At 34.6% G+C, this 104,088-nt stretch carries 97 protein-coding genes and 1 tRNA gene; 51 read left to right on the top strand and 47 right to left on the bottom strand.

Features of this window, described 5'->3' with window-relative positions; translation table 11 throughout:
* From ATE49_RS18375 to ATE49_RS18360, 4 genes are all read right to left on the bottom strand, one after another.
* On the bottom strand, nucleotides 1-200 hold a 200-nt coding region (locus tag ATE49_RS18375), incomplete at its 3' end, for a hypothetical protein (protein WP_155759318.1).
* On the bottom strand, nucleotides 197-418 hold the full coding sequence (locus ATE49_RS18370) for a hypothetical protein (RefSeq protein ID WP_169817123.1): 222 nt from the start codon (nucleotides 416-418) through the stop codon (nucleotides 197-199). The genes ATE49_RS18375 and ATE49_RS18370, both read right to left, overlap by 4 nt.
* A 101-nt stretch (nucleotides 419-519) precedes the next feature.
* Nucleotides 520-1,440, bottom strand: a complete 921-nt coding sequence (locus ATE49_RS18365) for an ATP-binding protein (protein WP_065083280.1) — start codon at nucleotides 1,438-1,440, stop codon at nucleotides 520-522.
* A gap of 13 nt (nucleotides 1,441-1,453) precedes the next feature.
* Complete coding sequence (locus ATE49_RS18360; RefSeq protein WP_143349697.1) at nucleotides 1,454-3,619, bottom strand: transposase family protein; 2,166 nt, start codon at nucleotides 3,617-3,619, stop codon at nucleotides 1,454-1,456.
* A gap of 111 nt (nucleotides 3,620-3,730) precedes the next feature.
* On the opposite strand from ATE49_RS18360, the gene ATE49_RS18355 reads away from it, so the two are divergent.
* Nucleotides 3,731-3,943, top strand: coding sequence for a hypothetical protein (locus ATE49_RS18355; protein WP_065083278.1), 213 nt, complete (start codon nucleotides 3,731-3,733; stop codon nucleotides 3,941-3,943).
* Between the two features lie 106 nt (nucleotides 3,944-4,049).
* On the opposite strand, the gene ATE49_RS20285 is transcribed toward ATE49_RS18355, so the two are convergent.
* From ATE49_RS20285 to ATE49_RS18340, 4 genes are all read right to left on the bottom strand, one after another.
* Nucleotides 4,050-4,119: transfer RNA gene (locus tag ATE49_RS20285), tRNA-OTHER, on the bottom strand.
* A gap of 167 nt (nucleotides 4,120-4,286) precedes the next feature.
* On the bottom strand, nucleotides 4,287-4,595 hold the full coding sequence (locus ATE49_RS18350) for a hypothetical protein (protein ID WP_065083277.1): 309 nt from the start codon (nucleotides 4,593-4,595) through the stop codon (nucleotides 4,287-4,289).
* Between the two features lie 8 nt (nucleotides 4,596-4,603).
* A complete protein-coding gene (locus ATE49_RS18345) occupies nucleotides 4,604-4,795 on the bottom strand; it encodes a hypothetical protein (RefSeq protein WP_065083276.1) in 192 nt (63 codons plus the stop codon).
* Between the two features lie 3 nt (nucleotides 4,796-4,798).
* Nucleotides 4,799-4,978: a hypothetical protein gene (locus tag ATE49_RS18340; protein WP_065083275.1), complete on the bottom strand. Its 180-nt coding sequence runs from the start codon at nucleotides 4,976-4,978 to the stop codon at nucleotides 4,799-4,801.
* 89 nt (nucleotides 4,979-5,067) lie between these two features.
* Here ATE49_RS18340 and ATE49_RS18335 point away from each other — a divergent pair, with 89 nt between their 5' ends.
* From ATE49_RS18335 to ATE49_RS18255, 17 genes are all read left to right on the top strand, one after another.
* Nucleotides 5,068-5,790, top strand: coding sequence for a S24 family peptidase (locus ATE49_RS18335; protein ID WP_065083274.1), 723 nt, complete (start codon nucleotides 5,068-5,070; stop codon nucleotides 5,788-5,790).
* Nucleotides 5,791-5,960: 170 nt separating this feature from the next.
* Nucleotides 5,961-6,782 carry a head GIN domain-containing protein gene (locus ATE49_RS18330; protein ID WP_065083286.1) on the top strand — a complete coding sequence of 274 codons (822 nt, stop codon included), beginning with the start codon at nucleotides 5,961-5,963 and terminating at the stop codon, nucleotides 6,780-6,782.
* Nucleotides 6,783-6,843: 61 nt separating this feature from the next.
* Entirely contained in the window at nucleotides 6,844-7,578 is a 735-nt protein-coding gene (locus ATE49_RS18325) for an ABC transporter ATP-binding protein (RefSeq protein ID WP_009089235.1), read from the top strand.
* 102 nt (nucleotides 7,579-7,680) lie between these two features.
* A complete protein-coding gene (locus tag ATE49_RS18320; RefSeq protein WP_065083273.1) occupies nucleotides 7,681-10,098 on the top strand; it encodes an ABC transporter permease in 2,418 nt (805 codons plus the stop codon).
* A gap of 102 nt (nucleotides 10,099-10,200) precedes the next feature.
* Nucleotides 10,201-12,615, top strand: coding sequence for an ABC transporter permease (locus ATE49_RS18315; RefSeq protein WP_065083272.1), 2,415 nt, complete (start codon nucleotides 10,201-10,203; stop codon nucleotides 12,613-12,615).
* 74 nt (nucleotides 12,616-12,689) lie between these two features.
* A complete protein-coding gene (locus tag ATE49_RS18310) occupies nucleotides 12,690-15,119 on the top strand; it encodes an ABC transporter permease (RefSeq protein WP_065083271.1) in 2,430 nt (809 codons plus the stop codon).
* Nucleotides 15,120-15,191: 72 nt separating this feature from the next.
* On the top strand, nucleotides 15,192-17,624 hold the full coding sequence (locus tag ATE49_RS18305; protein ID WP_065083270.1) for an ABC transporter permease: 2,433 nt from the start codon (nucleotides 15,192-15,194) through the stop codon (nucleotides 17,622-17,624).
* 72 nt (nucleotides 17,625-17,696) lie between these two features.
* On the top strand, nucleotides 17,697-20,129 hold the full coding sequence (locus ATE49_RS18300; RefSeq protein WP_065083269.1) for an ABC transporter permease: 2,433 nt from the start codon (nucleotides 17,697-17,699) through the stop codon (nucleotides 20,127-20,129).
* 67 nt (nucleotides 20,130-20,196) lie between these two features.
* The gene (locus ATE49_RS18295) at nucleotides 20,197-21,495 is read left to right on the top strand and encodes a TolC family protein (RefSeq protein WP_065083268.1); all 1,299 of its coding nucleotides are present in this window, start codon (nucleotides 20,197-20,199) and stop codon (nucleotides 21,493-21,495) included.
* A 75-nt stretch (nucleotides 21,496-21,570) separates the two neighbouring features.
* The gene (locus ATE49_RS18290) at nucleotides 21,571-22,866 is read left to right on the top strand and encodes a hypothetical protein (RefSeq protein ID WP_065083267.1); all 1,296 of its coding nucleotides are present in this window, start codon (nucleotides 21,571-21,573) and stop codon (nucleotides 22,864-22,866) included.
* Between the two features lie 229 nt (nucleotides 22,867-23,095).
* Nucleotides 23,096-24,298, top strand: coding sequence for an enoyl-ACP reductase FabV (fabV, locus tag ATE49_RS18285; RefSeq protein WP_065083266.1), 1,203 nt, complete (start codon nucleotides 23,096-23,098; stop codon nucleotides 24,296-24,298).
* A 179-nt stretch (nucleotides 24,299-24,477) separates the two neighbouring features.
* Nucleotides 24,478-25,356: a heme/hemin ABC transporter substrate-binding protein gene (locus tag ATE49_RS18280; RefSeq protein WP_065083265.1), complete on the top strand. Its 879-nt coding sequence runs from the start codon at nucleotides 24,478-24,480 to the stop codon at nucleotides 25,354-25,356.
* Nucleotides 25,340-26,380 (top strand): FecCD family ABC transporter permease, encoded by a 1,041-nt coding sequence (locus tag ATE49_RS18275; protein WP_065083264.1) that lies wholly within the window; start codon nucleotides 25,340-25,342, stop codon nucleotides 26,378-26,380. The genes ATE49_RS18280 and ATE49_RS18275 overlap by 17 nt, the downstream gene beginning before the upstream one ends.
* On the top strand, nucleotides 26,380-27,156 hold the full coding sequence (locus tag ATE49_RS18270) for a heme ABC transporter ATP-binding protein (protein WP_065083263.1): 777 nt from the start codon (nucleotides 26,380-26,382) through the stop codon (nucleotides 27,154-27,156). The genes ATE49_RS18275 and ATE49_RS18270 overlap by 1 nt, the downstream gene beginning before the upstream one ends.
* A 2-nt stretch (nucleotides 27,157-27,158) precedes the next feature.
* Entirely contained in the window at nucleotides 27,159-27,809 is a 651-nt protein-coding gene (locus ATE49_RS18265; RefSeq protein WP_059154875.1) for a class I SAM-dependent methyltransferase, read from the top strand.
* A gap of 4 nt (nucleotides 27,810-27,813) precedes the next feature.
* Entirely contained in the window at nucleotides 27,814-28,842 is a 1,029-nt protein-coding gene (locus ATE49_RS18260; RefSeq protein WP_065083262.1) for a hemin-degrading factor, read from the top strand.
* A gap of 105 nt (nucleotides 28,843-28,947) precedes the next feature.
* Complete coding sequence (locus ATE49_RS18255) at nucleotides 28,948-29,820, top strand: ChaN family lipoprotein (RefSeq protein ID WP_065083261.1); 873 nt, start codon at nucleotides 28,948-28,950, stop codon at nucleotides 29,818-29,820.
* Between the two features lie 94 nt (nucleotides 29,821-29,914).
* Here the strand turns inward: ATE49_RS18255 and ATE49_RS18250 are convergent, their stop codons facing one another.
* From ATE49_RS18250 to ATE49_RS18230, 5 genes are all read right to left on the bottom strand, one after another.
* A complete protein-coding gene (locus ATE49_RS18250) occupies nucleotides 29,915-32,620 on the bottom strand; it encodes a M16 family metallopeptidase (protein ID WP_065083260.1) in 2,706 nt (901 codons plus the stop codon).
* Complete coding sequence (locus ATE49_RS18245; RefSeq protein ID WP_169817122.1) at nucleotides 32,617-33,852, bottom strand: DUF4929 family protein; 1,236 nt, start codon at nucleotides 33,850-33,852, stop codon at nucleotides 32,617-32,619. Before ATE49_RS18245 ends, ATE49_RS18250 begins: the two co-directional genes overlap by 4 nt.
* An 11-nt stretch (nucleotides 33,853-33,863) precedes the next feature.
* A complete protein-coding gene (locus ATE49_RS18240; protein ID WP_065083258.1) occupies nucleotides 33,864-35,231 on the bottom strand; it encodes a RagB/SusD family nutrient uptake outer membrane protein in 1,368 nt (455 codons plus the stop codon).
* Between the two features lie 6 nt (nucleotides 35,232-35,237).
* Nucleotides 35,238-38,234, bottom strand: a complete 2,997-nt coding sequence (locus ATE49_RS18235) for a SusC/RagA family TonB-linked outer membrane protein (RefSeq protein WP_065083257.1) — start codon at nucleotides 38,232-38,234, stop codon at nucleotides 35,238-35,240.
* Between the two features lie 350 nt (nucleotides 38,235-38,584).
* On the bottom strand, nucleotides 38,585-39,877 hold the full coding sequence (locus tag ATE49_RS18230; protein WP_065083256.1) for a nucleotide sugar dehydrogenase: 1,293 nt from the start codon (nucleotides 39,875-39,877) through the stop codon (nucleotides 38,585-38,587).
* A gap of 719 nt (nucleotides 39,878-40,596) precedes the next feature.
* On the opposite strand from ATE49_RS18230, the gene ATE49_RS18225 reads away from it, so the two are divergent.
* Nucleotides 40,597-42,030, top strand: a complete 1,434-nt coding sequence (locus tag ATE49_RS18225) for a glycosyltransferase family 2 protein (RefSeq protein WP_065083255.1) — start codon at nucleotides 40,597-40,599, stop codon at nucleotides 42,028-42,030.
* 152 nt (nucleotides 42,031-42,182) lie between these two features.
* Entirely contained in the window at nucleotides 42,183-43,547 is a 1,365-nt protein-coding gene (locus ATE49_RS18220) for a sulfatase-like hydrolase/transferase (RefSeq protein ID WP_065083254.1), read from the top strand.
* 49 nt (nucleotides 43,548-43,596) lie between these two features.
* Here the strand turns inward: ATE49_RS18220 and ATE49_RS18215 are convergent, their stop codons facing one another.
* The 17 genes from ATE49_RS18215 to ATE49_RS18135 form a co-directional block, all read right to left on the bottom strand.
* Nucleotides 43,597-44,175, bottom strand: coding sequence for a hypothetical protein (locus ATE49_RS18215; RefSeq protein WP_065083253.1), 579 nt, complete (start codon nucleotides 44,173-44,175; stop codon nucleotides 43,597-43,599).
* An 82-nt stretch (nucleotides 44,176-44,257) separates the two neighbouring features.
* A complete protein-coding gene (locus tag ATE49_RS18210; protein WP_065083252.1) occupies nucleotides 44,258-45,238 on the bottom strand; it encodes a quinone oxidoreductase family protein in 981 nt (326 codons plus the stop codon).
* Nucleotides 45,239-45,309: 71 nt separating this feature from the next.
* Nucleotides 45,310-45,888, bottom strand: coding sequence for a Crp/Fnr family transcriptional regulator (locus ATE49_RS18205; RefSeq protein ID WP_065083251.1), 579 nt, complete (start codon nucleotides 45,886-45,888; stop codon nucleotides 45,310-45,312).
* On the bottom strand, nucleotides 45,866-46,159 hold the full coding sequence (locus ATE49_RS18200) for a hypothetical protein (protein ID WP_065083250.1): 294 nt from the start codon (nucleotides 46,157-46,159) through the stop codon (nucleotides 45,866-45,868). Before ATE49_RS18200 ends, ATE49_RS18205 begins: the two co-directional genes overlap by 23 nt.
* On the bottom strand, nucleotides 46,156-46,638 hold the full coding sequence (locus ATE49_RS18195; protein ID WP_143349683.1) for a hypothetical protein: 483 nt from the start codon (nucleotides 46,636-46,638) through the stop codon (nucleotides 46,156-46,158). Before ATE49_RS18195 ends, ATE49_RS18200 begins: the two co-directional genes overlap by 4 nt.
* Nucleotides 46,639-46,669: 31 nt before the next feature.
* Nucleotides 46,670-47,338, bottom strand: coding sequence for a hypothetical protein (locus tag ATE49_RS18190; protein ID WP_065083248.1), 669 nt, complete (start codon nucleotides 47,336-47,338; stop codon nucleotides 46,670-46,672).
* 70 nt (nucleotides 47,339-47,408) lie between these two features.
* Nucleotides 47,409-47,747, bottom strand: coding sequence for a hypothetical protein (locus ATE49_RS18185; protein ID WP_223200285.1), 339 nt, complete (start codon nucleotides 47,745-47,747; stop codon nucleotides 47,409-47,411).
* Nucleotides 47,748-47,786: 39 nt separating this feature from the next.
* On the bottom strand, nucleotides 47,787-48,641 hold the full coding sequence (locus tag ATE49_RS18180; protein ID WP_065083247.1) for a hypothetical protein: 855 nt from the start codon (nucleotides 48,639-48,641) through the stop codon (nucleotides 47,787-47,789).
* Nucleotides 48,642-48,790: 149 nt separating this feature from the next.
* Nucleotides 48,791-49,672, bottom strand: coding sequence for an XAC2610-related protein (locus ATE49_RS18175; RefSeq protein WP_065083246.1), 882 nt, complete (start codon nucleotides 49,670-49,672; stop codon nucleotides 48,791-48,793).
* Between the two features lies 1 nt (nucleotide 49,673).
* The gene (locus tag ATE49_RS18170) at nucleotides 49,674-50,096 is read right to left on the bottom strand and encodes a hypothetical protein (protein WP_065083245.1); all 423 of its coding nucleotides are present in this window, start codon (nucleotides 50,094-50,096) and stop codon (nucleotides 49,674-49,676) included.
* Nucleotides 50,097-50,139: 43 nt separating this feature from the next.
* Nucleotides 50,140-50,715 carry a hypothetical protein gene (locus ATE49_RS18165; RefSeq protein ID WP_143349684.1) on the bottom strand — a complete coding sequence of 192 codons (576 nt, stop codon included), beginning with the start codon at nucleotides 50,713-50,715 and terminating at the stop codon, nucleotides 50,140-50,142.
* A 35-nt stretch (nucleotides 50,716-50,750) separates the two neighbouring features.
* Complete coding sequence (locus ATE49_RS18160) at nucleotides 50,751-51,386, bottom strand: XAC2610-related protein (protein WP_065083243.1); 636 nt, start codon at nucleotides 51,384-51,386, stop codon at nucleotides 50,751-50,753.
* Between the two features lie 7 nt (nucleotides 51,387-51,393).
* Nucleotides 51,394-51,999 carry a hypothetical protein gene (locus tag ATE49_RS18155; RefSeq protein WP_065083242.1) on the bottom strand — a complete coding sequence of 202 codons (606 nt, stop codon included), beginning with the start codon at nucleotides 51,997-51,999 and terminating at the stop codon, nucleotides 51,394-51,396.
* Nucleotides 51,999-52,856 carry a hypothetical protein gene (locus ATE49_RS18150; protein WP_065083241.1) on the bottom strand — a complete coding sequence of 286 codons (858 nt, stop codon included), beginning with the start codon at nucleotides 52,854-52,856 and terminating at the stop codon, nucleotides 51,999-52,001. The genes ATE49_RS18155 and ATE49_RS18150 overlap by 1 nt, the downstream gene beginning before the upstream one ends.
* 12 nt (nucleotides 52,857-52,868) lie before the next feature.
* Nucleotides 52,869-54,161, bottom strand: coding sequence for a tetratricopeptide repeat protein (locus ATE49_RS18145; RefSeq protein WP_065083240.1), 1,293 nt, complete (start codon nucleotides 54,159-54,161; stop codon nucleotides 52,869-52,871).
* A 3-nt stretch (nucleotides 54,162-54,164) separates the two neighbouring features.
* The gene (locus ATE49_RS18140; RefSeq protein ID WP_260256199.1) at nucleotides 54,165-54,947 is read right to left on the bottom strand and encodes a hypothetical protein; all 783 of its coding nucleotides are present in this window, start codon (nucleotides 54,945-54,947) and stop codon (nucleotides 54,165-54,167) included.
* Nucleotides 54,948-55,155: 208 nt separating this feature from the next.
* Nucleotides 55,156-55,992, bottom strand: a complete 837-nt coding sequence (locus tag ATE49_RS18135) for a hypothetical protein (protein ID WP_065083238.1) — start codon at nucleotides 55,990-55,992, stop codon at nucleotides 55,156-55,158.
* A gap of 842 nt (nucleotides 55,993-56,834) precedes the next feature.
* On the opposite strand from ATE49_RS18135, the gene ATE49_RS20640 reads away from it, so the two are divergent.
* The 4 genes from ATE49_RS20640 to ATE49_RS18115 all read left to right on the top strand — a co-directional run bounded on the left by ATE49_RS20640 (nucleotide 56,835) and on the right by ATE49_RS18115 (nucleotide 60,981).
* Complete coding sequence (locus ATE49_RS20640; RefSeq protein ID WP_260256198.1) at nucleotides 56,835-57,305, top strand: hypothetical protein; 471 nt, start codon at nucleotides 56,835-56,837, stop codon at nucleotides 57,303-57,305.
* 145 nt (nucleotides 57,306-57,450) lie between these two features.
* Nucleotides 57,451-58,413, top strand: coding sequence for a helix-turn-helix transcriptional regulator (locus ATE49_RS18125; RefSeq protein ID WP_065083236.1), 963 nt, complete (start codon nucleotides 57,451-57,453; stop codon nucleotides 58,411-58,413).
* A 284-nt stretch (nucleotides 58,414-58,697) separates the two neighbouring features.
* A complete protein-coding gene (locus tag ATE49_RS18120; protein ID WP_065083235.1) occupies nucleotides 58,698-58,895 on the top strand; it encodes a hypothetical protein in 198 nt (65 codons plus the stop codon).
* 22 nt (nucleotides 58,896-58,917) lie between these two features.
* Nucleotides 58,918-60,981: a fimbrillin family protein gene (locus ATE49_RS18115; protein WP_065083285.1), complete on the top strand. Its 2,064-nt coding sequence runs from the start codon at nucleotides 58,918-58,920 to the stop codon at nucleotides 60,979-60,981.
* A 172-nt stretch (nucleotides 60,982-61,153) separates the two neighbouring features.
* On the opposite strand, the gene ATE49_RS18110 is transcribed toward ATE49_RS18115, so the two are convergent.
* On the bottom strand, nucleotides 61,154-61,999 hold the full coding sequence (locus ATE49_RS18110; RefSeq protein WP_065083234.1) for a helix-turn-helix transcriptional regulator: 846 nt from the start codon (nucleotides 61,997-61,999) through the stop codon (nucleotides 61,154-61,156).
* A gap of 73 nt (nucleotides 62,000-62,072) precedes the next feature.
* On the opposite strand from ATE49_RS18110, the gene ATE49_RS18105 reads away from it, so the two are divergent.
* The gene (locus ATE49_RS18105; protein ID WP_065083233.1) at nucleotides 62,073-63,461 is read left to right on the top strand and encodes an MFS transporter; all 1,389 of its coding nucleotides are present in this window, start codon (nucleotides 62,073-62,075) and stop codon (nucleotides 63,459-63,461) included.
* A gap of 13 nt (nucleotides 63,462-63,474) precedes the next feature.
* Complete coding sequence (locus ATE49_RS18100; RefSeq protein WP_065083232.1) at nucleotides 63,475-63,876, top strand: hypothetical protein; 402 nt, start codon at nucleotides 63,475-63,477, stop codon at nucleotides 63,874-63,876.
* Between the two features lie 60 nt (nucleotides 63,877-63,936).
* Here the strand turns inward: ATE49_RS18100 and ATE49_RS18095 are convergent, their stop codons facing one another.
* On the bottom strand, nucleotides 63,937-64,965 hold the full coding sequence (locus ATE49_RS18095) for a bestrophin family protein (RefSeq protein ID WP_059154361.1): 1,029 nt from the start codon (nucleotides 64,963-64,965) through the stop codon (nucleotides 63,937-63,939).
* A gap of 357 nt (nucleotides 64,966-65,322) precedes the next feature.
* Here ATE49_RS18095 and ATE49_RS18090 point away from each other — a divergent pair, with 357 nt between their 5' ends.
* Nucleotides 65,323-65,994 (top strand): YceI family protein, encoded by a 672-nt coding sequence (locus ATE49_RS18090; RefSeq protein ID WP_034871526.1) that lies wholly within the window; start codon nucleotides 65,323-65,325, stop codon nucleotides 65,992-65,994.
* 259 nt (nucleotides 65,995-66,253) lie between these two features.
* Here the strand turns inward: ATE49_RS18090 and ATE49_RS20635 are convergent, their stop codons facing one another.
* Together ATE49_RS20635 and ATE49_RS18080 are read right to left on the bottom strand one after the other, a co-directional pair.
* The gene (locus ATE49_RS20635) at nucleotides 66,254-66,385 is read right to left on the bottom strand and encodes a hypothetical protein (protein WP_260256197.1); all 132 of its coding nucleotides are present in this window, start codon (nucleotides 66,383-66,385) and stop codon (nucleotides 66,254-66,256) included.
* A gap of 255 nt (nucleotides 66,386-66,640) precedes the next feature.
* A complete protein-coding gene (locus ATE49_RS18080) occupies nucleotides 66,641-69,082 on the bottom strand; it encodes a TonB-dependent receptor domain-containing protein (protein ID WP_065083230.1) in 2,442 nt (813 codons plus the stop codon).
* Between the two features lie 155 nt (nucleotides 69,083-69,237).
* On the opposite strand from ATE49_RS18080, the gene ATE49_RS18075 reads away from it, so the two are divergent.
* The 4 genes from ATE49_RS18075 (at nucleotide 69,238) to ATE49_RS18065 (ending at nucleotide 73,312) form a co-directional block, all read left to right on the top strand.
* The gene (locus ATE49_RS18075) at nucleotides 69,238-70,281 is read left to right on the top strand and encodes a sensor histidine kinase (RefSeq protein ID WP_065083229.1); all 1,044 of its coding nucleotides are present in this window, start codon (nucleotides 69,238-69,240) and stop codon (nucleotides 70,279-70,281) included.
* Entirely contained in the window at nucleotides 70,274-70,993 is a 720-nt protein-coding gene (locus ATE49_RS18070; protein WP_065083228.1) for a LytR/AlgR family response regulator transcription factor, read from the top strand. Before ATE49_RS18075 ends, ATE49_RS18070 begins: the two co-directional genes overlap by 8 nt.
* A gap of 519 nt (nucleotides 70,994-71,512) precedes the next feature.
* Complete coding sequence (locus ATE49_RS20410; RefSeq protein ID WP_169817121.1) at nucleotides 71,513-71,686, top strand: hypothetical protein; 174 nt, start codon at nucleotides 71,513-71,515, stop codon at nucleotides 71,684-71,686.
* Nucleotides 71,687-71,731: 45 nt separating this feature from the next.
* On the top strand, nucleotides 71,732-73,312 hold the full coding sequence (locus ATE49_RS18065; protein ID WP_065083227.1) for a hypothetical protein: 1,581 nt from the start codon (nucleotides 71,732-71,734) through the stop codon (nucleotides 73,310-73,312).
* 90 nt (nucleotides 73,313-73,402) lie between these two features.
* Here the strand turns inward: ATE49_RS18065 and ATE49_RS18060 are convergent, their stop codons facing one another.
* The 3 genes from ATE49_RS18060 to ATE49_RS18050 all read right to left on the bottom strand — a co-directional run bounded on the left by ATE49_RS18060 (nucleotide 73,403) and on the right by ATE49_RS18050 (nucleotide 76,205).
* Complete coding sequence (locus ATE49_RS18060) at nucleotides 73,403-74,041, bottom strand: HAD family hydrolase (protein WP_065083226.1); 639 nt, start codon at nucleotides 74,039-74,041, stop codon at nucleotides 73,403-73,405.
* Between the two features lie 325 nt (nucleotides 74,042-74,366).
* Complete coding sequence (locus ATE49_RS18055; protein WP_065083225.1) at nucleotides 74,367-75,959, bottom strand: fibrobacter succinogenes major paralogous domain-containing protein; 1,593 nt, start codon at nucleotides 75,957-75,959, stop codon at nucleotides 74,367-74,369.
* A gap of 27 nt (nucleotides 75,960-75,986) precedes the next feature.
* A complete protein-coding gene (locus ATE49_RS18050; protein ID WP_065083224.1) occupies nucleotides 75,987-76,205 on the bottom strand; it encodes a hypothetical protein in 219 nt (72 codons plus the stop codon).
* Nucleotides 76,206-76,885: 680 nt separating this feature from the next.
* Here ATE49_RS18050 and ATE49_RS18040 point away from each other — a divergent pair.
* The 5 genes from ATE49_RS18040 to ATE49_RS18020 all read left to right on the top strand — a co-directional run bounded on the left by ATE49_RS18040 (nucleotide 76,886) and on the right by ATE49_RS18020 (nucleotide 82,326).
* Nucleotides 76,886-78,427 carry an AraC family transcriptional regulator gene (locus tag ATE49_RS18040; protein WP_065083222.1) on the top strand — a complete coding sequence of 514 codons (1,542 nt, stop codon included), beginning with the start codon at nucleotides 76,886-76,888 and terminating at the stop codon, nucleotides 78,425-78,427.
* A gap of 542 nt (nucleotides 78,428-78,969) precedes the next feature.
* Nucleotides 78,970-80,361, top strand: coding sequence for a peroxiredoxin family protein (locus ATE49_RS18035; protein ID WP_065083221.1), 1,392 nt, complete (start codon nucleotides 78,970-78,972; stop codon nucleotides 80,359-80,361).
* A 190-nt stretch (nucleotides 80,362-80,551) separates the two neighbouring features.
* Nucleotides 80,552-81,340, top strand: coding sequence for a helix-turn-helix domain-containing protein (locus ATE49_RS18030; protein ID WP_065083220.1), 789 nt, complete (start codon nucleotides 80,552-80,554; stop codon nucleotides 81,338-81,340).
* A gap of 193 nt (nucleotides 81,341-81,533) precedes the next feature.
* On the top strand, nucleotides 81,534-81,953 hold the full coding sequence (locus ATE49_RS18025) for a DoxX family protein (protein ID WP_065083219.1): 420 nt from the start codon (nucleotides 81,534-81,536) through the stop codon (nucleotides 81,951-81,953).
* Nucleotides 81,954-81,972: 19 nt separating this feature from the next.
* Nucleotides 81,973-82,326 (top strand): cupin domain-containing protein, encoded by a 354-nt coding sequence (locus ATE49_RS18020; RefSeq protein WP_065083218.1) that lies wholly within the window; start codon nucleotides 81,973-81,975, stop codon nucleotides 82,324-82,326.
* Nucleotides 82,327-82,398: 72 nt separating this feature from the next.
* On the opposite strand, the gene ATE49_RS18015 is transcribed toward ATE49_RS18020, so the two are convergent.
* Complete coding sequence (locus ATE49_RS18015) at nucleotides 82,399-83,718, bottom strand: aspartate kinase (RefSeq protein ID WP_065083217.1); 1,320 nt, start codon at nucleotides 83,716-83,718, stop codon at nucleotides 82,399-82,401.
* Between the two features lie 707 nt (nucleotides 83,719-84,425).
* Here ATE49_RS18015 and ATE49_RS18010 point away from each other — a divergent pair.
* Both ATE49_RS18010 and ATE49_RS18005 read left to right on the top strand, forming a co-directional pair.
* Nucleotides 84,426-85,166, top strand: a complete 741-nt coding sequence (locus ATE49_RS18010; RefSeq protein WP_065083216.1) for a LytTR family DNA-binding domain-containing protein — start codon at nucleotides 84,426-84,428, stop codon at nucleotides 85,164-85,166.
* 102 nt (nucleotides 85,167-85,268) lie between these two features.
* Nucleotides 85,269-86,795, top strand: a complete 1,527-nt coding sequence (locus ATE49_RS18005; RefSeq protein ID WP_065083215.1) for an amidohydrolase family protein — start codon at nucleotides 85,269-85,271, stop codon at nucleotides 86,793-86,795.
* 284 nt (nucleotides 86,796-87,079) lie between these two features.
* Here the strand turns inward: ATE49_RS18005 and ATE49_RS20670 are convergent, their stop codons facing one another.
* The gene (locus tag ATE49_RS20670; protein WP_157877514.1) at nucleotides 87,080-87,229 is read right to left on the bottom strand and encodes a bacteriocin-like protein; all 150 of its coding nucleotides are present in this window, start codon (nucleotides 87,227-87,229) and stop codon (nucleotides 87,080-87,082) included.
* A gap of 172 nt (nucleotides 87,230-87,401) precedes the next feature.
* On the opposite strand from ATE49_RS20670, the gene ATE49_RS18000 reads away from it, so the two are divergent.
* Nucleotides 87,402-87,596, top strand: coding sequence for a hypothetical protein (locus tag ATE49_RS18000; protein ID WP_034871313.1), 195 nt, complete (start codon nucleotides 87,402-87,404; stop codon nucleotides 87,594-87,596).
* Nucleotides 87,597-87,836: 240 nt separating this feature from the next.
* On the opposite strand, the gene ATE49_RS17995 is transcribed toward ATE49_RS18000, so the two are convergent.
* The 3 genes from ATE49_RS17995 to ATE49_RS17985 all read right to left on the bottom strand — a co-directional run bounded on the left by ATE49_RS17995 (nucleotide 87,837) and on the right by ATE49_RS17985 (nucleotide 90,435).
* Nucleotides 87,837-88,601, bottom strand: a complete 765-nt coding sequence (locus ATE49_RS17995) for a hypothetical protein (protein WP_143349685.1) — start codon at nucleotides 88,599-88,601, stop codon at nucleotides 87,837-87,839.
* A gap of 523 nt (nucleotides 88,602-89,124) precedes the next feature.
* Nucleotides 89,125-89,607 (bottom strand): energy transducer TonB, encoded by a 483-nt coding sequence (locus tag ATE49_RS17990; RefSeq protein ID WP_143349686.1) that lies wholly within the window; start codon nucleotides 89,605-89,607, stop codon nucleotides 89,125-89,127.
* A gap of 270 nt (nucleotides 89,608-89,877) precedes the next feature.
* A complete protein-coding gene (locus ATE49_RS17985) occupies nucleotides 89,878-90,435 on the bottom strand; it encodes a hypothetical protein (protein ID WP_065083212.1) in 558 nt (185 codons plus the stop codon).
* A gap of 744 nt (nucleotides 90,436-91,179) precedes the next feature.
* On the opposite strand from ATE49_RS17985, the gene ATE49_RS17980 reads away from it, so the two are divergent.
* On the top strand, nucleotides 91,180-91,908 hold the full coding sequence (locus tag ATE49_RS17980) for a hypothetical protein (protein WP_065083211.1): 729 nt from the start codon (nucleotides 91,180-91,182) through the stop codon (nucleotides 91,906-91,908).
* A 130-nt stretch (nucleotides 91,909-92,038) separates the two neighbouring features.
* Here ATE49_RS17980 and ATE49_RS17975 read toward each other — a convergent pair whose 3' ends face one another.
* From ATE49_RS17975 to ATE49_RS20405, 3 genes are read right to left on the bottom strand one after another with little or no spacing between them, the layout of a single operon-like run.
* The gene (locus ATE49_RS17975) at nucleotides 92,039-94,312 is read right to left on the bottom strand and encodes a glycosyltransferase (protein WP_169817120.1); all 2,274 of its coding nucleotides are present in this window, start codon (nucleotides 94,310-94,312) and stop codon (nucleotides 92,039-92,041) included.
* Between the two features lie 46 nt (nucleotides 94,313-94,358).
* Nucleotides 94,359-95,402: a glycoside hydrolase family 130 protein gene (locus tag ATE49_RS17970; RefSeq protein ID WP_065083210.1), complete on the bottom strand. Its 1,044-nt coding sequence runs from the start codon at nucleotides 95,400-95,402 to the stop codon at nucleotides 94,359-94,361.
* A complete protein-coding gene (locus ATE49_RS20405) occupies nucleotides 95,403-95,543 on the bottom strand; it encodes a hypothetical protein (RefSeq protein ID WP_168189525.1) in 141 nt (46 codons plus the stop codon).
* A gap of 177 nt (nucleotides 95,544-95,720) precedes the next feature.
* On the opposite strand from ATE49_RS20405, the gene ATE49_RS17965 reads away from it, so the two are divergent.
* The 4 genes from ATE49_RS17965 to ATE49_RS17950 all read left to right on the top strand — a co-directional run bounded on the left by ATE49_RS17965 (nucleotide 95,721) and on the right by ATE49_RS17950 (nucleotide 98,253).
* Nucleotides 95,721-96,281: a helix-turn-helix domain-containing protein gene (locus ATE49_RS17965; RefSeq protein WP_260256200.1), complete on the top strand. Its 561-nt coding sequence runs from the start codon at nucleotides 95,721-95,723 to the stop codon at nucleotides 96,279-96,281.
* Between the two features lie 105 nt (nucleotides 96,282-96,386).
* Nucleotides 96,387-96,605, top strand: a complete 219-nt coding sequence (locus ATE49_RS17960; protein ID WP_059154412.1) for a hypothetical protein — start codon at nucleotides 96,387-96,389, stop codon at nucleotides 96,603-96,605.
* A 214-nt stretch (nucleotides 96,606-96,819) separates the two neighbouring features.
* Nucleotides 96,820-97,089 carry a hypothetical protein gene (locus tag ATE49_RS17955; protein ID WP_065083209.1) on the top strand — a complete coding sequence of 90 codons (270 nt, stop codon included), beginning with the start codon at nucleotides 96,820-96,822 and terminating at the stop codon, nucleotides 97,087-97,089.
* A gap of 63 nt (nucleotides 97,090-97,152) precedes the next feature.
* Nucleotides 97,153-98,253 carry a calcium:cation antiporter gene (locus ATE49_RS17950; protein WP_065083208.1) on the top strand — a complete coding sequence of 367 codons (1,101 nt, stop codon included), beginning with the start codon at nucleotides 97,153-97,155 and terminating at the stop codon, nucleotides 98,251-98,253.
* A gap of 21 nt (nucleotides 98,254-98,274) precedes the next feature.
* On the opposite strand, the gene ATE49_RS17945 is transcribed toward ATE49_RS17950, so the two are convergent.
* On the bottom strand, nucleotides 98,275-99,213 hold the full coding sequence (locus tag ATE49_RS17945; protein ID WP_065083207.1) for a beta-1,6-N-acetylglucosaminyltransferase: 939 nt from the start codon (nucleotides 99,211-99,213) through the stop codon (nucleotides 98,275-98,277).
* Nucleotides 99,214-99,610: 397 nt separating this feature from the next.
* Here ATE49_RS17945 and ATE49_RS17940 point away from each other — a divergent pair, with 397 nt between their 5' ends.
* The 3 genes from ATE49_RS17940 to ATE49_RS17930 all read left to right on the top strand — a co-directional run bounded on the left by ATE49_RS17940 (nucleotide 99,611) and on the right by ATE49_RS17930 (nucleotide 101,609).
* Complete coding sequence (locus tag ATE49_RS17940) at nucleotides 99,611-100,735, top strand: DEAD/DEAH box helicase (protein WP_065083282.1); 1,125 nt, start codon at nucleotides 99,611-99,613, stop codon at nucleotides 100,733-100,735.
* 83 nt (nucleotides 100,736-100,818) lie between these two features.
* Entirely contained in the window at nucleotides 100,819-101,013 is a 195-nt protein-coding gene (locus ATE49_RS17935) for a cold-shock protein (RefSeq protein WP_059154387.1), read from the top strand.
* A gap of 137 nt (nucleotides 101,014-101,150) precedes the next feature.
* On the top strand, nucleotides 101,151-101,609 hold the full coding sequence (locus ATE49_RS17930; RefSeq protein WP_065083206.1) for a MaoC family dehydratase: 459 nt from the start codon (nucleotides 101,151-101,153) through the stop codon (nucleotides 101,607-101,609).
* A 323-nt stretch (nucleotides 101,610-101,932) separates the two neighbouring features.
* Here ATE49_RS17930 and ATE49_RS17925 read toward each other — a convergent pair whose 3' ends face one another.
* Nucleotides 101,933-102,760 (bottom strand): LexA family transcriptional regulator, encoded by an 828-nt coding sequence (locus ATE49_RS17925; RefSeq protein WP_065083205.1) that lies wholly within the window; start codon nucleotides 102,758-102,760, stop codon nucleotides 101,933-101,935.
* 165 nt (nucleotides 102,761-102,925) lie between these two features.
* On the opposite strand from ATE49_RS17925, the gene ATE49_RS17920 reads away from it, so the two are divergent.
* Genes ATE49_RS17920 through ATE49_RS17910 form a run of 4 tightly spaced genes read left to right on the top strand, consistent with a single transcriptional unit; the run spans nucleotide 102,926 to nucleotide 104,086 of the window.
* A complete protein-coding gene (locus tag ATE49_RS17920; protein WP_065083204.1) occupies nucleotides 102,926-103,264 on the top strand; it encodes a hypothetical protein in 339 nt (112 codons plus the stop codon).
* 14 nt (nucleotides 103,265-103,278) lie between these two features.
* Nucleotides 103,279-103,440: a hypothetical protein gene (locus ATE49_RS20280; RefSeq protein ID WP_155759317.1), complete on the top strand. Its 162-nt coding sequence runs from the start codon at nucleotides 103,279-103,281 to the stop codon at nucleotides 103,438-103,440.
* 44 nt (nucleotides 103,441-103,484) lie between these two features.
* Nucleotides 103,485-103,655, top strand: a complete 171-nt coding sequence (locus ATE49_RS17915; RefSeq protein ID WP_155759316.1) for a hypothetical protein — start codon at nucleotides 103,485-103,487, stop codon at nucleotides 103,653-103,655.
* Between the two features lie 11 nt (nucleotides 103,656-103,666).
* Nucleotides 103,667-104,086, top strand: coding sequence for a hypothetical protein (locus tag ATE49_RS17910; protein ID WP_065083202.1), 420 nt, complete (start codon nucleotides 103,667-103,669; stop codon nucleotides 104,084-104,086).
* The last annotated feature ends 2 nt before the right edge of the window (nucleotides 104,087-104,088 follow it).

The raw sequence follows: 104,088 nt of genomic DNA, 5'->3' as shown, positions 1-104,088 counted from the left end.
AACATTACCGGTAATTCTATGACTCTTAGGCGAACATGAAGCCTTACTTCTTCCAGTTCCAGGCTTCTTACTTTCCTATGTAGTTTATATCGTCTGTTATTCTGTGTTTTATTGTACCTGGTACATTTCCGGCGGATCTTTTTCTCTTTTGGAGGCGGATCTACCGGAACTACCTCCGGAAATAAATTTGAAAGTGTCATGATATTCTGGATATAAAGTGATCAAAGTATTTTCTATAACTATTCGCATATCGTTCTTCTGAAACTTCTACTCCTTCTATATTTGCAGTGAAGTAAACCCTCTCGTATTCATCATATTTTACACGGTTAAAACAAGGAACTTCCCACTCCATATGATTAAGTACATCCGTCATTTTCTGAAATCTTGCAACTACACTAGGAGAATGCTCCTTGTACATGTCTAATTCTGGATTGGATTGATGTAACTGGATTCGTTCTAAAAGATTAAGAAAACCATAGCAGCTATCCAATCTTAAAATGTTTACTATTTTGTCTATTGTCATTGATATAAAGAGTTTAAAAGTTGTACTGTAATAGGTTCTGTGCTTTTTTCACTTTCTGTAATGGCAGCAGTAATAATTGTTTTCAGGTCTTCATAGTTTCTAATTCTTGCAGACAACCACTTGGCACTTGGGGTATTTAAGCCTAACTCTGTAGCTATTTTTACCACATCATCTGAAATATCCTGTTCACACTTAATTCTTTTACTGAATCTGCGGGCAGTTTGTCGAAAGTTTTGTTTATGTTTATCTGAAGCCCGTTGCAGAATTTCGTTGATATCCATTCCGCAAAGGATAAAAGGCACTTTGTTTTCCAGTCTATCTGCAATAGATTTTATTATATTGATATAACCAGACTTGTTCTTAATATGCTCAGCTTCATCAATAATAAGAAGGGCATTATCTAATTTTAATAATTTATTGCAAACTCTCTTTGTAATAGATCCGGCTGTTCCGTATGTTTCTTCTCCAACAGCTTCAGCTATGTTTATGGCAAATTCTTTTGAATTTTCATCTGCATAGCACTTAACAATGAATGTGTTTTGCGGAAATCTCTTCTGATACAGCTCACAAGTGTAAGATTTACCTGCACCGGTATCTGCATCAATAGTTCCTCTTCCTTTTTCGGCTCTTATTGATTTGATCTGGTTAATGATCTCAATGAAATTTTGAGTGTTGAAATGTCTCCATGTTTCACGGGAAAGCTTAAGACCAATGAACCCAGCCAAAGAGAGATAATATTTATCCTTAATAGGAGTTTCTCCAATTTTTGTTTCTCTATTGATAATTTTGGAAACAAAAGCTTCTCCAACTTTGGAAGCTCTGGCAACTTGTGCCTGACTTGTTTGCTTTTCTTGAATGTAATTAATTAAAGCATCTGGAATAAGCGTTCTTTTTTGGATTTCGTTTAATTGCATCATATTATTTTTTTAGTTATTCAAAGTCTTTCCACTCATTCTCATCAAAATCACGATTGTTACGTTCCTTTTTGAGAATTTTTGCAGAATGTATTTCATTCATGCTACCATTAAAGCTTTCTTTGTTTCCACCAGCTTGTATTGCATGGCGATACGGTAAAGAATCCTGTATTTCAGACAGCATTTGCTCAAATTCATCAGCAGTTTTTTCCTGCTTTGTCTTCCTCTCCATATGATGTGATAGTGCAGCTTTGTTTTCATCATCACTTTCTATATAAGAATTACTAGCAAGTGCTGCAGGAAGACAGGTCATTATAAATTTGCCGTCAACCGTATAAAGATCTGCTGCATCCAGGTCCCAGATTACTTTAATTTTTCCAGTCTTTTTATATCCTATAGATTTGGAGATCATTTCAGCTCCAGTATCGAAGTAATCAGGTATTTCAAAGAGATAACTTTCTCTTATTTCGTAGCCTTCTGTTTTAGAAACTTTTACAAATCCTCGCATATAAGCAGTGTCTACTTCAGTATGATTTCCATAGATTCTTCGTAGGATTCTCTCATCCATTGGTTCTGCATTCGGATTTCTGTATGTAAATCGCTGATCTGGCGTTATACCATCTCGTAATGGTCTATTATTCCAATTTTCTACAAGCTGAGAGAACTGTATTACAGCATCTTCATATGTAGGAAGGCTTTCAACACTGAAATAATCAGGATTTGATTGACCTTCAATTCCAGAATCCCAGCTAGAGGATGTGAAATTTAATTGACTTCTGAGTGTTTTTTTAAATAATCTAAATTCTGTTTCAGCCGGGTTTGCCTGAGAGTTCCCCACTTCAATGGTTCTAACCTTGTTAAAAACCATATTTAAGAAATCTTTGCTCTCACCGGATGTAAACGCACTGTGATTATCACTTATAAACTCAAACATTGTCATTCGGTTACTGTTATCAATGGCCATTTTAATAGCTGCTTCTAACATGTCAAATGATTCCTTGTGCTGTCCTTTAGGTGCAGGAGCCCAGCCTACTATTTTACGACTGGCTATATCCGATATAAGGATAACATAAAGCTTCATTGTGCTCTGCACACCTTTTGCATTCTTATACTTGTAGTTAATTGTTCCGGATCCGTCACCTGCAAATAAGGAGTGAGAAAACTGTAACCTCTTAGAAGGGACGTAGGTTAGGAAATGCTTTTTGTAATAATCTTTCCCATGTCTGGCTTTTGCTGTTTTCAATTGATTGTGAAACATTGATAAATGATGGCAAAATGTTCTATATGCTATCGGTTCAAAACCGAATTCCTGAATACCTGAGGTGTAATATTCTGTATAAAGCTGTCGAATGGCTTCTTTTGTTGTTCCACCCGGGTTCATATACGCATTATACATAAGAGCTTCGTGTGCGTCAAACGTGAATATTTCGCCTGTTTCTTCATCAAAAAGAGGGTATTTACCTACTTTTCTGGCATTATCATTCTCAAATTTATCTGAAACAAGCGCTTCGCGCTGCTCTTGTAAGGTTTCGGGAAATTCTAATACTTTACGTCTTAAGTATGCAGGATTAGAAACTTTTAACCCTGTCAGCTGTAGCTCTGAAAGTATTTCAGTACAGAAACTGATAAAATCACCTTTTTTCTGTATTCCAAACTCTTTAAATAACCCTGAATTATAATAATCCTGAATAAATGAACACCATGCACGTGCCTGAGATAATTCTTTTGCTTGTTTTGGATTGAAAACCACAGTAGAATCATACATAAAGTGCTGTGCATCGGAATTATCTATCTTCGATTTTACTTTTGCTATGATCGAAGCTTTGATATTTTCCTTTAAATTGACTTTATAAGAGCCTAAAATTTGGTTTAAACGTGCTTTTAAATCTGCTTCAGTTCCTAATTTAGACCTGAAATTTTGAGGATTCCTGTCAGGAATATTATCGTAACAGTAGTAAAAACCATTCTGAACTTTCGCCCAGCGCCATGATCTGCCACTATCGGGCATAAATTCTTTAGCCTTTGCTAAATCACACTCACGGACTGTTTTTTTATAACGATGTCTTGCAATCCAAAAATATTCTTCTTCAACCATGCAAGCCTCCATAACCAAACGTTGAGAAAGCCAGAGACTTTCTTTCCCGTTTTTTCTAATGATTATGTCTGTAGGTTGTAGATTCATTTTTTATTATTGCTTTTTAAGCTTTGTTCCCGCTTACGACTCGAACGTAAGTGCCTGCCTGCCGGGATAAAATCACTATATTTGAAGCTCTAACCAATAAAATATAGTAACATGAATGAATTTGATTTCGCTTTTACAGCGCTAAATTTTAAAATCGATGCTATTAGAAATGTTCTAACAGATGAACAAAAGAAGTCTGTTGATGAATTATTAAAATCATGTAAAGAACTTCTTCTTACTTCCCCACTTACTGAGGAGCAGCGGCGGAAGCTTGATGGGTATATTTATGTTCCGAAAGAATCTTCCGAAACTTTGTCTGAATAGCCAGAACATTTTCCGTGGTTTGACGTTCTCTTTCGTCTAATACTTCTCGTATCACCGGTGCGAGAAGTTTTTTTAATAACTTTTTCATTTTTAAAAAATTTAGTTGTAGATCAGGTAGGATTTGAACCTACACCTTTAGGGAGTACCCTTTGCGTCTTCCATTCCGCCACTGATCTGGTTGCTACACTCTCGCAGTAGCCTCGCCCGTGCTTAGTTTAAACCTTAATAAATCACATCCATACCAACAAACAAAAGGTTTACGCAACTAAGCTATGTCTGCCCCAAGCTTCGGGTTGAGCTCAAGGGGATGAACTTGTTTGTGGTTTGTATTTTTATGAAGAAATTAATCTTCAATTTTGAAGTTTTGAAGATGTTTAGCTTCAACAACATCATTAAAGCTATTTATTATAAACTCGAGGTTTTCCTCGAAAATTATAGTGGAAGGAATCTTTATAAAGCGCTCCCATTTACCCTTGATCATTGCAAAACGATTGCAGTCTAAGTACATAAAATCAGTCTGACGTTGGTGGAATTGTTCCATTGCTTTATAAGTATTGAAAACCTTAGTCTTTAAATCAGAACCACCTTCGTAATACTCCAGTTTGAAAGAAGTAGCGCTTTCAATATTTAGTCTTCTCTTGAGCTTCTTCATGATAAGTACTATCTTAAGATCCCTAAATATTCTGACAGCTCATCCACAGGCTCCGATTCATGAACAGTCACAATATTGGTGAAAATCTGAAATCTTAAAATGTGCATGGTCCAGTATTCTTTTTTTATACCGTTGTCCATGAATGAAATTACATGTACCTGGATAATTCTTTTTAAAATTCTTCTAACAAGCTTTTTCATATCTTAATTATTTTGAGTTAATTGTTTAAGTTCATTAAGAATCATTAGTCCTTTCCCTCTTATTGGAGTACGCTCTCCTCGAGCTATTTGACCAACATATAATACGGTTGTATTGTATTGATCCGCTATACGCTGGTAAGGAGTTTTGCTATTCTGTTTTATTTTTTCAGATAATCTTTCCATATCTTTGCGTTATTAATACATAGCAAATATATAAGAAATAATCTACACTACAAACTTTTAGTAAGATTTTTTCTACAAAATGAAATATTATGAGTTCCACCGTTAATAGGATTAAACAATTTATCGATTTAAAAGGCATTTCTGTTAGAAAATTCGAAGAGAGTGTTGGGTTTTCGAATGGCTCATTCGCTAGTCAATATAAGAATAATAAGACAATTGGCGTAGATAAAGTAGAAAATATCTTACATTTTTATCCTGAGCTAAACCCGGAATGGCTATTAACCGGAAGAGGGGAAATGATAAAAACAAAAAGTAGTGAAAACCTTATCAAAAGAATTGATAATATAAATGATAAGGAAAATGATAAGAAACAAAAAGTTAAAAAAAACTTATCATTACTAGTAGAGTCAAGACAGGGCATACCATTGATCCCTATAGATGCAATGGCAGGCTTCGGAACTGGTGAAACTCAAATAATGGAGTATGATGCTGGCAGATATATAGTTCCTGAATTCACAGAACTTAATGTAGATTTCATGATACAAGTAAAAGGCAGTAGTATGTATCCTAAATACAGTAGTGGAGACTTAGTAGCCTGTAAAAAGCTTTATTTAAGTGATATTTTTTTTCAATGGAATAAGGTCTACGTTCTTGATACGGACCAAGGGGCCTTAATAAAGAGAATAAGGAAAGGAAATGATATGGAGCACATATTATTAGTGAGTGAGAATCAATCTTATGATCCATTTGAACTTCATATGTCAAAAATATACGCGGTAGCCCTAGTTGTTGGAGTTATTCGCTTAGAATAGACGGTTTATTTATAAGTTTTGTCGTTTTTTCTGCTCGACACGACAAAACAATGAAAATATATGACAAAAATAGACACTCTCAAAATTGCATTTTTTTTGTAAACTACTGTTTTTTAAATACGTATGCACTTGTGTCCTTTTTTACTTTTGGTTATGCCCCTCATAATAATATGAAAAAGATTCTTTTACCCTTAGTGATTGCAGGCAGCATTGTAACGTCCTGCATTATCGTAAAAGCGAGCGACGATGGTTATACCGGCAGAAACTCTTCATATATAGAACAGGCTGTTGAAAGTACTGTATCAGAAACTAAGACGTTTAATGTACAAAACTTCAGTGGTGTAAAAACATCACAGGCTATAAAAGTTGAGATCGTAAAATCAGATATTGAAAAACAGGTGGTAACCAGTAATTACATGGAATATGTACGGGTAGAAAATAAAGGCGGGGTACTTACTGTTTACTATGATATTCCGAGAGGGAGTAACGGTCTTAGAAATGCCAATACAACAGTAGTTGTATATGCAAAAAGTCTTAATGACCTAAGAGCTAGCAGTGCCGGTAAAATTGTAGTAAAAGATCAGTTCAGCACTTCTACTTTAAATGTAGATGTTTCCAGTGCCGGGAAAATACAATACGAGAATATTAAAACAAACCGCCTGAACCTGAATCTTAGCAGTGCTGCTACTTTTACCGGAAGTGCAGATGCCCAGTCTGTAAACGCAGATATTTCGAGTGCCGCTACAATCAATATCAGTGGAAAAGCTGGTGAGGTAAGAGTTGATGCGTCAAGTTCTGCAGATTTTAACGGATCAGACCTTAGAAGTGGCACTGTAAAAGCACAGGCCTCTTCCGCAGGTAAAATAAAAATTGGGGTAATCGACGAGCTTACAGCTGCGGCATCTTCCGGAGCAAAAATTTATTACAAAAGTCCATCTGGTATCAGACTTAACGTACGTAAAAGTTCCGGAGGGAAAGTAGATGCACTATAGATATAAAATCAGATTTTAAATTAGAAACACATAACTAATAATCTTAAATATTAATCTTATTATGATAACAATAGAAAAACTATCCAAAGTATACCGGACAGAAGATGTACAGACTACAGCGCTTAATCAGGTAGACCTTACAATTAAAAAAGGAGAATTTCTGGCTATTATGGGACCTTCAGGATGTGGTAAATCTACTTTACTTAATATTTTAGGTTTACTGGATTTTTCTACATCAGGATCTTATAAGTTCAATGATTTGGAGACAACAAGTTTATCTGAAAGAAAGAAATCGGATGTAAGAAAACAAAATATAGGATTCATTTTCCAGAATTTCAATCTGATAGATGAATTAACGGTTTATGAAAATATTGAATTGCCATTGATCTATAACGGGGTTTCTTCTTCCGAAAGAAAAAAAAGAGTAGAGGAAATTATGGAGAAAATCAACATCAGACACCGTGCAAAACATTATCCACAGCAGCTTTCCGGAGGACAGCAGCAGAGAGTAGCTGTTGCCAGAGCTTTGGTAACCAAACCTAAACTTATCCTTGCCGATGAGCCTACAGGAAACCTGGACAGTACGAACGGAAATGAAGTGATGAATCTTTTGGCTGAACTTCACCGTGAGGGATCGACCATTGTAATGGTAACCCACTCTTCTTACGATGCAAGCTTCTCTTCCCGTATTGTGAATATGAAAGATGGTGAAATCTTTAATGAGGAGCATGCTGTAAAGAGAACAGATGTTTTTGATAAGGCTAAGCCGGAAGATTATGCTGTAAGCGGAGAATAGTATTAGGTTGGAAATTAGAAGCTGGAAGTTAGAAACTAGAAGCTAGAAGTCAGAAATTAGAAAATTCACCATTAACAATTAATCATTAACCATTAGCTAATTATGTTGCGCAACTGGCTGAAAATAGCTTTTACCAATTACAAAAAGAACTGGCTTTCTACAGTAATCAATCTTTTTGGATTAGCCATTGGGCTTAGCAGCTTTATGCTTATACTGATACATTGGCAGGATGAAGAATCTTTTGAAAACTGGAATCCTAAAAAAGATAATATTTATTTTTTTCAGGGATATTATAAAAAAGATAATGTCTATGGTAATAACACTTCATATCTGGTAGCTAAGCGTGCAAAAGACATCATACCAGAAATTGAAGATTATGTATTGATCAACGGTTCGGGTTATGCCGGAGTAGCAGTGTCGGATAAAAAATCGGCTTATATAGAAGGCGGAATGTCTGTTTCACCATCTTTTTTTAAGCTGTTTCCTTTTAAGATTTTGTCCGGGAATGGTGAAAATGCCTTACTGGAAACTAATTCTATAGCGATATCGAATACCGTTAGTCAGAAGCTTTTTGGAACAACAGAAGCTGTGGGAAAGACTTTGACCTATGAAAAAAAACCGTTGGTTGTAACTGCGGTATACGAACTCCCGAAAGATAATACGGAAATCAATCCTGACTTTCTCTTTCTTTCAAAGCAGTATGCCAATTCTGTAAAGAACCCTGGAGACGGATGGGGAAATAATAGCTACGGATGCTTCTTTTTATTCAAAAAAGGCTCTTCAATTGAAGCTGTGCGCCAGAAAGTGGTAAAAGATATTTTTGAGTACCGGGCGAAAATGTTTGGGGATAAAGGTATGAGCGCAGAAAAATATCTGGAACTCTACGGACCAAATGATGTAGAATTTACCCGATTGGATAAAATGAAATTACATGCCAAAGCTTCGTGGTTTGGTGGTGGAGACTATAAGCTTATTCTTATTTTATTCAGCTTATCTGTTTTGTTACTGATCATGTCAGCTATTAATTTTATTAACCTGAAAACCGCTCAGGCATCACAAAGGGCTAAAGAAGTAGGAGTAAGGAAAGCATTGGGGAGTGGTAAATTCCAACTGACTATTCAGTTTTTGCTGGAAACCTTTATTATCACTTTTACGGCTTATTTACTTTCATTAGCACTTACGGAAGCTATATTGCCCTTTTTTGGTAAGTTTCTGAATAAAGAAATTCATTTCCAAAATGACTTTTATTTATACTCGGCAATTATTGTTATTGCTATTTCTTTAATATCAGGGATTATTCCGGCTTTATACCTGTCTAACTTCAAAGCGATAGATACATTAAAAGGCAATTTTGCACGCAGTAAAAATGGTATCTGGCTTAGAAATTCAATTTTAGGACTACAGTTGGTTATTTCATCATTCTTTATTATTGGCAGCTTTATTATCAACAATCAGGTTACCTATATGATGAATAAGGATTTAGGGTTTGATGGCTCTCAGTTATATACGGTCAACTTTAATCAGGATTCTAAAAAGCCATGGATGAAATATGAACTTCTAAAATCTGAACTGAAAAAAATAAAAGGGGTTAAAAGTGTGACCTTTGGTGAGGCTTTGCCTGGGTTTAACGGACGTAATACTTCCAACGTAGACTGGCATAATGAATCGGTTGAGGCACAGCATGGTTCTTTGGATTTTGGATTTTTAGAAGCAATGAAAATAAAATTGCTTGCAGGAAGGTTTTTTTCTCCAAAGCTGTCATCGGATACTATTAACTCTGCTATTGTTAACGAAGCTTTTGTACGGAAATTCGGATGGAAAAACAATGAAGCTTTTAACAATCAGATTTCTCCGGGATTCGATACTATAAGATATAATATCGTAGGAATAGTTAAAGACTTTAATGTATTTAATCCGAGGGCTGAAATTGAGCCTATGATATTTTTTCATTATAAAGAAACCGATTGGAAACGTTATGACCTTAACAGAGTTATTTTAGAATTCGATCCGAATAATATGTTAGCCACTCAGGAAAGAGTAAAAGCATATTGGGAAAAGCATATAGAACCGGGTTACCCATTTAATGGAGAATTTATTAATAAAAAGTTTGCGAAAACCTTTGTAAAATACCAGAAGCAACAAACACTTTTTACGATACTAAATACATTGGTTTTAATAGTAGCACTACTGGGGCTTTTCGCTCTGTCATCTTTAATGATCGAACAAAAACTGAAGGATGTTGCGATTAAAAAAACATTGGGCGCTTCAAGCAGTGTACTTATAAAAGATCTGACCAGAAAATTCCTTTGGATCACATTCATAGCAGTTTTAGTCAGTATTCCGGTAAGTTATTACTTTATGAATGAATGGCTGAAAGACTTTGCTTATCGCATAGAAATGCCGTGGTGGCCATATCTTCTGAGCTTAGTAATTCTCCTGGTACTGACCTTCTCTGTCGTAAGCATAAAAGCATACCGTGCTACCAAACTGGAGCTTGTAAAGTATCTGAAATATGAATGATACTAAGTATAAAATTAGAAGTTAGAAGTACGAAGTTAGAAAATTAACCATTTACAATTAATCATTAACAATTAACCATTAACAATTAACCATTAGCTAATTATGTTACGCAACTGGATTAAAATAGCATTTAGCAATTACAAAAGAAACCTGCTTTCTACAGTAATCAATCTCTTTGGATTGACTATAGGTCTTACCGGGTTTATGCTTATTCTGATGCACTGGCAGGATGAGAGATCCTACGAAGCCTGGAACCCCCGGAAAGAAAATGTTTATTTTCTTGAAAACGGGATGGGGAAAAACTTTGGAATATGGAGTTCTTCTACTCAGGGACAGATGCGCTATGGGAAAGAAAAAGTAAATGGAATTGAAGATTACCTCTTGATAAATCCTTTCCAAAATGCTGAGCGCGTTAGTTTTGGTTCTAAAATTTCCAATCCTGTAAAGTATACAACATCAGATAATTTTTTCAGGTTCTTTCCTTTTAAAAAGTTAGCTGGATCCTATAAAGATATTTTTAAAAACACAAATGTAGCAGCCATCTCCACTGAAACAGCTCAACAACTTTTTGGTAATAATTATCAGGATGCTATTGGCAAAACCATAGTATCTGACCAAAATAAATACGTGATTTCTGCGGTATATGAACTGCCAAAAGAAAATTCAGTTTTTAAGCCTGGGCTACTTGTAAGAGATGGTTTCCTTAACGGAAATGAAGACAACTGGGGCGATTATAATTACGTTGGCTTTTTTATGACAAAGCCCAATATGGACATTACGAAAGTAAATGAAGATCTTAATAAAATAGTTTGTCAGTACAAAGTTACCAGAGATATGAAGATCATGAAGAAGACACTTCAGGAGTATGAAGCTGCCATTGGTGGTAAAGCTGAGCTTTTTATCACAAGGCTGGACAAAATGAAACTGGAGGCTAAAGGCGGAGGTCTGGAAAAAGCGGATAAAAAGAATATTTATACTTTGTTGGGACTTTCTGTTGTCATTGTATTGTTATCTGCTATCAATTTTATTAATCTAAAGACTGCACAAGCTTCACAGCGGGCAAAAGAAGTAGGAGTACGCCGTGTAATGGGTGGAACAATCTGGCAGTTAACAAGTCAGTTTTTACTCGAGACATTACTTATATGTATGTTTGCTTATCTGTTGGCAACGGCTCTTGCTGAAATATTATTACCAGCTTATAATAAGTTTTTGGGTAAAGAAATTACATTATCTAATGCTAGTGTTTTTGTTTACTCATTTGGCATGCTTCTTATTACAACTTTAATTTCCGGACTTATTCCAGCTGTTTATCTGGCTAATTTCAAACCTATTAATACACTTAAAGGTAATTTTTCCCGCAGTAAGCATGGTATCTGGCTGCGAAACGGAATTTTGACGTTACAGCTTGTAATTTCATCCTTTTTTATTATTTCAACATTAGTTATTTATACTCAGGTTAATTATATGCTGAATAAAGATCTTGGGTTTAATGGTGATCAGGTTATTAATATTGATTTTCTGAAACAGGTTGATAAACCCTATCAAAAATATGAGTTGCTCAGACAGCAGCTTCCTAAAATAAAAGGAGTAGAGGGTGTTACTTACACCAAGCAACGTATGGGAATGGGAAGTGCCGGAAATTCTAATGTTAATTCTTTAGATAAAAGTATTTTGGCAAATCATGGATCGATAGATCTTAACTTTTTCAAGTTCTTCAAAATCAAAATACTGGAAGGTCGGGATTTTGATCCAAAATTATCTTCAGACACGTTAAACTCTACAATTGTGAATCAAGCTTTTATCAAGGAGATGGGCTGGACACCGAAAGAGGCTATAGGAAAAGAGGTGCGCCCGGGATTTGATAGTATAAAATATAAAATTGTAGGTGTAGCACAAGATTATAATCAGGAAAGTGTAGCCAGCAAAATAGCGCCTGTTGTTTACTTCAACTATGGACGCAACTGGAATAAAAGTAATATTAATAATATAATGGTAAAGATTTCCGGTAATGATATGCCTGAAACGATTAGTAATATTCAGGATTACTGGCAGAAAGAGGTAGAACCGGGATATGCATTTCAATATCAGTTCCTGAATAAACAATTCGCTAAAACCTATGATAGTTATAAAAAGCAGAGGTTACTATTCAGTATCCTCAATGCTATGGTACTTGTTGTAGCACTATTAGGTTTGTTTGCATTATCCAGCTTGATGATAGAGCAGAAATTAAAAGACGTAGCTATCAAAAAGACATTAGGGGCATCGGATAGTGTACTGATAAAGGATCTGACAAAACGATTTCTATGGATTGCTGCACTGGCGGTATTCTTAAGTATTCCGTTGAGTTATTACTTTATGAATGAATGGCTGAAGGAATTTGCCTATCGTATAGAAATGCCTTGGTGGCCTTATGTTCTGAGCCTGGTAATTCTTTTGTTACTGACTTTCCTTGTGGTAAGTATTAAAGCATATCGCGCCACTAAAGTAGAACTGGTGAAATACCTGAAATACGAATGATACTAAGTATAAAATTAGAAGTTAGAAGTACGAAGTTAGAAAATTAACCATTTACAATTAATCATTAGCTAATTATGTTACGCAACTGGATTAAAATAGCATTTAGCAATTATAAAAAGAACTGGCTTACAACACTTATCAACCTTTTAGGTTTATCAGTTGGGCTAACTGTATTTCTGCTGGTATTTCTGAATTGGCAGGACGAAAAAGCCTATGAGCAATGGGTACCGGAAGGAGACAATGTGTATTATGCCGAAAGAGTTTTTAATCATAAAGATTTCAATGCTGTATGCAGCTATCCTTTTTTGGAAGTATCCACAAAAATATTCCCGGAAATTCAGGACTTTTCAGTGATCAATTACTGGAAAAATAACAAAGCCCGTCTTTTGACCGATGGTCGTTCCAGTTATAATAGTTATGCTGAGGTATCAGAAGATTTCTTTAAGATTCTTCCTTTTCCTCTGGTAGCAGGTAGTTATAACAACCTCCTTGTAGATGAAAATTCTATAGCGTTGTCCGAAGATGTTGCAAAGCAACTTTTTGGAGACAATTATAAGCAAGGTATCGGAAAGACTATTACAAAAGATGAAAATGGTAAAAAAGTTGTTGTTCAGGCTATTTATAAACTACCTGCAGAAAGTGAGAATACTATTTTCAGGCCCGGCTATGTTGTAAGAAATGCAAATATAGATTCTAATAAAAATATTTGGAGTAACAACAGCTTCTTTGGTTTTTTCCGTGTGAAACCGGGAACAAATATTTCGGAGTTAGAGAGTAAACTATCTGCAATACAAACGAAACAACAGAATATTGAGCTTAAACAATCCGGCTGGCCGGAAATGAAAAAGCCAATTGAAATACATCTGGTGAACATAAAAAAAATGAGACTGGATGCTAAAAGCGGAGGGCTGGAAGGAACAGATAAAAAAACAATTCTTATACTATTATCCTTATCAGGACTTATACTGATCCTTTCCGCCATTAATTTTATCAATCTCAATACAGCTCAGGCATCACAAAGAGCGAAAGAAGTAGGTTTGCGAAAATCTTTTGGAAGCTCCAAAGGACAATTGATTATACAGTTTTTACTGGAGACCTATATCATTTATATCACGGCGTTCTTTATATCGATGATTCTTTTAGAATTTTTACTGCCACTCTATGGTAAGTTTCTGAATAAAACGATAAGAATGGGAGATCCCATGATCTATCTGTATACCGTATTGATTATTTTCGGATTTGCATTTATTTCAGGAATTGTACCTGCTGTATATCTTTCTGGTTTTAAACCAATTCAGACACTCAAAGGAAATTTTTCCAGAAGTAAACATGGTATATGGTTGCGCAATTCTATTTTGACATTACAGATTATTATTTCTTCATTTTTTATAATTTCTTCCTTCATCATATATAAACAGGTCGATTACATGATGCAGAAAGATCTGGGCTTTCATGGAGAACAGGTCTACCAGCTTAACTTTAGTAAAACATCATGGGAAAATAATTATAATATGAAGAAGTACCAGCTGTACAGTGAGAAGATCAAACACTTTCCGGGTGTCGTTGATGTTACAGGTTCTTCTCAGACTTTAGGAAATGGTGTTAACAGTACAACCGGAATTAAATATAAAAGAGATTCGACTAAGTCTGTAGATGCTGGTGTGGGTGCTATAGATTTGAATTTTATGAAATTTTATAAAATCAAGTTTCTTTCCGGAAGAGATTTTAATCCAAAGTTAACTGTAGATACAACAAAGGCAATCGTGGTAAATGAAGCTTTTGTCAAAAAAATAGGGTGGAATAATCAGGAAGCAATTGGTAAGGAAATGACAAGCAACACTGATAGTAAGGCAAGAAATATGCTCATAGTTGGGGTTGTAAAGGATTTGAATTTCGATGATGTACAGTATAAAGTTGAGCCAATGATGTTTTTTAATTATGACAGGTATTGGACCAGAAATAATTTAACCAGTTTACAAATCAAGTTAACGGGTGAAAATATCGATGAAAATATTGCCAGAATCAGAAAATATTGGGAAACAGAGGTTGAACCAGGGTATCCGTTCAGTGGTGAATTTGTCAACAGACAATTTGCCAGAACCTTTGAGAAGTATGAGAAACAACGTACGCTGTTTTCAATCCTGAATGGTATTGTTTTGTTAGTGGCACTTTTGGGATTATTTGCATTGTCCAGTTTAATGATTGAGCAGAAATTGAAAGATGTAGCGATTAAAAAAACATTGGGAGCATCGGACGGAATACTGATAAAAGATCTGACCAAAAAATTTCTGTGGATAACATTGATAGCCGTATTAACAAGTATTCCGATAAGTTTTTATTTTATAAATGAGTGGTTGAAGAGCTTTGCTTACCGGATTGAGATGCCATGGTGGCCCTATATTTTAAGTTTAGCTATTCTTTTATTGCTGACAATTCTTGTGGTAAGTATCAAGGCTTACAGAGCAACCAAAGTAGAACTGATAAAGTACCTGAAATACGAATAACGAAGTTAGAGGTTAGAAATTAGAAGTTAGAAAATTAACCATTGACAATTAATCATTAACAATTAGCTGATTATGTTACGCAACTGGATCAAAATAGCATTTACGAATTATAAAAAGAATTGGTTAACAACTCTTATTAACCTTATAGGATTATCTATAGGGCTCACAATATTTTTGTTAGTATTTCTCAACTGGCAGGATGAGAAATCTTATGAAAAATGGGTTCCTAATGGCGAAAATATTTATTTGATCGAATTGCAAAACGGAAAAGACAGCTATGTTTCCCAAGTCAACTACCCACTTTTGTACACTTCTCCTAAAGCATTTCCGGAAATAGAGACGTCTACGATAGTCAATATATGGATGGACGAAAAAAATAAACTGACTACAGACGGACATTCTGTTTATACTACTCCTATTTTTGCAACCGAAAATTTCTTTAAAGTACTGGAATTTCCCAAAGTAGCAGGAAGCTATGAAAATATCCTGATAGATAATACATCTATAGCGCTTTCCGAAGATACAGCTAAACAACTTTTTGGTAAAGATTATCTTCATAGTATTGGGAAAACAGTGGTACTGGACAATGAGGGCAGCAAATATGTTGTACATGCTATTTATAAAAATCCTGAGGAATCGGAGAATACAATATTTCGGGGCGGGTTTGTAATGCGGGATCCTTTTGTTAATGACAGTAAGGAGAGCTGGACAAACTACAGCTACTATGGTTTCTTTAAAGTAAAACCCAATACAGATTTAGCTAAACTGGAAGAAAAACTTTCCAAATGGGATGATGATCATGAAAGAATTGAAAATCGAAAAAATGGATGGGCGGATAACGGAGATCGTATCAAAGCTCATTTAACTAATATTAGAAATATGAAGCTCGATGCTAAAGGATGGGGGCTAATGAAGGGAGATAAAAAATCTATTATTATCCTGATGTCATTATCAGGGCTTATTTTAGTTCTTTCCGGAATTAATTTTATAAATCTCAATACAGCACAGGCGTCACAACGGGCTAAAGAAGTAGGCGTACGTAAGGCTCTGGGAAGTTCTAAAGGAAAATTAATAACTCAGTTTTTAATAGAAGCTCTTATCATCTATGTTACAGCATTTGTTATTTCTATGGTCGTACTGGAGCTGCTCTTACCAACATACGGAAAATATCTGGGGAAAGAGATCGGAATACATGGGGTTCAGGTTTATTTATATGCCATTCTTATTGTACTGGCTTTCGCATTTGTTTCGGGTATTATTCCGGCGCTTTATCTTTCCGGTTTTAAACCTATTCAAACACTTAAGGGAAACTTTTCCGGAAGTAAACATGGAATTTGGCTTCGTAATGCAATATTATCGTTACAGCTCATCATCTCCTCATTTTTTATTATTTCATCTTTGATTATCTATAAGCAGGTAAACTATATGATGGATAAAGATTTAGGGTTTAACGGCGATCAGGTATTTGAAATTAGCTTTAAAAAAACAAACTTTAAAGATGGTAATTATAACCAGAGGAAATATGAATTGTATAGGGATCGGATAAAGCACTTCCCCGGAGTATTGGATATTACCGGTTCATCACAGAGTATAGGCAACGGACTTAGAAATTTTACAGGAGCTAAAGATAAAAGAGATTCTACAAAAGTAACATCCGCCGGAATCGGAGCTATAGATTTTAATTATTTCAATTTTTACAAGCTAAAATTAGTTGCAGGAAGGGATATTAACCCAAAAATGACTACAGATACAGCGAGAGGGCTTATTGTAAATGAAGCTTTTGTGAAAAGCATGGGCTGGAAACCGTCAGAAGCTATTGGTAAAGAAATTTCAAGCGGACTGGCTGATAATAGTAATAATTTGTTGATTATAGGAGTAGTAAAGGATTTCCATTATGGTGGAGTGAAAAATGAAATTTCTCCGGTTATGTTCTTTAATTATCAAAGGTACTGGACTAAAAACCAAATGAAAAACCTGCAGATTAAACTTTCCGGAGACCATATATTTCAAAATATAGAACACATCAAAAAATATTGGGAGACGGAAGTAGAGCCGGGTTATCCTTTTGAAGGTGATTTTGTCAATAAAAATTTTGCTAAGACTTTTGACAAATATAAGAAGCAGCGCTTGTTATTTTCCATTCTTAATGTTCTAGTTTTAGTTGTTGCTCTTCTTGGACTGTTTGCATTGTCCAGCCTTATCATAGAACAAAAACTAAAAGATGTAGCGATTAAAAAGGCCTTAGGAGCATCAGACGGAGTGCTTATAAAAGATCTGACAAAGAAATTTCTGTGGATTACAGGAATAGCGGTATTAATAAGTATACCGATAAGCTATTATTTTATGAATGAATGGCTGAAAGATTTTGCCTACAGAATTGAGATGCCATGGTGGCCTTACGTTCTGAGTTTAGTTATTCTTTTACTGCTGACTTTCTTTGTAGTGAGTATTAAAGCTTATAGAGCAACCAAAGTAGAGTTAGTGGAGTACCTGAAATACGAATAGCTAAGTTAGAAATTAGATTTTAGAAACTAGAAAATTAACCATTGACAATTAATCATTAACAATTAGCTGATTATGTTACATAACTGGATTAAAATAGCATTTAGCAATTATTATAAAAATTGGCTTACTACGCTCATCAATCTTTTAGGATTGTCTATGGGCTTAACAATATTTCTGTTGGTTTTTCTAAATTGGCAGGACGAGAAATCTTATGAGAAATGGGTCCCGAATAAAGAGAATATTTATTTTGTAGAGCTGCAGACTGCAAAAAATAATTATGTCTCTAATATCAATTACCCATTATTACGCACTGCTCCGAAAATGTTTCCGGAGATAGAAAATTATTCTGTAGTTGCTAATATAGGGGAGGATGATAAAACTAAACTGATAGCCGAAGGGCATTCAGTTTATACATTACCAATTGCCGCCAGCGAAGACTTTTTTAAAGTAATACAACTTCCTAAAGTAGTAGGCAGTTATGATAATATTTTAGTAGATAGACATTCCGCAGCACTTTCTGAAGATACAGCCAAGGCTTTATTTGGTAAAGATTACCTGAACAGCATTGGCAAAGTTGTAGTGGCAGATAATGATGGGAGTAAATATGTAGTACAAGCTATTTATAAGAACCCTGTTGATGCAGAAAATACAGTATTCAGAGGAGGTTTTATAGTCAGACAATCTAATATTGATAACAACGACAATTGGACAAATTATAGTTTCTATGGATTCTTTAAAATAAAACCCAATACAGATATTGCCAAGCTTGAAGAAAAATTATCCAAATGGGATGATGACAACGAAAGAGCAGACAGAAGTAAATTTGGGTGGGCAGATGACAGAGATCCAATTAAAGTTCATTTGACTAATGTCCGTGATATGAAACTTGAAGCCAAAGGTTCGGGGATTATGAAAGGAGATCAGAAATCTATTATAATTCTGATGACTTTAGCAGGGCTTATTTTAATTCTTTCAGGTATTAATTTTATCAATCTCAATACCGCACAAGCTTCACAGAGAGCTAAAGAGGTGGGAGTACGAAAAGCATTGGGAAGCTCGAAAGGAAAGTTAGTTCTGCAATTTTTATTAGAGGCTTTCATTGTCTATATCACTGCATTTGTTATTTCTCTGGTTTTACTGGAATTATTATTACCTGTATATGGCAAATTCCTGAAGAAAGAAATTAAGGTAGAAGGGATTCATATTTATCTTTATACGCTCCTCATTGTAGTTGTCTTTGCATTTTTTTCCGGAATTATTCCGGCACTATACCTTTCCAATTTTAGACCTATTCAGACATTGAAAGGAAATTTTGCAAGAAGCAGACATGGCGTTTGGCTTCGCAATGCAATCCTGTCTTTGCAGCTGGTTATCTCCTCATTTTTTATTATTTCCTCATTGATTATATACACTCAGGTAAATTATATGATGAATAAAGACTTAGGTTTTAGTGGAGATCAGGTTTTTCAGATTAATTTCAAGAAAACCAACTTTATAGATGAAAAATACAATCAGAGGAAGTACGAGCGCTACAGAGATAAAATAAAACATTTCCCTGGTGTAATAGATATTACCGGATCTTCACATACAATGGGGGGCGGAATTACCAGTTCATCGGGTGCTAAATATAAAAGAGATTCTACAAAATCAACATCTGCGGGAATCGGAGCTATTGACTTTAATTATTTTAAATTTTACAAAATAAAGTTTATCGCAGGCCATGAGATGAATCCTAAAATGACGACAGATACCACACGTGGACTCATCGTAAATGAGTCTTTCATAAAAAAAATGAACTGGAGTCCTGCAGAGGCTATAGGTAAAGAGATCTCCAGTGGAATGGATGATAAAAGCAGTAATATGCTTATTATAGGTGTTGTAAAGAACTTTCATTACGGAAGTGTACAATATGATGTTTTTCCAATGATGTTCTTTAACTATCAGAGATATTGGTCCAGAAATCAGATGAACAATTTACAGATAAAACTTTCTGGTGATCATATAGCAGAAAATACAGCACGTATTAAAAAATACTGGGAAACAGAAGTAGAACCAGGATACCCGTTTGAAGGAAATTTTGTGAACAAGAATTTTGTCCGGACCTTTGATAAATTTAAAAAACAACGACTGCTATTTTCAATTCTTAATGCTGTAGTACTAGCTGTAGCACTCCTGGGATTATTTGCATTATCCAGTTTGATGATAGAGCAGAAGCTGAAAGATGTTGCTGTTAAAAAAACATTGGGAGCATCTGACGGCACATTGATAAAAGATCTGACAAAGAAATTTCTTTGGATTACTGCAGCGGCAGTGTTCATAAGTATTCCATTGAGTTATTATTTTATGAACGAATGGCTGAAAGAATTTGTATACCGTATCGAGATGCCTTGGTGGCCTTATATTTTAAGCTTAATAATCCTCTTACTGCTGACATTCCTGGTGACAAGTATTAAAGCATACAGAGCTACCAAAGTAGAACTGGTAAAATACCTGAAATATGAATGATGCTAATTATGAAGTTAGAAGTTAGAAAATTACCATTACAATTGATAATTAACAATTAACCCGAATTATGTTTAAAAAACTTATTTTCCTTAGCATATCAGCCTTTATGTTTTCTCAGCAAACCGAAGAATGGGATTTACAAAAAACAGTAGACTATGCTATAAGCAAACATCCGACTGTGCAGCAGAGTATTCTGAAGGTGGACCAGCGTAAGCAGGAAATCACAGCATCTAAAGGAATGCTGTTGCCTTCTGTTTCTGTCAGCACCAGTCAGAATTATAGTTTTGGTTCAACCATTAATCCGGGAACCAATCAGCGTGAAGCATTAAATGTAGGTACAACACAATTCTCGGCAATTGCTAACTGGGAGTTATTCAACTGGAGAAATTTTATGAACATTTCGTTGAGTAAAATGAATAAAGAAAGCTCCGATTACCGTCTGAAAGCTGTACAGAATGATATTGCATTAAATGTTATCCAGTTATTTTTTCAGTATCAGAATGACAAAGCATGGCTTGGAGTGCTGAAAACTCAGCTGGATGGAGTAGAAGAGCAGATTAAAAGAACAGAAAAAGAGGTGGAAATAGGTAACCGCCCTAAAAGCGATATCTACGATATAAAAGCGAACATGGGAACCTTGCAGGAACAATGGGTATCTGCCAAGAATCAGAAAGAAATTTCCAAAAACAATCTTCTCAATGCACTAGCCATTACTTCGGATAATATAGATTTTGCACAGAATACATCGGATACATCTTCTGTTCTGGCCTTTTCAGATGAAAATTTTGTAAAAGAAATGCTGGAAAAGAATCCTGCCTATCTGGCTGCTGCAAAGGAAATTCAGGTTTCTGCAGAGAAAATCAGAGTAGAAAGAAGTGGCTATTTACCAACGTTGAACGGGCAGTATTCGTGGTCTACTTTTTATAGTAAAGTACTGGGGGGGAATCAGCCTACAACAGCATTTTCAGATCAGTTTAACCAAAACAAAAATCAGCAGGTATATTTTAATCTAAGTATTCCGGTTTTCAATAAACTACAGGTGAAATCCAATGTAGAAATTGCAAAACTTAATAAAATTAATGCCGATCTGGAAAAAGAAAAAACAGTCAGCAATCTTGTTGCAGCACTGAAGTCCATTAAGATTCAGTACCAGAATTCAGAAGAGAAATACAGACTTCTTCAACAAAATTTTGAAAACCAAAAATTATCTTTTGACAAATCAGAAGAAAAGTACAAAGAAGGGCTAATGGACGCTTATACCTTCTTTGTGGTCCGTAATAACTGGCTTCAGGCGAATTATAACCTGATTAAAAGCCGCTATGATGTCATGTTACAGGAAGAACTCTGGAAAATATATAATCGATAGAAGTAGCATAATATCAATTCCATTGGAAGTAAAAGAAGAGAAATCAACACCAATTAAAATTAACTAAAGTAACATATGAAAATAAAATTATTCCTCATTGCAGCTTGCTCACCCGTATTGCTGTTCAGTCAGAAAATATTCACACAAGATGTAGACAATTTCTGGAAAACCTACGATAAAATCATAAAAACAAAAGACTCCACACAAAAATTAAGTCTGATTCAGACAATGTACATAGATAAAGGAACACAGGGGTTGCATGATATTATGAAGGCAAGGCGATATTCTGCACAGGAATATATTGATGTTATTGGAAAATACCCGAAGTTTTGGTCTTCCATAAGATCCCGTACTTTGAAGTATAAAAAACAGGCGAAAAATGTTGAGAAAAGTATAACTGCCTTAAAGAAAATCTATCCCGAAGCAAAATCTGCTAACGCTTACTTTACAGTAGGTCTGCTAAGAACAAATGGTACCATAATGAACGGAAATCTTTTGATAGGTACCGAAAGTGCTTTTGCAGATAAAGACGTAGATATTTCTGAAATGGATAAAAGCTATCCGCAACTAAAAGCCTATTTTGCAATAAATCCTATTGATTCTTTTCCATTCCTGGCCGCTCACGAATATATTCATACACAGCAAAAATCTACTATTGGGAATAACTTATTAACCCAGGTAGTGATGGAAGGAGTAGCTGAATTTATAGCTTCATTATCAATGAATCAGAAGTCTCCAACCCCGGCTATTGACTATGGCTATGCTCATGAAACAGAGATTAAAGATGTTTTTGTAAAAGAAATGTTTTCACCATATACATGGAATAATTGGATATGGAATGCAACTAACAACCGTTTTAAAATGGCAGATTTGGGATACTTTGTGGGGTATGCGCTCGTAAAAAAATACTATGATAAACAGACCGATAAAAAGTCTGCAGTTAAAAAAATGATTGAGCTAGATTATAATAATCAAGCGGCTTTATCTGCATTTGTAGAAGAGTCTGGGTATTTTGAAAAACCTGTTTCTTATTATAAGGACGAGTATGAAAAGAACAGACCTGTGGTTGTTGGTATTACCGAATTTGAGAATGGCAGCAAAAATGTAAATCCGAATATTAAAACACTTTCTGTAACTTTTTCTCAGGAAATGAATCCTTTTAGAGATGGTATCGACTATGGACCTTTAGGTAAAGAATCTTTTGTGAAAAAGAAGAAATTTTTAAGGTTTATAAATAATAATAAAACAGTTGTGTATGAGATAGAAGTTTTACCAAATACACACCATCAGATGCTATTTGACGGAGGTTTCAGATCTAAAGATGGAAATCCTGCTCAGAATTACCTTATTGACTTCACAACAACGAAATAATTTTTTAATCTTGTCAGGGTTATTATAAAATTAATCATTGGCCTTGGCAAGGTTTTTCAGCTTATAAAAAGTGATAAATTAAAATTTAAAAATAACTTTTTTGGCTTATCCTGATTCATTTTTTCTGTTAAAAGGATGAAAAACAAACCATGATTTAACAGATTATTTGTGCATTTTGTCATGTCTCACTACATTTGTATTCAGTAAATAATATTGAAAATTAAGAACTATGATCATACAACCACGTGTTAGAGGGTTTATCTGCCTTACTGCACACCCTGAAGGAGCTTTACAGAATGTAAAAAGTCAGATTGATTATGTAAAATCTAAAGGTGAGATTAAAAACGGTCCTAAGAAAGTATTAGTAATTGGTGCTTCTACAGGTTTCGGTTTGTCTTCCAGAATTTCAGCAGCTTTTGGTTCTGGTGCAGCAACTGTAGGTGTTTTCTTCGAAAAAGCACCATCAGAAGGTAAACTGGCTACTGCCGGATGGTATAACTCTGCAGCTTTCGAAAAGGAAGCAAATGCGGCAGGATTATATGCTAAGAGTATTAATGGTGATGCTTTTTCCGATGAGGTAAAGCAGCAGACAATTGAGCTTATTAAAAAAGATTTAGGTCAGATTGACCTTGTAATATACAGTTTGGCATCTCCAAGACGTACGCATCCTAAAACTGGGGTAGCATATGCTTCAGTACTAAAACCAATCGGAGAAGCTTTTACTAACAAAACAGTAGATTTCCACACAGGTGTTGTTTCAGATATCAGCATCCAACCAGTAGATAAAGATGAAGATATTCAGAATACTATTGCTGTAATGGGAGGTGAAGACTGGAAATTCTGGATCGAAGATCTTAAGAATACCGGTGTTCTTGCTGATGGAGTTAAGACTGTTGCTTATTCTTATATTGGCCCTGAATTGACATTCCCTATCTACAGAAACGGAACTATTGGACAGGCTAAAAATGATCTGGAAGGTTCTGTAACAGCGATCAATGATATGCTGAAAGATCTTAATGGTATTTCCTATGTATCTGTTAACAAAGCTTTGGTTACACAATCCAGCTCAGCAATTCCTGTGGTACCGCTTTATATTTCCCTACTTTACAAAGTGATGAAAGAAAAAGGTATTCATGAAGGAACAATCGAGCAGATGCAGAGACTTTTTGCAGACAGATTGTATACCGAGAACGGAGAAGTTTTACTGGATGATAAAGGCAGAATCCGTATCGACGATTGGGAAATGCGTGAAGATGTACAAAAAGAAGTTGCAGCGCTTTGGGAAACTATTTCTACAGAAAACTTAGGAGAAATTAGTGATATCGAAGGATATCGTAAGGAATTCTTCCAATTATTTGGATTTGATGTTCCGGGTATTGATTACGAAAAAGATACCAACGAGGTGGTAAACATCCCAAGTATAGAAGGATAATACATAAAAATAATATGAAAAGCGGTTCCATAAGGGACCGCTTTTTTTGTTGGCTGAAATTTATCATTAAATATTATTTTTATTAATTCTAAATAAAAGTGTAATATTGTAAAATCATATAAATGAACAAAGAGTTCGGTATGAAGATTAAAATTTGATAGGAACAAAATTAAATCTGTATGAAAAAAGCAATATTAATGGCATCCGTAGTGCTTGCCCTGTATTCTTGTAAGAAAGAAACCGATAAGCTTAGCAGTGGAGCAACTGAACAGACCTCGGAAAACCCGAAATCTGCAAACAAAATAGTAACTCTAAGCGGCGGTATCACCGAAATAGTAAGTGCTTTGGGGCATGAAAGTGAAATCGTGGGAACTGATGTTACCAGTACATACCCAGAGACTCTGAAAACAACAGCTAAAGATTTGGGACATGTAAGATCTATGACTATTGAGCCGATTATGGCATTAAGTCCAACATTGATCTTAGCTTCTGATAAAGATCTAAATCCGGAATTATTAAGCAAAATAAAATCTTCAGGAATTAAAGCTGAACTTCTGACTCAGGAATTTTCTGTAGAAGGAACTAAAAAGTTAATAGAACAGGTTGCGAAAGCTGTAGGAAATACAGACTTTCCGAAGCTGAATGACAAAATAGATGCAGACATGAAGCAGGTGCAGTCATTGGTAAAAAAGCCTAAAGTATTATTCATTTATGCAAGAGGGAATAATCTGATGGTAGCAGGTAAGAATACACCAATGGAAAAGCTGATTACACTGGCTGGTGGTGAAAATGCAATCAATGAGTTTGACGATTTTAAACCTCTTACACCAGAAGCAGTTGTAAAAGCTAATCCTGATATTTTGTTCTTATTCAAGAGTGGATTAATGGGAGCAGGAGGGAATGAGGCCGTATTAAAAATGCCAGGAGTTGCACAAACCAATGCCGGAAAAAACAAAAAAGTTATTTCTATGGATGGCGGTTTGGCATCAAGCTTTGGCCCAAGACTGGGGGAAGCCGTGGTTGAACTAAACAAGTTATTGATTGAAAACACAAAGTAAATTATATTTTTATCTTGTATCAGGCGGGCTTTTACTAATAGTTCTTGCAGTAATTGCCCTTTATGTTGGGGTTTATAATTTTGGAGGAAGCTCACCATTTACAGTATTATGGAAAGTAATCACACGGGATCCGCAGCTGCCACTTAGTGACAAATACATTTTATGGGATGTCAGACTTTCGCGGATCGTAATGGCTGTATTAGTCGGAAGCATGCTGGCAGTATCGGGAACAGCATTGCAGGGACTGTTCAAAAACCCTCTGGCAACAGGAGATTTAATAGGACTAACATCCGGGGCTACACTTATGGCTGCAATAGCTATAGTGTTAGGAAGTAGTTTCAGAGCTTATCTTCCTGAGGCGGTACAGTTTTCATTGGTAGGTTTGTCCGCATTTGTCGGGGCTTTACTCTCTATGCTTTTGGTATACAGAATTTCAACAAGCAGCGGGAAAACCAATGTTGTAATGATGCTTCTTACCGGTGTTGCTATTACAGCTATAGGCTTCTCCATTACAGGTTTCCTTATTTATATATCAAAGGATGATCAGTTAAGAGACCTTACTTTCTGGAATTTAGGAAGCCTGGCTGCAGCAACCTGGACCAAGAATCTGGTTTTGCTGTTTGTTTTGTTAATCTCCTATTTTGTGCTGATGCCCAAAGGAAAAGCACTGAATGCTATGATGTTGGGAGAAAAAGATGCACAGCATTTGGGTATTAATGTAGAAAAGCTAAAAAAGCAGATTGTAGTAATTACAGCACTTATGGTAGGTACCTGCGTTGCTTTTTCAGGGGCTATAGGATTTGTAGGACTCATTGTACCATACATTCTCAGGCTGCTGTTTAAGTCCAATTACTACTTCATATTGCCATTGTCGGCTATATTCGGAGCTGTACTGTTGTTAGTAGCCGATACCTTCAGCAGAAGTATAGTAGCACCCTCGGAACTGCCGATAGGAATTCTGACGGCATTGATGGGAGGGCCTATTTTTATTGCAATTCTAATGAAACATAAAAAGTCTTTATAATGATAAAAGCGCATCATATCAGTTATCTGCATAAGAAGTTCCATATTCTGGACGGCGTAGATGTGTCAGTAGAATATGGAGAATTTTTAGCTATTGTCGGACCCAACGGAGCTGGAAAATCAAGCCTTCTGAGTGTTCTGGCCAATGAAGTGAAGCAAGATAAAAAGCAACAGATTTTATTTAAAGACAGACTGATTTCTGATTGGGGAATTCAGGAGATATCAAAACATAAAGCCAAGTTTTCCCAGCATAACAGTAATGATATTCCTTTGCAGGTAAAAGATGTTGTAATGATGGGGCGCTATCCGTATTTCGATGGCCAGCCTAAAAGAGAAGACTGGGAAGCAATGAGCAAAATGCTGCTGGAAACAGATATTGTCCATCTTAAGGACAGGGATTACAATACCTTATCGGGTGGAGAGAAACAGAGGGTACATCTTTCCCGGGTAATGGCACAACTTGAAAATGAAGTAGCCCACAAGCTTTTATTTCTGGATGAGCCTCTGAATAATCTGGATATAAAATATCAGTACCGTGCATTAGAAAGCATTAAGAGCTTTACCAAACGCGCCAATTCCGCTATTGTGGTATTACACGATCTGAATCTTGCGGCTCAGTTTGCGGATAAAATTTTATTGATGAAAAACGGAAGAGTAGCAGCCTGTGGTAAACCTAATGAGGTTTTCACAAAGGAAAGAATAAGTGACACTTATAATTTTCCATGTACCATATGCAAAAACCCGGTAAATGATACACCAATGATTATTTTTGGATAATTATGAATACAGAAGATCTGAAATTACTGGCAAAAAATCTGGCCAATCCTGAAGGCGAGAAAGGGATAGAAGTCGCTGAAATGATGGATGCAACCAATATTTCTATGACTATGGAAAGTATTGCAGCTTTAGAACTCGACGATTCTGATAGAATACTGGAGATAGGGCATGGTAATGCTGGACATCTGGAACAGTTATTAAAATTAGCCGATGACCTTAATTATACGGGATTGGATATCTCTGAAACGATGAGGGATCATGCTTTACGAAAAAATATAAAATTTGAAAACCAATCGCAGTTTTTTGTTTATGACGGACAAAATATACCTTTTGGTGAGCAGAGTTTTGATAAAATTTTTACTGTAAATACCCTGTATTTCTGGAAAGAGCCAAATACTTTTCTAGAAGAGATTTACAGAGTATTACGCAACAACGGAACATTTGTTCTCACTTTCGGGCATAAAGATTTTATGAGCAATTTGCCATTTACCCAATATGGCTTTCAGCTTTATCATACCGAAGATGTTGAAAAGCTTGTTGCCAAAAGTCAATTTGTACAAGTAAAACTATCGCAGAAAGAAGAATGGATACCCGGTAAAACAGGAGATGGTCCTGTTAAAAGAAACTATACAATATTAACCTTAAAAAAATAATATAATGAATACATTAGTCGGAGATTTAAAAGAAAAGTGGGCTCAACTGAAAGCAGAAACGCCACATCTTAGAATCAGAAATGCAGCAGAACAATTAGGGGTTAGCGAAGCCGATTTACTGGTAACCAATATTGGTGAAGGTGTTACGGTTCTGAATCCTGATTTTGCAGGAATTTTAACCGATGTTGAACAACTGGGAAAAGTAATGGCTTTAACCAGAAACGATGAATGTGTACACGAAAGAAAAGGAACTTATCTGAATGGAGACTTCAGCAGTCCACATGCACAATTATTTGTGGGTGAAGATATTGACCTTAGAATATTCCTGAACTCATGGAAGCATGCCTTTGCAGTAGTAGAAGGAGATAAGAAAAGTTTACAGTTTTTTGGTAAAGACGGATTGGCACTTCACAAAATATATTTAACAAAAGACAGTAATGCAGATGCTTTTGATACTATTACAGACAAGTATAGAGCAGAGATACAGAATCAGGAGTTTGTATTTGAAGCATTAGCACCAAAAGCAGCAGAAAAACCGGATACTGATATCGATGTAGAAGCTTTCCGTAAAGAATGGTCTGAACTGAAAGATACTCACGATTTCTTTGCGATGACAAGAAAATATGGTGTAACAAGAACACAGGCACTACGCTTGGCTTCGGATGAATTTGTAACGAAGATTGATCCTAAAAAAGTTGTAACCTTACTGGAGACCGCATCTGAAAGAAAACTGCCGATAATGGTGTTTGTTGGAAATCGTGGGATTATACAAATCCATACAGGAGAAGTAAACAAAGTATTGTGGTACAATACCTGGATCAATGTAATGGATCCTGATTTCAATCTTCATCTTGATACCGAAAAAATTGCCGGAGCATGGGTGGTAAAGAAACCGACTGAGGACGGTTTGGTGCACGCGGTAGAAGTATTCAATAAAGATGGTGAATTCATTGCACAGTTCTTCGGAAAAAGAAAACCGGGAATCCCTGAGTTACAAGAGTGGAAAGACCTTGTAGCTGAACTTGAAAAATAAAATATCTAAGCTAAATTTAAATGTTGAGGCCGTTGAGAATCATTGCATTTCAAAGCGGCCTTTTTTATTGTAAATTGGTATTTCAAATATACTTTTATTTAAGAGATGAGAAAATTACTTTTTGCCTTTGCTGTGCTCTGCATCAGTGGAATAAAAGCACAGCAATTCGATGCTTATAAGTTTTATAATAAAAAAGGAAAAGCTGTAAAGCCTGAGAAGATCGTTAAACAGCTTTCCGATTACGATGTGGTTTTATTTGGAGAATTGCATAACAATTCCATCGTTCACTGGCTGCAGTTGAAGCTTACTGAAGCTTTGTATCAGCAAAAAAATAAACAGCTGATTTTGGGGGCGGAAATGTTTGAAAGAGATAATCAGCCACAGCTGGATCGTTACTTGTCTGGTAAACTAGACCCTAAGAGTATGAAAGACTCTGTCCGCTTGTGGAATAACTATATTACAGATTACAAACCGCTTTTAGATTTTGCAAAAGCTAAAAACCTGAAGTTTATAGCCGGTAATATTCCGAGAAAGTATGCTTCTCAGGTAGCGAAACAAGGACTGGAATCATTGAATATGTTGGATGCTAAGGAGAAAACTTATATTGCAGTTTTGCCTGTAAAGGTAACATTGGATACACCGGGGTATAAGGAAATGAAAACCATGATGGGAGACCATGCTGATGATCTTAAAGTTATGAATTTTATTTCTGCTCAGGCGGTAAAAGATGCTACAATGGCGGAGTCAATTATTAAGAATTCAGAACCCGGAAAAACTTTTGTTCATTACAACGGAAACTACCACAGCAAGGAATATGGTGGTATATATTGGTATCTGAAACAAAGAAATCCCAATCTTAAAATTGCAGTGATTTCCGTTTTTGAATCAGAAAACCCCAAATTGGCTGTACCTGAAAAAGATTATATCCCCACAGATTTTAACCTGATTGTCCCTGCGGATATGACAAAGACTTATTAGAACTTATTTTTATAGCTCATAGAATAGATGATCTAAAAAACTCACAGGTTTTATAGCCTGTGAGTTTTTATTTAACCTTTTCCCAGATATAAGATTACTGAATAAGCTGTGCATTTACACTTTTAACAGAGTTTAGAATAGCCTTAATATCATCAGTTGTAACTGAATTAATTAATGACTCATAATTCTCTAAATCATCTGTATTCAGTTGATCTAAGTAGCTCTGTATTATTTCTTTTTCTTTTGAATAGGGGTCGCTTATTTTTTCGGCAATGGAAATAAGTAAAGCTTTCTTGCTATTTTCTAATGTATGAGTGTCAACAGAATCTTTCATGAGGTCTAAGAATAGATTTTTCAGGAATGGAATGTCCTCCTTTTCGCTTCGGAATTTTACAATAAAAGAAACCGAAGGAACAGGGTAAGTTTTGTACTCACAACTGACAGATGGTGAATAAACCTTCCCATACTTATTTCTTGCTGTTTCAAAAAAACGGGCTTGCAATAATTCCTTTGCAAGTTGTATGGCATATATGTTTTTTGCAGAAGGAATAACTGATGATTTTGTAATCAGTGCAACGTCTTTTCTTGTCTGGTTTTCAGGTGCGAAATCTTTATTCAAAATAGCAGGGGAGCTGTCTGACTGCCATTGCAGTATCTGATGATCGGGTTTATAAGCTCCAAAATATTTTGTGACTAAATCCTTTGTCTGGTGTATATTAAAGTTTCCTGAGATCAGAACGGCTCGGTTGTTAGTATTCCGGAATACCTGATCATAAAATGCAAATAGCTTCTTAATATCGAGTTTTTTTAGTTCCTGCTTTGTAAGTTTTTTATTTTCAGTGTTTCTGTAGTTGCCCAGAAACAATTCTTCTGCCTGCTGAAATCTGGCATATTCATTTTCTGAAACCTGTTCTTCCTTATCATTTTCCTGGAGTTTTTGTTTAATGTCACCTTTGAAATCCTCAACAGGCAATACATAATTGTATACTGAATGGTACAATAATTTGAATGCCAATTCCATATTCTCATCCGGAGCAGTTATCCGGATTTCATTAGCATAACTGCCAATATAAGAAGAATATGAGATGCTATTCTGAGACAAAATATCAGAAAGAATATTGTATTTATAAGGTTTAATCCCAATCTGATTAGCATAATAATTCAGATCCTTGTAGAATGGATATTTGTGATCCGAAAGCTGTGAAAATCCGCCTCTTCCATAGTATATAATCGTGTTTTTCTCTGCTTTGCTGTCAGGTGCCAGTATAACATCAATTCCATTGGACAGTTTTATTAGGGAGGCATTTAGCTGATCTAATTTTTTTTCACTAATGACCCTTGCAAAAAGTTTTTTTGGAGATTCTATTTTATAATGGATTAGGGGAGCTTCTTTTAAAACCTCTTCTTTTACAGTTTCCTGATGTTGTATTTTCAAGCCGGATTTTATTCCTGTCTGAAAGCTTTCGGTTAGTTCCTGTTCTGTGATTTCAGATAAACCTGAAGGTATCTGAATCAGATTGAAATGCGGCTCTTCAGGTAATAAAGAAGAATATGACCTTATCTCTTCTTCTTTTAGTTCATTCAGAATTTTTTGTGCAAGAAATCCACTTTCGGAGGAAAGGACATACTTGTGCCTGCCAATTATATCTTCGTAATACACAGCAATATCTTTGGCATTGATTGGCAACGGAGCAAAAGTATTTTTAATTACTTTTTGCTTTATGGTGCCGAACAACTCCTGCTGAATTTCTGTTTTTTTTACTTGCTCAGAGAGAGCTCCGAGCTGCTCATAGGTTTTTAGTAAATCTGTCTTGTCCTTACTTCTGATTTCAAAGCCTGAATGGAAAATGTTTCCCATATACCAGTCATCAAAGAATGTTACATTTTGTAGTCCTGTATCTTTAATGCCTTGGCGTATCAATTCGCTGTAGAGCTTTTGCATCAATGTAGCTTTTAAATCTTCAGGTTTTCGTTGTATAACAATTATCCGCTCGGTGCTCATGTTTTTTTGCTTTCCCTGTTGCAGAGAAAAGATGCTTTTTGTAGGGATCAATGAAGTGTAATCTATCTGAGAATAAGAAGTAGTCTCACTAGCTTTATGGCCTTTATCATGAAATAATGTTGTAATTTTTTTTTCTGTTGTAGATGTATTTATATCACCTGCAATTACGATATAAGCATTGCCTGTTGTATACCATTTTCTAAAATAGCTTTCCAATGATGCTTTGTTTATCTTTCGGATATCAGCTTCTGTGCCTCCCGGAAGTTTGTTTCTAAAAATGCTGTTTCCTATTTTTTCATGGTAGAAAGGACCTTCATTTCCTCTGTCCCGAAGCTCTTGAATAATTACATTTTTTTCTTTCTCTATATCATCTTTGCTGACATTGCTGAACAAATCTGCAAAAATATTTTTTCTGAATATCTCCAGACACATTCCAATATTTTCGGGTGTATTGGGTACTGAAATTTTATAAATTGTAGATTCATAATGGGTAGAAGCATTAAAATCTCTTTCCAGTTTTACGCCCAATTGATTCAGGTTTCCAAATAAAGTTTTCTTAAAAACAAGATGCTCCAGAAAATGAGCAACACCTGCCTGCTCAGGATTTTCCATAAGGCTTCCTGCACCTATAATAAGCCTGATCTCTGTACGGGAATCGCCTTTTACAGGATGAATAATATAATGAAGTCCACTTTCCTGAATCTTTCGGTCTGTAATCCCGGAATTGCCCGGAAATGTTATCTGAGCTTCTGTTGTAATAAAGCTAAGAAGTCCTGTTGCTAATAAACCATACCTCATTGTGCCATATTTTTTCCTTTATAGACAACATTGGTCAGCATATAATCATCTGAATTATCAAAGTCCATTGGAAAGGTAAAATGTAACGTGTTATCCTTTCGGTTAATCGTTGCTTTTGCAGGTCTCCAGTTACCATTACCCCAGTCATCATGAGATATGGTTGATATATTCATATATCTGTAAGGATTAATTGTACCATCACCATTTTCTAAACCTATATCCTGAAGGCTGATATCCTGTTTAATTTTTTTATAAAGTGATTCCCATATTGCGGAGCTATAGTTAAAATTTACAACCTTAAGGCCTTCCTCTTTTGATTGAAATTCATTGAATCTTTCTGAAATAAAACTAACTTCATCTGAATTGAAATTTAATGCTATGTTATCCAGAGTGACAACAAAGTCATACTTTTCCATATTTTCCATCATGGAATAATATGACATCCCGTTTTCCTTGATATCTTTTAATATTTTGAAGTTTGGAGCACCAAGAGGGTCTAGAAAGAAAGTATTCTCAATAGTCATTTTTCGATATAGTTTCAACAAGAGCGTCTGTATTCCCATTGCATTTCTTTGCATTTTTAGCAAAGGCCTATCTTCAGTAGCATTCTCGCTAAGAGTAATAATGGTTTTACCTGTAATTTTTTCCTTGAAGCCCTCTGTAAAAGGTTCAATTCTACCTCCGGCTGGAAATGTTACATTACCTTCTGCTTCCACAAGACCGATAAAAGGATATAGGTTGAGTCCTTTTTTTCGATAAATCTCAAGAAGTTCTTTCTGTCGTTTGGTAAGTACAGGGATATCTATTCCTTTTTTAAACTCGAAAGAAATATTCTCAACGCTTACCTGACTGTCGGATGTTGTTCCTGCTAACTGAATTGTTTTACTTTCGTCAAGAGGCAGCAGGTTAATTGGTTTTATCTGTATTGTAGCAGTTTTCTCTCCTGCCGGTAGTACTACTTTGGGATGATCCAGTTTCATAGTATTATCAGCATTCTGAAGATTGAGGTCAATAGTCAGATCCTTTTCCAAAGCTTTTACCAACATGATCTTTACCACGATATAATCATTGGACTGGTCTTCAATCTGAGTTTTATTCAGCGAAAAACTTATTTTGTTTTGACCTCTGTATGTACTTCTTTCATCATCCGGCATACAGGAATTCATTCCTGTTATGAGTATAAAAAACAGAATAAGTCTGGTATAAAAATTAAATCTATAATAATGCTTCATTGTCATATCAGTTATTCCCAACCTTTGTTCTGGGAGACTTTATTATTTTTTGTTTCATTAAACGGAATAGGGAACGTCCAGCGGTAGTCGGATTTAGAGATTACTGAATATTGTTTTTCATCATCCGTTTTATATCTTTTGATGTCTGTTTGCCATCTTTTCAGATCGAAGAAATTTTCAGGTTCTCCCAGAAACTCTTTCTGTTTTTCATATCTGAATCTTTCAGAAAACTGCTCATAAGACAAAGAAACATCGACAGTACCCGTATTTCTGCTTTTAAGAAAATCATTGAGCAGCTTAGCCGCTTGCGGATGCTGATTATTTTTTAAATAGGCTTCTATTAGCAGAAAATACACCTCAGTAAATCTGGACTGTACTATATTTTTGTTTTTATTATCGCGAATATCCGATCTGTATTTTCCTATAAAAGCACCAGGAATATCGGGTATCGTAATAGCTGAAACTTTGCTGCGTATGTCATTTTCCTCAAAAGCAAATTTGGAATGCAGTCTTACAAAATCACCTTTTTCATAGTTGTAGTTTAGGTTTTTATAAGGCTGCTGATTGTAACTGAAATTCATCAGAACCTCGGGAGAAGAGGAAGGAGAGTTCCAAATCTGCTGATAAGAGACCTGATTAAAGTCCGTGATGGATTTGCCACTCTGTGTAATAAGTTCGTTGGCCAGAGTAATGACACTCTGATAAGATCCTTCCAGTAACGCTGCTTTAGCTTTCAGTAGTTTTATTGTGTAATAATTGAAATATTCCTTCTTGTTGGTACTGCCCTCATCTTTTGGGAGTAGTGACAATGCTGTATCACATAGTTTATTGATTTCAACCAATGTTTCCTTATAACCAGAGCGTTCTTTATCCTCATAAATTGTTTTGTCTTTCAGAACAATTCCCGGCATATCAGAGCCTGTGTAACGATCGGAGAATAATAACAACAATTCATAGTATATTGCAGCCTTTAATCCTAGTGCCCTTCCTTTTACTTTTTTAGCCTCATCCGAATTTTTATCAGAAATATTACGATCCAGAGCTTCCAAAGTGGTATTGATCTCGAATAAAGATTTATAATATTGCTGCCAGAGGTTTTCTGCATTATTTTTAATGACCAGTCGGTCCCAGTAATACATCTTTTCTACAGGTTCGTATTTGCTTTGGGAGATATACCAGGTAGGAACGAAATCCTCGGTATAAATACTGAGAAAAGTTTTGTCTTTCGGAAATTCGGAGTAGGCTGTGTTCAAAACCTCTTTGGCTCTGCTGACAGTGTTTATAACATTTTCTCCCGATACAGAATCTTCGGAAGTATAATCGAGGCTACAGGCATTTAGTAAAACCAATAATGATGTTATGCAGGTAATTTTTTTCATATTGAATTAAAAAGAGACATTTAAGCTGAGGGTAAAAACAGGCTGCTTGATATCATTGATTGTATTTCTGTTTTTCACAAAGTAATAAGTATAGATATTTTCAGCCTGCAGACTAAGACTAAGAGAACGTATTGTTTTGGAAAGCTCCTGTATTGCATTGGTATCTACGGTATAGGTAAGCTGAATATTGTTGAGAGAAACAAAATCGGATCTGTATACACTATCTGTTGTAGCAAAAAGTTTCTCCATCTCAGCAGCTTCTGTAGGTCTGTTAGCGGAAGGATAAATCTTTCCTTCATCCCCCTCATTAAACCACATCTGCTCCAACTGACCTTTAAAGGCATTGTAACGGATATCACTTCTGTCACGAATAAAAGAAGTTGAGTATTGTTTTACGCCCTTCAGGGCATAGTAAAGATCAAAAGCCAAAGACAGGTTTTTATAGGTGATAACATTGGAAAACATCCCGTTATATGGTGGAGTGCTGTAGCCTAAACTCATGAAATCTGAACGGGTAAGACTGCTTTTGTCTCTGTATGTTAGCTCTCTTCCGTCACCAGATTTATATCTGTAGATTCCATCCAGAGGATGTATTCCCAATGACTGTAATCCGTAGATTATTCCCAACGGCTGACCGACTTCATAAGAAGGAATAAGGGCTTCTCCATTCTGATAAATTTTATCGGTTCCGTAGAGTTGTTTTACTTTATTAAAATTGGCGGAAAAGGTAATGGCACTGTTCCACTGAAAATCGGAGCCTCTTATAATATCTCCGGACAGCATTACCTCTATTCCTTTGTTTTCCAATGCACCAATATTTTTCTTATAGCTGGTAAAACCATTGCTGGGTGCTATTTCTACATCCAAAAGAGCTTGTTTGTTCAGGATTTTGTAGAAATTGGTAGTTAGTGTAAACCTCTTTAAAATGCCAATATCCAATCCTGCATTATATGAATGTGACTGCTGTGGATTCAGATTTCTATTGGGAAGTTGTTGTGAAGGTAATAATCTTCCGGAACCATAAAAAAGGTTGTTGTACCTGTAAGTCGGAACAATATCTCCGATTGTAATACCCGCCATACTGGCGGTAATTCCCATTGAAGCTCTTAGCTTAAGCTCGGAGATGAATTTTGAGTTTTTCAGAAATTCATATTCCTTAAGCCGCCATCCAAATCCTGCAGACCAGGCAGTATTCCACCTTTTATCAGACGGAAGGAGGGAGGAGCCATCCCTTTTGTAACTGGCATACAGATCATAAATATTCCGGAATGAATATCCGAATGCGGCACCAAAGCCTAATTGGATGTCTTTAGTATTGCCTCCGAAAGCTGTCGTTTTTCGATTGCCTTCCAAGGACTGATTGATTACCGGAACCGATGCCATACCCGATGGTATCCCGTAGCCGTTGATACCAACAACCTTTCTTCTGTTAAGTAAGTAATCGATATTGGCACCTAATGTAATATCATGATCGCCCAGTTTCTTGGTATAAGTCGCTCTGATGTTAGAGGAATAGATAAATTCAGTAGCTTTTTCTTCGGTAAGGCTCCCTCTTGCATCCTCACTATACTGTCGTTCAGAAGCCGCCTCTGGTGGAATTACAGTTTTATTTTCATTGGTTACATAATCTGCTCCGGTAACTCCTGATATACTCAAATCATTCAGCAATTTCCAATTAAATATAAGGGAACTGCTTACTCTGTTAGATACTTCGCTGCGTGTATACTGATTTATAAGATCACTGAATGCGTAATCCGGATATGAGGTCAGGTTTATTTTTTTGCCATTCTTTTCAGATAATCGGGTCTCATAAGGATTTAAGGCATAGGCGAGAGCAGAAGGATCTTCTTTGGTTCCGTTTTGGGTATTAGTTCTTGAAATTCCGGCTGAGGTATTCAGAGATAAACTGAATTTAGGTGTAACTACGTAATCAATATTTGCTCTTGCAGTAATATTATTAATGTCGTTGCCAGGCAATTTTCCACCACGGTTACCATAGTTTAAGGAGTAATAATACGCATTTTTGTCTGTACCTCCTCTTACACTTAGATTATAAGAACTAAACTGATTAGGTCTGATTAGTTCCTTGAACCAGTCGGTATTGATTCTTTTTAAAGAGTCCAGATTTTTCTTGCCATTCAGGATCAAAGCATCCAGATTTGGAGCATTAGTATAGTTTTCTCTTATATATTCTTCGGAGTTCATATACCCCGGAGTCGATGCTACTTTCAAGCGCCTTTCTAATTCCAGTTTCTCTGCGGAATTCATCATTTCTACACCTCTGGGACCTCTTGTTGTAATTCCCTGTTTTATATTAAGGCTGATAATTGGCTTGCCTTTATAACCTTTTTTAGAAGTAATTTCTATAACACCATTGGCTGCTTTTATTCCATATAATGCTGATGCAGCAGCATCCTTTAAAACCTTGATAGTGGAGAAATCCATTGGATTTAGTGTCAGAAATGTATCGGAAGAGATAATCATCCCGTCCAGTACAAATAATGGCTCGTTTGCTCTTGCCTGACCGGAGAATGACTGTGTTCCGCGTATCTCAATTTTGGGTCTGGTCCCCAGTATACCATTGTATTCTATGTAAAGACCAGGGACAGCACCTTGCAGCATTCGCATAAGATCCATTTCTGAACGGCCTTCAAATTTTTTCATATCAATAGTGGTAATAGAGCCCGCTATTTTCCGGATATCAATATCGTTGATATTTTTGCTTTTTACCAATGTGACTTCCTGTATGTCTTTTGCTTCACCCGATTTTCTGCCGGGCTTTACAATAGTATCCTTATATAGTCGAGGTCCGGATAAAGATTGTGCCGAAGAAATATTTTGTATGCTGGTATGAAACAAGTGCTTTTTTAGTTTATTTTGCACTTCCGAGATTTTCTCATCTTTTGTTTTGTTAGGGGGCTGTATTGCTTTCATACTATCATAACGCGCATATACAATAGAAAAAGAGAAAAGGAAGAGTACAGGAGTATACTTTCGTATCATTTTATTTTTATTTATTCTAATTAAGAATTATGCAAATGTAAAAATAATATATGATCATAAAGTATGACAGTTCTCATATCAGTCGGGGATTGCCACTATAGTTTACAGAATGAAGAATAATATATTACTGTCTGATTTTCAAAATAAATAGAAGTGTAGTGGGAGTGATCTCAATATTAAAATGAAATATTGAGGGAATAAACTGATGACTATGAATCCCCGTAAGTACAAAAAGTAAACTTAAATATTTTTAAGCCAAGGAGAGTGGTCCATAAATATAAAATCCCCTGATAACCGAAATTACAGGGGATCTTAAAAGCTTATATTTTTACTTTTTTTAAGAGATCGATTTATAATCTTGCATCTACGATCTCTCTGTCCAGTCTTGCCTTTATATCAAAGATAACCGATGATTCTTTTCTCAGATTATTTAAATCCAATGTTAAAAATTCATCATGAGATACAGCTAAAACAATCGCATCGTATTTTTTATCATCATTGATGCTCTCCAGCATATTGATTTTATATTTCTGTTTTACTTCTGCACGATCTACCCAGGGATCGTACATGTCTACATGCAGTCCATATTCTTTCAACTCTCTGTATACATCAACTACTTTAGTATTTCGGACATCCGGGCAGTTTTCTTTGAAGGTGACACCCAAAATCAATACATCAGCATTGCTAATGGATATGTCTTTTTTTATCATAAGTTTTAAAACCTTTGAAGCTATAAACTCGGCCATAGAGTTGTTTACTCTTCTACCACTAAGGATAACCTGTGGATGATAACCTAACTGAGAAGCTTTGTGCGCCAGATAATACGGATCTACTGAGATACAATGTCCGCCAACAAGTCCTGGTTTATATTTCAGGAAATTGAATTTTGTGCCTGCAGCTTCCAATACATCATTTGTATCAATTCCAACTCTGTCGAATATCAAAGCCAGTTCATTGACAAAAGAAATATTAATGTCCCGCTGTGCATTTTCAATAGCCTTAGAAGCTTCAGCTACTTTTATATTTGCAGCTTTATGGGTTCCAGCTTTTATAATTTTTTTGTAAAGAGCATCTATTGTGTCGGCAATTTCCGGAGTGGAGCCTGATGTTACTTTTTTTATAGTCGTCAGTGTATTTACTTTATCTCCCGGCACAATTCTTTCGGGTGAATAGCCTACAAAAAAGTCTTCATTAAATTTTAATCCCGAAATCTTTTCCAGAACCGGAACACAGTCTTCTTCCGTACAGCCGGGATATACTGTGGATTCATAGATTATAATGTCTCCTTTCTTTAAAATCTCCGCCAACATTTTGGTTGCATTCAGCAAAGGTCCGAGATCGGGGGCATTGAATTTATCAATAGGAGTAGGAACAGTAACGATGTAAACATTAGCATCTTTAATTGTATCCAGTGAAGAAGATGCAATATATCCTTTAGAAAAACCAGAAGCATTTGCTTCATTAATTACTTCAGAAAGTAAAGTAAGGTCAGCTTCCAGTGTATGATCTTTACCGGAATTAAGTTCTTGTACCCTGTTTGTATTAATATCGAATCCGTATACCGGAAAATGCTTCGCGAACTCCAATGCCAAAGGTAATCCCACATATCCTTGTCCTATAACAGCTATTCGGTGATTGTTCATAATTATAATCTTCTTTTATTTTTGTCCGGAATTGTAACAAATTTAGCTACGCCGGATGATGTTATGCTTATTGTATTCAGCACAATACCACAGTTATTATAACTTGTTTTAATCTATAATTTTCGGGTGAGCTGAGTGGGGGAGGCTAATGAATTTTTCAGCCTTTAATAAATTTCTTTCGGTATTATAACGCTGAAATTGTCTGTTTCGTATGCAGTGGCATTAAAAAACATTATTTTTTTCTGATTTTTCAAAAGAAATAAAATAAAAAATACAAAGTTAATTGGGTTGTAATGTTTTGAAAATCTTTGAAATAAAGTATTTAAGCTGAGCGGTCACCAACAAACTGAAAATATTGAATATTCCGGAAATATTGATTTTAAAGACAAAATGGCATAATGTTTTCATTAGAGCAGCAATAAATAACGAAAAATAACGTTATCATACTGTATGGATTCTGATCATACTTTTTGGTTTCCTTCATGATAATACTGATCAATTAATACATGATATAAAACTATTCTCTTCTGTTTTGCTAAAAGTTTAAACCTTTTATTCTGCCTTAGAATAAGGCTTTTTCAGCAAAATAAGAGTGCGCAGGTTCTTTTTGGAAACCTTGCTTCCAATTTCAAAAGTTGAAATAATAAATTATTGGATACTGATATTCCGTTTAATCAAAAAAATAAGGAATAGCAGTAGGGAATTTTTTTATAGAATGTATGAAAGAAACACAAACACTACACGTTAAGAAGAATGTTGTACCAAAATCAGCATTAATTCGCCAGAAAGAAGATTTTGTACCCGTCAAAAAGGGGAGGTTTGGAACCATAGAATATGGTATCCTTGCAGTGACGTTTATATTGTTGTTCAGTTCAATATATGCCGTATACTTATTACAACCAGAGTTCGAGCACCTGCACTGGGAACAGATGAACAGTTCCATTGGGGTAGTAGTCATTGGAACAGGCTTATTTCTGTTAAGTGTTGCGGTGTGCTTTTTGGTCTATTTACTTGTTTTATACATTCGGTATAAACCCGTTGCTTCTGTATCAGACGATCTGCTGCCTACCTGTACTATTATTGTTCCGGCTTACAATGAAGGAAAGCTTGTATATGAGACACTTCATAGCTTAGCGAGCAGTGATTATCCTGAGGAAAAAGTACAGATTATTGCTGTGGACGATGGCAGTAAAGATGATACCTGGACATGGATTAAGAAAGCCAAAGAAGAATTGGGTGACAGAGTAATGGCCTATCAACAACCTCGTAATATGGGGAAAAGACATGCCTTACACCGTGGATTCCAGTTGGGTACCGGGGAAATATTTATTACCGTAGACAGTGATTCTATTGTGAAAAAAGATACGATCCGTAATATGACAAGCCCGTTCGTAGTCAATAAAAAATGTGGCGGAGTAGCAGGCAATGTACGTGTACTGAACAATGAGAAGGAACTGATTCCGAGAATGCTTAATGTAAACTTTGTATTCAGTTTTGAATTTGTCCGTTCCGCGCAGAGTATGCTTGGATCCGTAATGTGTACACCAGGAGCTTTGGCCGCATACCGCAGAGAGCAGGTAATGAACTGTCTGGATGAATGGGTGAACCAGACATTTATGGGACGTCCGTCTGATATAGGGGAGGACAGAGCCATGACGAATATGATCCTGAAACAAGGTTATCATATCTTATTCCAGAGAAATGCATATGTATATACGAATATTCCTAAACGATATAAAAACCTGTATAAGATGTTTATCCGTTGGGAACGTAGTAATGTGCGTGAAAATATAATGATGAGCAAGTTTGCTTTTGGAGATTTCCGTGAAGGACCAAAAGTAGGGACCAGAATATTATTGTGTATGCAGTGGCTAAAGCTGGTTATGTCTTATCCTTTAATGTTATTAATGCTATGGTTTATTATTAATCATACCATGTTATTCATTAGTTCAACATTACTGGGCATACTGATTTTCTCCAGTGTACAGGCCTTCTTCTTTGCGAAGAGAAATAAAAATACACCTGAAGCCTTCTGGGCCTATACCTATAGTATTTTCTATGCCTTTACGCTTTTCTGGATTACACCATACGCTATTGCTACAGCAAGCAAAAGTGGCTGGTTGACCCGTGAATTGGCGGTGAAAGAATCGTAACCAAAAAAATATTAAAAAATAGAACGCCCCTGTAATTTTCATTGCAGGGGCGTTCTATTTTTAGTCTGCTAATTCTGTATATTTTGAAACATATATATGTCATATATTTGTTTTAAAATCACCAATAACCACCAGAAAACAAATATTTAACCATGAAGAATACTGTACGTTGTGCTTTAATCATTCTTTTTACTATTTCATTTTCCAATGTCAGAGCTCAGAAGCAGCCTAATATTATTGTTGTATTGACAGATGATATGGGATATGCAGACATTGGTGCTTATGGAAATCCTGTTATTAAAACGCCATTTTTAGACCGGATGTCAAGGAATGGGTTAATGGCAACTAATTATGTTGTCAGCAGTCCCACTTGTACCCCTTCCAGGGCCTCTTTGCTTACTGGCCGTTATTCGTCCCGTTATGATTTACCATGGCCTATAGCGCCGGGATCTAAGCAAGGCTTACCGGATGATGAAGTAACAATTGCAGAAATGCTGAAATCAAACGGTTATAATACCGGGATGGTTGGAAAGTGGCATTTGGGAGATCAGAAAGCTGAGAATAAGCCAAACGGACAAGGATTTGACTTCTATTACGGAATATTATACAGTCACGATTATAAGGCTCCCTATGTAAATACGGACATTCCGATCAGAATGTTCAGAAATACCAAAGTTGAGATTGAGAAACCTGCAGATTCTCTTCTTACTCGTTTGTATACCAAAGAATCAATTAATTATATAAGACAGCAGAAAAAAGATAAACCGTTTTTCTTGTATCTGGCGCACAATATGCCGCATTTACCTGTGTATTATGCTGCACAGTCTTCTTCCTTGAAAAATAAAAAAGGCGGGGCACTTGGTGCTGTAATTACTGAAATGGATGAAGGCCTGGCTGCGATATGGAAAGTATTGGAAGAAAAAGGTATGGCAGATAATACGATTTTTGTGTTTTCCAGTGACAACGGACCTTGGACGAATTTTCCTGAAAGAATGGAAGGGGATGGTGTAACTATCGTTTCTCATGTAGGAAGTGCAGGAGTTTTCAGAGGTTCTAAAGCCTGGTCGTATGAGGGTGGAGCCCGCGTTCCGTTTATTGTATATTGGAAAAATAAGATTAAACCGGGAACTGTTTTAAGCAGTGCTATAAGCAATCTGGATTTATTACCGACGATTGCCAAGTGGACCAACAGTCCCTTTCCAAAGAATAGAGAACTGGACGGACAGGATATCAGTCAGCTTTTAGAAAGTAAAGTAAAAGAATCTGCTTACAGCCATCGTCCAATATTTATTGTAAATGGAAGTACAAAGCCTGAGGCGGTAAAATATGGCAACTGGAAGTACAGAGAAGTTCCGGATCTTAAGCATCCCCGAACGGAAGCTATAGTACCAGCCACTACAGAACTTTTTAATCTGGATGAAGATCCAAAGGAAAGTGTAAATCTAATCGCTAAATATCCCGAAAAAGTAAAAGAAATGAAACAGATATTTGACAGTTTTAAAGCAGTTGGGAAATAAAGAAAATAAATAAGACTCTTACACATTTTGTAAGAGTCTTATTTTAATGTTATTTCTCTATTTTAATAAGTTTTCCTGTTGCCTTATCAAAAGTCATTGTGGTATTAGGACCACCATAAAAGAGAGTGAGTATAATTGTACGATCTGTATCTTTTTGCAGGATGAGGTCTTTTGAGTTTCGGATACTTACCTCCAGATTTCTGTCCCGCAATTCGGAATCAGTGCACTGAATAATTTGTTTTTCGAACAATCCTTTTTTCTCTACAATCTGTAACATGGGTGGTACCATTACACTGTAGGAAACAATCTGTGCCCGATAGTTTTCATTTAAATCTTTATTCATCCATAATCCGGCTGGTGTTGATGAAAAGATAAAAGCATAAAAGAACAATCCCATAGGCAGCATGCTTAGTATGAAGGCAAGGATTATAGCGCCTAAAAATAATTTGGCTAATAGCTTTTTCCAGTAAACAATTATGACGAAAATACTTCCGAAGAACCATAACCAGAAAAGAATAATATCTGCATAATAACCCCGTAGGCTAATCTTATAAAGAAAGTAAACAGCAATATCTGCTACTAATAGCAAAGAAAGTGTAAAGTATATTTTTAACAGATATTTCTTCATGTAACTGGTGATTTAGATTGTATGCAATATAGTAATACTGGCGGATAAGTTAATCTGTCTATATACTTCTGTTTCTGTATTATTAAGAGCCAATTATAACCACTAAACGTTTTCCACCATCAATATTCATATCCCATGCTTTTTCGACATCATTAATCATAACACTTATAGTTTCACATTTTAATTTGCCATCAGCTGCCAGCTGAAACATTTCGGGAAGTATTTCATTAATTAGTAATTTCATTTCGTCTGGTGTCCAGCTTCCTAAACCTGAACCTGAGATCTGTATATCGGTACTGCGCAGAATAGAGGACGATAGCGTCATATTATCATTTATCATACCGCCAACAGTTACATAGCGTGTTCTATGAGAGAAGCCTCCATTTCCTTTTATTGCAGATAAAATTAATTCAGCACTATGTCCCCATAAATAATCAATTACAACGTCGAATGGACTTTGTTGATGCAAAAATTTTATTTGTGAGATGATGGCATCATCGTCCTGTTTAAGTACAATAATATCATCAGCACCCAAGGCTAATAATTCTTTTAGTGTTTCCTCATTCCGGCCAGTGACAATAACTTTTTTTGCGCCATAATGTTTCGCTATCTGTACTGCAATTTTTCCGGTAACACCTGTGGCACCATTTATTAAAACGGTTTCATTTTTTTGTAAGCTGGCTCTGAAGCGTAAAGCCATTGCCGATCCCATTACAGCATTAGGAAGAGCTGCGGCTGTTTCGTCACTGATTCCGTCGGGTAATTTTACTATTTTATCTTTTTCAATAATTGCTTTTTCTGCAATCATTCCGCTTGCACCAATTCCGTACACGCGTGTTCCGTCTTCAAGTATCCCCACACCGTCTCCGCCTACTACTTTGGCAATAAAAGTTTCGTTCTGAACAGAATAGTGCTTCCCGCTTGCGCGCATTTTGTCGAGGTTCTTAACTGCTGATGCCTTTACATGTATCAAAACTTCGTTTTCATTTTGTACTACAGGCTCTGCAAAGTCTTCTACATATGCAGGGCGTGCTCCTTTTGATAATACAACTGCTGCTTTCATATTTTAAATTTATAGAACAAAATTAGAATAGGATCTTTTTGCAGGCGATAACATTTGTTACTAAATACAGGTTACTCTTTATTTTTAAGCAGCTTATTCTTTATACGGCTTAAATGTACTGTTGTAATGCCCAGATAAGAAGCAATATAATGTTGGGGAACACGTTGTATGATTTCAGGTCTTTCTTTTATTAGATCGAGATAACGCTGTTGTGGTGTATATTTTATAGATGAAATGAAATACTTCATATAGTCAAATGTCCGGTCGAATATTTTATCGATAAACATATCTCTCAAATACGGAATTTCTTTAATTTCTTCCAGCATTCCGTTTAAATCATCCTTGTGTATCCACCATAGTGTACTTGGTTCTATTGTTTCCAGAGTAGCAGGACTGGGAATATTTTTTCTAAAGCTCTCAATGGATGCTACGACATTTTCTTCAAAAAAGAATTGTGAAGTAATATCTTTTCCGTCATGATTGAAACATACTCTGATACAGCCTTTTTCGATGAAGAAAAGTTTCTTTGACACCTCGCCTTCATTTAGAAGTATGGTTTTAGCAGGAACCTTCACCTTATTAAAATAATTGGTATACCTGTTCCACTTTTCGTCGTCTAACCGGAATTTATCTCTGAATTGATCGAACATTCTTTTTCTGCTTTTTGTAGACCAGATGTAATATAAAAATAATGATAAATACACCAGCCAGCCAGCACCCTATTAGTTGAAAAAATACCAGGGTAAACTCTGCACTGTCACCTATACAGTCTATCTTATAACCCCATATTGTAGTTGCATCTTCACCTTCATAGGCGTTTTTACAGGCATAGTATTCCGGAAGAACTAATAAAAAGTCAAAAGCCAGCAATAGTATACCAATAAAAACAAGGATGTTTCTAAGGATTTTAATAGCTTTCATTGGCGTGTTATTCTGTCAGCATATTTATTTTTCAGAAACATAACAAGTTTTTTGGAGGCAGTAAACATAATCACTCCCAAAATCCAGCCGGAAGCAATTCCTGAGACAATACCCGCAATAATTGCGGTATCTGTCTGCCACCAGTTTTTTACGGTATTTATAAATAAAAATAAGATAACAGAAGCAATTGTACTGCCCAGTATAGAGACGGATATAAAAAAAGTTTTAAAACCTTTACTTAGAGACTTTTGCTGCAACCCTACCAATAATGAAGCAGAGATAATACCAGCGCTGATTAGGAAGATTACAATAAGAATAAGAAGTAACCCCAATATAATACCAATAACTCCAAGAATAAAAAATACCAATGCGCCCATTAAAAGCATAGCGACTAAAAAATCATCATCATTCCTGAATGAATCAATCAGGTAAAAATCCAATGTCAGGTAACTAAAGAGTTCTGTTAATGAGCTAATCATAATTTCAGGTATAGTTCTGTTTTTCTATATGTTATTGGGCACTGTATTTTTTGCGTAATGTATAGTCAAAAGGAATTTGCATAGAGAGGTCTTTTGCTTCCCATCTTGCACCTTCGGAGGACTGATAAAAATCGTAAGAATTTTTAAGGAAATTTTCTCCATCCGGAGCTTCCTGCCAGTCTTTTTTATCACGGTTATAAAGAAGAATCATACAGCTTACACAATTGAAATTCCCTTCGGTATTGGCATTGACATAACATTTCCCCACTTTTATATTGAGTTTCTGATTGATAATAACGTCTGTTAACCGATCTCTTGTGAATCTTATTAATGCAGCCTGTGCATCTTCATCGTCTGGTTTAATTTTGGCAACAATCAGATTTTCGAACTTAGCGTTTTTTATCCTTTCTATCTCCTGAGCCTTCACAGCAGGTGTAGCAAAGTTAGTATCTACAGGGTAAATATCTTCTTGTCGCGTAGCCTGAGCTACTTCGGTTACCTGGCTGGCTGGCACAGGATTTTCTGCTAATAATTGTTTATTTCTTTCATAATTTTCCCAATCAGCTTTTGAGTAGGTTACATATTGCTGAATTTTATATAGCAGTGTTTCATTAGGCGCCACTTTTATAAAGTTGCTGGCTAAGAGGAATAGTCCTAAGAAAATGATTACAGAAATAATAATTTTCAGTGTTTTTTTCATATAGATTGGTGTTGTATTAACTGGTCTGAATATGGCAAAAATAATATCTCAGACGTAGATTTATTTATAATTAAAAATATATGGGCTTTGGATTGTACATGATTAGGATCAGAAACCCGATTCCAAATAAAGCAATGAATGCTGATATAAAGAAAAAAGCAGCAAATAAAAGTCGCTTAGTCTTTGATGCCTGATTAATATTCCGTGGTCTGACTGCCCAAAAATAAAGAAGGAAAATAGCCATTAGAACAATTACAGAATATTTAATTCGAAATCCGCGACCGCCGGACATTTGCATAAATTGGTCTAAATCATTACGCGGAACCTGTGTAGCAAACCATAGTCCCATCATACAGAGACATAGTACAGCTGTTAAGATACGGAGTGCTAACCACATTTTAGTACTCATGAGCCTGGAATTATATTGTTTATTGCAGGATACTTCGGTTTAATGAGCAGGAGTAGCTTGCTCTGCACCTGTCTCCGAATAGCGTTGCTTATTAATTAATTTTCCGGATTTATCGTAAGTGGAAAGCCATAATTCTCCGTTAACACTCGTTACTATTTCTTTTTTCTGAACCTGTCCATTTTCATAATAGTCTTTTACATCGTTTCCCTGCTTATTTTTATAGGAACTTGTACTCAATTTCCCTTTATAGTAATAATCGTCATAGCGGATATTATTCTTTGTATACTGCTTATTTTCCGGCGTTCCGTCTTCGTTATAACTTTCGAAAAGATTGACTCCGGTGATTTCCTTTTTATTTCCGTTGGGATAGAATGCAGTATAACTCACGGTAATGTCGTTTTCTATGCCGGTTAAAGTACCATTTTCAGAATATTGTTTTGAAATACCACGGCCGAAATATTTATTTTTATCCAAAGATACCCAGCCTTCAGATTTAAGAGCCTTATTAGGATGATAGCTTTTGAAATATGCTTTTTCTTTATCCCTGCGGGCATCGAGTGCTAAGTCGGAACCATTGTACATATTGTAAGCAGTAATATGTGAATTTTCAATAGTGAAATTAAACTTTACTTGTTCCTCAGTTTCCGTTACAGTACCATTGATCAGGCCTTTTTTTATATTAATATTAGCCTTTTGTTTGCCGTTGTCAATGTTGTAGTTTCCATCTGTTAAAGCTATTGTCTTCTTATCAGAATCTTTTAAAGTCACTGTATTTATAAATGCATTTCCGGTATCTCCGGAAGTCGGAAGGTCTATTTTGATGTTGTTCAGCTTCTGTTGAGCAAAAGCAATATTGGCTGTCAGTATAAATAAGCTGAGTATTCCTGTTTTCATTTGTTTATTTTTATTCGTCTGTTTTATTGATAAATATAACAATTTTATTTGGGCTTGTTTCTGAGAATAATATGCCTTTTGTTTGTCTGCTAGTGTTATATTCAGTATCGTTTTATTTGATTTTTGCTCCTGGCTGATGATAAAGCTATTTACTCACATGCTTTCATTAATTTTTCTACCAGTTTTTGTTTTCTGTCATCCCAGCGATAACAATGCTGATTGAGTAATACCATATTATCGTTTACAACTTTATATTCTGCTGTGGTTACAATAGTTCCGGCACAGCATTGATTTCTTTCATATATTCTTTTTTTCTTCTGATCGAACTCTAAAGAGATTCCACTGAAATTACTTTCATAATACTGTTGTGTAGTTTTGTTATACAGGTAATAAATCCGGGAAGTATTTGGACCTGCATAGCTGGCTTCAAATATAGAAAGGTCTTCAATTCCGTCGAAGTTATAATCATCGATGCTAATATTATCCAATCCTAAAAGTGAACATTCTACATCAAGTTTTTGTAGCAGTTTGTCGCTCCGCTTTTCATATACTTTTACAGCAGTAATTATAGGATAATATCTGTCCTTTTCTTTAGAGAGGACGACTTTAAAGTATTTATCTTTTGTAGATTCCGGCTGTAATAATTCCCTGTCTGTCCACTGTATATTTTCACCATTCTCTATCGAATATTTTTTTGTCAGGGTAATTTTGAGTTCTTTTTTTGTTATTGTATTTTTCCAGATGCCTGTTATGACATTTTTATCAGTTGTATAGTTTTCAAACATCAGCGTAGCCTTTGTTTGTTTTCCTTCTTTTTCGCTGAAAATAAGCTTTCCGTTTTTAATGACACCATTATTTAACCGGATAGGTTCATCGAAATTGGTATAGGAATAGACAGCATCTGCCGTGGCGGAGCTTGGATCTATGACCATTTCAACAGGATATTCACCAATAAATCCCATATACACGGTTTGCGCAGCTAATCTACCAGTAACAATAACGAAAGAAACTAAAAGTATTATTTTATTCATACTACTTACGTTTTTTTGTCAGAGGCTCAAATGTGAAATCCTGAGTGAATCCGGAACCATGTTTACCAATCAGCTGATTGTTTTTGACATATAATATATTTCCGGAGATAAAAGGCTGATTCTCGTAATTAAGTTTCTCAACTTTAATCTGATTTCCTGATAGCCATCTCCATTTAGAAAATACAGATTTTCTATGTGTTTTGTTGCACTTGTATCTGACTGAAACAATTTCTACTATATCCTTCTTAAAATGAAGTTCCATTTCATCGGTGTGTCCTGCACATGGATCTGGCAGCGTAGTTTCCACACACAAGCTTGTAATAAAACCGGTGAAGGACTTTCCCTCCATATTGATTTTGGACTGAGCTGTAGACAGCACGGTACCAAGAATTATAGCTATAATTATAAATGTCCTTTGTTTCATGTGATAATTTTGTGTCTAAAAATGATTGGCATTAATGTGCTTTTTATTTGGCTTTCCTTATTTCAAACCATTCCTGTATCTGATTGTTTGTCTTATTTCCTGAAAGCGAAAGGGTTTTGTTGATGTTACAGACCTTATCCTCCTTTTGCATTACTATCGTTATTTTAGTCTGATCTTTGTCACTGGTATATACACTATCCATGAGCTTCCATCCCAATTTTTGAAGTGCATTTTTTACCAGAATACTATCCGATGTGTCCAATTTATTTTTCATGTAATTAACTTCTTTTCTTTCCACAATAAACCACTGTGTATCTACTGCTTCGGAATTGATGAGATCAACCGCCGCATTTAGATCAAGATTAGGATTAAAGCAGCTAATTGGATCATTAGTAAATTTAATCGGATGTAATATGGGTTGTTTTACTGTTGTTTCTATTGGAATTTCCTGAAGTTCGTTTTTATTTAATTCAGAAACTTCATCTTTCTTTGTAGAGTTGAGATTAGAGTCTTGCTTGACCACAGGTGTCATTGTTTGTTTCTTATTAGTGTTGCTAACTGTTTTATCCTTGCAACAAACGATACACAAGAGTATGGGGATTAATCTCAAAGTTTTCATTACTGTATTATATTTATATAAACCGAAATTGTTGTTTATTCTTCTACAGGATCGAAATTAGAAAAGAAAACGGCACCATCATTCGATTTATAAGCCTCCTTTTTTAGCAAAATTTCTTTCTTGTTTTTAATTTTATAGCTGTAAATACTGTCATTAGAAAATTCAACTTTACCAAAACCCTCCAATTTGTTTTGTTTAATATGCAGGAAGTAAGTAGCATTGCCACCGTAGAACATATATGATGTAATACAATTTCTTCGGGCATTATAATGTAAATTCGGGTATTCCTGAGAATTGAGAATTTCCGTTAGCTTTTGTGTTTTTGGATTAAAAATAAAGAGTTTTTCAATCTCGTTAGCACCTCTCGCAGCCTGGGCATAAGATATTTTTAAATCATTATACCCATCATTATTTAAGTCTTCATCTGTAGTTACAAACAACGGGAAATCTGTCTGCTTTTTAAATGATCCGCTTTGGATTATAGACCACTTGTTTCCGGATTTCCGAAACAGATTAAAAACAACAACCGATCCGGCCTTACTACTTTTCTGGGTAATATTTATTTTGTATTTCCGGGGCTTTATTAGGGTCTTTGAATCGGAAAAGAATTCAGTATTCTGGCCAAAACTAAAACTGAAAATGAAAAGTAATATGATAATGATTCTATTCATATATGTTTTAGCAATTGTTTTTATACATAATACTGGCAATATCCTCTTGTAGCATTGCTGCCTGCTTGTCTATATTATACATGTTGTGTTTATAGTTTCCATTTCTGGTATTGATGTTCAGTCGATAAAAAAATCCGTTGCGGCTGCGTATTTTCTCTATTTTGTAGTTTACGATATTACTACCTTTTATTGAGGTTACTTTTCCCATATTAAAAATATGCAAGGTATTTTTCTGAAAAATAAAAGGAACAGTATATTTACTCAGGGGCAGCTGTATGTCATTGTAATCTTTTAGCTTCAGGATATCACCTTCATCGAGAGAATTTAGTACAGAGATATAGCTGTTAATAAATCTGTTGATTATAAATAATACAGCTGCTAAAAAGATACTGAATATTCCGGCCATTGCTAAAGTATATTTTCCGGCATCCAACATTCTTTCATTATATCGGGATTCGCCCAATAGATCTTTACCCAGATTTGCAGTTTCTATATAAGCGTATACATAGAATATCAATGGCAGAACTGCAAAGCTTACAGAGACCAAAGAGATAATGATTTTCTTCCTTTGTCGGAGTTTTTTTATAAAAATATGGATGTATTGCTTAGTCATTATTCCGAAGTAGATATTTTAAATTTCTGAGATTCTTTATCGTAGGCAACAGATAAAGAAATATCATCGCTGGTTACAATTACGGCGTTTGGTCTTGGTGGAGCATATTCCGTCATATCTGTACGGATCTTTACTTTGTCAGAATAATTTTCTGCAAATGCAATATAAGGCTGCTTGGTTACCTCGTTGGAGCAGATAATAAGCAATCTGCTAATTTGTTTTTCGTTATTATCCATCAGTATTGCAACATCACGAATACCATCGCCATCAAAATCACCAAATGCAACACAGGACTTGGCTCTTTCTTTATTTTGTGTAATACTGTATTTGTTCCCATCACTGTAGTTTTCATTCAAGAGAATTTTTTTAACGCCCGTATAAAGAGATGAAAACGGAGGTAATGAAAAATTGGTTTTATATTCATCGAAGCGATAGCTTTCAATGAAAAAATTGGTATTTACACGATATTTGGCTGCATTGGGAAACTGAAAAGGATTCTGTAGAATTACTGTTTTGTAATCAGCATCGGATTTGCTTTCATCTACAAATACTTTGTCACCAAAATTTAGTTTACCAGATGACAGGGGTACTGTATTGGCAATGACCTGATATTCTGTATAAGGAGATTCTTCTTCACCTTCAGCACCATTATTGTCTATAGTATCTTTTGGTTTTATTAAAGAGTCATTTCTTTTTGCCAATATACTGTCTTTGCGCAAAGGCTTCTGGTTTTTGGCAGGTGCGGGTTCAGATTTTCTAAAGAAAATCAAAACGCAGGCAATGAGCAGAAGGGCTGATACACCAGAGATGAGGAATATTTTATTTTTAGTGAGGCGTTGAGGTTGTTTTTCTTCCATCGGTGTTGATATTTAATTGTCAATGTAACCGGCATTCAGGATTTTCATAATTCCGGAGCGTGCTTTTTCATTAGGCACATTTTCCATAATCATTTTTACATAGGGTACAGCTTTTATCTGTTCTTTATTTCTAAAATACAGATTGAAGATATTAAAGGTCTTCATGACCGGAGCATAAGCATCTGAAAAATCTGTAAATTCTTTGTCAGAATAGATTTTATTCTTTTCAAAAAGATCTTTAAATAATGTAATAAGATGATCCAGTTTCTTCTCATCGGCTTTTTCATTATGCTTATAGTAATCTATAATAAAGAGATGTACTGAGGATAGATACTGGTATAGTTTTATTTCACGATCATAGCCTGAAGCAAGTATTTTTCCGGAAAGCTGAAAAGCTTTTTCATAATCCTTTATTGTATTATAATTGAACCAAAACTCCTCTTTTAAGGATGGTTCATTTACAAGTGTACTGAATATTTTTGTACAGGTGTCAACCGATAGTTTATATTTACCACAAACATTTTTATTCTCCGTAATACTCCATAAAATTACATTTCGGTAATAAGGATCATCGAGAGATTTTAAAATATTTTGAAGATCTTTAATATCTCTATTTACGTGTGACTGGTCTTTTTCTGAAGCAATCAGATTAATATAGGCTTGTAAAAAAACACCCCGTTCTTGTTGCATATCAAAATCAGCAAAAAAGCTATCGGGCTTATAATGATCAAAAAAATCCCGGAAATTTTCTACAGACTCTCTGTATCGTTCAGTATTATAATAGCATCTGCCATACAAGGATTTGTAAGCAATATCCAAGTTTGTAGTTTCAGCTGCTTTATCCATTAGCGACAGGCATTCTTCATATTTGTGCGAGTTTTGTGCCATAGAAGCAGCATTCCACAGTTGACTATTATCGAGGCGGTAGGCACGCATTGCATTTTCATATGCCTTTTCATTGTTGTCCAGATTGGAATAACAAGCAGACAGATTAGAATAATATAATGCTTTATTTTTCTTATCATCCGGTAAAGAATATAGTATAGCCAGGCTGTATTTTTCCTTGGCTTTTTCATATTTTTTCTGTGCAAAATAGGATGAGCCGCACATACTAAGCAGGTAAGTGTTTTTGTAGTCCGTTTTTAGCAGCTCTTCATATATTCCGGCAGCTTTGGCATATTCTTTATTTTCGTGAAGCCGATATGCTTCATCCTCTTTTGCGCTGGCAGTCGACTGTCCATTTACAAGAAGATTTCCTATAATAAGGAAAAAGAAAATGTAGCTGATCTTTACTCTAATACTCATCTATTAATTCACTTTTATCATTTTCCGAAACCCTTCTTTTTCTATTTTCACATAATACGGCGTGAATATCCGTCCAGAAAATTGAATATCCTTTGCTTCTTTATTTACAGTTCTTTGATATTGTTTTTCCAATATAAAATCCAGACGTTGTAAAGATGTCAGCCCCGATAGTGTATAATATATTGCATGTTCACCCTCTTTACCATTATTCTGTTGATAGGTATCAGCAATTTTTACTTTTTTATTCTTTTCAAACTCTTTTATAAAAGAGGCATCATCCTGTTTAGTATCCCATTTCGGATCACGTGGACAACATACAGAACCATAGCTGTCTGTATAGTATACCTGCAGCATGCCTTTTGGGACTTCAGGTTCAGTATAACTAATGTGTGGATGCCCGTTACCGGATATATGTGTACTGTCTGTTTTTACCTCTCCGCCATTTCGTATAATGTGATAATAATTGTTTGTAACCAAGGGTTCTATTTGTATTCCTTGCTTAGAAGCTTCTTCTGCAATTATCTTGTAGTATTTCCGGTCCGGAGCAATTAATATAAATTCATTAATGAAAGGGTAGAAGCTATTGGGCTTTTTTAATTGCTCAACCGGAATGCCAGCATTTAAGAAAAAGACATAGGTTGAATCTGGTTTTTCCTGTATTGGTATATCTATCAGGTAGTTTTCTCCAAGTTTTACCATATGCTCATCTTCTATCATAATAACATGCTTATAAGTCTTTGCCAGCCATTGGGGAGATGGTAGTGCAGTGGCAGATTGTACAGGCATCTGTTTACAGTTTGCACATGCAAGCAGAATAGAAGTATACAGAAAAAAAGCTTTTATATTCATTGTGTTTGTTTAGATGTCATTTCAATCTTTACATAGGTAAAAATAATAATTGTATCCAAAGGAACGATTATAAATCACTTTTTTTTGATATAGTTTTTAGCGATGAATTTTGAAAATACTAATGATACTAATGAAAAAACTTCTGTTACTGATAGAATTCTACGGTTTTAATATTCTGGTTTTCTAAATATTTTTTTATAAAAAAACGGTGTTTAAACCCTGTGAGCAAAATGATTTTTTTTCCGGGATTCTCTTTGTAGTATTTGATTACATTTTTTGCGATGCCTTCATTTCTGATGTTTCCTTCAAAATTTGACCAGTTATTGAAGTATTCTTTATATGTAATAGTGTCTTTTTTATTTTTACTGCTCAGTAATCTGAATTTGGTAAATTCATTATGATTATTCACAATGTCTCTTGTCCGGTTATACTGATACTTCATCAGGCTGTCGACAATGGCGTCTGACTGTTTTGAATTAACAGTTTTCAAATCCTGTTTAGCAATACTTTCCACAGCATCCCAATAACTGTTGAGTTTCGATAAATTCTTTTTTTCCTGATCGGAAAGCTTTATTTCTCCTTTTTTATCTAACTCTTCTAGTTTATTAAAAACAAAACCTGCTTCCGAATAAATTCCCAATTCTTTTCTGTAATTGTTTCTGCCTTCTAATTCAGCAGGCTTAATTTGCACGCCAGGGTTTTCCTTCTGGTATTTCAAAGTCGCCTGAAATTCATTATTGTTGATACCATCGAAGTCAGTTTTTAGCACATTCTCTTTTTCAAAAATACTGGATTCTGCTTCCAGTAATATGATATCGGGTTTAAAATCCGATAATATGGTATAAACTGATTTAGCATTAATATTCTCAGCACCGTAATGTATGGTTCCTAAAATTATAACCCGGGAGTCTTTATAAGGATTGATGGAAGTGCTGCAAGAGATTACAAAAATGGATGATAAGATAAGAGATAAATACTTCATGGTTGTTAATTATCTGGTAAAAATAATAATTGTATCCAAAGGAATGATTATAAATCACATTTTTTTGAAATAATAAGTGATTAAGATTTGAATATAAATTATAAGATCATATGATGGTGAATATTTCTCTAAGTGTAAATCAAAATCTATTTTGAAAAAAAATTACAGCTATTAGGCACTTTAAATCACTCGTGAGTGTAAATGAGTGTAAATCTGTTACTGAATTTTGATACGTAATAAATACGTTTGTGTAAATTAATGAGGAATACTTTCAACTAATTATCATAGACGAGGATTAAAAAATGAGAATGAGCAAAAGCTATTTTTCAAGAACTGTAAAGGGTATATATGAGACAATTTCATTCTGGGGGATTGATCATAATGCCAGTGAAATTGAAAAGGATTTTACAATTTTAATTAATCAATATCTTGCTTTATTAACGCTTATTTTCTTTTCACATGGAATTGCTATTTATACTTTTATAGCACTTACTGTGGATAGTCTCTTTTTACTCTCAATATCTTTGTTATTTGCAGTGTCTTATGTTATAAAGGAATACAGGAAGAATAAATATGTTATTTTAATAACAATGATTGTTCTAAATTTTATTATAACCTATTACTCTTCTTTTTGTGGTGTTGAGAGCTGTGTTTTTTTATTTTATTTTCCATTGTTTCTGGCTATTCCTTTTTTTTTGAACTACCCCAAAAATAAAATTGAAATTTTTATTATTTCCATTATCATATTAGGAAGCTTGTATATATCTGCTATATATAATTTTAATCTTATACCACAGTCGGATCTAGTTTTGAAATACCATTATCAAAATAAGTTGCTGATTATGAATATTACATTTAGTTTACTGATATTTAGAATTACTTATTATTTTGTGGGGGAAAAGAAGAGAGAAGATTATATGCTGGTTGATTTTAATGTCACTAAAGATCAGTATATTAAAGACTTGCAGGTTAAGATTGAGTATTTAGAAGAACAACACAAAAAAGAAAAATTATCAGAATCAGATATAAGTGAGATAATAAGACTGGCTCAGACTAATGATTCTATTTTTATTGAACGTTTTGATCTGTATTTTCCAAATTTTTTTAATATCATAAGAAGCGTATCGAAAACACCTCTTACTATATCAGATCTATATTTATGTGCCATGCTAAAGCTCAATTTTAGCAACAAGCAGATTGCATTATACAGTAATTCTACCGTCAAATCAGTCGAAAGCAAAAAGTACAGATTAAGGAAAAAAATTGAAATCCCGGCTGATCAGGACTTCACGATCTGGATAACATCTGTATAAAATTTCCAATTTATATTAAAATTTATTTTTTTAGACATAAAAGTATTACTGTAAAATTTCAGAATATACTTTTATATTTGATTATATATATGCAATATTTATAACATTACTTTCATTTCTATTTTAATCATTGCCCATAAAAAATATGCAAAACAGAATTATTAATGAAGAAGAAAGTATTCATTGTCTCTATATATATTTGGTCAACAAATACCTGTATTTTCTGTTTTGTGTATTTCTTATTTTCTCATTGTTTATCGGATTGTTTCTAAAGGATATACCCATATCTCTATTCCTTATTTTTATTTCATTCAGTTTTCTTTTAATTGGAAAGATTAAGAAATCTGACTGCTCTAAAAAAGTATTAAATACTCTTGTGAGTAGTATCATTATAGCACTTACATTTCATATTAGTTTTTTCCATGTCTATAATTATAAAGATGTCGGAGATGAATATTTCTATTTTTCCTTACTTTTTGCTATTCCTTTTTTCTTTGATTATAAAACTCAGAGAAATATTGTTTATGTATTGGTATTGGTTATTTTGTTAAATTTTGTTGTTGTTGAATCTTTTGATTTGAATTTTATTCCACGAAACAGATTCTTAAAGGATACTGATTATAAGGTTCTGAGGCTTGTTAACGTTATGATGGCAGTCACCACATTTTTTTTTCATATTGGTTTTATTGTGGATAAGGACCACAAAATAGAGCTTTTGATAAAAGATATTAATTCAAAAAAAAAGCGGATTGAAGACTTAGCAGCTGCCAATAAGGAACTGAACAAAAAGACTACGATTATTCAGGATCTTGTACAAAATAAGGTTAAAGAAATTAGTGAACTGGCTGAACAAAAATCACCTCTTTTTCTGGAAAAATTTCAATTATTCTTTCCTGATTTTATACCCGCACTTCTTAAAATTAATCCGGATCTCGTGCCTTCCGAACTGCAAATGTGTGCATTGATAAAACTAGAGTTCAGGACAAAAGATATAGCCATTTGTACTGATTCTACTGTAAAATCTGTTGAGAGTAGAAAATACAGAGTAAAGAAAAAACTCCATATACCGGGTGATGTAAATATTGACTTCTTTCTAAGTCAGCTGTAACTCTGTGTACCAGATTCTCGCCTGTTATTGTTAGCATTTTCAGGCTTTCCCTTTTACCGGAATATACCTTTTTTCACTCGTGAGTGAATATAAGGGTATGTAAATAATACATAGCTTATTAATCAATATAACTTTGTACAGCAATATTATACAGGATATAATATACCTGCCCTAAAATTCAAAAACACAATAAATTCTTCTCTTAAAAATATTATCCTCTGTACTGTAAAGTACCGATAATATGCTAACAGATTGTTGAAAAACCTTTAAAGAATATAAATACAATGAGAAAAAATGACAAACAATTGATGAATCAGACTGAAAAAAAAGATTATAAGCCTCCTGTTATAGGTGTTTTGTATGTGACAATGGAGCAGGGGATTGCAAGTTCTTCGGCACAGATTGTTCCTGGTGGCTCTACCAATACACCTACAATTACGGATTGGGACGAAAAAAAAGATGAACAAAACTGGGAATTTTAAAACACAACAAATACAATCGATTATGAATAATATAACTACATATAGAAGCTGTAGCAGAATATTCTCAACATTGTTCTCGGCTTTGCTTTTAACGTTTTCTGTAGCAAGTTGTTCACCGGATAATAACGGGGCTTCATCTGTTGGGGGTGAAGGAATGAAAATGGTGATAAACGTAGACGGCGTAATAGGAACAGAAGTTATTCAGCCAGTTAGTAAAATGGCAGTAGCATCGGTGAGCAGTAACATGTCCCTTACAGGAAGTGCGATTGGTGGAAATGCTTCCGGACTAACTACGACCAGCGGATTTATTGCTGATGCCAAAGCAGAACAGGTTCCTATGGAAGCAACGGCAGGAAACCAGATTCTGAAATCAGCAGTTGCAAGCACAGGTAACCTGAGTAATAATCTTATAGCAGCTACACAGCCAATGCCGGTAGGATATACCTACCGTATACTTATTTATGACAAGGCTACGGGGCTGCTATGGAAAACCGTACAGGCTACTTCTGGTACTCCAGTATCACTGGATGCTGTAAAAGGAGGAACCTATACATGGTATGCATATTCCTATAATAACAATGAAGCAATACCTGAACCGACAAATACAGCAAACCCTGCTATCGATACAGCAATAGATAAAGATTTGTTATATGCAACAGGAGAAGTAGTAGTTGCTAAAACTCCGCAGAATCAACAGGATACTTACAATGTAGCGATTACGTTTCAGCATAAAGTAGCACAGGTAAGTGTAAAAGTGGACGCTTCAATATTAGCGGAATATGCAACCATTAATAGCTTTAAGGCAAGCTTTGCACAAAATAATTATCTGAAAAAAGGAACTTTTAATATTAAGGGAGGGAGCATAAGTAATTTACAGGTTATTCCGACAACAGATATTTTTACAACACTGTCTCCTACAAACGTATGGGAAGCTAATTATTATACTGCAGATCCTGCAGCTTTAACTTCATATAAAGTAAATATAGATGATCTGCAGGTACATTTTACTGATGCAGCACCTAGTGTAGCCGACAGAAATCTTGCTACTTACAATGGATCGGCAAATAAGCCTTCATTTACCTACAATTTTACTTCACCGGCTTCCGGGCAGCGTTTACTGGGAGTTGCCAATTTATGGTATATGCTGACTTCAAAAAGAATCCTGCATATTTCAAATAACACAACTTATGGTTATGCTTTAGAACAGGGGCGTTCATGGGCGTTTTTGAATGCTAAAGAAAATTTTGGGAACCTCTCTACAAGTTTAGTGAAAATGGCACCATGGACTCCTGGAGGGGGAGCCTGGATTGGCGGTAATGCTACAGATGATAAAACAGAAAACTGGGTAAATTATAGTGCGACTACTACCGGTGACAATAATATTATCAATAAAATTAATCCTGCAGATGCATCCAAAAAACCGGATATTATAATTCTGGGATATGATGTTCTTTATATAAGACCGGCTGTAGCAACAGCATTACTGGACTATATTAACAATAACGGAATTGTCATCATGTTGCTTCAGGATAGTGTAGGTCCCGAAAACAGAAGTTTCTTTAACAGCTTATTTGGCGTTTCAAATATTACTCTGGATTCCAATGGTAGTGGCGGTGCCATGTATCCTTTGGTAGGAACAAATTCTAATGACAAAATACTGAATGGTCAGGTAGGAGATGCACGTGGGCAGTATTGGGGAGAAGATGCCGGTACAACTCTTGGAATTGTAAATGTTCCGCTAAGCCAGGTAACTGTATATTCCTACGGACAGGCCATCAACAGAACGGGTTCTAATTCAGGAATTACAATGTTTAAGCACAATACCAAGAACTTTTTCTATATAGGTGATGGTGGCTTTGTTTCCAACGGGGATCTTACTTCAGCCGTCATATGTCCGTTTAATTATGATGCTACAACCAAAAGACCATTACCAAAACCATACGGAGATGCAGGAAATGGCTATACTGCGCGGAGTAAGAGCGCATATAATAGTGTTGTAATGGGGAATATTATGGTATGGGCTGCGAGAACATCTGAATTTAATGGTTTTAAACCATGGAAATATGCAGCTCCGCCAACTCCGTAAACGAATAATTAAAGTATTGACTAAAAAATCATCATTCATTTGTTTGTAAAACTGTTAACTGATTTCCGGCATAGCCGATAAACGACAATATTATCATCATTCTTTGTTTGTTAACAAGTTTTATCGGGTAGTCCTATAAGGATTACCCGATTTTTGATTTAGGTATTATTCTTTATTTCTGTTTCCTGTATTCTCCGGGGGTTACACCTCTGTGCTTTTTAAAAAGTTTTGAAAGATGGCTTTCGTCACTGAATTGTAATTCATAAGCAATTTCGCTCAGACGGATACTGCTATGGCGCAGATAGTTTTCTACAAGCTTCAAGCGATAATCCAATAAATAGTCCTGATAAGAGATACCTGTCTGCTGTTTGAAATACTCGCCGAAATAATTCTCGGAAATTCGGAAATGTTCAGCGATTATCGGAATACGCAGTTTTTCTTTGTCCTTTATATACTGTTGGATATAGGTAATGATTTTCATAATAGAAAATGCTTTCCGGTTTTTTTCTATATCAGACGTTTCGCTTTTAATAATATTGCGGGTAATAAGATTCAGTAAAATAGAAATACTGTTTCTGATAATGAGATAGTCCTCTGTTTTGTTTCTGTACTCCCGGGCTATCTGGAGAATAAGGGTTTCCGCAAAAGACTCATCATTTTTATTTCGGAATACACATCCTGCACGCGAGTGATGGTTATTGCTAATATATTGTAGCTTATATAGGTTCTCACAACTTTCTATACGGTCAGCTTCGAGACGTATTTTGTCGATAAACTCAACGGGACACTGAATGGCTATTAGTTGTGCATCTGCACTTCTGAAATGATAAACCTGATACTGAGGAATTATAATGAGTTTTCCCTTTGCAAAATTTATCTTATGGTCCTCATAAGAGAGTTCTCCTTCACCTTTCACAATATAAACGAGGCTAAGAAAAGCCTGCGTTCGGAACTGAATGGATTCATGAGCCAGCTTTAATTCTTTTACTGTAATATTTTCAATATGCAGGTTTTTCATATCCGGGCACTATATATTCCTTCAAAAGTACAATTTTAACCGTATTAAAAGCGGGTATTTTTGCATTAAAAAAATGAATGCTTATTCAAAAAGATGGCAGGCACTGGGCTTTCTGGTTGCAGGAGCTTTTTTATCGCCATTGGATTATTTTATTGTTAATATGGCCTTACCGGCTATACAAAAGGCTTTTAAAGCAACAGATCAGCAATTGCAATTGGTGGTAGCGATCTACGGACTGACTTATGCTGCATTGGTCGTGTGTGGCGGAAGGTTGGGGGATATCTACGGAAGAAAGAGAGTATTTAGCTTTGGATTGTACATTTTCCTGTTTTCCTCTATAGCCTGTGCCTTTTCGCCTGATATTTCTATGCTTATTGCTGCCAGACTTTTTCAGGGGATTGGAGCTTCTCTTTTGGCTCCGCAAGTACTGGCTTCTGTTCGGGTATTGTTCAGTAGTACCGAGCAGCCAAAGGCGGTAAGTATTTTTAGTTCAGTATTTGGTCTGGCTTCAGTAGCAGGCCAGTTATTAGGTGGGCTTTTGCTTAATCTGGATTGCGCAGGTTTCTCATGGGAAATGGTGTTTCTGGTAAATGTTCCGGTTACCATTGTTTGCATTGCAGGTATTCATTTTACAATGGATAATAATAAAGATCTAAAATTATCCAGTATTGATTATAAAGGAGCATTGCTGCTCATTCTTGCATTGTTACTCTTTATCTGTTCGCTTATTTTCGGACGGGAATACCATTGGGCATGGTGGATATTTGTTATTATGATAACAGGGCTGGTTCTTGCAATTGTTTTCTTCAGATATGAAGTGAAACTATATCGGCAAAACAGACCTGTTCTTATAGACCCCACCTTATTACTGGATAAGCGGTTTTCATTAAGCCTGCCTGTTATATTTTTCTACAATTTTACAGCGGGGTTGTTTATTTGCTATCCTTATTATTTACAGCAATACCTGCATTACTCACCAATGAATACAGGACTAGCTATTGTTCCTTATGGATTGGCATTTTTCCTTGGTCCTTTAATTTCTCAAAGAGTAAAATTTCCTGTCAATACTTTAATTTATATAGGTTTGGGATTACTTATAATAGGTTTTTCAACGAGTTCGATACTCTTTTACCTATGGCAGAAACCTTCTCCAGTAACCAATATTACATTATTTCTGGCAGGGCTCGGTCATGGCGTGATTATGCCGGTTATGATGCGTACCGCTATTGCACTGGTTAGTAAAGACCGGGCAGGGCAGGCATCTGCATTAGTTAGCATCAGCATGCAGGTTGGAGGTGTAACAGGCGGTGCCATTATCGGAACTGTATTTTTTAGTACAATAGATGTTTTAAGTTTTCCAAAGGCTTTTGCACTGGCTATTTTAATGATTGCCTTATTTCAGATTACCGGGGTCTATATTAACACCAGGCTGACAAAATATATCATAAACAATAACGACTAAATATTATAACAAAATGGACAACAAAGAAAAAATCGTTGCAGAGCTGAGTGGATTCTGCGAAAATATCGAAAAATGGTTCAGGGGAGAAGATGATCAGAAAACTTTATACCATAAGATTCTCTCTGGGTTTTCGCCAGATTTCAGAATGATTAATGGTGATGGCGATGCTGTATCGTTTGATATGTTTTCCGATTGGCTGCCGACAGTGTATGGTAAATTTCCATCGCGCAGTGTTGCACTGGAAAATGTAGATATTCAGTATTCTGATAAACACGGTTTAGCAACGTATGAAGAAATACAAATTACCGGAGATATAAGTAATCAGAGAAAAGCATCTGCTGTTTTCCTTTTAGAGGAGGATAAAGCATTGTGGCTGCATCTTATTGAAGAATGGATCCGATCTATTCTTCAATAAATTGATAAAGCCCTCAAACGAGGGCTTTATTTACATATCATGTTTAAAGTTTATTGCAGACTATACCAAAACGCCATGCTTAGAGGTTATACCTTCCGGCAGATCGTCTTTATTTTCACCAATCATCTGGAGCATATCTATTTCAATGGTTCTGCAAATGGACAGCATTGGAATATCGAACATTAACCCGGCAAAAGGGTTTTCTGAATAATCACCTACTAGTTCCATTACGATATAAATCCAGCCGATAATAACACAGAATGGAATGCTAAGTAGTATTCCCCAGTTTCCTAATTTGGCAAATTCATTCACAAGCCCTAAAGGCAACAGCATCATAAAAATGACATTGAATATAAAAGCTGTACTGGCAAACTGTCTTGGTGAAGGGAACTTTTTAATTCTTTCGGCCTGGCCCTGATAATCGTAAAACAAATTCAGACATTCCTGAAGCTGCATTTGATTGAAATCTGAGATGTCCTTACTGTTTTTTAATTCATTCACTTCTTTAGCCTGTTGTGATATCAGGTAAGTGGCAAAGTTCTTATACTCCGATTGCAATGCTACTTCTTCTTCAGAAAGATATTTGTTTAAGAAAATAGGTGTTCTTCCATAATCCGGGAATCCGGCCTTAATAATCCTGTTACGCCTTTGGTCTACATTCACCCCGTGTTTCTCAATACTGATGTGTTCCCATTCGGTAGGAACCAAAAGCTGCTCACGGAAAGTATACAACCATGCAATATGGCGGTAGGCTAATTTTTTTCTTTTTTTCTCCAATTCCAGATCGCTTTCGTCTGCAGTATTAAAAGCATAAAGCATGGAAGTAAAGGAACGGCTGGAGTTGACAATGCCACCCCATATTTTTCTTGCCTCCCATAATCTGTCATAGGCCTGGTTGTTTTTAAAGCCTACATAGAACGCCTCGGCAGTACCAATAAGTGCTACAGGTACCCATGGAATAACCATCCATTGCCATTTAAAAAAGTAAAAAAGAGCTGCCACAAGAGTACACCATACTGTAAGTATAATAACATGGAGCCCCGAGAGGTTAAGGATTTGTTTATAATTAATGTATTTGGTTGTGATCATAAAGATAAATGTGTATCGGTGCAAACAAAATAAATACCAAAATAGTGAAATTATGGTGAGTTAATAGCTATAAATTGCACATCGTTCAGGTTGTCAGATTATAATAGTTTACAGATTAAAATTAAAAATTATAATCATACACTACTAAATATATTTTGTTAATGTTTAGGGGTGCTTTTATTAGATAACATTATCCCGGTCTTTTATTTATCCGGTATTACAGCATCAAAAACTCAATAATAAATAAGATTAAAAAAACAGAAAACAGTATTTCTTGATGTATGTTAAGGAGATGGTAATCTGGTTTTTCTATTTTTGTCTCCGAAAAACAACAGAATTTATAAACAATATAATAATATGAAAAAAATTAGTGTATTAGCATTAGTAGCAGTAGGATTGCTTGCGGCATCGTGTAACAAAGCAAAAACAGATACATCAGTAGCTACAGAGCAGTCGGTTGCAGAAAGCAAAGGAGAAAAGTTAGCTGTAGATACAGTAGCTTCTGTAGTAAACTGGAAAGCTTTCCACAAAGGCGGATTTGCACCTCGTTGGGGAACTCTTAATGTAAAATCAGGAGACCTGAGCATTGAAGGTGGACAGGTAGCAGCGGGTAACTTTATTATTGATATGACTTCTATTAAAGTAGATCCGGCTTCAGTAACAGAAGCAGACAAAAAACCTGCAGAACTTGAAGCTCACTTGAAGAATCCTGACTTCTTTAATGTAGAGAAAAACCCTGTTTCTGATTTCAAAATTACAAGCGTAGCAGATTTGAAAGAAACTCCAAAAGATGCTGTTGCAGGAGCTAATAAAACAATAAGCGGAAATCTTACTTTACTTGGAAAAACAATGAATGTTACATTCCCGGCTAAAGTAGATGTTACTGCAGATGCAGCGGCTATTCAGGCTAAGTTCACTGTAAACAGAACAGACTGGGGTATTAAATTCGGTACGACTGAATCTGATCCGGCTGAATGGATGATCAGTAAAGACATCGAAATTGCAATTGATGTAAAAGCTAAAAAATAAGCGATTATATTTAAAATTTTATATACCAGAAAAGGCTTAAACATTGTTTAAGCCTTTTTTGTTGTGTGTCTTGTATAAGTACTTTAAATTTTATAGTTAATACTCTTCGATAGTTTGGTTCGTCAGGCTCACCATAGACTAAGCTCACTACAGACTTAACTGAGAGTTACATTGCTTGTCTCAAATACCTTCTTTTTATAAATGTCAGGCTGAGCCTGTCGAAGCCTAATATTTTTTTGAATTAAAATTAAACAGATTCTTAATTACAATGTTCTTGTTCTATTAGATGTTCAGGTATTATACATCTTCCATTACAATATATCTGTTTTTGTGGACAGATATTATCTCCAGCTTTAATTTCTTTTAGCTCATTTTTAATTAATTTTTTCATAATTGCATTTTTAATTGGTGATATGTAAATGTATATATAATTCCCTTTAATATGATTTAACATAAAAAAATAATTTCAGATAGATAGAATAACTAATAGAGTGCTTTATTTATACAAATAAGATCCTGCAAATGACTGTTTGCAGGATCTGTGTCTTTAAAGCAGGAGATCTGCAACTAACGGAACAAAACCCTCTTTAAAGAAGTGAAAAAATGATATATATGTACTTTTCTGACAGGATGAAATTTGCCCGTTTTATTTTAGTTTTTTTCCTCTCATATGTTTGTCATTACTTTCATCCGAAAAGCGGCTTTCTTTATCATGAGCAGGCTTTAGACCTCCGAATTGCCAGCTGAAAGTAAGCGTTGCAGCTCTATTATAATATCTGTTTATATTGGTGCTCTGAAAAGTGGGTGCAAATGCATAGACATTTTCTCTAAATGCTTTCTGGAATGGATTGATAATAGCAAGGGTAAGGCTTGCTTTATTATCCAGAAGCTGTTTGCTTATCGCAAAACGGTAAGAATAATTAGCAGAATTTTTCCCCTGCAGCGTAATGAATCCATTTCCGTAATCTCCCGATATGCTGAGGTTTAAATTATCCGGTAATGCTATGGTATTACTCAGACTCGTGGTGAAAAAAGTTCCGGTATTGTTCAGTCCTAAAGATTTACTGCGAAACTGAAGGTAAAAAACTTCAGCATTGGCATTTACAGTCCATTTTTTCACAGGGCTAAAAACCGTACTGATATTAGCTCCCAAACGGTTGTTTTCTCCAATGTTTGAGGGAGTGGTATAAGATATTCCTTCCTTATTAACCACCGTAACCGGCTCAATAGAGTTTTTGTTGAAATTGTAATATACACTACTGGTTAATGAGGCTTTCTTAGCAGTTATAAACACATGGGAAAGTTCTATATTTCTGGTTTGTTCAGGCTCCAGATAAGGATTTCCGGAAGTAATATTCAGCGGATCACTGGCATTGCTATACGGATTGAGATCCATAATCCACGGGCGGCGTATCCTTTCTGTATAATTGAATTTAAGTTCATGGTTTTCATTAAGCTTTTTTACAATCAGTAAATTTGGAATCCAATTTGTAAAGTTTCTTTTAAAAGGAGAACCGGACTGGAAATTAGCATTTACAAATGTCTTCTCCAGTCTTATTCCGGGACGGAAAGTCCAATCGTTATCCGTTTCGAAATTCAATGTCATATAGGCTGAAAATACATCCTGTATATACTTTATATTACCTAAACGTGAAGGATCTACGGGAATATGACTGTTAATAACTTCATACGAACTTTGGGATCTGTTTTTATAATAACGGACACCGGTCTCCAACAGAATCTTTCCGGAAGTATTTAACGGCTGAGCGTAATCGGCCTGTATGCTCCATTCTTTCTCAGACCCTCTGTTGGGGCCGGTTTCGCGGAAAGCCAGCTTGCCGTCCATTTTATATTGTTCGGTCAGATAGTCTGAGAACTCAGCAGAGTAGGATGTTTGTGCTACCAGTTGCAGTTCCTGTCCTTCGCGGCGGAATTTTTTCTGGTAGTTTAAAACCCATTCCTTGTAATCGAATCTTCCGGATTGTTTTATTTTCTGGAGGTATTCATCTGTAACCGAGTTATTGTTATAGCGATTGTACAGGTTTCCTTTTTGTGGCCAGGATCCTTTCCAATAAGAGAAGCTGGTTTCTATAGTCTGAAGGGAATCCGGCTGATATTTAATAGTAAGTCCCGCCGAACCGCCTTTGTCGGTCTGAACAGAATTTTTCCTCTGAAAAAGATGACTTGTTTGCTGCTGACCAGACAGAGATATACGTTTCGTTTCAGCAGTTGATTCCTCACGCTCTTCGCTATAGTTGCCCATAGCCGAAATAGTAAATTTTCCCGTTGCTATATTTAAAGCAAGATTGCCGGATTGTTCCAGGTTTCCTCCGGATAAATCCAATGAACCACTGGTGCCTTTTAATTTTTTCTTTGTGATAATATTGATGACACCACCAGCGCCTTCAGCTTCATATTTAGCTGAGGGATTTGTAATCACTTCCACAGAAACAATGGAACTGGCCGGAATCATCTTCAGTGCTTCTTTTAGGTTTTTGGCCATAATCCCTGAAGGGATTCCGTTAATCAGTACTTTGATATTAGAATTACCCCTTAGTTTCAGTTCTCCGTTGGCTCCTACAGTAAGCATTGGTGCTTTGCGAAGGACATCAGTCGCATTTCCCGATTTGTTACTGATATCAGAATCTGCATTGTAGACGATTTTGTCCTTGCCGTTTTGTATGAGAGGTTTCTTTCTGTTTCCCGCAATTACAACTCCTTTAATGTTGCTGCTCTTTTCTTCCAGAGAGATTCTGCCGAGATTAAGGTCTTCATTTTCCAGATTTATAGCTTCAGAATTATAATCATTGTAGCCTAAATAGCTGATTTTTATATTTATTTTCAAGTGTTTGGGAATCGAAGCAGAAAATGAGCCGTCTGCAGAAGAGGTAATGGTATGCAATACTTTTCCGGTTTCAGATTTTAAAACAATAACAGAACCTGAAAGAGTTTTATTATCTGCACTGTTGACTACAATACCTTTTATTTTTACAACTGTTTCGGGAGTTGTTTGTGAGAATAGTTTGCTTGGAATTACTACAAGGCCTAATATCAGACAGTACCACCAAAACATCTTTATCATTTTCATAATGCCTTGTTTTAGAACTGCAAAGCAATCATAAAGCCTATAGAAACTGAAATTTAAATGATGAAACATCTGATAAACATGTTGTAATGTGTTTGTCATTTAGTATTTGCATATTACATGAAAATGAATCTATTTTGCTGTATAATAAAAAGTTAATGGCTAAGGCAGGAAAATGGTATAAGAAGCGATATTTTGACGAAATAATTTTCTTTAGTGCAATATTCATATTGACAATGCTTCCGGATTTTATTAAGCCTGTCTCCATGATATACCTTGTCAAAAATCTGGTTTTCCTTGCATTGCTTTATGGTCAGGCTATCTTACATCGTTATTTTATATTTCCTTTTTTAATGGCCAAAAAGTATGTATACTATTTCGTTAGCGGCATATTGTTCATTATTTTGGGAGCAGGGGTATTATTAGTTCTTGACTATTACTGGGTGGATCCTGAATATTATAAATCAGCAGATGTAATACTTCTTAAAGATTTTCTGTATAATATTGTCCTGTGTTCAATTAGTATAGCAGCATTTCTTTCCTTATTTCTGATACGTAATTATTCCAGAGAACTCGAAAAGAAAAATAAAGCCCAGCTGATGCTAAGTGAGATGAATATCAAATATCTTCATGCTCAGCTTAATCCGCACTTTTTCTTTAATATGCTCAATAATCTTTATGGCGTTAGCCTGACGGAGCCATCCAGAACTCCGGAGCTTATCCTGAAACTTTCTGATCTAATGCGTTATCAGCTGGAAAATGCAAATAAGGATATTGTAAATTTGAAAGAAGAGCTTTCTTTTATCCGAAATTATATTGCAATGGAAAAGGAGAGGGTTGGTAAACGCTGCCTTATAGAATATGATATCGAAGATAAAGAAATGAACGCCCATCATTATCAGATTGCTCCTCTGGTGCTTATTACGTTGGTAGAGAATGCTTTTAAACATAGTCTGACCACCGAGCGGGAATGGTTTGTTAAAATAATGGTTCAACTTGAAAATGGAGTTCTGAGAATGAGTGTGCATAATTCTATGCCGGATCAAAATCTTAAAACAAGTTCTACAGGCATTGGTTTACTTAATATCCGCAAACGCCTGGAGCTTCTTTATAGTGGATATTATATGCTTGATATTATTGAAAATGCAGAGGAATATCAGACTAACCTGGTCTTAAGTTTAAAATATTACAATCATGAGTAAAATTCTTAAATGCCTTATCATAGATGATGAAGAAGGGGCTCATCTGGTACTCCGTCATTATATTAAAGACCTGAAGCAGCTTCAGCTAAAGGAATCCTTTTATAATCCTGTTGAAGCTATGGATTATATGTATGCCAATCCTGTTGATCTTATTTTTTTAGATATTAATATGCCTGGAATGAGTGGGCTGCAGATGCTGAAAGCATTGCGCAATCCTCCTCTTGTTATTCTGACAACGGCTTATAAAGAATATGCTTTAGAAAGTTATGAATACAGAGTTGTCGATTATCTTGTAAAACCATTTGATCTTGCCAGGTTTATGGCAGCAATAGAAAATGTGTTTTCCAGATTGCCACAGTCTGTTGAGCCTTCAAAAACTCCGGAAAGCGATCTGATTCCGCAGGATCCTTTTATTATCCTGAAAGTTGATGGTAATGTAGTTAAAATCAGCTATAATGAAATTATATACATCCAGAGCTGGGGAAACTATGTGAAAGTTTTTACTGCAAACAGTTATTTTTTAAGTCCTGCAACAACTGCAGAAACAGAACAAAAACTGGATAAAAAACTATTTATGAGAATTCATAAATCGTATATCGTAGCACTGAAACATATCAGTAAAATTTCAGGTGGACAGGTAGAATTGGATACCGGACTTGTTCTGCCTATAGGTAATACTTATCGACGGGAACTTCTTGAATATTTTCAGTAAGAACTCATTTAATTAACAACTGGAATTCAGATAATCTTCTTAGGTTATCTTTACTATTTCCCTTTTTCTGTTTTCTTTGCATCATTTTTTATGTTGTGAAATATCATATATATGGGCAACAAAATGCTTACTACTCCTGCTGAGGATGGAATCAAAATACAAACTTATTCTAAGGGACTAATTCTTACAAAAAATAAATTTTTGATTTGCTTTTCTTACCATTCATATTAATTGTTGTGTTAAGAAATAGTAGATATTATTTACTAAATATTGAGAATAATCAATTAGTAAAATCTTATTTTAATACATATATCGTTGTAACGTATTTATTATTAATAGGATAAGATAATATTTGTAAATTTGCAGTCGTTTTTTTAATTATAAAAACGGTTGATTTTTAAATAGTTATGTATTAATTATTATTTGGAAATAGCTTTTATTAAATTAAGATGCTTAATGTAATGAGCAATTTTGTTTATTATCATTAAAGAAAACGAAGAAAGATTAAAATGTATATAAATGAATGATTTTGAAAAACAGGAGTATATAACTCCAAGAGTAGGCTCGTTTCTTATAGAAATGGAGCAGGGAATAGCAACCGGATCTGCCAGGGTATTGCCTCCAAATTCGGGTGGACAGGTTCAGGAAGAGTGGACGCAGGACCCTGATGATAACCGAACAATTGAATGGTAAGTAAATTTTTTTGAGTATGATGTAAATTTATTAATTCACAAACAAATGAGAAACTTCAAAAAAACTACCGCATTTATAGGGCTATCATGTTTATTTTTGGCAACTTCATGCAGAAGCACAGATAATATAACAGATAATCCAGGAGATAATTTAATTACCAATGGTTCAGCTGCTTTAAAATTCAACCTTTCCGAAGGTGATTATACAACTGAAACTATTGACCCTACTGCTTCTCTTCAGCCTAAAACCTCTATTTCAACAGTAAAGGTACAGGAGGTGAAATTCGTGAGTGATGATCAGCCTTTTATTGCTACGCTTACTCCCGTTTCCTCTATATCTAAACAAGCGGGTATAAAAAATACTTTAGCTGATGTTGTAAATAATCCATTAAAAGGGCCAAATGTAAAATACAGAGTCATTGCCTATAGAAGAACAGATGGAACTAAAGCTGCTACTAAAGTATATACAATAGATGCTGCCGGAAATTCTACTCCCGACGATGGTACAGCAATGACACTGGATGGAGATACAGAAACAGTTAATAAATATGATTTTGTCGTATTATCCTATAATTCTTCAGTTGCTCCTGCAGATGTAGCTGGTAATATTTCGGCTGCTTCTTTGACTAATATTTCTGGTAATGATGATTTAATGTATTTCAGAGCTGATAATGTAAGAGTTACAAAAGGAGATAATCTCTTAAGTGTTGTTTTAAAGCATAAATTCAGTCAGATTACGACCATCGTTGATGCCAGTGCTGTAGCCTCAGGAAATGGAATTAAAGTAATTGATACACCAGCTATAACCAATCAACGTGCTACCGGAAATAGTATAAAGCTATCCAGTGGTGTTGTTACTTACGGAGTAACGGGAAGTTCTAAATCACTGGACTTTACTGGAAATTCTACTGGAAATCCTGTATGGACAAGTAAACCTTTACTAATTGCAAATCCTGGAGCTGCAGCAAGTGATATGGCTACTTTAACTTTTAACTCTATGACTGTCGGGACAAAAGTGAAAACAAATATATCGGTTCCCAATCTTGTTATCAGCCCGGAAGTTAGGTATAATCTTAATTTAAAATTTGCCTGTACAGCTATTTCTACACCGTCATTTGATTTCAATATGTATGAACCTGCTACATCTGCTAAAGACAGAATTTCACAAGGATTTACTTTTCCGGCAGCAAATGCCGGTTTTACTTTTGAGGTTTACGAATTGGATAATTCCTTTAATCTTAAAATTAATGGTGTAGATCTGGCGAATCAGGAAATTCAGTTTGAATCCGGAATTAGCGGTTTACCTCAGAATATTCGTTTTAAATCGGATAAAACTTTATGGGGATCATCCGGAAATTCACAGATCTATAATATAAACGGATCTACAACAAATCCTAAGACAGCAGTTGTCAGAATAAAAATTGGACCAGATGGATCTGTATCAATGATGGGAAGAAGAAACTTATCCAGCCCGCTGGAGCTTTTAGAACTGTTTGGTGGTGCACAGTTTAACAGGATTACCTGGAAATCTGATACAACTAATGATGTTATAGCAACAATGAAAGTTACCAGACTAACACAGTTAGTTGGTTATGGAGAAGGCCGGAAAGTTGTGCCTTGTCCATAGTTGATTATAAATAGTTAATGATAGATAAAAAACGAATATCGGATATCAATATTATCTGATATTCGTTTTTTATTTTGTACAGTTTGAATCTTAGATTAAATCATTTAGATTATCGGCAATTTTAACATGTGGATATACAAGTAACTCCTCTCTTGTAGTGGTGCCATTCAGAACTCCGTAAAAATCAGCGCCAATTGCCTGTGCTGTTTTTGCATCGATAATGCTGTCACCTATATACAAGCATCCTTCTAAATCTGACTGCAAATGCTTAATTGCTAAAATTAATCCTGAAGGATCGGGTTTATGTGCTGTTACATCTTCAGCTCCTACAACAATGTCAAAGAATCCTTTAGGGAATTCTTTTTCTACAAATTCCATTATACGATACCGATACTTCGTAGATACAATACCTATTTTGGAACCGCGTGCCTTTAGTGTATTTAAAACGGATGAAGTTTCCGGAAAAAGTACAGTGTTGGCTGTCATCCAGCCATCGGCCTTTTTTACATATTCTTTTGCGTATGAGGCAAGTGTTTCTTTATCTGTAACACCTGTCAGTATACTAAAAGATTCCTCCAGTGTCTTTCCGATAGTGAGCTTTATTTGATGATCACTTATATCATGATATCCATGGTTTTCCAAAACATAGTGAAAGCACATGATAATCCCTTTAGAAGAATCAGCCAGAGTATAATCGAAATCAAAAATATAAGTATTGTATTTGCCCATAGCAGAGAATCTTTTTAATCAAGCTCTTTAGCTGTTATAGCTATAGTTGCCATGGCAAAGATAATGACTTGATACAAGAAAAGAGCAGACAAAAGCTTAATATAAAACGACATATAAGTAAATGAGAGTCAGAAAATTTTAACTTTTACTAAAGATAAAATAGTCATTACACTTAAAGTTTGTTATTTATAAAAAGGGGAATCCTTTTTTAATAAACTTTCAGGATTCCCACTCAGAAAGCTGCTGGTCAACAAAAATATGATGATTTATAAACTCATCACTGACAGCCTTTCCACAAACACAGATAATTCTTTTATTTTGATATTTATTCTGCAATACATTTGATACTGGCACCAATGGTACGGTAAAAGAACGTTACATATGCGTATGTCGGATACAGCTCTACACCGAAGGCAAAATTACTTGCCAAAGAACTACTCCAATAAGCAGCACTAATACCTCGTCTGGCAAGAGCTCCGTCGGTGTCAGAACGATATCCAGCATTAGGCAGGAACAAAAGATTTCCTATTTTCGCCCCCGAACCATAATTGGTGGGAGAATCTGTCCATGTCCCCTGTGCTGTATAGGAGTTATTAGAAAGGATACTTTGCCATTGCCCTTGGGTTGGTACTCTGTAGCCGGAAGGGCAAGGATCATTACCTGTCTTAGATGAATCCAACCATGAGCCATCGGCTTTTCCGGCATTGCTCCATCCTGTTATTGTACCGGCATTGGTTTGGTCATTAGCCTGAGAGTAATACCGTCCTGATTCACCGGTATAGGCTCCCCACTGATACTTCGCGCCTTGAATTGCTGCACTTAGCGTAAAAGGGTCTGCATTGGTGTCTGCCCCCAGATTATGGCACATAAAATCTTTCCACAATGTATTTCCGGCACCTAAATAAGCACCGCATTTTTTGAAATTGATTTTCAGTGTACTGTTATTGCCCGGTGTTATCTTAAACTGGTTGGCTAAATTTATAGTTTTGGCTGTTCCGCCTATATTAATGTCTGCTGAAAAAGAGCCTGTAGCTAAACCGCCAGTATCTGCATTAATGAAGACTGGTTTGGCACTGGTTGTGGCTGTCGGGAAGCTTGTTCCTGAAAAATCTAAACCTGTACCAGGGGTTATCTGGGTTCGGTTGCTTATAATACCATCCGATAAGTTGATATTGCCATTGCTGTAATGAGGAGTCAATGCGGCATTTGATATGGAATTGATTTTACCAAACGACGAAGCAGCTTCAATTACTGTTGTTATGCGCGCAACTTTGTGATTTAAAGTTATATTCAGCGTATTGGTAGTGGATGATGGTGTAAAGCTGATTTTCTGGTACATGAAATCCCGATTGTAATCATCATAACTAATGGCGGCGGTATTCAGGTTGTTTTTTTCGTTTGCACTTATTGCAGGTAACATAGCCGTTCCGTAAGAATATGCAATAATGGTATAGGTTGTTCCTTGATCCAGACTTAAGGAACCGGCAGGCTGCCCAACGATGTAGTCTTTAGAATCGGCATAACTGCCATCGGACTGTTTATAAGCTAATACCCTGAAAGCGATTCCATAGCCTAAAGGATCTCCTGCTGCAGCCATCATATTGCTTCCTGCAGAAGCCTGATTTTTTATACTGCCTGCAGATTCAGGAGCTAATTCTGCTGTCATTATTGTACTTGGGTTTACCAAAATGCTATGACTCTGGATGTCCGCAGTCGAAAGACTATTTACTTTTTTTATTACTGAAGCCTGCGCTGGAGAGGTTTCTGTATTACTAAACTGTGTGCCCAGTAAATTAATATTTACCGAAGCATTTCCGCTGTTTAGTGTATTTTCACTATCAGTGCTGCGACAAGAACCTAAGCTCAATAATACAAGTGAAAAACCTGTGAATCCAGCTACTTTATACGATGTATTCATTATGCTTTTGTATTGCATTAATTGTTATTAAAAGGGAGTGTCAATACTTGTATCGTCATTGCCGTTCCAATTTGTTTGTATTGCATTGGTATTACCGTTTGTTGTATTGGGCGTAGCTGATGCTGAACCGGCTGCAATACCTTGTTCTATTTCTACCAGGATAACTTCCACTTCCGGGGTTTTATATAAAGACCTATTTACTATTTTCTGTATTAGATATTCAGAAGTATCTTTTTCTTTATCCATATTTATTAAAATTTTTCTTTTTCTTATGATTCCATACAGAAAATCTAAAAACTGAATTCTTATTAGTGTGGTTCTTTATCTTTGAATTTGGGCCTATTTCAAGCGGTACAAAGGTATCCGGTGAATAGGAGCTCTCATAGTTTTATACTTTAGGAATTCCGGAAAAACTGAAAATGTAAAATTTAAATGCCAGATAATTAATGTATTGTGTTTTTTGGTTTTTGGGAAAACAGATAGTAGCTGCCCGGTTGGAAGTAACCTCATAATATGATCAGATAAAAATTTTATGAACAGTGGGCCAAGAGAGAAAGTATAAGGTGGATACTGAACAGCTAACATTGAAATGTTTATAAAGTTAGAGGGTGGATTTGAATAATTTTATAAATAATTTATTGTTATGAATATATTATTTATATACTTTTGCGTCGTAATATCATTATTACATTAAATAATGATATTATGGTTTTAAATTTGAAGTTTTAACAATCGGTATTTGATTTTTCCTTTTTGGTATATACTGAAGAGAATAGTAGATATTTTATATATAAATTCAACTCTGCTATTCTTAAACTTTGATGCAAAAACTTTATCAAAATTATCTGATAAATTCTGAAGCTTTATAAATGAAAACAGAGATTCGCTAAAGAATGAAATTATAAACTAAGACTCTCTATCTCTATATGTTTAAGAAAGTTTATTTATTGCTTACTGTTTTTTTCATCTTGTCCGCAAAAGCTCAGGATTATGTTTCCTATAATATAGCTCATCAAAAAATTCTTCATGAAATAGCCCAAAAAGATTTTGATAAGGCACTTATTGCCGCAGATTCACTTTACAAGAGTACAACGCTCCCTTCGTATAAAGTCAGAAGTTTACTTCTTATAGCGACATTATATCAACAAAAGAATGATTTGGAAACAGCCATAAACTATGCTCAAAAAGGTGAAGAAATTGCTGAAAAAGCAAATGATTATGACTGGCTTTCCCGGGTATATGGATTCATTGCGTCTCAGTATGGAGTACTTAAAATTTATAACAAATCAAGGTCCTATATCCAAAAAGCATTAGCCGCCTCTAAAAAAATTGAAGACCCAATTCAGTCCTATAAAGTAAATGGTTTAATGTTGCAATTACTGGCACGGATTGATATGCAGCAGGGATATTTTAACGAAGCGATTGATAAATTTAAAACTGCTCAGAAAAATTTTGATAAAATTCCGTCAAAAGAATTTTTCACCGCTTCAAATAATCAGTTACTAGGTTCATGTTACCTGAATGCAAAACAATATGATCTGGCAATTAATTGCTATAAAGATGCATTGCTTTACACGGATATTAAAATGCCTGAGAGTGCGCTCTCCGGAACCATATATCAGGAATTGTCGCTGGCATATCTCCGGAAGGGCAATATTGAAGAGGCTAAGAAGTATTTGGATCGGGCTAAAAAATATGCCAGTAAATCTCAATATGCGGTTTTGGACAAAGAAATATACAAAACTGCTCAGGAGTATTATTCGATAAAAAAAGATATTGACAATTTTACAAAAGCCACAGTTAAAAAGGATTCTCTTTCTGAAAAAATAACGACTCAGAATAATAAATTTATTAGTGATAAATTCCAGAATCTTGAAAGGCAAAATGCAATTGAAAAGAGAAATGCTTCGACTAAAACTATCCTTATATGGATAAGTCTGGTTTTTATTGCTGTAAACCTTTTGTTTTCGGTGATTTACAAAAGGAGGCAGAAAAAGCAGGCTCAAAAAATTCAGAGTGTAATAGAGCGGCTTAATCATGAAATTAAACAAAAAGACAGCAAACCTGTAGAAAATTCCGGTGTACTGTTAATGTCTGTTACAACTGAAAAACTCCTTCTGGAGAAACTGAAAGCATTCGAATCCCAAAATCGTTTTACGGATAAGAATATGTCTCTCTCTTATATGGTATCTACTATGGATACTAATACCAAATATCTTTCTTATATTATAAAAAAATACAGAAATAAGGATTTCACCACTTATACCAACGAACTTCGTATAAATTATATTTTAGAAAAATTAAATAACGACCCCAGATACCGAAAATATAAAATAAGTATACTGGCAGAAGAAGCGGGTTTCTCTTCTCATAGCATGTTTACAACGAATTTCAAGAGTATAACAGGGATTTCCCCATCGGAATTTGTTAAATACATACAAAAAAGAGATGTGGAAAGTTTTACATAAACTACGCCTCATACATTAATTATCCATAATCATTTATATTGTGAACCTGGTTGATTTTATTTCAATTTATGACAAGCTGAACAGTATTTACGAAAGACTTAATAATGCAGGCACTTTTTCTTATTCTAATCTATCCAAAGGCATTTAACGCACTACAGAGGTAAAATACCAGTTAAAGTATTTTGCAAATATATGAGGGTAGTTAATAGTGCTCTATAATCAAGAATTTGTTTTTCGCTTTTCCGGAATATGGACAGATAAATACCTTCAGAGTAGCTGTTCTCACTATTATCTTTGCTGCGTTTGAAAAGTCTTCTAAAAACCGTCTGCAAAAAAGGCAATGGAATATCATTCGGATAATTCAAATGAAATAATTGAATATCATAGCGGATTTACTATCATTTACATATGATTAAAAAAAACGACAGCACTGTGAATAGTTTTATTCTCATTATATTTTTATTGACTGCTTTATAGTGTAATCATAGACTACAATTTTATGAATTATCTTTTTTCAAAAGTAATTGTATATACGTGGAACAATGACTAGAAAATTTTTAGAATTTATCATCATAATCTCAGGTTTAATTATCATCAGGAGTCAGAAGATTGAAATGAATTTCCCGAAATTTGCGGGGAAAAGTTATGATTTTATTATATTTCAGGGTGATCGCCAGGAAAAGGTTTGTCAGGGTATTATCCCTGATAATGGCCAATTTACCCTGTCAGTTCCTGAAGCATATGGTGATTATACTGGGATGAGCCGTTGGTTAATTACCGGTACAAAAGAAGGTGGAGGGCTCGATATGTTTGTTCCCGGTCATAATTTTTCTGTAAGCTGCATGGAGACTCAACCGAATGAGAAAAATATTATCTACACAAATAATACAGGGAATTATGAACTGAATACTTTATATAAAAATCAGGAAGGAATATTAGCCCGTTATCAGGCTATGCTTTTGGCGACTCGCTCTTATGACCCTTCTAATGTTAATTATTCAGTTTTTAAATCGGAGCAGGAAAAACAAAAGAATGATTATGTTCTGTTTCAGAGAGCGTTAAGGAAAAATACAGATTATGTGAGCCGCTTTCTGTCTATTGTGAATATTACCCGCGGCATAGGCGGGGAGTTATCCGAGCACGAAGATGAAAGAGGGCGTGATATCACACATTATATTTCAGAAAACCTTAATTGGAATACATTATATACATCGGGACATTGGTCTGGTATTATTGAATCCTGGATAAGTATTCATTCGAATGTATTAAAAGATCCAGCAGAATTTGTAAAAGAATTTAAAACCATAACTGTAAAAATTCCATCAGCTGAGCTTTATACTGATTTTTGTAGCAGAGTGGCTTATTATTTAGGACAGTACGGAAAAGACGATTATATAGGATTAATTACTCCGGTAGTTATATCATCAGGAAAAATAATACATTATGGCGGATCCTTGTCGTCTTATATCCGGGGAACGGTAGGTGCTCAGGGGCCGGATCTTACATTAATAAAGACTCAGCTAAATCCTGAAACCGATGATTCATCTCCGGAAGTACCGGCAGAATCAGTTACAATAAAGATTTCAGATCTGGCTGGAGGTAAATACAATCAGGTTTTATTATTGTTCTATCAGTCCGATTGTGGCCATTGTGAAAAGCTATTGAATGAATTGTCTGCGAATTATAAAAAATATAAAGCGGATGGTGTGCGTCTGATTGGTTTGTCATCGGATACCAGTGCAGAAGTTTTTAAAGAAAAATTTAAAAAAAATATCCCAAAAGATTTTTATTGCGATTATAAAGGCATTCAGGGAGATAATTTTAAAAATTATGGAATTTTTGGGGTTCCTACATTGGTGCTATTGGATAAGCATGGTACCATATTGTACAGGGGAGCATCCTTAAAAGAGATTCAATCTTATCTTAGGAAGTAAGATATTACAGAATTAAAAAAGAGGAAAATTGGTATAGTTATTAATAATAATTTGCAGACAATTCATTTAAGTCATTTTTTTGGAAAGTATAATAAGTATATAAATGATTGTATGTTGATTATTTGTAATTTAGTTTTAGTGAATTAAAGCTAAATAATATCGGAAGTTCCAATTTTAATAAAACTAATAAATGATTGAAATAATAAGATATTCTCATCAGGCAGGGTATCCTGAGCCAAGACGTGTCGTGAAGTATACTTTGTTTTGGTGTAAAGAGGGCAGTGCAGAAATTCTGATTGATGAAAATATTTTTATACTGGAGGCTTCCCAATTGGTTACCATAACTTCCGGACAATTTCATCAACTAATTTCTGTAGAAGGCGAACTTATTGCTCTTGAATTTACTTTGGATTTTTTCTCTAAAAGCGACAGTGATATTGAGCTTATTTTCCACAACGGACTTTTCTGCCATTTCGGAATGAACGAAATCATTACGATATATCATCCTGCCTTTTTTACTGAAACTCTTAACCTGATTGAAAAAGAAGTAGATGAGAAGCCTTATCAGTACCTCATTTCTACTCATTCTATGGTTGAGCTTTTATTGGTGGAAATCAACCGGAGTAAAATTGCCAATGGTGATGAAATATGGAAGCCTGATGCTTTGTTTTTGAATTTTCTGGAAAGTGTCAGGAATCATTTTTCTGAAAACTATCCTGTCTCCCGATTTGCAGATCTTCTGAGTACTACCGAAGCTAAATTGAATGAAGTTTCAAAACTTCATACCAATAAAACAGCTCAAAATGTAATTTACAGCCTCGTTATTTCTGAAGCAAAGAGGTTATTACTGTATGAGAAACTGAGTGTAAAAGAAATTGCATATCAGCTTGGATTCAATGATCCTTTTTATTTTTCCAATTTCTTCAAAAAGCATACTTCTCATTCTCCAAAAGACTATCAAAAGGTGGTCAGGAATTGACCTGTGAAAGAGGTTGTTAATAAACCCAGTATCTACTTCTTTCTGGTATTTATATAGATTCCGAGGTTATATCCTTATCATGGAAATTTGTGCCATCTTCAAATATTATATGCTTTTTCCAGAATTGTCTATTCTTTAAGGTCTTCCTTTCTCTGAACTTTGTCCCTGTCATTAAGAACTAAAAATTACTCTTATGAAAGTGAGACAAAATATCGCTGTTTTTCTGTTGAGAATAGTACTGGCAGCTGGATTTTTATCTGCTGTGTCCAGCAGGTTAAACCTTTGGGGTGCACAGTCTTCGGGTTGGAGCAAATTTGTCCGGTATACGGCTGAAGTAAATTCTTTTTTACCATATTCATGGATTCCATCCCTTGCAGTACTATCTACTATTGCAGAATCCTCCATTGGGATCTTACTTCTTATAGGTTATAGGGTACGTAAAACTGCTTTATGTGCTGCTATTCTCACTGTTTTATTTGGCATTGCGATGAGTATTTCCTTTGGCTGTAAAGAGCCATTGGACTATTCTGTTTTTGTATTCAGTGCCGGAGCCTTTTTGTTGAGTACCTTTTCGCATTATATATGGTCTTTGGATCAGCTTTTACATCAATAACAATTTAACATTCAATATCATGAACACGAACATCTATGACTACATTGTAAAGACAGAACAGAAAGAATGGCAGCCTTTAATCGAGAAAGGAATCCATTATGAAGGTATTTTTGTAAAATCTTTAAAATTTGATTTGGAGAAAAACCGTTCTACAACAATTCTTTTAAAGTTTGAACCAGGAGCGAGTTATCCCTATCATAATCATCCTGCAGGTGAAGAGCTATTTATAATGGAAGGAAAAGCGACTATAGCAGGTGCTGAGCTGGAAAAAGGAGACTATTTGTATACACCACCTAATTTCAAACATTCTGTAAAGTCAGATAATGGCTGTATGATTATGTTTATAGTTCCGGAAGAAGTGGAGATTCTTTAATCTGATGAGTTGTTTATAGTAAAAGCCCGTGATAAAATTATCATCACGGGCTTTATTGTTGCCGATTTATTTTTAGAACAATCTGTTGTGCAGAGATCTTAGTGCTTCAATTTTATAACTTGTTGGAACTAATAATGAAATATTATTTTCACTTCCACCATAAGAAATCATTCGTACCGGAATATGCTTTACAGCTTCAGAAACTATAGTTGCCAGACCATGATTGTTTTTTTTGAAATCACCAACAATACAAATGATAGATTGATCATAATCAATGTCTACAGTTCCGAAAGATTCTAATTTTTTTATTATATCTGATAGGAATTCGGTTTGATCAATCGTCAGAGAAACTGCTACCTCCGAGGTAGTAATCATATCAATTGGAGTTTTATAGGTTTCAAAAACTTCAAAAATTTTCCTCAAAAATCCATAAGCCATTAACATTCTGGAAGACTCAATACGAATTGCAGTAATATTATCTTTGGCAGCAATAGCTACAATTTGATTTAGATTTTTTGTTTCTCCCGAAATCAAAGTTCCCGGTGCACTGAGGTTCATGGTGTCCAATAAACGAACGGGAACATTATATTTTCTTGCAGGAAAAACACTTTGCGGATGCAGAATCTTTGCTCCGAAATAAGATAGCTCGGCAGCTTCATCAAAATTTAAATGTGCAATAGGTTTTGTGTTTGGTACATGTCGGGGATCATTGTTGTGAAACCCGTCGATATCTGTCCAAATCTGAATTTCTTCTACCTGTAGCGCAGCTCCTAATAAGGATGCTGTATAATCTGAACCTCCTCTTCTCAAATTATCAATTTCACCTTGTGCGTTTCGGCAAATATATCCCTGGGTTATAAATAATTTTTCATCAGAGAATTTCGCCATTTCAGTAGAGGCATGTTCTCTTATGTATTCTACATCAGGTTCACCTTCTTTATCAATAAGCATAAAGTCTAATGCTGATAATAATACTGAAGAAATACCTATTTCTTTTAAATGCAGATGAAATAAAGTAGTGGAAATAATCTCACCCTGAGCTAAGATAATACGTTCTTCTTTAGTAGTGAAATTTGTACTGTCAAACTTATACAGTAACTGAAATATATTGTCGATAAAAGCTAATGCTTCTAAAGTTCCAGGTTCGGTTCTGAATAGTTCTTTTACAAACTTTTTATATTTATCGTAAAGTATATCAATATGCTTTTGAACGGCTTTGTCTTCTTTTTTGGCGTATAGCTCGGATAATGCAACGAGATCGTTTGTGGTTCCGGAAACAGCAGATAATACAACCAGATGTTTATCTGCAGCCTGAGATGTGATAATAGGTAATAATTGTTCAATTCTTTCCGGGCTTCCTACTGATGTCCCTCCAAATTTCAATACTTTCATAAATATATTTAAATTGTTAATGATTAGATTATAAGCAAAAAAAGAGCTTGTCGTGATGACAAGCTCCTTATATATTTCGATTCTAACCAAAGGAAAATGACTCACGAAGTTCTACGCAAGTTCTGTTTCTTTCCCTTTTTTAAGTTAGACAATATCATTTCTTATTTTTTCTGTGGGCAAATATAGGTTTTTTTTTGATTTGTGTATTATGTATCTTATAAAAAATTAACAAGCTGATTTTTATAATAGGCATATATGATAGATATTAGCTACGGTATGAAGAGCAGTTATTGAGTAAAAGGCTTTTAAAAAGGAATCCCTGATACAGGATAATCAAAAGAGGTGATGATAGAAGTTCTGGAGCAAGAACATAAATTCCTGGATGAGAAAATGAACCTGGATTGTAGAAAAAGGAGCTTACATAATTATGATCGGAAATTCATCTAAGAACCTACCTAAAACAAAATATAGAAATAGAGTAGTGGCTCTTATATATCTACTTGTAAAATAGATAGGAATGAATGGATAATGAAAATTTTCTTCGAACATCTTCTGGATGTTGAAACTTATTCAATTGATTGTCAAATATCCATATTAAAAACATCATATGAACAGTCTGAATAAATAAGTATCAAGTAGATATTTTGTAACTTCGCAACGTTTTTATTGTAACAAATACTTTATAACAAGCCTATAAAACATATGAAATGAAAAAGATAAATCCATCGATTAAACATCATTTATTGGTGGGGATTTTCATCGCTATGTGGCTATTCTTTTTTGCATTCTTAATAAGACCTTTTGATGATGGAAGCATAAGCTTCAAAAATTGGATATTTATAAGTTCTGGATTTAGTATAATTTCATTTTTATGCTATGGATTACTTGCCATAATTCAACAAAAAATTTATTATAGAATTTCTAAATGGAATATTGGGCTGGAAATTGCTAGTCTTGTGTTTTTCCAATTACTTTTTTTGTTTAGCACTTTTGCTTATTATAAATCTCCCATTTTAAACGGTGGATTTGATTTTTTAAATTTTGTGCAAACAATCAGTCTGAAATCAGCTTTTATATCAACTCCGATAATAGTTTTAGCAAGAATATATCTAACCAGATTAATTCCTTTAGAGGATGAAAACATCATTATTAGAGGAGAAAATAAATTAGATGTTTTAAAAATAAAAAAAGACAATTTAGTCTGTGTGTCAAATTCTCAAAATTATATTGATATATTCTTTATAGATGACAACCAGTTAAAAACAAAAGTGATTCGTAGTACATTAAAAAAGGTTCAATATGATTTTGATTTTTTAATCCAGATACATCGTTCACATTTAATAAATCCATCTCATTTTAAAGCTTGGAAAGATCAAAATACGATTTTCGTTACACAAAAGGAACTACCCGTTTCCAAAAGCTATAAGGATAGTTTAATGTCACTATAAATTTCGTCCCTAAAATGCGATGTTTTATCCCGAATCGCTTTTTATAAGCTGAATCAGCAGTACTTAAGTTTACTTTTGAGCCACAATTTTAAAATATTACATATGAAAAAGAAATGGCTGCGAAGAACTTTATACACTATTATACTATTGTTTGGACTGCTTTGTATCACTTTTATTTGGGCGGATAATGAATTAAATAAAATATTAGGTAAGTCTACTGAGGTTATAAATATTGAGAGGTTTGTTAAGTCAAGTAAAATAGTCCAGATAAGAAATACCAATATTCTTTCTGAGGATTGCAGTTACTTTATAAGAAATAAAGATGTAATTCTTAAAGAAGGTAAAATTGTTCAAATAGGTACAAATTTATTATTGAATAGTAATAATATAATCATTGATGGCACTAGTAAATACTTAATTCCGGGGCTTATAGATAGCCATGCGCATTTAAGGGAAAGCAAAAACGATCTGTTTTTATATTTAGTAAATGGTGTTACTTATATCAGAGAGATGGCTGGTAATCCTATGATATTAGATTGGAGGAAAGAAATCAATAAAAATGGAATAGGTCCTCGACTTTATGTAGCATCTCCTCCTATATATAGTGAGAGTGGATTAATGGGGTATTATTATGCTTGGACAAGACAATCTATCGATTATTCTAATAAAAATGGTGCCCAAAAAGCCATAAAGAAAATAAAACAAGATGGTTATGATGCTATTAAAATGTACGGTTTTGTAAATCCTGAAACATTTAAGGCCACCATTGAAATAGCAAAAGAAAACCATATTCCGGTTATTGGTCATATCCCTTTAGTTAGTTTAGATAATTTTTATTCTTCAGGTCAAATTGAGATTGCTCACATAGAAGAAATTACTAAAAAAACTATTGATGATTTTGGAAAGTCAATTGCAAAAAATCCTGAAGAATACCTTAATTTTTTAAAACTGCGTTCTAATCAGATTGCTAAGAAATTAAAAGAAAATAATATCAGTGTCACTTCAACAGTTTGGTTATGTGAAAGTTTTCTGGAACAAAGATTCGACCTTAAATCTAAACTTAAAGAAGTAGAATTAAAATATGTGAATCCAAAAATTATTGAAGGTACCCCAATTCATAAATTGGGTTGGTTGCCGGGTAAAAATGCTTATGAATATGATGGGAAAAATAATCCTGAAGCAAGAAGGCGTTCATTTACCTATTGGAAAACTTATGCAGAAGCGATACATATAATGGTAAAAGCTTTGATCGATAACAAAGTTACATTGATAGCAGGAACGGATTCAAGTGTGGCTACTGTTGTAGCAGGATTTTCTTTACATGATGAATTAGAATCATTAACCAAATCCGGGATGACAAATACTCAAGCTCTCTATTCTGCAACTGTTGCACCAAGTAATTGGATGAAAAGCAGTACTGGCAAAATAAAAGTTGGATACAATGCAGATTTAGTACTTCTCTCAAAAAATCCTTTAGATAATATTAAAAATACAAAAACAATAGAAAATGTTTTTTTTGGAGCACATATGATAAATAAAACTCAGATAAAGGATATTCTAAAGTCTATTGAGAGGGCAAATAATAAAAACAGGTCAGTGAAAATTGACGAATATCTTATTGAAAAATAGCGAGTTGTGGTATATGTGTCTATTACGTTCTCTGCATTTCATGAAAGTACTATAGGATTTACTAAACAGTGGGATAGTATGATAATTTCCATTAAAAATTTGGAATAAAAGAATGCAGAACTACGATAAAAGTCGAAAATTATTGATTCTGCCAAGAAACTATAAAACAGCAATTAAAAATGCTGTGAAAATTTACAATAAAAAGAAATGAAAAAACCTTACTTGCATAAGTAAGGTTTATATAACTAAGCAAAATTCTATTTACTTATTTTTTGGAAATAAACTTATGCTTTTTCACATTTAGGCTCACATCCTGGATCCTCAGGTTGCATACATAAGGAACGTTTATATCCACTTGGGCATGTTATTGGTCCGTTACCTCCACCTAATAAAGATTTTAATTCGCTTCTGTTGATTTTCTTTAAATTTTTCATTGTATAATATTTAATTGGTTAAGGCAAATATAATGTTATTTCACTAAATAGGGATGTAATATTAAAGATAAGTGACAATTAATACAGAAGTCTGCATAGAGGTCCGGGAAAAAATAGCAAATTTTAAAACTCCTTAATTATTAAATGATTAACTTGTAGACAAATATTAAATATGTCTAAGAGAAAAAGCAAAACAGGTGATATTCCAGACAATTTAGGTAACAACAGTAAGAAAACAGACTTAGAAAGAGCTAAAATAGTCTTGGAAAAAGCAAAAGCTTTAAAGGCCCCTATAAAACATCTGACTTCATCAGATAGTGCATTCGGGAGATCTTTAGAAGAGAAAAAGAAAGATAATGATGAATAACAGTTTTTTGAAATATAAATTTTAACAGTCAGGGATTAACGACTTTTGATTTGTTTATCCAATAATCTGATTTGTTCTTTTGCATTGGTATTATCAGGAGAGTATTCCAATGAGCGCCGGTAGTTTTTAAGAGCCATTAATCTATTACCCGAGCTCTCATAAGTTTCTGCAAGACTGTCGTAAGTATTACCGGAACTTGGATATAGTTGTGTATTATTAATTATGAAGATACACAATAGGTTATTCCGGAGTGACTATGCCAGTGATTATTTTTGGTAAATCGTGAAAACCGGAAACTAGCTTGTCAAAATTGCCCGACAAAGCAAAGGGCAGCAGAATGCCAAGACTGAGAAAGGTGAGCGATAGAACAATGTCGAATGCCGATGGCATACCGGAAATTATGCCGTAAGTTTTGACCGAAAACCCCACGCCTTTGTCGGAATACATCTTTTGGGCTTTAGCATTTTTAAACTTTTCTGACGGCTCATTGACCTTATCGCGCCACGTTTCATTGGGATTGATTTCTATAACACCATAACCCGGGTCGTTTTTGTCTTCAATAAAAGCTACAAACCGCCCAGTGTAGAAATTGGGCAACTCGCCTATAGTGATAAATTGGCGAATAGTGGTTTGATAAGGTTCTCCGATATCAGGGAAAACTGTTAGTGTGAATATGAATTGATGATTTAAATTATTCACCACTAAGCCGGCTTCTTTAAGTTTGTCGACCCGTGCGGGCATTCGTCGGGCATTTCCGCCTCCTATATTTTCGCCATTTCCGGACATTTTTCTGAATTTGGAAATCAGACCACGCGTGAAAATTATCGACCACAAAAATGTGAGCCCGATAAACCCGAAGATGGCAAACGGAATCCAACTACCCGGAATCATACCGCTTGAACCTGCTGCTACCATTCCTATGAATACACCAATCCCCATCCAGGTTAACGCTTTAAACAAAAGTCTGCGCAAGTTGAATGGTCTCCTTTTTCCCTCGTTGTTCATATAATAAGTTATGTTATACCAAATTTATTACTTTAACTTGAGCTCGGGATAAGAAGAAAAAAGAAAATGCAAGAACCAATCTTTATACTTGTTTTATGGTAGTTTGGTAAGGTTGAACTTTTATATATAAAATAAAAAAGGCTTAAATATTGTTTAAGCCTTTCCATTCTACCCAGTACCTGAATCGAACCGGCACGCCTCGTGGCACTAGAGTTTGAGTCTAGTATTGAGTTAGCTTAAGATTTTTATTGTATTGAAATTCAATTATTTATAATTGATGAATATTTGGTTTACATTATTTTTCATAACCTGTTTGCACGATTTTTTGCACGGTATATTTTTAAATAAATACCATGGTTATTTCGTTTTATCTATAAATTCTGTCTTTGTTAAAGTCTCTAAGAGCATCTATAGTTGAGGTATATACAATTTTATAAAGATCAGATTTTTTCATATCATCTCTTTTCTCTCCATTTCCGGTTCTTAACTATTTCTTTTTCATCTCTAAGGAATATATAACGGTCTATTTGTTTATTGTTACAGTTATTGGAAATCTAAATCTAGACCTTACAGAAACATCACTAATTTTAGCGGGAATCCATTTCCCTTTAATTGATTTAATTGTTCTTTCAGTTTCCCTGTTGAAATCATATTCAGGTCCTGAGGCTATAACATCGGAAATAGAACCATCTTTTTCTACAATGAAAGAGACCATAGCTTTCATAACACCTTTACGTTTTACAGAAGAATTATTGAAATTACTTATAAATAGATCTCTAAACTCTCCAATTCCTGAGACATAATCTGCTGCTCGATCTACAGTATCATAAATACGTGAATCGTTTACATCAATATTTTTTTCTTTGTCTTTCTGTTTATCATCAGAACATTTTTCTCCATTTGGCATATAGCAATTTGAAATTACTGGATTAGTATTGATCGTTTTCTTTTGTCCATAGCTGATTGAAAATAAGCATGAGATAAAAAGAAGTATTAATTTTTTCATTGTTATTTGTTTTTATTATGTAGATAAGAAGGAATATCCCATTTGTAAATTTCCATTTTTATTTTGAGTTAAAAGCTTCTATTTGCCTAAATGAAAATATTGAATAGTATTCATATAGATGCCTTCTTACGTATTATATGATATTTTATATTGGTATTTTATGAAATAAAAAAGGTTTAAACATTGTTTAAGCCTTTCCGTTGTATACTATATAAGAATTTACAAATACATTTTATATTATTGGTATTTTGGTATGTAATAGAACTCAAATTACCAGTTATCCTCAGATTTTTTATATTTTGTCAGATCGAATAGATTTTTTAAAGTATAGTTTAAGGTTTTTGAAAATTTCCCTTCAAATCCACTTTTAAATTCATCTTTACCATTTCTAAGAGCAACGGGCTCAAGTGTGTTTACCCCATTAGAGCTCATCATATTTAATCCATATCCTGCATTAATTGTATTTTTAGTTTTAAATTCAATTTTGCTTAATGTAACTCTGTACTTTCCTTCTTTGTAATCAATTGTAAAATGAGACTGTATAGCCGAATTTGATAATAATATATCTGTACCCATAAAGGTATATCCAGCACCTTTATAGTCGGCATCTACGTTTTCAAATAAGCCATTGATTGAATTTTCTGAAAAAGCTATATCCTTAAATATTCCTTTATTCTTACTTATAACATCTTTTATATTGTCAAAGCTAAGCCCCGTTTCGTAAATATGTTGCCAGATAACTTGTCTGTTATTAGAAGTAAAGCCTTCTAATTGCCCAAATGCTATTGTAGAAATGGCTAATAATAAAATAGATAGATATTTTTTCATATATTATATAATTTTATATTGATTTTTTATAAAATAAAAAAGGCTTAAACATTGTTTAAGCCTTTTCATTGTACCCACAAAGATAGACAATTCGAATCATTTTATTGAAGATTTAGAAAGAATTTCTAATGTGATTTTCAGATTAAATATTAACTAATTCACATTAGACTACTTAATTATCCATCGATTGAGTTAAATGTGAGAATTGGTTGCTGATATTACTATCGGAGAAGGCAGTCTAATTTATTATAAGGTGCTTTTTATAGAGAGTAAATCTAAAAATATGTTATCTTACAAGATAACCCAATATGTGGTTGAACATAGAGTTGGAAAATTATCATGTTACATGTGATATATGTAAGTTTATTACATAAATGCGTAATAATATAGATTTGTAATCATCCACCTTTGTATAGAAATGTTAAGTGACTTAATGATGAGAATCTGAAAGAATAGTAATTACAATAAGACTATAAACAGATCACAGCTATTACTAAAATAAATTCATTACCATTAGTAATTAGGACGATTAGAAAGCAGTAAATATGTTTTCGAAAAGTTTTAATAAGTGGGGTAGGAATTGTAGTTCCTATCCCTTTATTATTGAGACAGAGAGAAGTCCCATTATAGATTATAGGCTAATATAGACTATATGATATTTTTATAAAATTCAGTTAAAATTATAATGAGAAGTACATTAAGTCATCATAGAAAGAGAGCAGGAGTTAATCAGAGAAACGTGGTATGATACAGAACAATACTTCACAGTTCGCAGCCTTATTTTATATTCGAAATGCAAATACGACTTTAAGAAAAGATCTGACAGATATATTGGGAGCATTGAAGGAATTAGAAAACCTGAATAAACAAGCAAAAGATATATTGAGTCTTCACAGTTCTACCGAAGTGAACCAACAGTGTGAGAATACCTTATCAATTATAGGTAATAACCTTGCTTATGTTGAAGAGCAAATTTTTTATATAAAAGAAAATATTGTAGAAAAAAACAGGTTAAATTCATATATATTCTGGCAGCAAAACCAGTATTATATAGAGAAAATTACTATAGATTATAAACATATTGAAACACTTGGTTTCCAAATTCTTCCTAAAGAGGGAAAACTATACTGGAGAATCAATATATGTGATATTCAAAATGAGTTTTTTACATTAATTATAGCCCTCATCAATGTTTGTATGGGCGAGCTGAAGTATATTGAGGCGCAAACGCCTGCTAGAATTAGTAACATCACCTCTAATATTATGCATAATATTCCCGGGAACTATACCTTTCAGCAGGCAAAGAAATACGAGAAAGAATACTTAAAAGCATTAGTGATTTATAAAACTGAATTCAATAAAAAAAGAAATCTGTGGGATAGGCTCCTGGATATATTAGCCGGGGGAGCACATCAGTCACCTAGAGAACATGTTATGTTAGACAGGTGGATCAATGGAAACGATGAAAGGTAATATGTAATATCCTATTTTATTTATTATATTGTTTTTTTTTAAATTCATTTACTTACGCTATGTAAGTAAATGAATTGTTTTTTATAGCCATTAGATCTGATAATGAGTATAAGGACTAACGCAGCCCAAATTAAATGCTTTGCTTTACCCTCTCCAAACAAAGCCTTGCCATAAGATAACTGACAGTAGATTCTGCCCCTTGATTGAGATTGACATTATACTCCTCAAGACCATCGTAACAACCTCCTGTAGCAGGATTGTAAATAATTTGATTCAGATGGTTTTGTCCCAGAAACCAATTCATGGCATTCTGCATCAAATGAAGATATTTCGGATTATCAGAAATCTTATAGAATGCAGATAATGCTAAAATAGTATATGCTATATCTATCGGTTGTTCACCTCCATTAATGGGAGGTTTTTTATTTTGTTTATGAAGCCAGCCCTTGTTTGAGATTACTTTGATGCTCGAACCTATAATAATTTTTGATAAAAGAAAATGAAAAGATTCAAAAGCAATATGTTTATATTTCTCGTTTCCGGTGGCTCTCCATGCATATAGTAAAGCCTCAGGTAGAACACTGTTGGCATAGGTTAAATAGCACTCAAACCATTGCCAATTACTGTCTTTAGCTTCTTTTCGGTATAATTTAACCAATTGATTGGCTAATTTTTTTATCACAGGTATATTGTGAATCGATTTTTGGTAGTATAAACCTTTTATAATAAATGCAATGGCTCTTGGAGATTTAATTCTACTGATATAGAGAATACTTTTCTGTAGTATTCTCTCTGCTCGGACAGAAAGTTCTTCAGGCAAATTTTCTTTTTGAGAAATAAGGTAGCCTAAAGCCCAAATTGCTCTTCCGTTAGAATCTTCAAGATTGGATTTATAATTCTGAGAGGTGAACTTTCTATCTTTATCTACATAATTAAGAAAGCTGCCATCATGCATTTGGCAGAAATCAATAAAATTTAAATAAACAGTTATTAATTTCAGATCAGCAGGGTCGTTACTGTACAGATAGTGCTGGCATATGGCAATCAAAGCCCTGGCGTTATCATCCAGCGTATATCCGGAATCCATATCGGGACGGTTAAGTATAGAGAACTGAAGCATGGCAAAATCTGTAGTTAAATGCCGAAAATGTTCAAGATTAATCGTAGGTAAAGTATAATGAAGTTCTATTTCTCCTTTTCCATAAGCCTGAAATAAATGTGCATGGAGAAGAGAAGAATTCTCCCAGGCTGTTGGGGCCATTTTCTCTAAAGCTTTAGTTCTCAATTTTTCCTGTATGGTTTTATCTTTCAGTATAGTGTTTACTGCCAATCCTAGTTGTAGAGGAGATTCAAAATCTATAATAAGACCACTGCCATCTTTCAATACCTCTATTGCATGAGGAATAGGAGTAGAAACAATGGGACATCCGGAACTGATGGCATAGGAAAAAGTACCGCTTACAACCTGATTTCGGTCTTTAGAAGTGAAAAGATATACATCGGTTAACTGAAGATATTCTAATAATTCTTCAAGGGGCAAATATTCATTGATAAACGCTACATGATCTTCAATATCAAGCTTTTTAATAAGATCTTTAAGATAATTTCTGTATTCTTCGCCATGAGTTTTAATAATCATAGGGTGTGTTTTACCTATAATTAGAAAAATAACATCGGGGTGTTGCAAGATAATTTTTGGAAGTGCCTTTAATGTCGTTTCAATATTTTTTCCAGGTCCCAGAAGGCCAAAGGTCGAAAGTACCTTTTTATGGGTAAGGTGATATTTTGATTTTAATGACATTTTATCGCTATAAGCTAATAAATGGGTGCCATGAGGAATTATTTTGATTTTTTCGGGTAAAATTCCATAGGTATGAACCAAAATTTGAGAAGAGATACTTGTCATAACAATAACAGAGGCCGAAAGATTAACAATCTCCCGTACTTTATCTTTTAAATTTTTATCTGGTCTTGGTAGAACGGTATGAAAAGTAACAATCACTTCTTTTTCTAAAATCTTAAGAAAAGTAGATAATCCGATACTGGTGTCAGTAAAGAAACCAAATTCATGTTGCAAAATAACAAGCTGAATTTTAGGATCTTTATTTATTCTATTGGCCAGCTCTATATAAGAATCCGGATCGTATGTTTTTAGGATATGGGAAACCTCTTCCGGATAATGATAATGTTCCTGTTTAGATTCCAAAGGAAAAACGGAGACTTGAAAAGAAGTTGGGAATTGAATCCTGAGCGTATTAATCAGGTCCTGTGAGTATGTGGCAATACCACATACTTTTGGCGGAAAAGTACTAATAAAGGCAACCTTAGGAAGATATTTATTTTTATAATGTATTGTGTTTTTATAGAAGCTTTCGGGTTGCTCTGTCAGAATATTATTTTGCATAATTAAATCGTTATTATTTTCCATCTTATTCCGGGATAATATTTATTTATAGTGAAGAATATTGCAGGAGTTCTTTTATAAGCTCTGATAGTTTAAGAGAAACAACTGCAATGCGCTGGTCTGCTGCTCCGTAATAGATATACAGTATGTCATTCTCTACCAGGGCTCCTGTTGGAAAGCAGACATTATTGACTTCTCCCTTTAGTTCCCATTTTTTTTCTGGTTGAAAGATAGGATACGGAAGTCTAGCAATTTCTTTCTTCGGATCTTCCAGGTCCAGCATGGCAGCACATGCTGTATATACATAGCCTTCTATGGAATCATATACACCATGATAAATAATAAGCCAGCCTTCGAGAGTTTCTATAGGTGGGCAGCCACTTCCGATATAGCTCGTTTCATGCGCATATACAGGAGACAGTACAATGTTGTCCTTGAAATGATGAAAGTAATTTTTCCAAAAACCCATAGTCAATGCCTTTATATTTTTAATGCCTGTAACCATTTGAATATCTGGCCTTATCCGGTGAAGGAAATAGAGGTTTCCATTAATTCTTCTGGGGAAAAACACAAGATTTTTGCTCCATAGATAGACGTTGTCAGTATTGGCTTGATGGCTGATTTGGAAATGATTATAGCGAATGTATTTATCATGAAGATTGTCCTTATCTCCAGAGAGATGTTTAAAATCTTCATATGTAATCCTGGGAACAATAACACCTGCTTTTTTCCATGTTTTCAAATCTGTTGAAGTAGCCAAGGCTCCAAGAGCATTAATACCATCGTAAGCGGTATAGGTAAGGTAAAACAGATTATCAATCTTTACAAGACGTGGATCTTCCATTCCTTGTTTTTCATAATCATATTCAGGTACTAAAACAGGAACATCTTTTCGATTTTCTATATGAAGGGGATCGGACAATTGGCAGTATCCGATGCTTGAAAAATTTCCTTTAGCTACAGCGCGGTAAAATAAATGTATTATTTTATTATCCTTTATTACAGCAGGATTTAAAACACCTTCATTTTCAAAACTGTAATCAGTTTTCTTCAAAAGAATTCCTTCTTTTTTTATCTTTAAGCTTTTCATTCAGGTATCCAGACGCCTTCTTTCATTTTCCTTATCAATTCTTTTGGCAATTTTGTCTTTGCGTTTCTCCTTTGTAGATTTTGAAGGGACTGTTTTATCTTGGCTGTCAGACTTCTTTTTTCCGTTTCTCTCTTTTGACATGGTCAATGAATTTATTGGGTTAGGTGTAAAGGTCAAGCTTTAAAAAGCTGCTGCTTTATAAGCGTCTTATAATTTGTTATATAAATCATAGGTATTTAAACTATAAACACTAACTTTGAAAATAGAGATTCATAAGATATTGATTCTTAATAATATAAAATAGCTGTAGGAAATATGATGAAGTTGTATATAAAATATATGGTAAGCTTGCGCTGCAAGATGGTTGTTCATCAGGAACTCGAGAACTTAGGGATAAAAAATGCTGTGGTAGATCTTGGGACGGTAGAGTTATGGGATGATATATCTCTTTCACAAAGAATAATGCTGAAAGAAAATCTTCTGAAAACAGGTCTGGAGCTCTTAGATGATAAAAAAAGTATCCTGATTGAAAAGATAAAGAATGTAGTTACCCAGATGATTCATTATACAGATGAATTTCCAAGAGAAAACTTCTCGGATTACATTAGCGAAAAATTAGGATATGATTATACCTACCTGGCCAATACATTTTCTGAAGTAAAAGGAATAACCTTACAGCATTTCATTATTATCAACAAAGTAGAAAAGATAAAAGAACTCTTACTTTATAATGAACTTAATCTTACAGAAATTTCTTATAAGCTTAATTATAGTAGTGTTGCCCATCTTTCAAATCAATTTAAAAAAATAACAGGTCTTTCTCCTTCATTTTACAAAAAGCTTAAGCTTCGACGTTTAAAAAATCTTGAAGATTTATAAAGGTGTGATATATGCAAGTTAATTATATTCAGGTATAATAGTTTAACGAACTATTTAGCTCACCTTTATCCTGTAATAATTCTGTTACACCTAAAAAATAACATGATGGATAATAACCAAAATAAAAACCTTGGTACCTTTAGAATTAAAGGTAATTGGGCAGAGCAGGCCAGAGGACTAAAGAGAAAATTTGCAGAGTTAAAAGATTCTGATCTCCAGTTTGAAGAAGGAAAAGAAGATGAATTACTAAGAAAATTAGGGCAAAAATTAAATAAAAATCGTGAAGAAACTATTGATATCATTAATAAAGCACTTGTATTGTAGGTTGATTAATTAAAGTAAAAGAAATAATTGAACTACTATAAAGAGTCTTAGTAAACAGAACAGGTGCCTATAAGGTACCTGTTCTGTTAGTATAAAATGGACTTATAAGCAAGGAAGTTTACTTTATGATTTATTACACATATTCTGTATAACAATAAGTATTATTAGTAGACAATAAAGAAATAATACCACATAATCAAATAATATCTTTATAATGAAAAATACAACCCTTTACCTGTTTAAAAATAGTGTAACTAAAAAAATACCTTTATTTAGAGGTTACTATGAACTGACCTCACTTAATGACATTATGGCTTCTGATCTTTTTGATATAGAAACGGTTATGGAATGTACCATTGAGGTACAGGATGATTTTGAATTTGAGGATTATTTGCAAGATGAACTTATAAAATGGTGCGAGGAATCAAAGAATACAATTGATCATAACTTCATTGTCACATGTAATGATTATGATGTTATTTAGTTTAAGAAAATTTAAAGAGCTAATATCCTGCAGTTTCTCAGAAACTGAGAAAGTACGTATTCTATGAAAAATAAAATATACCTTTTAGGCTGGACAATCATTCTGCCTATAATGGCATGGGTGGTTTATTTGTTTTATAATGTTTTTACCGGACATTTTTATTCACTGGTTCTTGTATTTTTTCTCATAAGTTCGGTTTTAGCAGCCGTATATCATTCTGAGATTATCGCTTACAGGGTAGGAGAACCCTACGGAACCCTTCTTTTAGCTTTTGCTATAACAGTTATTGAGGCTGCGCTTATTATATCTATTATGCTTAGCAGTAAGGGACTGGAAAGCATATCTCTGGCAAGGGATACTGTTTTTGCAGCCGTTATGATTATTCTTACCGGAATTATAGGCGTGTGTATTATCGTAGGCTCATTGAAATACAGAGAACAGGTATTTACCTTACAGGGCGTAAGTACAGCTTTAATAACGCTTACCTCTATTGTTGTTTTTATCTTAATTCTACCCAATTATACCATTAGCCATACAGGGGGAGAATATACTCCATACCAGTTAATATTTATTTCTTTAATATGCCTGGCCTTGTACATCGGTTTTACGATGATACAAACGGTAAGGCATCGCGCTTATTTTATAGCACCTATACCGAATAAAAATTCTGATTTTAGTGAAGATGATGTCCCACTGGAAAAACCTTCCAGGAAGGTGATGTATTTTAGTATTATACTTTTATTATTATGTCTCGGAATCGTCGTTCTTTTGGCCAAAAACCTCTCGAAAGATGTCGATACACTGGTTATAGGATTGGGCGCTCCAAAGTCCTTAGTTGGGATTATTATTGCCGGAATAGTGCTCCTTCCCGAAGGGCTTGCGGCTATCAGGGCCGCATATAACAACCGACTTCAAACAAGTCTTAATTTAGCTTTAGGCTCAGCTCTGGCAAGCATTGGGCTTAGTATTCCTTTCATCGCTTTTGTTTCCGTAATAGCTGATATGAGGATGATGTTAGGTATTAGTATTAAATCAATACTGCTTTTAGGATTATCTTTATTTATTATTATAGTTTCCCTAGCAACAGGCCGTACCAATATTATGCAGGGATTTGTATTGATTGCCATTTTTATACTTTACCTGTTCACTACACTTGAACCCTAAAAATTATAATAATTTTGCGGTTTAGTTCTTCTGATTCTCATCTGTTTTAAGTTCGTTTCCTATCTGATCTGTCTTAGGCAACGGGCAGTTATAATTTTCTTCAATATAACGAAGAATTAGGGTATCGGTTTGGTGATTGAGTTTTCTTATAAAAAGATGATTGCCCTGCTTTAGCTTATTGATATAAATCTCCGGATTCTGTTTTGTTACTTTTGACGATTTAATAAGCATTCTTTTGTCATCATTTACTGCAATATCATGAAATGTTGTATTCATTAGGACCGTTTGGAAAAAAGAGTCTCCCGGCAGAAAAGTATGAAGATAAAAATTTTTAAATTTCACGACCTTATCATTACGGCACATAAAAGCACAGGTGTCACGTGTGAATATAAACCACTTCCCGCCAATATAAGGCGTTATTCCTTTCATAAACTCTCTTTTATAAATCAGAGAAGATATTTTATAAGCTAATTCTGTAAAGTGGTTTTGGATTCTTTGAAGTGTATCGGGTCTGTAAAATTTCTGATCGTAATAGAAAATAAAGTTTTTATTAGTGTTATCGGAGAGGAACTGGCGTATAATATTTTGATTTTTTAAGGGATAATCATCTCCGCTCAGATTAATAAAAAAATCCCATTCAGAACTTACATTAAGAAGATATTCCATAGCATCGAGCTCAGCTTGTATCATGCTGAATCCTCCAGGATTAATGTTCATACTTTGTAAAACATAAGCATTTGGAAACTGTATAAGAAACTGTTGGATTTCTTCTGTAAATTCAGATTTTGCTTTTCTGTCAATATGGATAAGGTAGAATTGGTCTCTTGTATGAATCTGATAAAAGAGTTTTTTAAAAACCTCCGGTTCATGGTGTACCATAATGAAATAGGCAATTCTTATCAAAGGTGGAGGAGTGACGGCTGCAGGCTGGGATTGTGTTTGAGTAAAATAAGTATGCATTATTAGAGGATTAAAATTATCCGCTAAATGCAAACAATTTGTTTCATGCACGAAATCTATGAATAAATTTTTGATAATCAGTTGATTAAATGTAGAGTTATTCTGAAAGTTTATTGTATATTTGCATCACAATAAATAAACAGGCCTCTGCCTTTGCCTTCTGTCACAGTTTAAAATACCCCTTTTTTTCTTTTTCAGTCTCTAGCTTTTCCAGCCGCCACATTTTAACTTTTAAATCTTTATGGATGAATATGAGTTTAGGTAGTAAGAGCTATATCAATAAGCAAGGATTATAATCTTTTATTTCCTTATTTAAGGACTGTTGTTTATGAATTTTATTCAGGATTTTATGGAAAACCTGATTCACTTAAAGCCTGAGAAAGGCAATTTCAAAACAATGAATTTTAAAAGTTTAAATTTAATAAATCCTATTATCCGTGCCATAACAGAAGCCGGATATTCAAAGCCCACTGATATCCAGAATATGGTGATACCGTATATTCTTGAGGGAAAAGATATTATTGGCTGTGCACAGACCGGGACCGGAAAAACGGCAGCATTTGCAATGCCAGTTCTCCAGTTACTTAAAAAGAAAAATCCTGAACATAAGGAAGTCCGAACGCTTATTCTAACCCCCACACGGGAACTGGCAATACAGATTGAGGAAAACTTTAAGGTTTATAGTAAATATCTGCCATTATCACAGCTTTGTGTTTTCGGCGGTGTTGGCAAGGGAAGTCAGATTGCAGCCTTAAGAAAAAGAGTAGATGTCCTGATTGCCACACCGGGAAGGCTTTTAGATTTGTGCAGTGATGGGCATGTGAATCTTTCCAAAATTGAAATTCTGGTTCTGGATGAAGCAGACAGAATGCTTGACATGGGTTTTGTGAATGATGTGAAAAAGATTCTTAAGTTAACACCCTCAAAGAAACAGACTCTGTTTTTCTCTGCAACTATGCCTGTTTCTATACGGAAATTTGCAAATACAATTGTGAAAAATCCAGTAGAAGTATCGGTAACACCTGTTTCATCAACAGCAAAAACTATAGAACAGTCTGTATATTTTGTTGATAAAAACAGAAAAACAGATTTACTTATCAATCTCCTGGAAGACTCTAGTATTAACCGCCTATTGGTTTTTACACGAACCAAATACGGAGCAGACCGATTGGTAAAACAACTGGGACATACAGGAATATTTGCAGCAGCAATTCACGGAAACAAATCTCAACAAGCAAGACAAAAAGCACTTGAAGACTTTAAAAAAAGTAAAGTGCGTGTTTTAATTGCTACTGATATCGCAGCGCGAGGAATCGACATCGATGAGCTTTCTTTCGTTATCAATTATGAACTCCCAAATATTCCGGAAACTTATGTTCACCGAATAGGCAGAACCGGAAGAGCCGGAATGGAAGGAAAAGCAGTTTCTTTTTGCGATGAGGATGAACGTTCTGATTTAAAGAATATTCAAAAGCTTATTGGCTTTACAATGCCTGTCGGAAATCAGGTTGATTTACACTAAGAAATATTGCATTAATGAACGGAATAAAGATATTCCCTCATTAATCATCATTTATACAATAACAATTTTTAATTACAATTACAATGCAACAAGGCACCGTAAAATTTTTCAATGAAGCAAAAGGCTTCGGATTTATTACTCCTAATAATGGAGGAGAAGACATTTTCGTACATTCTACAGGTTTAATATCAAATAATATTCGTGAGAACGATACTGTTGTATATGAAGTAGAACGTGGGAAAAAAGGTTTAAATGCTGTCAATGTAAAATTGGCATAACCTCGTATATTATTTTATTTTCGATATACCATAGGCCTCTCGTACAGTACGAGGGGTTTTTTATCAATTTTAAAGAAGATCCATTTAAATGTATCCCTTCCCTCATATCTTTATGTAATATCAATTAAAACTATACCATGATTACAATCAACAATTTTGAAGAATATAAATCGCTGGAAGGTGTCATGTTGGGCGACTCTTCCTGGCATATCATAGATCAGAAACAGATCAATCAGTTCGCAGATGCAACATTGGATCATCAGTGGATTCATGTTGATCCAAATAAGGCAGAACTTGAAGGCCCTTATAAGTCAACAATTGCGCATGGCTATTTGACCTTATCCCTTATTCCTTACCTGTGGAAGCAGATTGCAGAAGTAAAGAATGTCAATATGGAGATTAATTACGGGATAGAAAACCTAAGATTTGGGCTTCCGGTAAAAGTTAATTCTGAAGTTTCTTTGCAGGCAACTATAAAATCGGTCAACAATCTTAGAGGAACGATCAAAGTCACTATCGAGGCTAAGCTTCTCATTAAAGGAGAATCTAAGCCAGCTTATACCGGAGATGTAATTTTTCTCTACCATTTTAAATAAGACAGGTGGCACCCAGGATATAAATAAAACTATGATGAGGTTAGTTAGTTTATGACAAAGACAAATAACTAGGTTTGGATCATTTATATAAAATAAAAAAGGCTTAAACATTGTTTAAGCCTTTCCATTGTACCCAGTGCCGGAATCGAACCGGCACGCCTCGCGGCACTAGAGTTTGAGTCTAGTAACTAGATACTTTAAGAAATCTAATTGATTGATAATCAATTGTTATTAAATTATTTTATTTTATAAAAATGCTCTTTTATGAGCGGTTTTGCACGGTAATTTGCACGATTATAATTTTAAATACACACATAAATACCTTAATTTTTATTGTCTAGGATTACGGTTTTTGGTTTTGTTAATAATATTTCTCTGAATTTTGTAATATCATAAGCTGGTTCTTTAAATGATATTAATGCTGCATAACTCCATATCTCGTCAATTAAATCCATGTGTATATGAATATCTGGATATGTATTTACAATATCATTTCCATCTGATCTGAGAATTAACATGTCGTCTCTCTCTGGGTGTCTAAAAACCCTTTTTAGTAGTAATGAGCTTGATTTTTTTGAAATAATTGCATGTACCTTGCCTTCGTGAAAGTCTCTTAAATTACTTACGAATCGACCAATAAACCAGTCTTCATCTTGTATTTTATCCATAGAATGCCCACCAACTCCGAAGCATCTAAATGTTCCATTGTTCAAAAAAGGCAATCTAAATTTTGGTAAATGTCTTATAAAGTTTTCTTCAGCAAATCCACCCCCTACATATCCGGCTGCTAGTTTTACTGGAACAAGTTCTATATTTTCTTTTTCTTCATCTTTTTCAGATATAGTAATCACTTTCGGAATTCTCGAAAATGAATTCTGATTTACATTAGAAACGTCTATTGTAATTTTCGGATTGTTATTAAACATTTCGCCTTCACCTGCTAGTATAAATGATTTGGTCACTTCTGGAAACTTATCTATTAAGATATTTTCATCAAAAGTATTTCTACTGTACCAATTAGATAAAACATTAGGTTTTATTTCTAAATAATCTGACAATTCTTTTTTTGTTGAAAAACCCTTGTGCTTCATTAGTGCATCAAGTATATATTTTCTGTCAATGTCTTTATTCACGATATTGTGTATTTCCATATTGTTGTTACCTGCTATTATTTGATGTTGAATTCAATAAAAGTATTTTCATAAGATTTTTTTGATTTCATAATGAAAAATAATCATTCTGATTATCAGTTATTTATGATTTTTAGTCACAAGAATGTGTATAAATATTTTTAATGTTCACAAAATTGTGTATCTTTGAATTATCAAACGACAACGACAACTACAAAAGTACAAAAAGTAATGAGAACAAATTACGGTTTCCCGCAAAGCAGAAAATTAGTAATGAAAAGAATAGAATTCTTACAAGGTGTTCAATTCGAAGCTTCTAATTTTTTATTCAATGGTACTGGTAAGAATCAAGATCAGAGAGACAGGGCTATGTACTTAAAAGGGCATATGACATTTTTACTTAGTCAGATATATAAAAGGTATCCGGTTGATAAAAACGAGTATAGTAAAGAGGTGAGAAATATATCTCCAAAAATTACAAAACATCAAATGTTAGAAGCTTTAGGTAATTGTCCATTAGATTAATAAAAACAGTTAGTATGAAAACAATAGTTAACATTTATTCTGGTACTGCTATCGCAAGTTTTGCGCTTTGTGCAGACAATATCGATACGAATACAACTATTCCGCTTGCTCTTTTCGCTATCAGCGGGGTATTGGCAATAATATTTAAAAATAGAATTATAAAGACTTTACAATGAATAATGTGAGAAGCTTAAGGGTTGAGGTTTCTATTTTGAAAAAAATGCAAAAAGAACTAAACAACAGAATAGAGTTATTAGAATTTGAATTAAACCAAATCAAGCAAGAAGAAAACAGCGAAGTGGAAGTCGCTACCAGCTTGGAAATATCAGCTCTTAAGCATATCTCAAAAAAGAAAAAATTAGCATTATATCAACTAAATGCCAACCAATAAATAATTATAAAATGGAAAATCAACAACAATCAGAATTGTACCCTAAAGGTGGTGAAGTAACTTTTATTATGCCAAATACCAATGTTATAGGCACATTGAAAAATGCAAAAAAAGGTGCTAGTCTTACGGCTAAGTATATGACAGCCGAAGATTGGGCAGCTTTGAAAGGTAAAGAACAAAGATGTTTTTATCTTGGATTGAAAGAAGCTACCGATTCGGATGGTAAGGTGTATTATTTAGCTAAGCTTCACAATGGTACTATGCCTTTTGTTGCTGCTCAAACAATCTTGGTTCAATCTTTAGCTAATTTACCAATAGGGCAAGGTGTATCTATTACCTGTACTGGTGTAGACAAGGCTGTAAAAGGCAAGATTGTCGGGTTTGAAGTCGCTGACTTAGGTATTAACTTCTTAGGTTCTAACAATGAATAGTG

This window comes from Elizabethkingia miricola, from assembly GCF_001675285.1.
GTDB lineage: Bacteria > Bacteroidota > Bacteroidia > Flavobacteriales > Weeksellaceae > Elizabethkingia > Elizabethkingia miricola.
Note: the sequence above shows the minus strand (reverse complement) of the source record. Positions and strands in the feature narration are given on the sequence as shown.

Coding starts and splice junctions, on each gene's coding strand:
- ATE49_RS18200 (WP_065083250.1), bottom strand. CDS start 46,159: ATGAAAGCTATTAAAATCCTTAGAAACATCCTTGTTTTTATTGGTATA.
- ATE49_RS18190 (WP_065083248.1), bottom strand. CDS start 47,338: ATGAAAAAAACACTGAAAATTATTATTTCTGTAATCATTTTCTTAGGA.
- ATE49_RS18180 (WP_065083247.1), bottom strand. CDS start 48,641: ATGAAAACAGGAATACTCAGCTTATTTATACTGACAGCCAATATTGCT.
- ATE49_RS18125 (WP_065083236.1), top strand. CDS start 57,451: ATGCAAAACAGAATTATTAATGAAGAAGAAAGTATTCATTGTCTCTAT.
- ATE49_RS18050 (WP_065083224.1), bottom strand. CDS start 76,205: ATGGATAAAGAAAAAGATACTTCTGAATATCTAATACAGAAAATAGTA.
- ATE49_RS18305 (WP_065083270.1), top strand. CDS start 15,192: ATGTTACGCAACTGGATCAAAATAGCATTTACGAATTATAAAAAGAAT.
- ATE49_RS18290 (WP_065083267.1), top strand. CDS start 21,571: ATGAAAATAAAATTATTCCTCATTGCAGCTTGCTCACCCGTATTGCTG.
- ATE49_RS18185 (WP_223200285.1), bottom strand. CDS start 47,747: ATGAGTACTAAAATGTGGTTAGCACTCCGTATCTTAACAGCTGTACTA.
- ATE49_RS18235 (WP_065083257.1), bottom strand. CDS start 38,234: ATGATACGAAAGTATACTCCTGTACTCTTCCTTTTCTCTTTTTCTATT.
- ATE49_RS18055 (WP_065083225.1), bottom strand. CDS start 75,959: ATGAATACATCGTATAAAGTAGCTGGATTCACAGGTTTTTCACTTGTA.
- ATE49_RS17980 (WP_065083211.1), top strand. CDS start 91,180: ATGATACAGAACAATACTTCACAGTTCGCAGCCTTATTTTATATTCGA.
- ATE49_RS18280 (WP_065083265.1), top strand. CDS start 24,478: ATGAAAAAAGCAATATTAATGGCATCCGTAGTGCTTGCCCTGTATTCT.
- ATE49_RS18105 (WP_065083233.1), top strand. CDS start 62,073: ATGAATGCTTATTCAAAAAGATGGCAGGCACTGGGCTTTCTGGTTGCA.
- ATE49_RS18035 (WP_065083221.1), top strand. CDS start 78,970: ATGACTAGAAAATTTTTAGAATTTATCATCATAATCTCAGGTTTAATT.
- ATE49_RS20640 (WP_260256198.1), top strand. CDS start 56,835: ATGAATATTACATTTAGTTTACTGATATTTAGAATTACTTATTATTTT.
- ATE49_RS18040 (WP_065083222.1), top strand. CDS start 76,886: ATGTTTAAGAAAGTTTATTTATTGCTTACTGTTTTTTTCATCTTGTCC.
- ATE49_RS18065 (WP_065083227.1), top strand. CDS start 71,732: ATGAGAAACTTCAAAAAAACTACCGCATTTATAGGGCTATCATGTTTA.
- ATE49_RS18370 (WP_169817123.1), bottom strand. CDS start 418: ATGTACAAGGAGCATTCTCCTAGTGTAGTTGCAAGATTTCAGAAAATG.
- ATE49_RS18335 (WP_065083274.1), top strand. CDS start 5,068: ATGAGTTCCACCGTTAATAGGATTAAACAATTTATCGATTTAAAAGGC.
- ATE49_RS17955 (WP_065083209.1), top strand. CDS start 96,820: ATGAAAAATACAACCCTTTACCTGTTTAAAAATAGTGTAACTAAAAAA.
- ATE49_RS18005 (WP_065083215.1), top strand. CDS start 85,269: ATGAAAAAGAAATGGCTGCGAAGAACTTTATACACTATTATACTATTG.
- ATE49_RS18020 (WP_065083218.1), top strand. CDS start 81,973: ATGAACACGAACATCTATGACTACATTGTAAAGACAGAACAGAAAGAA.
- ATE49_RS17970 (WP_065083210.1), bottom strand. CDS start 95,402: ATGAAAAGCTTAAAGATAAAAAAAGAAGGAATTCTTTTGAAGAAAACT.
- ATE49_RS18355 (WP_065083278.1), top strand. CDS start 3,731: ATGAATGAATTTGATTTCGCTTTTACAGCGCTAAATTTTAAAATCGAT.
- ATE49_RS20280 (WP_155759317.1), top strand. CDS start 103,279: ATGAAAACAATAGTTAACATTTATTCTGGTACTGCTATCGCAAGTTTT.
- ATE49_RS18120 (WP_065083235.1), top strand. CDS start 58,698: ATGAGAAAAAATGACAAACAATTGATGAATCAGACTGAAAAAAAAGAT.
- ATE49_RS18310 (WP_065083271.1), top strand. CDS start 12,690: ATGTTACGCAACTGGATTAAAATAGCATTTAGCAATTATAAAAAGAAC.
- ATE49_RS18210 (WP_065083252.1), bottom strand. CDS start 45,238: ATGAAAGCAGCAGTTGTATTATCAAAAGGAGCACGCCCTGCATATGTA.
- ATE49_RS18205 (WP_065083251.1), bottom strand. CDS start 45,888: ATGTTCGATCAATTCAGAGATAAATTCCGGTTAGACGACGAAAAGTGG.
- ATE49_RS18155 (WP_065083242.1), bottom strand. CDS start 51,999: ATGACTAAGCAATACATCCATATTTTTATAAAAAAACTCCGACAAAGG.
- ATE49_RS18145 (WP_065083240.1), bottom strand. CDS start 54,161: ATGAGTATTAGAGTAAAGATCAGCTACATTTTCTTTTTCCTTATTATA.
- ATE49_RS18245 (WP_169817122.1), bottom strand. CDS start 33,852: ATGAAGCATTATTATAGATTTAATTTTTATACCAGACTTATTCTGTTT.
- ATE49_RS18175 (WP_065083246.1), bottom strand. CDS start 49,672: ATGAATAAAATAATACTTTTAGTTTCTTTCGTTATTGTTACTGGTAGA.
- ATE49_RS18320 (WP_065083273.1), top strand. CDS start 7,681: ATGTTGCGCAACTGGCTGAAAATAGCTTTTACCAATTACAAAAAGAAC.
- ATE49_RS18350 (WP_065083277.1), bottom strand. CDS start 4,595: ATGAAGAAGCTCAAGAGAAGACTAAATATTGAAAGCGCTACTTCTTTC.
- ATE49_RS17950 (WP_065083208.1), top strand. CDS start 97,153: ATGAAAAATAAAATATACCTTTTAGGCTGGACAATCATTCTGCCTATA.
- ATE49_RS17935 (WP_059154387.1), top strand. CDS start 100,819: ATGCAACAAGGCACCGTAAAATTTTTCAATGAAGCAAAAGGCTTCGGA.
- ATE49_RS18140 (WP_260256199.1), bottom strand. CDS start 54,947: ATGCCTGTACAATCTGCCACTGCACTACCATCTCCCCAATGGCTGGCA.
- ATE49_RS18095 (WP_059154361.1), bottom strand. CDS start 64,965: ATGATCACAACCAAATACATTAATTATAAACAAATCCTTAACCTCTCG.
- ATE49_RS18220 (WP_065083254.1), top strand. CDS start 42,183: ATGAAGAATACTGTACGTTGTGCTTTAATCATTCTTTTTACTATTTCA.
- ATE49_RS18070 (WP_065083228.1), top strand. CDS start 70,274: ATGAGTAAAATTCTTAAATGCCTTATCATAGATGATGAAGAAGGGGCT.
- ATE49_RS18360 (WP_143349697.1), bottom strand. CDS start 3,619: ATGAATCTACAACCTACAGACATAATCATTAGAAAAAACGGGAAAGAA.
- ATE49_RS18250 (WP_065083260.1), bottom strand. CDS start 32,620: ATGAGGTATGGTTTATTAGCAACAGGACTTCTTAGCTTTATTACAACA.
- ATE49_RS18325 (WP_009089235.1), top strand. CDS start 6,844: ATGATAACAATAGAAAAACTATCCAAAGTATACCGGACAGAAGATGTA.
- ATE49_RS18075 (WP_065083229.1), top strand. CDS start 69,238: ATGGCTAAGGCAGGAAAATGGTATAAGAAGCGATATTTTGACGAAATA.
- ATE49_RS18260 (WP_065083262.1), top strand. CDS start 27,814: ATGAATACATTAGTCGGAGATTTAAAAGAAAAGTGGGCTCAACTGAAA.
- ATE49_RS20405 (WP_168189525.1), bottom strand. CDS start 95,543: ATGTCAAAAGAGAGAAACGGAAAAAAGAAGTCTGACAGCCAAGATAAA.
- ATE49_RS18170 (WP_065083245.1), bottom strand. CDS start 50,096: ATGAAACAAAGGACATTTATAATTATAGCTATAATTCTTGGTACCGTG.
- ATE49_RS17915 (WP_155759316.1), top strand. CDS start 103,485: ATGCAAAAAGAACTAAACAACAGAATAGAGTTATTAGAATTTGAATTA.
- ATE49_RS18230 (WP_065083256.1), bottom strand. CDS start 39,877: ATGAACAATCACCGAATAGCTGTTATAGGACAAGGATATGTGGGATTA.
- ATE49_RS18330 (WP_065083286.1), top strand. CDS start 5,961: ATGAAAAAGATTCTTTTACCCTTAGTGATTGCAGGCAGCATTGTAACG.
- ATE49_RS18030 (WP_065083220.1), top strand. CDS start 80,552: ATGATTGAAATAATAAGATATTCTCATCAGGCAGGGTATCCTGAGCCA.
- ATE49_RS18080 (WP_065083230.1), bottom strand. CDS start 69,082: ATGAAAATGATAAAGATGTTTTGGTGGTACTGTCTGATATTAGGCCTT.
- ATE49_RS17910 (WP_065083202.1), top strand. CDS start 103,667: ATGGAAAATCAACAACAATCAGAATTGTACCCTAAAGGTGGTGAAGTA.
- ATE49_RS18265 (WP_059154875.1), top strand. CDS start 27,159: ATGAATACAGAAGATCTGAAATTACTGGCAAAAAATCTGGCCAATCCT.
- ATE49_RS18000 (WP_034871313.1), top strand. CDS start 87,402: ATGTCTAAGAGAAAAAGCAAAACAGGTGATATTCCAGACAATTTAGGT.
- ATE49_RS18240 (WP_065083258.1), bottom strand. CDS start 35,231: ATGAAAAAAATTACCTGCATAACATCATTATTGGTTTTACTAAATGCC.
- ATE49_RS17960 (WP_059154412.1), top strand. CDS start 96,387: ATGGATAATAACCAAAATAAAAACCTTGGTACCTTTAGAATTAAAGGT.
- ATE49_RS18100 (WP_065083232.1), top strand. CDS start 63,475: ATGGACAACAAAGAAAAAATCGTTGCAGAGCTGAGTGGATTCTGCGAA.
- ATE49_RS18345 (WP_065083276.1), bottom strand. CDS start 4,795: ATGAAAAAGCTTGTTAGAAGAATTTTAAAAAGAATTATCCAGGTACAT.
- ATE49_RS18195 (WP_143349683.1), bottom strand. CDS start 46,638: ATGATTAGCTCATTAACAGAACTCTTTAGTTACCTGACATTGGATTTT.
- ATE49_RS18365 (WP_065083280.1), bottom strand. CDS start 1,440: ATGATGCAATTAAACGAAATCCAAAAAAGAACGCTTATTCCAGATGCT.
- ATE49_RS18115 (WP_065083285.1), top strand. CDS start 58,918: ATGAATAATATAACTACATATAGAAGCTGTAGCAGAATATTCTCAACA.
- ATE49_RS18315 (WP_065083272.1), top strand. CDS start 10,201: ATGTTACGCAACTGGATTAAAATAGCATTTAGCAATTACAAAAGAAAC.
- ATE49_RS18300 (WP_065083269.1), top strand. CDS start 17,697: ATGTTACATAACTGGATTAAAATAGCATTTAGCAATTATTATAAAAAT.
- ATE49_RS17940 (WP_065083282.1), top strand. CDS start 99,611: ATGAATTTTAAAAGTTTAAATTTAATAAATCCTATTATCCGTGCCATA.
- ATE49_RS17975 (WP_169817120.1), bottom strand. CDS start 94,312: ATGCAAAATAATATTCTGACAGAGCAACCCGAAAGCTTCTATAAAAAC.
- ATE49_RS18090 (WP_034871526.1), top strand. CDS start 65,323: ATGAAAAAAATTAGTGTATTAGCATTAGTAGCAGTAGGATTGCTTGCG.
- ATE49_RS18135 (WP_065083238.1), bottom strand. CDS start 55,992: ATGAAGTATTTATCTCTTATCTTATCATCCATTTTTGTAATCTCTTGC.
- ATE49_RS17945 (WP_065083207.1), bottom strand. CDS start 99,213: ATGCATACTTATTTTACTCAAACACAATCCCAGCCTGCAGCCGTCACT.
- ATE49_RS18295 (WP_065083268.1), top strand. CDS start 20,197: ATGTTTAAAAAACTTATTTTCCTTAGCATATCAGCCTTTATGTTTTCT.
- ATE49_RS18215 (WP_065083253.1), bottom strand. CDS start 44,175: ATGAAGAAATATCTGTTAAAAATATACTTTACACTTTCTTTGCTATTA.
- ATE49_RS17965 (WP_260256200.1), top strand. CDS start 95,721: ATGAAGTTGTATATAAAATATATGGTAAGCTTGCGCTGCAAGATGGTT.
- ATE49_RS20410 (WP_169817121.1), top strand. CDS start 71,513: ATGAATGATTTTGAAAAACAGGAGTATATAACTCCAAGAGTAGGCTCG.
- ATE49_RS18025 (WP_065083219.1), top strand. CDS start 81,534: ATGAAAGTGAGACAAAATATCGCTGTTTTTCTGTTGAGAATAGTACTG.
- ATE49_RS20635 (WP_260256197.1), bottom strand. CDS start 66,385: ATGAAAAAATTAATTAAAAATGAGCTAAAAGAAATTAAAGCTGGAGAT.
- ATE49_RS18270 (WP_065083263.1), top strand. CDS start 26,380: ATGATAAAAGCGCATCATATCAGTTATCTGCATAAGAAGTTCCATATT.
- ATE49_RS20670 (WP_157877514.1), bottom strand. CDS start 87,229: ATGAAAAATTTAAAGAAAATCAACAGAAGCGAATTAAAATCTTTATTA.
- ATE49_RS18060 (WP_065083226.1), bottom strand. CDS start 74,041: ATGGGCAAATACAATACTTATATTTTTGATTTCGATTATACTCTGGCT.
- ATE49_RS18165 (WP_143349684.1), bottom strand. CDS start 50,715: ATGAAAACTTTGAGATTAATCCCCATACTCTTGTGTATCGTTTGTTGC.
- ATE49_RS18225 (WP_065083255.1), top strand. CDS start 40,597: ATGAAAGAAACACAAACACTACACGTTAAGAAGAATGTTGTACCAAAA.
- ATE49_RS17995 (WP_143349685.1), bottom strand. CDS start 88,601: ATGAACAACGAGGGAAAAAGGAGACCATTCAACTTGCGCAGACTTTTG.
- ATE49_RS17985 (WP_065083212.1), bottom strand. CDS start 90,435: ATGAAAAAATATCTATCTATTTTATTATTAGCCATTTCTACAATAGCA.
- ATE49_RS18255 (WP_065083261.1), top strand. CDS start 28,948: ATGAGAAAATTACTTTTTGCCTTTGCTGTGCTCTGCATCAGTGGAATA.
- ATE49_RS17930 (WP_065083206.1), top strand. CDS start 101,151: ATGATTACAATCAACAATTTTGAAGAATATAAATCGCTGGAAGGTGTC.
- ATE49_RS17925 (WP_065083205.1), bottom strand. CDS start 102,760: ATGGAAATACACAATATCGTGAATAAAGACATTGACAGAAAATATATA.
- fabV (WP_065083266.1), top strand. CDS start 23,096: ATGATCATACAACCACGTGTTAGAGGGTTTATCTGCCTTACTGCACAC.
- ATE49_RS18110 (WP_065083234.1), bottom strand. CDS start 61,999: ATGAAAAACCTGCATATTGAAAATATTACAGTAAAAGAATTAAAGCTG.
- ATE49_RS18015 (WP_065083217.1), bottom strand. CDS start 83,718: ATGAAAGTATTGAAATTTGGAGGGACATCAGTAGGAAGCCCGGAAAGA.
- ATE49_RS17990 (WP_143349686.1), bottom strand. CDS start 89,607: ATGAAAAAATTAATACTTCTTTTTATCTCATGCTTATTTTCAATCAGC.
- ATE49_RS18160 (WP_065083243.1), bottom strand. CDS start 51,386: ATGAATAGAATCATTATCATATTACTTTTCATTTTCAGTTTTAGTTTT.
- ATE49_RS18340 (WP_065083275.1), bottom strand. CDS start 4,978: ATGGAAAGATTATCTGAAAAAATAAAACAGAATAGCAAAACTCCTTAC.
- ATE49_RS18150 (WP_065083241.1), bottom strand. CDS start 52,856: ATGGAAGAAAAACAACCTCAACGCCTCACTAAAAATAAAATATTCCTC.
- ATE49_RS18010 (WP_065083216.1), top strand. CDS start 84,426: ATGAAAAAGATAAATCCATCGATTAAACATCATTTATTGGTGGGGATT.